This is a genomic window from Microbulbifer rhizosphaerae (assembly GCF_014191725.1).
Classification (GTDB): domain Bacteria; phylum Pseudomonadota; class Gammaproteobacteria; order Pseudomonadales; family Cellvibrionaceae; genus Microbulbifer; species Microbulbifer rhizosphaerae.
In genome coordinates, this window is sequence record NZ_JACHWZ010000012.1 from 57,672 (window position 1) to 173,014 (window position 115,343).

The following is a 115,343-nucleotide window of genomic DNA, read 5'->3' on the forward strand; positions in this document are numbered from 1 at the left end:
ACGGTCGCAGCGGCCACCGCCTCTACGCCCTGCTGAAAACCCCATTGTTCAGCCTGAGCCTTTCGGAAACCCGCCTGCAGGAAAGCGACGACACAACCACCGGCTACAGCCCGCTGGGGACCGGCTACAGCCAGCGCAACGCCGGACTCACCGGCGTCCTGATGGGCGGGCGCCTGTCCCTGCGCTATTCGGAACGGGATCGCAACCTCTATCTCGAGTCCCCCGAATTCACACTGGACACCGAATACACCGGAGCCACGCAGCTGACAACATTGGAGTACCGCCGCGACTTCTTTCGCAACCACCACTGGCACGGAGACCTGACCCTGGCCCACAGCGACGCCGACGGCCGGGGGCTCACCACCGCCACCTTCGAGTTTCGCTTCCGCGGCGACCACTGGAACCACAGTGCCCGCCTGCGCGCGGACAGCGGTCGCGAAGATGGCCAAAACGGCCGAACGGGATTCAACAGCAGCTGGCGCGACGGCGACCGCTGGGCGTCGGAAGTGCACCAGCAGTTTTCCAGCGAAGTGTCGGCAGACGAATACGCCCTGGGCAGCCGCACCCGCGTCGCCGGCCGCCGCGGCCAGCTCAGCTCCACCCTCGACTACCGCCACAGCGACGCAAACGATGGCGGTACCCTCAATTACCTGGGCAGTTTCAGCACCAACCTGATGACCGATGGCGACGCCTTTGCCTGGGGCGGCGAGCGCGCCCTGAACAGCGCGGTGCTGGTGGATATCGCCGGCGGCGAAGACCAGCAGTTCGAGATACTGGTGGACGGTGTGCGCCGCGGCTACGCCAAAGGCGGTGGCCGCTCCGTGGTCAACCTGCCTTCCTTCAAAAGCTACGATATCCAGCTGCGCCCCATGGCGGAAGGTTTTTACGACTATCGGGAAATACAGGATACTGTTACCCTCTACCCGGGGAATGTGGCTGCCGCCGAGTATGAAATCCGGCCGATAATCCTGGTTCTCGGCCGCCTGATACGCAACGGGGAGCCGGTGGCGCACAGGAAAATTTCCATCGGCGAATACACCGCGGTTACCGACGAATTCGGCGTTTTCCAAATGGAAGTGTTCAGCGATCCGCAGTTTCTGCGCTCACCGGAAGTGCAATGGGGAGACTGCCTGGTGCCTTTGCCGGGGCAGACGGGAGGAAAGCACTGGCTGAATTTGGGAGATATTGATTGGGATAAGGCGAATTGCGATACGGAGCGTAACAGTGTTGCTGCGCGCTAATTCCACACTGCTGGCGCTCGGTTTACTTTGCATCTGGACCTCCGGCACAACAGCACAACCAGGTGATCCCTGTAACACAGACACCTATCTCGGCGTTTGTGGATTAACCAACCCCAACGTCTTTACCTACGATTCTCAGTCTCCCGACGTCGGGCAAATTCCATTCAGTGTCCGCAGTTACAACCAATTTTTCATTTGGTCTTTCCCCGTTAATTACACAGTAACCGTACAAGGTGCCGCCAACGGAACCAATTTTCTGCTTTCCGCTCCCGGTGGCCAAGCAGCCATAAGTATGGATTTTACCGATAGTAACGGCGCAACTTCGGATCTCTTGCCAGATACCCCGAGCGCTGCTTTTCAAGGATCGATCAATGCAGAGCCTGTATTCATAGACGTTATCCTGGAGACAAACGGAGCCACTCTATTACCGGACACCTATACCGGAATTTTTCAACTCTCTTTGAATCAACAGGGTTGTCTTGATTGCAGAAGTATTTCCGATATCGAGTTAATCATTGAGCTCGTGGTCGCCCCTGAAATCCGTATCAGCGGCTTAAGCGATATGGCCATCGATGCCAATCTTACCGGCCTGACCGAAGCCCAGCAGACTTTCTGCGTCTACAGCCAGGGCGGAGCTCCCTTCGGCATAGCCGCCGGGAGCGCCAATGGCAACGGGAGCTTCCTGCTGACGGGCAATGTGGATCAGATCGAATACGAAACCTGGATGGAAAGCCTTTCCTCCGGGGGACCGGAACAACTCACCGAAGGGCAGCCCTCAGCCCTCAGCTGGTCGGGCAGCCTATGGGATGAGTGCACAGGAAGTGGGGAAAACATGCAGATCAGCATCCGCATTCAGCAGAGTGCTATCACCGACGCTATGGAGAGCAGTTATACCGACACACTGACATTGACCGTAGAGCTGGACTAGCCATAGCAGTATGCAGTTTTTGAGACACTTAATTTTACCAGCTCTATTGTGGGCTGTGGCCGGCACCCCCCTGGCGCAATCCACCAATATGCGCGACTGTGACAACGGCGCAACATCGCCAGCTGATAACAACCCGGAGCGTTTCATCGGTGTGTGCAACCTGGAAGACAGCACCAGCGTGTTCACCTACGACAGCACTCCGGGTTACCAGGCTGAAGTGCAATTTACGGTGCGCAGCTGTTCCACTTGGTGGGGAGAAACATGTGAGCAGGCTATTCCCTATTCGGTGACCGTTTCGGGCGACGACAATGGTTCCAATTTTATCCTCAGGAGGGATAGAGGTAACGGTAACCAAGCTGTTGCTGTCAACCTGACGTACGCCAGCGGCGGCAGCAGCGAGCTCCTCTCCCCCGATACGGAAAGCTCCACACGATTTCCCGGCGGCGCCAACGGCCTGCAGAGACCGGCCAGCCTGACCTTGAGCTTGGTTAACCCCGGCGCCAACCTGCAACCCGGTGCCTATATCGGCAATTTCTACCTCACTATCGACCAATGCGGTTCCAGCTATACCTGGGGAACAGACCCGGAAATATGTAACGGCCAGAGCAATACCACCCGGCTGATAGACCTTCCCTTCCGTATCGAACTGCATACCCAGGCACAAATTCGCATCAGCGGCCTGCAAGACATGGCTCTCACCGCAAACGCAAGCAGCGGCGCCGAAGCCAGCCAGACTTTTTGTGTGAGAGCCAGCGGGGGAGCGCTGTTTCGTATCAGCGCAGACAGCGCCAGTGGCAACGGGCAATTTCTGCTACAGGGTATCGATCAAGTGGAATATTCGACAACCGTGGAGCACCTGTCCAGCGGACGGGGAGAAGAACTGACGGAGGGGCTCGTCTCGTCGAACAACTGGCCTTCCTACGCCGACGAAGACTGTCAGAACCTGGGCCAGGAAAATATGCAAATCACCATTCGCGTGGCACCGGAAGCTCTTGGGACGGCGCAGGATAGCAGTTATACCGATACCCTGACGCTGACAGTAGAGCTGGAATAGCCTTGTAGGATGGGCAAAGGAGCGCAGCGACGTGCCCATCATCCGGGCTTTGATGGGCACGCTTCGCTTTGCCCATCCTACAGAATTGGAATCACACGCTGTAGGAGCGGCCGCTGGCCGCGATCGATAGTGGTTTATTTCGCAGATTGATCGCGGCCAACGGCCGCTCCTAACAGGTAGAATACCGACCGTGCTGGTCAGCGTTCGGATAAGAGGGGCAGTTGCACCTTCTCTGTCTCCCGGCCCCGCGCCAGCAGTTCCAGATGGCCGCCCAGCAGTTCCTCCTCGATCGGCAGACTGGCACCCGCATAGAGCCGCCCGCTCAACTCCACGGGCCGGCAACCGGCTTCGCTCTGGCAGTGCTGCACATCGCTCACTTCCACATTGATGTTGCCGGTGTTCTTGAGCAGCCACCGGCCGTCTTCCTTTTCCAACTGCAGGCGGTAGGCGCCACCCTCGGGCTGCACAAAAACCAGGGCCTGGTAGGCCACCAGTATCTTCAGCGCGGTCTTGTCAGTTTTGATATCCCCCACCACCGGCTTGAAGGTCACCCGGTAGACCTTTTCCCGATCCAGGTCCCGCTCCAGTGACATCAGCCGAAAGCGCTTCTGCTCGCCGCTGGTGAGCACCGCCCTGGCGGGGCTCACCAGCAGCTTGAATTCTTTCGGGTTCACCACACGCACGCGCTTTTCGTCCGCCATTCCCGGGTTGTCCACCCGGTAGATTTCCGTCTGCAGGTACAGGTTTTCCTTGTCGGGGTTGGAGACCACGATATCGTCCCGGGCGTTCGGGGAGTCATCCAGGTAAACGATGATCTTGTCCAGCGACATACCGGCCAATACCGGTTGTGTCACCAATAGCAGGAAAGCGGCAACGGTTCTTTTCATAGCATATTCAAGCGGCTTCGTGATAAAGATCACATTTTATCCGAGCCGCTAGCCGCGGGGAAACCGCTATTCCGCCACTATCAGAACCATTTTGCCCTGCTGGGAGCTGGACACCGGAACACAGTAGTTGCCGACCTGGCCGGGCAGGCGTTTTTCAGCTGCAGTCTGCTCCCCGATATCCCGGATCGACAGATAGTAACTATGTGCGGGGATATGGCTGAGACACAACTGCCCGATGCCCGGGTCTTCGGTCTGGCGCAACTCCGCCCGAGGAGGGACATGCAGAGTGATTCGCGCGGAGGCAGAGGCGCCGGTGGTGGTTTCGACTCCTCTCGCGGCGGCCGAGAGGAGGACTCCCCCGCATACCAGTGTGCAGATTGCGGACTTTCCATACTCCATAAACGCAGATTCCCGACTTCCACTTCCATTTCCTGCGGCCTGCCATACTTTGCTGACTGACCTTACCAGTCTATCAGCCCGGTGGTTTTTGCAAGGCAATTCCCCGGCAGCCCCTCGATATCTGGCGCCGGGAACTCCAGCCCCCGGCTCTTGCTCTGGCGCCTCATTACCGCCCCGGTTAGGCTGCGCACTCCCCGAAACCGGGTGGCAGGGAAAACGTGTCAAGGATCATGCAGCTTTCGCCTTTCGGCTATCGGGCTTGCCGGCGCGACCAGGGATACGCTTTTCCATATAGCGACTGGGCCAGATGGTTTCAGGGTCTATACCGATAGCAGCAGCAATGATGCGTTCCCCCTTGGGCCAGGGGGCATCCAGTGCTTTGGTCAGAGTGCCAGGTGATTTGTAGCCATGGTGACGCGAGAGTCTACGCAATGACCAACCGGCTTTCTCAAGGGCCGCCTTTATGTCTGCGCGATGCCAGTCTTTACGGGCTGGTTTTTTCGGTAGCTTTTTTTCGTTCATGTATAAACAGTGTTTAGAGGCAAATACGAATGTTTGCTTTGTTTATCACGCAGCAAATTACGCACACAGCCACCCAAAGTCAACAATATATTACGCAAACATCGTCTTTATAGAGCAAGAAAAATGAACAGACACAACAGATTACGCGGGATCGGATATGACTGACGAGCAGCGGACAGAGGGATCTATCCCAGATTCAAGAATCGAGCAGTTGCCAAGCCGGATAAAGCTTGCCATGAATGGAGCATCCATCCGCGCTTTCGCTGAAAAAGCTGGCATAGCGGAAGGAACTCTGCGCAATTTAATATCAGGAGGCATCCCCAGGCTTGACAACGTATTACGCATTGCCGACGCCGCAGAGGTATCCGCCGCCTGGCTCGCCACCGGTGAAGGACAAATGCGCCCTTGGGAAGAGTCCGCCAGCGGCGGGTCGCTGTACGGGATTTCTACTTTCCAGGAGGTCATCGACCGCGTGGAGGAACGGCTCAAACAGGAGGAGACCATTCCCGTGCCACCGGCCCGGGTACTCCGGGAACCAGAGCTCTTGCAGGCGAAACAGCAGCTTGTGTCAGTTCCACAGAATGACGGCGTGCGGTCTCATGCGGACTGGCTTCTTATCCACGTCTTCGGGGAGATACCTCCTACCAGGCAGGGCGAACTCCGTAAGTTGTCGATGCCGGCCCGCCTTCGCCGCGCCGACGAAGCCTTGACGGAAATGGAGAAGGAGATGAACTACAAGCCTCCCGCAATATGGCGGGAGGTTCTCAAAAGCCTCATTTTCTCCCACGGCCTGGATGAGGCGGGTGCGGCGCTGCTGCTGGATCGCCTCCGGCTTGAATTTGAAGCGCGGAAATAATGCGCCCTGCTTCGGGCCTCGCAGGGGGGATGCTTCGCCTGTCCACCCTGCAAAGTTTTCCGCGCTTAAACCGGCGCCATTGAGCTTCACACGCTTCTCCAACAGCCTGTAAAGGAAGCGGTTCCCTATCAGTCGGCCTGCAATCAGGTCCCGCTTGATTCAAAGCAGAGGTCGCCAGGTGCCCTCCTCTCCCTTGCAACATCTTCCCCACCAGCTATTTTTCCAATAGGAGCGGGTGCAGCCGCTACCGATAAAATTCACAGAGACCCGGAGCCCCGCCATACTCACCGAGAGTGGCGCAATGCCCGGGACAATAACGTCTGTCTATCCGGACTCGACCCCCATGTTGATAGCGCACCGAGGCGATAAAATCCGCCAACCGGAAAACACCATCGCCGCATTTGAAGCCGCCCACGGACTGGGAGCCTGCGCCATACAGACTGAGATCCAATTCAGCGCGGAAGGCACCCCTTGGTGTTGCGGCGACGATGTTCTGCAGCTATCTTCTGGCGACGGGAAACGCCCGTTTCATCAGTTCAGCGATCGCGAGTTGAGCCGGCAGCCTCTCACGACATTTTCCCATCTGGTGGACTGGGCCCGGCGCCACCGGCACCTGGACTGGTTTGTGGAGGTGGATGCGAAGAGCCTGAGCAGAATGGGCGAGCGGGCGGTGGCATCGCTGGCGGAGCAATTTCCGGAAGAGTGCGAATCCTTTGCCCTGCTCTCGCGGGACTGCCACAGCCTGCGCCTGGCTCGTAGCCTGGGCTGCCACCAGGTTGCCCTGAAGGTGCTGAGCGTGGCGCAGAGCCTGTGCGCGGAAGTGGTTACCCTGGCGCCCGACTATGTGTTTATTCGCAATCACCGGGTCGACTGCGAAGAGCTGCCACCGGGCCCCTGGCAATGGGTCGTCTACGAGATAAACTCCGCGGAGGAGGCGGTGCGCTGGCGCGACCGCGGCGCCCACCACATCCTCACCGGCAACTTGCCACTATTGATGCGCTCCCGGGAAGCCAGCGATGTCTACGGATTTTGATGTCCTGGTAGTAGGCGCGGGAATCCAGGGCGCCGGCGCCGCTGAAGCACTGGCGGCTGCCGGCTACCGGGTAGTGATCCTGGAGCAGACAGGCATAGCTGCAGCCACCTCCTCTCGGTCCTCCAAATTGATCCACGGTGGTCTCCGCTATCTGGAGAGCGGCCAGTTCCCTCTGGTGCGCGAGTGCCTGCGGGAGCGCCGCTGGCTGCTGGTGAACAAGCCGCAGCTGGTGCGAATGGTGCCCTTCTATATTCCCGTCTATCGCCATAGCAGAAGATCTCCGTGGATGGTGCGCCTGGGGCTCAGCCTGTATGCACTGCTCTCCGGGTTATTCAGCGGCCAGTCACGCTTTCGCGCCCTGCCGAAATCCCAGTGGAACGACCTCTCCGGACTCAACCGGGAGGACCTGCTGGCGGTCTACCGCTACTTCGACGCCCAGACCGACGACGCCGCCCTGACCCGCGATGTAGTGGAATCCGCGATCGCAAACGGCGCGCAGCTGATCTGCCCCGGCAGTTTGGTAGGAGCGGAACTCACCCACAACGGCATGCGCATTGACTACGTGGCCGACGGCCAGTTGCACACTCTGCATACCCGCGCCCTGGTCAATTGCAGCGGCCCCTGGGTGAGAGACACAAACGCTCTGTGCAGCCCGGCAGCACCGCTGCCACCACTGGAACTGGTGGCCGGCAGCCATATAAAGTTGCCCCTGTCCCTCGGCGAGCGGATTTTCTATGTGGAAGCGGAGGACGGACGCGCGGTGTTTGTGATGCCGTGGCAGGGAAAAACGCTGGTGGGGACCACCGAGCGCAGCTACCGTGGCGATCCCCGCGATGTAGCCCCCACCATCGAGGAGGAGAGCTATCTGCTGCGTACGGTACAACGCTATTTCCCCCAGACCCGCTCGATGCAGCTGGACAATATTTGCGACAGCTTTGCCGGCCTGCGGGTACTGCCGCAGACACCGCAGATGCCCTTTTCACGCCCGCGCGAGACACTGATCAGTTGCGACAACAACAGGAAGCCCCGCGTACTGGTGGTGGCCGGCGGCAAGCTCACGTCCTACCGCGCCACCGCGCGCAGGATTGTGAAAAAGCTGCGCCCGACACTGGAGGCCGGGCCCGGGAACGGCGACAAGCTGCCGAGGAACAACAAGAGAACGGCCGTCTCGGAAAAGGAGCGCAACCTGTAGCGGGGCGTTTGCCAATGATTCACCCGCTTCCGGACAGCGGTTACTGTCGGGCGAAGTAATTACCCGACCTATCCTTGACCGAATCGGGCACCAGGCCACCCCACTCGGTGAGCAGTTCTTCCGAATTTTCGGAGGGAGATCGCAGGGTAAAGAGCGGTTCATTTACCTGATAGACCTGTACGCCGTATCTATTTTTCACGTCGCCGTTATCGTAGGAGCGGAAACGGACAGCCGCCTTGTTGTCGCTCGCTTGGAGGGTACAACGAATACGCGAATCGGACTGATAGCCGGTGATGTTCAGCAGACAGCGGTCACCCGCAACTTCGAGGCGGTACTCCACCAGCATGGCCGCTCCACCCGGGTCCTCCCCGAGCTTTTCGCTGAATGTATAGAGACCGTCCCACTCCGCACTGGACTGGCAGGCGGAGGCGAGGGAAAGCAGCAAGACGCAAAGCGCCGTCATAGAGAATCTTTTAAACACGAATCCAACCTCTCAGCCCAAATATCCCTGCTGAAGCCCTTTTTCATACTTCTGCCGGACCTTGACGGAAATTTCTGCCGGAGTTATGACACCGTCTTCGTCCTTGTCGAATCCGGAGTTTTGCTCATAGGTTTTCGCTCCGCGACGAAACAATGCTTCGCCCGGGTCCATACCTATCGCTACGGGGTACAGGATGGCCATATAAATGTCTTCCAGCGTCTTCAGCTTGCCCTTATACGGCAGGAAGTATTTTTCGACATAATCCAGCTGTTTTTCCGCAGTCATTTTTGCCAGCTCTTCTGTCGTGGTACCCAGCCCCCGAGCCGTCCTGGGCATAAACTGGATCAACCCCGTGGCACCACTGCCGGCTGCGTTTTTTATAGAGGGGCTGAACGTTTCGCCGGTTTCAAAGGCCATGCAGGACATCAGGAAATCCGGCGATATGCCGAGATTCACCGAGATCTGCCTGACCCTGGTCCTGAATGCGGCGGATACTTTGGCCCCCCAGGCGATAGCGCCGGAGGCCCCACGGCCGGCCGCTTCGCCAGCGGGCCTATTGCTCCGCGACGGGTGCACGGAAAAAGCGCCGCTAAAGTACGCGGGCCTCTCAGTCACATACCCCGCGCGAGGCTGCGCCATGTGGTACCGGCGACATCGACCCGCCCGTCGGGCCTGACGAAACCGACCACCCTCCTCTGAAAGTCCCTGATCCGGTCGAGCGTATGGGGACCGATCAGGCCCCAGCAGGGCCCAGGGAACACGGGTAGCCCGGTTTAGCAATTCCTGCACCAAATCTGACATCATCGGGGAAATTTCTGCCCTTGAGACCGACGGAACCGGTCAATTCGGCGAGAAACTTCGTATCCAACTCCTTAGAAATCCTGATGGGGTAAAGTGTAAAAAATAGGGGAGACTCAAAATGCGGAACTGTTCACAGGTAGGCCCTATCAGGGTCGGTTTCAATTGACTATACCTGCGCCCAAGTTGGTGGGTCCAGAGGCGTGATCGGGATAAACTATACGCTGTTCCCATTGCGGACTGCCGCGCCGGCAACACAGCTGCTTTTAACCTGAAGTCGAGATATGCCCAACCACCTTTCCCATCGCTTCTGCACCGCCCCACTGATGGACTGGAGTGACCGCCATTGCCGCTACATGTGGCGGCTGTTCAGCAGGCGCGCGCTGTTGTATACGGAGATGGTGACCACCGGCGCCATCCTGCACGGCGATCGCGAACGACACCTTCAATTCGACGCCGTTGAGCAGCCCCTGGCTCTACAGATCGGCGGCAGCGACCCGCGGGAGCTGGCGGAGTGTGCGCGCATCGCTGAGCAGTTGGGCTACAGCGAGGTCAACTTGAACTGCGGCTGCCCCAGCGACCGGGTGCAGTCCGGCCGCTTCGGCGCCTGCCTGATGGCCGAACCGGAACTGGTGGCCGACGGTCTGGCAGCGATGCGCGATGCGGTGTCCATTCCCGTCACGGTTAAGCACCGCATCGGTATCGACGACATGGAGGACTACACCGGCCTCACCCGCTTTGTAGAGGCACAGTCGGGCGTCGGCGCAATCACCTTTATCGTGCACGCGCGCAAGGCCTGGCTGAACGGCCTGAGCCCCAAGGAAAACCGGGAGATACCGCCCCTCGACCACCCGATGGTGTACCGGCTGAAGAGGGACTATCCGCAACTGGAAATCGTGCTCAATGGCGGCATCAACACCCTGGATGAGTGCCGGCAACATTTGCAGCACCTGGATGGTGTTATGCTCGGGCGTGCCGCCTACCAGCATCCAGCCCTGCTGGCCCGGGTTGACAGCGAACTCTTCGGCGAAGCGCCGGGGCCCACCGCCGCAGAGGTAGTGGAGCGCATGTTGCCCTATATTGAACGGGAACTGGGCCGAGGGGCGCGGCTGAACCACATCAGCCGGCATATGCTCGGGCTCTTCCAGGGGCTCCCGGGAGCGCGCCGTTTCCGCCGCCACCTGAGCGAACACGCCCACAAGAGCGGCGCCGGCCCGGAGGTGGTGGAACAGGCGCTGGCGCTGGTAAATCGGGCAGCATAATCCGTTTTGGAAGCTGTTTGGAGTCATGTAGGGAACTCTCCAGGGCCGAGTGGGGTCCCGGAAAGCAGTATCCATCCGGCCCCGCGCTGAAAACTCCAAACAGGCTCTCAAGGCGGGCACCAGGGTGGATTTGGTACAAGTATTAGAGGCCCGTTTCTGCGTATGCTTACCGATCCGCCGCCCGGTCAAAATCGGCCGGCGGGATCACCGATGAATATCGAGGAACGGGCAACATGAGAGGAAAGATGAACAAACTGGAACAACTCAGGCAGCGCAGCCAAGTGGTTGCGGATACCGGGGATATCGAGGCCATCCGCCGCTACCGCCCCCACGACGCCACCACCAACCCTTCGCTGCTGTTCAAGGCCGCACAACTGCCCCAGTACCGGGAGCATATCGCCGCGTCCCTGGCCTGGGCGCAAAACCATTCCGGCGACAGGGCGAAACTCGCGGCGATAAAGCTGGCGGTGGCCATCGGAGGCGAGATACTGCAGCTGGTGCCCGGAGTGGTGTCCACCGAGGTGGATGCGCGCCTGTCTTTCGACACCCGCGCCACCATCGATTACGCGCGCCGCCTGATCGCCCTCTACGAGCAGGCCGGTGTCGAGCGCGAGCGGGTGCTGATCAAGGTCGCGTCCACCTGGGAGGGCATCGCCGCTGCGGGAGTGCTGGAGCGCGAGGGCATTCACTGCAACCTGACCCTGCTGTTCAGTTTCTGCCAGGCGGTGGCCTGCGCAGAGGCCGGGGTGACACTGATCTCCCCATTTGTGGGCCGGATTCTCGACTGGCACAAGGCCAACAGCGGCCGGGATCACTACAGTCCGGAGGAGGACCCCGGGGTGGTATCGGTACGCGGCATCTACCAGTACTACAAGTCCCGCGACTACCCGACCATCGTGATGGGCGCCAGCTTCCGCAATACGGGGGAGATCGAAGCCCTGGCCGGCTGCGACCGCCTCACCATCAGCCCCCAGTTGCTGCAAGCTCTGGAGGAGGATCCCACGGCTCTGGCGGCGGGCTTGGAGACCGACGTGGAACGGGAGCCGCGCCCGGCACGGCCACTGAGTGAGGCGGAGTTCCGCTACCAATTGAACAACGACGCCATGGCCACCGAGAAGCTGGCAGAGGGCATCCGCAACTTCGTGCAGGACCAGGAGCGGCTGGAATCCCTGCTCCGGCAACAGATTGAGGGAGCGGCCAAAGACAATGCTGCAGCAAATTCGCAAGCTTTTTGAACAGATCGGCAGCAGCACCGACGTAGAGGTGCGCAACGAGCAGGATGTGCGCGTGATCAGCGCTGCTCTGCTCGCCGAAGTGGCGACAGTGGACCAGAACCTGGACCAGCGAGAGCAGGACACCCTGATCCGGTTGCTACAGGAGCATTATCACCTGGACGCCGACGATGCCGAACAGCTGGTGTACGACGCCCTGGCACGCCGCGACCAGGCCACCTCCCTGTTCGAGTTCACGCAGGCGGTCAACGAACGGCTCGACGAGCACAACAAGTATCTGCTGGTGCGCCAGATGTGGCAGGTGGCACTGGCAGACGAAGTGATCGAGACCTTCGAGGAACACCTGATCCGCCGCGTCGCGGAACTGGTCTATCTCCCCCACGGGCTGTTTACACGGGCGCGGGCAGAGGCGAGGGAGATGAAGAAGAATGATGAATGATGAATACGCGGTCTGATGCCGTGTCTGCCGGAGGAAATGGGGGCCGCGCCTTGACCACTGAAATAGCGGGATCGGGATTTACGGGCCGCGCAGTTTGCATATCCTATTCCGCATTCCGCATTCCGCATTCCGCATTCCGCATTCATCATTAAAAATCAGTGCATGCGCGCGGAGGGCTTGGCGGGTTCGGATTCGAGTTCCAGAGTGTGCACCAGATCGCGAAAGGTCTCGGCGTTGTGTTCGTTCATGCTCATCAACACCCGGTGCGCTTCCAGTACCTTCTCGCGCGCGGCACATTCGTCCGGGGTTTTACATTGCAGCGGCTTGGGCTGGGTGCGGTAGTTGCGGTGTTCGCCGCTGACCTCGATCAGCGCATCGAAGCCCATGGCGTCCAGCAGGTGGCGGATACCCTTGTCGGCGCTCAGGGCGAGGGGTTTGCGGCAGCCGCGCTCCAGCGCGCGAATGGCGATTTTCGCCATCAACCCCAGGGTGGTGCTGTCCACACCCTCGGCATCGTGCAGATCGAAGATCACATCCTTGAAATCGTTGTGCGCGAACATGTCGTTGATGAAATTATCAAAAGAAGTGCACAGGTTGAGGCGCACATCACCCGCCAGCTTGATGACGTAGATGCCTTTGTGGGCTCCAACCATTATTTGCCCAGACTGCATAACAACCTCTGGCACACCCTATGAGCGGCAATTGCACCGCTGGCATGGATGGCGAAAGTTCACTTTTGGAGAACCACCATTTCAAATGCGGGAAACATTTAAATTAGTGCATAAAGTAGGCAGAGCTTACTCCTGACCTGAGAGGCAGGCAAGAGGTAACTAACATCGCACAAAACGGACTGGATGGTCAGGAACTCCGGTCGGTTTCGGTAGCCTCACCCTGCCGCAGGGTAAGGAGAGTGATATCGTCCGGCAGAGCCTCGAAAGAGCCCACATGCAGGGCGGTACACAGGCTGTCCAGATCACCGCCGCTCCGGTCGATCGCCTGCAGAAGCTTGTCCTCGCGCTCGAGTAGGTCGGCACCTTCGATCAACTCCAGTACACCATCAGAACAGGCCACCAGACGCCAGTTCTCAGGCAGGCTGGCGCACAGCACCTGCCAGTCGCCCTGTTCGAACAGCCCGAGCGGGCGGCCCTTACCGGGCAACCACTCGGCGCCTGCGGCAGTCACTATCACCGGCATGGGCACTTGGCCTGCCACCGCATAGTGCAACTTCCGTGCGCGGCAGTCGACCGCTCCCACGAACATGCTGGCGTGCTTGTCCAGGCGGGTGGACAGCAGTTCTCTGTTGATCATGCTGAGGACGTCCAGCAGGTCCTGATCGAGGGTATCCAACTGAGAGAATAGTGGGCGCTCCCGCAGGAGGTGCATGATGCTGTGCTTGATCAGCGCGGTGACCAGCGCGGAAGAGACCCCGTGGCCGGACACATCCACCAGGTAAAAGGCCACGAAACGCTCGCCGAACAGCCCGTAATCGACGAAATCTCCGCTCAGGTAGAGGGAGGGAAACAGCCGGAAAGCGGCCTCAATATTCCCCGGGTAGCGATAGGGGGTACGCGGCAGCAGATGCTGCTGTAGCAGGCGCCCCGCCTGCTGGTCCCGCTGCAGCACTTCCACATGCTCGCGCAGTTCGCGATTGCGCCGCTCCAGCTCCTCCCGATATTCGACGTTCTGCTGCGCCAGGGTATCCGCGTGGGTGATGCGGCAGATCGCATGGTCGAGCGCTCCCACGTTCTCCAAGGGTTTGAGCAGGTAGTCGCTGGCCCCCAGACGCAGGGCCTGCACCACGTCTTTCACCTCGCTGTTGGACGCCAGCACTACCACCGGCGTTTCCGGGGATAGCTGCTTGATCTGGCGCAACACTTCCAGGCCGCTCATATCCGGCAGATGCAGATCGGTGATCACCAGTTCGAACAGGCGCGGGGCAAACTGACCGAGGGCTTCGCCACCATTCTGCGCAATGGTCACCGCAAATCCCAGACGCGCCAGAGCGCGCCGCACGAAGTCGCGCGACGGCTCGTCGGCGTCGATCAGTAGCAGTGTCCGGCGGCCAGCCACGGGGCGGCTCGGGAAGGCAGTGCCAGCGGGAAGGGGTCAGAATTCGTAGTCGTCATCGAGATCGCCGCCGAAGTCATCCTCCAGCTCACCGTCGTTGATCAGGTATTCGCGCCGCTGCAGGTAGGCATCGCGCAGCAATACGTAGCGGTCGCCCTGCAGCAGCATCTCGGCCTTGAGTAGACCGGCGCGCTTCTGAATCATGTCGGTAAAATAGAGGCTGTTGCGGGTGGCGGTGTGATCCACGTAGCTGATCGGATCTGTATAGTAATCCACCACTCTCGCCGGACCGTCCCGCAGGGTGGAGGGTCCGAACAGCGGCACCACCAGGTAAGGGCCAGACGGCATCCCCCAGGTGGCCAGGGTCTGGCCGAAGTCCTCGCCATCGCTGGGCTCCAGCCCGATGTGTTCAGCCACGTCGAACAACCCGGCGATACCGACGGTGGTATTGATCAGAAAACGTCCGGCGTCGTTACCCGCCTGTCCCCACTTCCACTGCAGGATGCTGTTGGTGGTATTGGTGACTTCGCGCAGGTTGCCGAAAAAGTTACTGACCCCGGCCTGCATGAAGATCGGCGTGATCTGGCGATAACTCACGGCCACCGGTTTGAGCACCCAGCGATCGGCGGTGTCGTTGAAGCGGAATACCGCGCGGTTGAAGCCCTCCCAGGGGTCCCGGTCCGCGGCCTCCTGCCCTTCCCCTTCGGCGAATTCTTCAGCGGGATCAAAGCCGTACTCGTCTTCCAGGCTGGAAGACCCGTCTTCACCATCTGAAGCCTCCGCGGCTCCCTCGGCAAAAGGATCCCCACCTTCGTCGGCGCCGGTGGACGCCGGTGCCGTGGTGGAAGCCTCCGGCTCCACCTCCGCAAAGGGGTCCTCCGCTGCCCGTGCCAACACCGGCATCGCAGCCAGGGTGGCGGCGAAAAACCAGGGTGAAATAACTGTGCGTCCTAGCAAAGCCCAGCTCCTCTCTTTCTCTGCCTTTATCTTGGCAGGGATTCTAACGCCCCCAGGAACCATAAACTACCCTCGCCAGCATAGCATTCGATGGCAAAATTCGATCGAATTGATCGAAACAGTGACGATATTGTCAGACTTTGAGCCCGGCGAGAATATCCAGACGCAACAGCCTTTCCAGCAGTTCCCGCCCGAACTCCAGCAACGCGGCGGTATCCGGGTGGCGCATTTCCGCCGCCAGGGTCTCCAGCAATTGCCGTCCGCAATGTTCTCCCTCTCCCGCCAATTGCAGCAGCCGCGCGGTGACCCCGTTGGCCTCCATAAAGCCCACCTCGTCGGCGCGATCGCGATAAACCAGCAGGAATGTGGGGGATTGCGGTGGCTCCGGGGGTTGATAGGCGGGACCGATGCGATGCACGGGAAAGCGGTAACTGAGGCTCCATACCAGGGGGGAGACCACCGGAATCGACGCCAGCACGTCCCCGCTGCAGGCGAGCCCGACCGGAAATTCCTCTCCACTCACATCCAGCGCCAGCTCCACCCACTCATAGTGGGCCAGCTCCAGCAGGAAGGCAGGGTCCTCTTCCCTGTGTCCCCGCTCATTCTGCAGGTAGTGCAGAAACTCTTCGCTGATCTGCAGGAAATAGGGGCTCCGGGAGGCGTGGCAGCGCACGAAATCCCGCACCATCCGGTGCCAGGGCTCATCCGCATAGAGACTGCGCAGCACCGGAAAGCCGCCGCTGATGAAGGATTCGATATTGTTGTAGATCAGCTCGCGGTAGATCCCCATGCGCCGGTCTTCCACAGACGGCGGCGCGGCGCACTGGTCCGGCGCGCGCAGATGGGCGGCGAAACAGCGTTGCAGCTCCCCGAAAGCCGGCTCTGCGCTTCGATCAGCGGAGGGCATGGAGGGGCTCCGCGACGGTATTCGCCTGCCGCTGCCTGATGAGTCTCACCTCTTCGAGCAGTTCCGGCAGCGGGGGGATATTGAAATCCCGCTCCAGCAGGGTGGGTATGGGGCCAAAGTTCTCGTAGGCCCGCTCCAGCAGCTGCCACACGGGATCGATCACCGGCGCGCCATGGGTGTCCACTTTCAAATCATCCGCCTCATCGAAGTGACCGGCGACATGGGCGTATCGGATGCGCTCCGCCGGCAGGCCGTACAGGAAGTCCAGCGGGTCGTAGCGATGGTTGATAGAGTTGACATAGATATTGTTCACATCCAGCAACAGGTCGCAGTCCGCCTCTTCCAGCACCGCATTGAGAAATTCCAGCTCGCTCATTTCCCTCTCCCCTTCCACCCTGGGCGCGGCGTAGTAGGAAACGTTTTCCATGGCGATGCGCTGCTCCAGCACGTCCTGCACCTGGCGGATGCGCCCGGCCACGTAGTGCACCGCCTCGCCGGTGAACGGAATGGGCAACAGGTCGTAGAGGTGTCCGTGGTCGGAGCAGTAGCTCAGGTGTTCGCTGTAGCAACGGATATTGTGTTGGCGGATAAACTGTCTGACCGATTTCACCAGCTCCAGATCCAGCGCCGCCGGCGAGCCGATAGACAGGGACAGCCCGTGAATCACGAAAGGAAAACGCTCGGTGTAATCGCGAAACCAGCGCCCGAACCGTCCGCCCACACCGATCCAGTTTTCCGGCGCCACTTCCAGAAAATCCACCGCCCCGGGCAACAGCTCCTCGCCCATCATGGAGCGGCGCAGCCCCAGGCCGGCGCCCTCTACCGGGTAGTTTCTATTCATAAGCGCGACTCCCGTTGCGGACGGAGCTCCGAAGAGCCCCGCCGCGGGATGCGGCCTCAGGCGCTGGGGTCTTCTTTCTTACCCTCACCGCACTTGCCTTCGCCGCATTTGCCTTCCTGCTTCTTGCCTTCGCCGCATTTGCCTTCGCCGCACTTACCTTCTTTTTTCTTGCCTTCTCCGCACTTGCCTTCGCCACACTTACCCTCTTGGCCCTTGTCGTCCATCATGGCGAGGTTGTAGCCGGAGGACAGCTCTTCCGCGGCAAAGGGGTTAGCGCTGCTGTCGGCGGACACACTTACGGAAGCGGATGCGAGGAAAGCCGCACCGACGGCCGCCGCCAAGGGGGAAAGATTCTTCTTGTTGCTCATAACGATTCTCCTGAGGTAGTAACCCTATCGAAAAACACGCCCGACGGCGCTAAAAATCGCCGTCCCGCGCAGTATACCGACTTTGCGAAGACGACAGTTGCGAATCCGACAGAGCCATGGCCAGAGGGTTTCGGCCGCCTGCCCGGTTATGTGAACTCTGTCTTGCTGTTAGTCGCCGGAATAAACGGATTCTTACAGAAAGACACAATATTTTCAGCCGAGGGGCGCGGCCTGCTCGATTTCCGACCACAGTTTGCCCAGGCGTTTGCCGGAGACCGGCATTAGGGTCTTCAGGGACTGGGCGAAGAGGGAGATGCGGAACTCCTCCAGCAACCACCGGTACTGCACCAGTTGCGGTTCCGCTGCCAGCGCCCGCGGGGAGTGGCGCTCAACCAGGGCCAGGTAGGGCTCTGCGGATTTGTAGTATTCCGCCTGCAGGCGGCGATCGCGGTTGGGGTCCAGCGCGGCCTTTTCCAGGCGCAGCTCGATGCCCTTGAGGTAGCGCCCGTATTGGCGCAGCCATTCCAGCGGAGTATCGAACAGGCAACCGCGATAGAAAAGACCATTCAACTGCTGCTGGATATCCCCCACCGCCATGGCGACGGCGAGGTTCTTCAACTGCTTGATCTGTTTGCGCAGGGGGACCAGCTGCCCCAAGGCCTTGGTCAGCAGCTCCGCAATCTCCTGGGCCACGGATATCAGATCGACACTTTTCTCCAGCGCGCGCAGGAATTCCCCTTCGCTGCGCGGCCAGTTTTCATCCGCCCAGAACAGCTCCCGCGCGGCAGCCAGCAGGATATCGTCCGCGACCTCTTCGCGGCGGCCCAGGTCCGCGGCGGAGAGCCCCAACTCTTTGCCGCGCAGCAGTTCCTTGCGCAGGTATTTCACCGGTTCCGGCAGGTGCAGCAAGGCCAAGCGGCAAATACCGGCTCGGGAAAGGCGCCGCGCCTCCCCCGGGGTGTCGAGCAGTTTCAGCGATACGCTGTCTTTCCCCTCCACCAGGGCCGGGTAGGCGCGCACCTTGAGGGTACCCTGCTGCAGGGTGTGAGTCTGCGGCAGGTCGCCGAAATCCCAGCGGGTAATGCCGTCGCGTTCGAAGTCGTCCCCGGCACTGGCCAGTTCCTTTTGTACCCGGTCTTTATAGCGGGCCTGCAGTTCACCCAGGTTGCGGCCCTGGTCGAGCAGCTCGCCCTCCTCGTCCAATACCTGGATATTGAAACGGTAGAAATCCTCAAGTGACTGCTCGGCGGATTCCCAGGCGGAGTCCGGCAGCTGCTGCGCGGTCTGCCGATGCAATTCCTTCGCCAGGCTCTGCCACAGTGGCGTATTGTCCGGCTGCAGCTTCGGCAGCGCCCGATCCACCGCCGCCGGTACCGGTACGAAAACCTTGCGCCACTGTTTGGGCAGCGTCTTGACCAGGGCGATGCACTTGTCGCGCAGCAGCCCCGGCACCAGCCAGGACAGGCGCGCCGCGGGCACCTGATGCAGCGCACCCACCGGTACATGAATACTCACGCCATCGGCGGCGCTACCCGGTTCGAAGTGATAGCTGAGCGGGTATTCGATACCGCCCGCCACCAGCGTATCGGGAAACTGCGCCTCGCCCACATGGGTGGCGGTGTGCTGCATCAGCAGTTCCCGGGGGACGAACAATAGCTGTGGATCTTTTTCCTCAGCCTGTTTACGCCAGCGCTCGAAGCCCGCCAGGTTGACGATATCCTGTGGAAGCCGCTCGTCGAAGAACTGGTAGATCACTTGGTCGTCCACCAGGATATCCCGGCGGCGCGACTTGGCCTCCAAGTCTTCCAGCTCCCGCAATAACTCGCCGTAGTGGTGAAAGAATTTTCCTTTGCCTCGGTACTTCTGCTCCACCAACGCCTCGCGGATAAAAACTTCGCGCGCGGTCTGCGGGTCCAGCTTGCCGTAGTGAATGCGGCGTTTCTCCACCAGTAACAGGCCGTAGAGGGATATCTTCTCGTAGGCCATCACCTGGCCCTTGCGCGCGTCGTAGTGGGGCTCAGAGTAATTGCGCTTCACCAGGTGTTCCGCGACGGCCAGCACCCACTCCGGTTCTATCTTCGCCACCGTGTGCGCGAACAGCCGGCTGGTCTCCAGCAACTGTGCCGTCACCACCCAGCGCGGCGGTTTCTTGAACTGGCCGGAGCCGGGAAAGATATGGAAGCGGCGGTTGCGGCAGCCGATGAATTCCTTGTTTTCGTCGCGCACGCCGATATTGCCCAGCAGGCCGGGCAGTATCGCACTGTGTATCGATTGATAGTCCGCAGGCTCATGGTTTTCGCGCAGTTTCAGCTCCCGGCAGGCCACGCGCAGTTGGTGGTGGATGTCCCGCCACTCGCGCATGCGCTGCCAGGACAGGAAATTTTTCTGGCACCACTTGCGCAGCTGGTTCTGGCTCAATTCCTGGCGCTGGGTTTCAAATGCATCCCACAATTGCACCAGGGAGAGAAAATCCGACTGCTCGTGCTGCCACTGTTTGTGCTTTTCGTCCGCTGCCTGGCGCTTTTCCGCCGGGCGCTCGCGGGGGTCCTGCACTGCCATTGCACTGACGATCACCAGCAGCTCGCGCAGGCTGCCGTTTTCACCGGCGGCCAGCAGCATACGGCCGAGGCGCGGGTCCAGCGGCAGTCGCGAGAGGGCGCGACCCGGGGGAGTCACCCGCCCGCGGTCGTCCACTGCATGCAGTTCCTGCAGTAATTTGTAGCCGTCGTTGATCAGCCGCTGGTCCGGCGGGTCCACGAAGGGGAAGTCGCGGATATCGCCGATTTTCAGTTGCAGCATCTGCAGAATCACCGCGGCCAAATTGGTGCGCAGGATTTCCGCATCAGTAAATTCCGGCCGCTTTAGGAAATCGTCCTCCTCGTAGAGGCGCACGCAGACACCGGCACTGACCCGACCGCAGCGACCGGCGCGCTGGTTGGCGCTGGCCTGGGAGATGGCCTCCACCGGCAGCCGCTGGATTTTGCTGCGGTAGCTGTAGCGGCTAATGCGCGCGGTGCCGGGGTCGATCACATAGCGGATGCCGGGCACGGTAATGGAGGTCTCCGCCACGTTGGTGGCGAGGACGATGCGCCGGCCGCGGTGGCCGTGAAACACCTTGTTCTGCTCCGCCAGGCTCAGGCGGGCGTAGAGTGGCAGTATTTCCAGTTGCGGAAGCTGTGCGTCCCTCAGCACCTTGTGGCACTCGCGAATTTCCCGCTCGCCGCTCATAAACACCAGGATATCGCCACCGGCGTGCCGGCCACCGGGGTGCCGGCCACCACTCCTGCCGCTGGACTTCTCCTCGTGCAGCAGTTCCTCCACAGCGGCGAGCACCTGTTCGTTGAGATCCTGGTCGCGGTCCGCCGGCGGACGGTAATGGATATCCACCGGATAGGTGCGCCCGGAGACCTCGATCACCGGTGCGTCGCCGAAATGTTGGGAAAATTTTTCCAGGTCGATGGTGGCGGAAGTGATGATCAGCTTGAGGTCCGGGCGCTTGGGCAGAAGGGTTTTCAGGTAGCCCAGCAGGAAGTCGATATTGAGGCTGCGTTCGTGGGCCTCGTCGATGATCAGCGTGTCGTATTTGTTCAACAGCGGGTCGCGCTGGATTTCCGCCAGCAGTATGCCGTCGGTCATCAGCTTGATATGGGTGTGCTCGGTGCTCTGATCGGTAAAACGCACCTGGTAGCCCACCGACTGCCCCAGTGGCTGCCCCAGCTCCTCGGCGATGCGATTGGCGACGGTGCGCGCGGCGATGCGGCGCGGCTGGGTGTGGCCTATCTGGCCGAAAATACCACGGCCCAGCTCCAGGCAGATCTTGGGCAACTGAGTGGTCTTGCCGGAGCCTGTCTCACCAGCCACCACCACCACTTGGTGATAGGCGATCAGTTCAGCGATCTCGGCCCGCCGCGCCACCACCGGCAGGTCTTCCGGCCAGCGCGCTACCGGCAGTTTCCGCCGCCGCTCCTCCGCCAGCGCCCGCGAGGCCTGCAGCTGCTCCTCCAGTTGGGCGAGCATCCGGTCCGCCGGCTTGCCCTCTTTCAGACGCCGGCGTACGGCGTCGAGGGTTTTGCGCAGGCGCTGGCGGTCCCTCCCCATACATTGGGGGATCTGCTCTGCCAGGGAATCAACTTCACTCATCGGGCACCGAAAATCATCGAAAACGGCGGATTATAACAGCCGCTTGGCGCTGAACTATACTGAACTCGATAACGCCTTCCTCTAGTTTGTAGGTTGTAGGAGCGGCCGTTGGCCGCGATAAATTTGCCGAAAACAAATTTGCACAGCCCTGCGAGCCATAGGGTGTAGCAAGCCAGCGGCGGGCCTGCGGCCCGCAAGCCGAGCTGGAGCTCGGCGTCCCCGGGGGCCGCTCCTACAGAAAGATCGCGCTGTGGACGGTGGTCTTCTGGGCCGGTTTCGAGCAGGCCGCCGGCTCCATGAACCTGTTCGCGAAGTACAATACCGACCTGATGATCGGCGGCTGGGAGATGCCCGCCAGCTGGCTGCAGATGGTCAACCCGCTGTTTATCATTATTCTCGCCCCGGTGATCGCCAGCATCTGGGTGGGCCTGATGATGGGGTTGTGGTTCGCGTTTATCGGCATAGCCAACAAGGGCGCGGCGGAAATCGGCAAGCTGGTGGGGGAAACCGGGCCCCTGGCCACTTTCGGCGGTGTGGCCGTGGCGGCAATAGGGGCTGGCATCTTGTTGTATTTCCTACGCGAGAAGCTGGTGGACTGGATGCACGGTGTGGAAGCAGTACACCTGAAGGTAGGGGATTCCACCAGGGAGGAAGTGGGCATCACCGCGGATCACGAGGGAATGCCGCCCCGCCACTTCAACCCTTAGACGCCAGGAAGTCAGGGACCAAAGCAGACAGCTGATTTCCGGCCCATACAATGGTGATGACATACCCGGCTTGAAAATATACTTCAGCAGCCAGCTCCATACCCCGGGGAAAACAGTGATGGAGTCCCTCCTCCAACTGCAACATCAAAATACCTCGGCCTAAATCCACTGAAGTGACTTTTGCAATTTCGAATCCGAAATATCTGCCCACCAAAGGATAAAGCGCCTTAAAGAGGCTTTCCTTCGCAGAAAATACCGCTGTGAACACCTTTTCATACGCCGCACCACTTTCCTCCATCACCGTCCTCTCATGTCGATCTATGATTTTTCTCTCTATATTGCGGATCACCTCGTTGCCAATCCAATCCTCCATATCCACACCGACATAGCGCAACCCGCGTTTTGAACCGACAGCACAAAAGGCCCTATCGGACGTATGGCTGATAGACCCCACAAAACCCGGTTTCCATTGAGGACATCTATTCTTAACGGAGGAAGAAAGGACAGAACTGAAATCAGGTCGCTCCCCCACCAAGCGAGAAAAACCCGTTTTTGCCGCAATTCTTCCCGCCAGAAATTCTGACTTTCTACCCGCCGCGGAATCTTTCAGCCATTCCGGGCAGTCGACTCCGAACAATTCAAACATGGCATCGCGGAAATTCTCGCGGGAAAAACGGACCTCAACCAATATGCCGGGAAAATCAACATCCTCAACTACGGAGCGCTCCCCGACAAAGGCCGAGGGCGGCCCGCCCTCCGATAGCGGAAACAACTCTCTCAGGAAGGGATAAATGCTTTTATATTGCACCTGGCATTCTCAAAACGATTATTTCCTTTGACGGTAGTACCTGCTCAGGTCGACATTTCCGGCGCTGCCACAACCGACAAGCCCCTGAGACACATTATTCTTTGCTTTACGCGCCACTTGTGCAGCAGTGCCCTTCGAAGCCAATAGCAAAGTGAAAAAAGCACTGTGCTTGAAAAATTCACGCCTATCCATTCTTTGTCCTCATCTTCTTCAGCCGTTTTTCAGAATGCGTGCGGCCAGTGCTGGCCACAGCCGATATATTCCCATCAGCAGGCGGGCCTTGCCGACCCGGATCTCTGTATCCCCTCGCACCAGTTTTGAGAGCATCTCCTCGGCAAATTCATCGCTGCTGATGGTATCGGCGTCGCGCCCCGCCGTCATACGCGTGGCCACCAGTGGCGGTATCACTTCCACCACCCGGACGGTGCTGTCCTCCAGTTGATATCGCAGTGCCCGGGTAAAGCTGCGCATGGCCGCTTTTGTGGCGCAGTAGACAGGGGCGCTGCGCTTGGGTGTTACCGCCAGGCAGGAGGTAATGTTGACAATCACGGCTTCCGGGCGGATCAGCAGTTCTGGCAAAAAGCGGTGTGCCAGCTTCATCTGCGCGCAGAGATTGATACCCACCTCTCTATCGATCTTGTCCGGGACCTCCGCGTCACTAACAAACTCATAGGCCAGCTGGATGCCCGCATTGTTGATGATCATGTCCAACCCCGCACCCGCGCTCGATACCGCCTGCGCCAGGGCGTCGATTCCCTCGGCACTGTTGATGTCCGCCCGGACGAAAATCGCCTGCGGGTTGGATCCGCGCAACTCCTTGATCCGCGCCCCGTCGCGGCCGCAGGTGATCACCCTGCATCCCCGCTCGATCAGGCGCGGCAACAACGCCAGTCCGATACCCGAAGTCCCTCCTGTCAAGAGTACGGTTTTCCCCGTCATATTCATGTAATTGCTCCTTCCATTGGCATAGATGGATTTTCGCCGAGCAGCCGCTTTGCAACCAGCTGTCCGGATAATACCGCTGCACCCGCGTGATCTCCTGGAGGATAGACACTGTGCCCAGCATAGTAGATGCCGGTTTTCCTGTCGTAGTTGTCCGGTTTGGGTTCCCGGCAAATATAGGGCATCACCCGGCTGGACATGCCGTGCAGCTCTTCAAACTCCGCCGGGGCAATTAAACGCCGGTATTGCAACGCCTTGCCGAAGCCGGGCAAGAGGCTCTCTATATGCCGCAAAATATAGGACTCCACTTTTTCCGCTTGACCCGGACCCGGTGATCTGACCCCCCTGGGCAAGTAAAAATATACGTTCAAGGTGTAATGGTTTTTCTGTGCCGGCAGGTCGCTGCGAAAAACGTGAAAGGCGAAACTCTTTGGCAAATCGCCCCGCTCCAGGTCGCCAAACCAGTCACTGATGTCCGGCGGATAGTGCACCAGCGTATGCACCCGCGGCGGGAAATGAAGGTCCCGATCGACTGCACAACAAAGCATGCTCAGCGGGATGCCTGTTCGCGTATCTTCGGCATAGGCGTCACGCCTTTCCCGGGTGTCCACCAGTGCCCGGCACCGCAGTTGTTTTCCGCCGTCGAGAGTGACTTGGTAGCTTCCGTTCAGAGCAGCGACGGTGTTCACGCCAGTGCCGGTATACAGCTTTCCGCCGCGCTCCCGAAATGCTTGGGCCATGCTGTCCGCCATGGCCTGGGGACCGCCCACGGGCGTGGCCGGACTTGAGTAACCGTAGTTGTAACGCGCCTCATAGCCCAGGTATCTGGTGGAGAAATCCCGCGGATGCACTCCCATCAGGTAGGTGGGCAATTGGGCGATATCGGATATCAGCCCCGGCGCCAGGTAGCGATCGGCAAACTCACCCAGGCTGAGCGCGTCCCTTGTCATCCACCGGTAGTGCAAAACCCCGAGCACCAGGCGCGCCAGCTGCAGAGGCTCGCGCGCCAGCTGGCGCACGAAATCCAGCGTCAGAGGCGCCACTATTACCCGGTCGCGATAATGCACATGGGTCTGTTTGCACTCGAATGCGACAGGGATCTCCAACTGGCGCAAAATTTCAACCAATCCCTGGCCGAAGTCATTGCAGGCGATAACGTACTCGTAGCCGTCCAGCTCAAAGGTACCGCAGAGCCCGCCGGGGCGCGTCCGGCGCTCGAGCAGGAGCACCCGGCGACCGCCCCGCTGGAGCGCGAGGGCCGCCACCAGCCCCGAAAGGCCCGCGCCGATCACTATTACGTCCTGCATCCCGGCGTTCATGCGACTGCCTCGGTGAAGGGTTCGCTGCATAGACTCGCCCGCACCAAGTGGTCGGCGGAACGCAACGCCAGCGCATGGAGCGTCAACGTGGGATTGACCGAGCTGCCCGATGCGAATAGCGAGGCTCCCCCGATATAGAGATTGGGGATGCCATGTACCCTACCCCAGGGATCAGTGGCCGATACGTGGGGGTCGCGCCCCATACGCATGCTCCCCATGGGGTGGGATTCAAATTCCGGGGACACAAAGGTTTCACTGGAACCGGCGGCCTGCAGTACCTGCCGCATTCGAGCCTGCGCATGGCCGAGCGCCCGGATGTCGTTGTCGTGATAGTCATAGTGGACGTGCGCCTTGGGTACGCCGAACTCATCGCACTGGGCGAGGAGAAGCGTTATGCGATTGTCGGCTACAGGCAGCCCCTCGACGAATGAGACCATCAGTATCGAGTTGTTGTAGGCGGCCATCTTTTCCTTGAGCCGCTCCCCGTTGACGGCTACCAGCGGGTCCAGTGCGACCACCCCGGCACCAGCACCCTGTAGGGACATCAGCGTGAAGCCGCCGGCATAGTCACCGTTGTCAGTGTTTTCACAGGTGTCGAGGGACATGATATTGCCCATGTTGTGACCGATGCTGTTGCGCAGATCCTGCTCCGTAATGCCGTAGCCTATGGTCCCCAGGTGGCAAAAGAAGTTGCGCCCGACCTGATCGTATCGATTCCCCAGTCCGCCGGGGTGAGCGTCATTTGCCGAGGCCAGCAACAGGCGTGGTGTTTCGATGGGGTTGTTGCATACCACCACGAAACGCGCATCCACATCCCGATATTCCCCGCTAACGGTATCGGCAAAGGTCACTCCACACACGCGCCTCCCACACTCCGAAGTGCGCAGGCGCGTGACCACCGACTCGTAGGCCAGGGTCAGGTAGCCGGTGGCCAAGGCCGGTTCGATCAGTACCTTGTCGGCCTGGTATTTAGCATTGATACGACAGCCGGCGCGACAATGGCCACAATTAAGGCAGGCGCCGTTGCCATTGTAGGGCTGGGAATTGACGGCGATGCGTCCGGGCGCCCAGTTCATATTCAACCGCTCGAAGGCGTCCCGGCAGAGGCGCGAGCCCCGGTACAAGGGAAGCGGGGGATTTGGCGGCGGCGGTGTTCCCGGGGCATCCCATACCGTGGGGGCCCCGGATACGCCCATGTGAATCTCCGCCTCTGAATAGTAGCGCCGGAGGTGGTGAAGGCGGATGGGCCAATCGGCGACATTGCTGCCGGGTATCCGTCCCCAGCGGCTGGCAAAGGTGAAATCGCGCTCGAAAAAGCGCAACGCTACGGCCGTCCAAGCCAGTGTGCCGCCGCCTACCGCACGTCCCAGGTTCGGCGTGCCCCGAAAGGCTTTGCCGCTGACGCCGTAGTTGTTGTTGTCCCACAGCAGGTTAAAAACGGCCAGCTCGCTTTCATAGAAATCGTTGTAGTGGTCCCGGTAAAAGGGGCCGCGCTCAATCGCCAGAACATTCAGTCCCGCCGCTGTGAGACGGGAGATATACGCCGCTCCGGCAGCGCCGGCACCCACGACAATGACATCGTATTCTGATTTCAAAGGACTGGTTGCAGGCATGGGAATGTATCCTTGTTTGTTCAGAGCCTGTTTTAAGTCTCAAAAAATTCGACCGTTGTAGGGGCCGGGCAGGGCACAGCTTTCCAGGACACGGACTGAGCGCCCCGCTTAAATACATCCTTGTATGCTCGTAATCGGCATCCATGCCGCATACGGTCCCGGAAAGCTGCGCCCACCCGGCCTTGGAGAGCTCTCTGCGAGAGTCTAAACAGGCTCTCAGGCCGCTGCGGCCGGTTCACCATCGGCGGTAAAACCGCCACTGTCGATACTCGGTCCCGGCAGGCCCAGCGGCTCGTATCCCTCCGGCAGGCCGTAGTAGTTGAGTACCACCAGGGTGCGGAACGGCACCCAGAAGGGGCGCAGGTCCGCGGAATCCGCCAGCAGTTCCACAAAAGTGGCCAGGGTGTAGGCGTCCAGTTGTGCAACCCCCTCCCCGAAAAGGTTCTGCGACAGGGTATCCACGAATTCCAGGCTCCCGGCCAGCTGTTGCTGCATCTCCCGGGGCCAGGAAGCGGCTACGGAAAAGATCATCTCCGCCACCGGCAGTTCGGCGGCACCGGGGGTGTCGGTGGCGGGTACTATGCCCACCCCGAGGGCACGGGCTATTTCCAAATGCGCTTGCGTGAGTGACACCGGCGTCTCCTTTTTATTGATTATCGAGTTGACCTGTTTCGCGCTTCGCCGGCTCAGGCCGTGGCATCGCAGACAATGGCGGCCCTGGCAAAGTGGCCCTGCCGGTAGAGGTTGGCAGCGCGCTTGCGCTGAACCTTGCCGCTGGTCGTCACCGGAATGGAGCGCGCCGGCACCGCATAGATCTCATCCACCGGCAAGCCGGTCTGGCTGATGATCAGCTCCCGCAGCCGGCTCTGCATCCCCAGATGAAACTCCCGGCCGGTATTCTTGCTCTCGTACAGCACCACCACCCGCGGCCCGCTGCCGTCCTCCCGGCAGACCCCGAAGCAGGCCACGCGGCGCGCCCCCAGCGGCGACACCCGCCGCACCACATTTTCGATGTCGTAGGGGAAGTAGTTCTCGCCGCGAATGGTAAACATCTCATCGGCGCGCCCGCACACCAGCAACTCGCCATCCCGCAGGCACGCAATGTCCTTGGTATCGACGTATCCCCCGTCATCGCAAATGCGCTGTTTGACGCCGTCGATATAAGCGTGGCGCGCCATACTGTCACCGCGCAGGAAGAGGCGGCCGGCGCCGCTGCTGTCCAGGTCGCGCAACTGCATCTCAAATCCGTCCATCAGGGGGCCGTTGCCAACCAACCGGCGGTCGCCGATGTGGTGTATCCGATGGAGCTCACCCGGGAGGGAGATAGACACGCCTACCGTGGCCTCCGCCAGACCATAGGATGGCGAGAGAACGCCCGCCCCGAGTCCGAAGGGGGCCAGTTGCTCCGATACGCGCTCGAGCGTATCCGCGCTGACCGGCTCGGCCCCCACCGACCACCAGCGCAGGCTGCTCAGGTCGAGTGAGCCGGGCGCGGCGCCCTTGATTTCCAGCGCTTTTAAAATCATTTCCAGGCCAAAATTGGGCATGCACATAAAGTTCGCGCGATACTCCACCACCAGCGCCATGAACCGCAGCGGCCTTTTGACGAAATAAATCGGCGGCACCATAACCAGGTTCACGCGGTTGAACAGAGCGCTGAGGAAATTTCCCACTAGGCCGTAATCGTGATAAACGGGCAGCCAGGTCAGGTAGCAGTCGCGACCGGCCACCGCGCCGTTCCCGCGGTGGATAGCGGTGGTATTGGCTAGGATGTTCCTGTAGCTGACGACAATTCCCTTTGGTGTACTTGTGCTTCCGGAGGTGTATTGAATAAATGCCTCGTCGTCCGCGCCAAGTGTATGCAAGAGTTCCAGGCGGGAATCCAGCGCCCCTTGCAGGACCGGCTGGCCCCGCTCCAAGCCTTCTATGAGAGGGCCCATGGCAGCACAAATATCGATAAACTCAACAGCGTCCGCTCCGGCACAACCGCTGCACCGGTCGCGGTCCTCCCGTCGGCAGACAAAGTGTTGATGATGCGGCAGCAGCGGCGCCACGCGGTTAGCGAAACTATCGTCGCCGGCCATGGTGACGCTCGGCGGCAGGGGCACCGGTACGGCACCGAGAAGCGACAGCCCCACCCAGGCGAGAACGAACTCCGGGGAGTTCTGTCCACACAGCAGCACTCGTTGGCGCGGGCGCACACCCCGCGCCTGCAGCAGTTCGGCCGCCAGGCACCCCGCCGTTACCAGCTTGCCGTAGCGCAGTTTTACCACGCGGTTACGCATCTCGCAGTGAACCCGAATGGACCCGCGGTCGTCGGCTGCGATATCCAGCCAGAGCGCGGCCAGATCCACATTATGATCGTCGTATTTCATAAGGCTACTTTCCCGAAAAAGGTCAACTGGCTTTGCGCGGTTCCTCGGGTTCAAACAACTTCATCAAATCCGCCACCCGTTTAATGGCTTCCGTCTTATGCGACGGAATCGTTATGTCGAACTCGTCCTCCAGCATGGAGATGAGCAGCATGAACTGCAGTGAATTCATTCCCAGGTCTTCCACTAACCTGGCTTCGCCGGAAAGCCGCTGCGGGTAGCGGGCGGTTTCTTCTACCAGTTTTAAAATCTTTGCTTTCATCATGCATTTCCCTAGTCTGTTAGTTTTGGTGGCTATCAGTTGAAAAATCAGGAGCAGCTTTTCAAGCGTATTCCGCTAGCCTTGCATCGTTTTCGTCCGGGCGCTCTTCGTCTATGGCAAAGTCCCCGCGCAGGCGCTCGAAAACCGCGAGCGCGCGCTCGATATCCCGCCAGTCGTGATTGGCCATGTAGCTTGTGCGGAAGCCCGCCTGGTTTTCCGGGACTGCCGGCGGCAACACCGGGTTGACGTAGACCCCCTCCGCCATGAACTTGCAATAGGCGGCCAGGGCCAGCGCGGAGTGGCCGAACACCACAGGGACTATGGGCACACCGCAGAAATCGGCTTGGTATCCCATCTCGACCAGGCGGTGGGCGACGTAGTGCGCCTTGGCGAGCAGTTCCTGACGTCTCTCCGGCTCGTCGCGCACGATGCGCAAACATTCCCGCACCGTTGCCACCACCGCGGGCGGCAGGCTGGCGGAAAAGATGTGCCCGCCACCGGTATGTTTGATAAATTCAATCACCCGCCGCTCGCCGGCGACGAAACCGCCGAGGGCCGCAAAGGATTTGCTGAAGGTGCCCATCACCAAGTCGACCCGCTCCAGCACCCCGGCCTGCTCACACAGGCCGCGGCCGCCCTCACCGACGGCCCCGAAGGCATGGGATTCATCCACGTACAGGCGCGCACCGTATCGTTCCTTGATGTCGCACAGACGCGGCAGGTCGGCGACGGTCCCTTCCATGCTGAATACGGAATCGGTGACCACAAGGCAGCTGCGATCGGAATTCCTGCCGAGAATGCGCGCCAGGTGTTCCGGATCGTTGTGCCGGTAGATGGCGTACTCGGCACCGGACAGCCGCACACCGTCGAACAGGCTGCGGTGATTGCGCTCGTCCATAAGCACCAGGGTGTTTTCGTCGCAGAGGGCCGAGAGCGCGGTCAGGTTGGTCTGATATCCGGTGCTGCACAACACCGCCGCCTCCCGGCCGGTGAACTCCGCCAGTTCGCGCTCCAGGGCATTGTGAATATCCAGGGTGCCGTTCAGCAGCGGCGATCCGGAGCAGCCGGTGCCGTAGCGCTTGGTGGCCTCGATGGCCGCCTCCACCACTCGCGGGTGGGTATTCAAACCGAGATAGGAGTTCGTACCGAGCAACACCACGTCGCGCCCGCCGTCGAAATCGATAGCCGAGCCCTGTGCCGTGGTGAACTCCGGATAGAAGCCGTAGACCCCCGCCATTTTCATGGCATCGAACTGAAAGTGCCGGTCGGCTTTCAGGAAGGGGTCCCGCGCCGGGAAAACGTCCTGCTCGTAGGCCAGGTATTCCCGCCATTCGACGGCGCTGACAGTGCTGTTGCCTGCGATGACCATTCCCTGGGGAACTGCCAGTTCGTCCGGGTGCTGCAGGCTCTCCAGCAGAATCCGCGCCAGGGTCCGTGACATATCGGCATCGTCCCTGTGGCGCACAAAAAATATCAGCGGGCGCATCTCGGCACCGAGCAGTTTCTTGGGCGTGTAATTGGTTATGCCCAGTTCCAGGCGCTTCTTGCCCAGTTCGATGGTGCGCTTGAGGGACAGCACCGATGCGGTGCGGTACAAACTGGTTTTTTCGTAGAGCTCAAAATCGTAATCCACCCCCCAATCGAGCATGATGTAGTCGTGTTCACCAATCAGGTTGAACATGAACCCCACCATTTTTCCCTCATGGCGCAGCACAATGATCTCGCTCCTGTCGTGCAGGGTTTCCGCCGAGACACGGAAGAAATGCCGGTCCAGCTGCTCGCGACTGTAGTCCTTCGCCCTGGCGTTCACCTTCATCCAGAGGTGCTCCATCTCCTCGGCAAGGTGGGCATAATCGGAGGTAATCTCGATTTCAATGCCGAACTTTTCCTCTATTTTCAGTGAGGTTTTCAACTTGTGCCGGGTCTTGCTGTTCAGGGAGGCCAGGTAGTCGTCGAAGCTCGGCCAAGTATTTTCGATCACCGCGTTGGTGAAACCGCTGGTGGGAAAGAATCCCAGGGGCGACAGCACTTTCTTGTACAAAGGATATTTTTCGAGCGGCACGTCGCGGATCAACAGGAAATCGCTCTCTCCGCTCGCGGATCGCTCGATCATGTCCTCGGCGGCTGCGCGCAGTACGCCCTCGCAGTGCTCCTCTGCGGCGACCTCTAGGCAGTCACCGATCATGGTGAACATGCCCATTTCATACACCTTGAACGTGAGGTAATCCGGGTACCAGGCTTTGATCGTATTTCTCACCGCCGGCGTCAGTGTCTGGTCCATGGTGGAGAAGTCCATGGAAACGGAATAGAAATTCGCTTTGCCGACCGGCTCGCCGGAATCGGTGCAGAAACGCAGGTAGCGGTGCTCCAGGTTGTTGATACCGGAGTCTTCAACGATACTCAAAAAATCGTAGGTCAGGCCGGAATTTCCGCGGTATACAGCATCCCAGTGCTGCTTATCAATTTCCCTGAGGCTCGTATAGGCCTCCGCGGTATAGGTCAGATTTGCCGGAGTTCCACTCGACATTTTTTTCACTCCATGGAAGATAAATGGCTGCTGGCACTGGCTGGGCTCAGGTCTGTTTGACGCCGGTGAGGCGGTAGACAAACCAGCGCGGCAAGCGGTACTGGCGCCGCACCAGCAGGTTAAGGCAGTCGAACAGTTTCACCGGGCGACTGCCAATCTGTTCCAGGCTGGCGGCCAGCTTATCGAGGCACAGTTCTATCTCCCCCTCGGTGACTGTCAACGGCGGATAGAAACGCAGCACCGGGTGGTCGGCGGACTCGTTCATCGAATGGCCCAGATGGATGCCGTGGCGCCCCATTACCATAGTGATGGCCGATTCCACCGCCGGATTCCTGACCTTGAGCCCGGTCATAAGCCCGATACCGGGCGCTTCTTCAATCAACGCCGGATATTGCCGGGCCAGGCGCCGCAGCCCCGAAATCAGGCGCACGCCCAGGCGCTGCGCGCGCTCGGGCAAATTCTCCCGCTCGATAAAATCGAGTGAGGCCAGCGCCGTGGCGCAAGCGAAGGGCGAGGCGCCGGCACCGCTCGCCAGGTAGTCCGCGTCGAAGTCCGACAGGCCGGTCAGGGTTTCGTACAGGCGGTCGCTCATCACCGTCGCGGCAATTGCCGCATGGCCGCCGGTCATGCCCTTGGAAAGCAGGATGATGTCCGGTTGCGCCGCATCGTATTCGATGGCGAACATGCGACCGGCACGCCCGAACGCCGTCTGGATTTCGTCGGCCACGAAAAGCGCACCGTGCTCCCTGCACAGCAGCTCCACCTGTTTGACGTAGCCCGAGACGGGCACCTGTAGATAGGGGCCGCCGAGCACCGGCTCCAGGAATACCGCGGCGACGTCGCTATCCATGGCATCGCTCAGGGCGGCGAGATCGCCGTAGGGGACGAAGTCGACCTGGCGCATCAGCGGGTCGAAGGGATTTCGGTGATTGTGTTGCCCCAGGATATTGAGCGCGCCCAGGGTTTTGCCGTGGTAGGAGTCTCGCGCCACGATAATACGCCGGCGCGGCGCGCGGGCCGCGAGAACGGCGCGCAGGGCTATCTCGCACGCCTCCGCCCCCGAATTCGTCAACCACACGCGGTTGAGATCGCCCGGCAACATCCTCGCAAGCCGTTGCATCAATCCGACCTGACTCGGCTCCATCATCCCGTAAGGCAGCGTTGCGATGCGAGCCAACTGGTCGCAGGCCGCCGCCTGCACATGGGGATTGGCGTGCCCGACGATGAATACGCCGTAACTGCAGGCGAAGTCGAGAAAGCGGTTGCCCTCCTCATCCTCGATCCAACTGCCCTCGGCGCGGTGCTCGATGGTCCTGTGGGACATGTGGTAGAGGGTCGCCGCCGTCGGGTTCCAGTGCTTGTCGCAGCAGTCGATCACCTGCAGCCGGTTCATCACACCACCTCCCGGAGCGCCGCCGGTTCACAGCCGGCTCGCTCGCATCCCCGCTGCAACCGTTGCAGCACCTGCTCCCATTCCCGCTCGCTCACTGTCAACGGCGGCGCCAGGTACAACCAGCGATCCCGCGGCCGCTGCAACAGCAGCCCCGCCCCCAGGCACTCCCGCCAAAGGCGATCGGCCGGAGCGGGACCCGGCAATTCCACGGACACGAGCCCCCCGCAAACCTGATAGTTGCGGATGAGGGATTCCGGGTTTGCGGCGCGGGAAGCGAACCGCTCGGTGAAGGCACGGCCCAGGCCCTCCTGCCGTTGCGCAATCCGCTCCCGCGCCAAGTGACGCAGCGCGACCGTAGCGGCGACACAACTCGCCGGATTGCCGCCGGTGGTGCTGCCGTGCAGTGACGGATTGCGCCCGCCGTATACCGCGTCGTTGATCGCCTTGCTGGTGACATAGACACCGACACCAATCTGGCCACCGCCCAGCGCGTCACCCAGCACCAGCGCATCCGGCACCACGCCGGTGAGCGAAATACCGAGGGGTGTGCCGGCGAAACCGAGCCCCGTGTGCAGCTCCGAGGCAATCATCAGGCAGCCGTGGGTATCGCAACCGCGGCGCATCTCGGTGAGAAAGGCCGCTTCCAGCCGGCAGAGCCCGCGCTCCCGAATCACCGGTTCGTAGACGACCGCCAGTGTGCTCCGATCCAGGCTGCCGGCCAGGGACGCACTGTCGTTGGGCCGGATCGGCACCACCTCCATTCCGAGGGCATCCAGGTAGCCCGCCCCGATACCGGCCAGCAAGGTGCCGTAACTAAGGCTGCCGGGTCGGCTGCCGGCCACCACCAGCAACCGGTTTCGCCGCGGATTGAGCCCTTTGGCCAGCTTGAGGGCACCCTCGAAGGCCTCGTCGCCGGAATTGCACACATAGGAGACCGACAGGGGTGTGGGACACAATTTGTCGAGTTCCACCACCAGTTCCGCCAGGGTGCGGCTGATCAGCACGCGGTTCGACAGCGGCAGTCTGCGCAGTTGCGCCTGTACCGCTTCGACCACCGGCGACACGCCGTAGCCGAAACCGCCGGACGCCGCGTCCAGCAATGTGCGCCCGTCGGCTAGATGCAGGCTGGCGCCCTCGGCAGAAACCACCACGTCGCCAGTGGCCCGCTCCGCCAGATAGGGCGGTGCGTGGCGTTGGAACATCGCCGGCAATTCGGAATAACTCGCTGTATTCATACTTTTCCCTTTTTTCCGAGTAGCTTTCCCGCAACCAATCTTCAAAAAATTAAATTGCACCCTTGGAACACTCAGGCGGCCCGTCCCAGACGGTGTGCCTTGTCCAGCCAACGCTTGCGCTTTTCCGCGCAGGAATTGTGTAGTGGACCGAAGTAACAGGTCTGTCTGGCGCGGATGCCGCAAAACTTGAGCACATTGTCGCGCATCAACTTGGTACCGCGGCTGCGGTGCACGAAGCGGTGCAGCCAGATGGGGACATCCATGGTGATCAACAGTGACGCGCTCTTGTTGTTCAGCAGGCTTTCCACCGCACCGTTGTCAAACCGGAAGGCGAACCCCGGCGTCATTGCACGGTCCAGGGCTCCCTTGAGCAGAGCCGGCATCACGCCCCACCAGTTCGGGTAGACGAAAGCCAGGTGGTCCGCCCATTGAATGGACGACTGCAACCGCTCCATGTCCGGTTCCAGAGGCTGCCCGCCGTAACCCTCCCGCAGCACCGGATCGAAGTTCAGCTCTCCCAAGTCAATTCGCTCGACACGGTATCCCCTGACGGCACAGCCGCTCGCGTAGGCGCTGGCCAGGGAGTGACAAAAACTGTCGCGCTTCGGATTGGCATTGATAATCAGCACATTCATTACGCCGCCTCCATTGCCGCGCGCACCCGTGCCCTGCCCGGCAGGCCCGTGGCGCACAGCAGCGCCACCACCGTCAGGGCAAAGAGCACGCTGAAACTGTTTTGGAAGGCCCCGGCCGCATCCCCGCCGTGGCCGGCCTGCACAAGGTGAATGGCCGCCAGGGTGTTAATGCCGATGGCAGCGCCCAGGTTGCGGAACAACTGGACGGCGGAGGTATAACGACCGAGGTGTTCGGCAGCGGCAGAGTTCTGCACCAGCACCAGGGTGGTGGTGGCGGCGCAACCGATGCCCAGCCCGATTGCCACCTGTGCCAGAACCAACTGCCACAGCGACACTGTGGGCGGCGCGAAGGCCAATACCGCCGCACCCGCGGCCAGCAGCACCGCACCGCAAAGTGCGGCGGTCCGGTAGCCGGTCCGGACCAGCAAAGCACCGCACAGTGCGGAGCCCAGCACCCAACCGAGAGCCGCCGCCAGCACGAGGCTGCCGGAAGTCAGGGTGGCACCGCGGGAAACAGCGGCGAGGTACAGCGGCAGGAGCGTCACCGAGCCGTAAAGGGCCACGGCGGCGAGCGCCGTCAGCAGCGCGGCCGCGCGCAGGTGGGGCTCGGTGAAAAATGCCCGCGGCAACACATCTGCGGCGGGCTTCGCCGCCACGTTGTGCCAGTAAACTGCTCCCAGCAGGGGCAACGCCGCCAGCAGCCACGGCAGGCCGCCCTTCACGCCCATGGCCGGCAGCATGATGGCGGTCAGCAATACGGCCACCAACAGGCAGAAACTCGCCAATGCCGGCAGGTGCAAAGGAGAGGAGACCGAGGTGCCCCGCTTGTCGCCGGCGGGGCAGGTGGCCGCGATCAGCACCGCCGCCACCAGAATCAGCGGCACATTGAGGAAAAATACCCAGCGCCAGCCCAGCAGTTCGTGGACGAGTCCGCCGAGCAATGGCCCGGCAATGGCCGCGAGCCCCCATATTCCGCTGAGTAGCCCCTGCATCCGCCCCCGCGCTCCGGGTCCGAACAGGCGGCCTACCAGGGTGTAGCTGAGGACCATGATCAACCCCGCTCCCGCGCCCTGCGCGGCGCGCGCGGCAATCAGCTGCGGCATGTCGGCAGCCAGGGCGGCCGCCACCATGCCGGCGAGGAAGAGCAACAGGGCGGCGAGCAGCAGGCGCTTTTCTCCCAAGCGATCGGCCAGGGTGCCGCCCATGGCGGCGGCAACGACCGAACAGTAGATAAAAGCCGACATCACCCAGGGATAGAGAGCCGGGCGGGTGAATTCCCCACTGATCACCGGCAATAGGGTACCTACGATGGTACTGTCCATGGCGGCGAGAAACAGCGACAGCAAGACTGCCGCAGTCGCCCATCGCCGCCGGCTACCCGCGCCCGGCGTGGGCGCATCGATATTCTGGCGCATAGTGTCCTCTCCTAGGCAACCGCGCCGTGTACGCGGGTTTCGCTACAAAACGCCGCCAACAGTTGGCGGTGTTCATCGTTCATTGCGTCGTCGACCTTGCGAATTATCTCGCCGCCGAACACCAACTCGCGAAATGCGGCGGTGAGCTGCATCTGGATCTCGTTGGCCCTGTTGCCCCCGGTGTAATCGCAGCTGAAAAAGTCTTTGGCGTAAGCCGCAAAACGGATCGCCAATTCGGTATTCAGGTCTTCGGTGGCGTGTAGTATCTGGCGCATGCGACGCTGTTCGGCGGAGTTCAGCGCGGGAATGACGTGGTCGAATACAAAGTGATCCACCTTGATGTGCCGCGCCTCGTCCAGCCCGTGCGCAACCAGCAGCTGGGTAAAGAAAAATCGCTGCTCCGGGTCCAGGGCCCTGCAGCGGCGTTCAAACACGGTGATTACCGATTCTCCGATGTAGGCCGAACAACAGAGCGCTGCCAGTTTCACCCAGGGGGATTCGTCGCTCTGGTACAGACCGACCCGCTGGGCGTACAGGTTTTCCGGATATTTGAAATCCCGTCCGCTCAGCAACCGCACGTAGAGGTAGAACATATTGGCGTGGTGCAACTCCTCCGCGGCGAAGCAGGACAGTGCATGATGCAATGTATGTCCCGCATTCAATCCCGTCGCCGGCTCGCGCTGTAGTTCGGACAGAACGATCGACAGAACGCCGGTAACGTGCTTCTCAATCTCCGCTAGTTGCGCCAGCTCCTTGGTGATGTACACCACCGCTTTTTCTTCGTGTCCCGGCTCCCCGAAAGCCAGGCGGGACAGGAAATCCCGCTCCGCATCATCGAAAGCCTCGGGCCACGGCAAAGCATTGGGATGAATAGTGTCGATGTGTGCCCGTGTGGCGATGTCCTGCAGTTCGCTGATCATGTCTGATCCTCCATTCCGCTGGTTTCCCGGTCGAAGTCCTGATAGCCGTCTTCGATGCCGATCAAAATGTCCTTGAATTCGGCATAACCCTGAGCCAGCAACGGACTGTCGCGCAGCTCCTCGATCAGGAAGTAGTAATGTTTCAGGTCTTCGGTTTCGAAAATCGCAAAGTCCGTGTAGTGGGTTGCGAAAGCCTCCGCGTCGAAAAATCGCACCCGCACGCTATCGGCATATTTTTCGAACAAGGGAAGGACGTGTGTACCCTGAAAATCCCTGCGCGCCTCACGGCTCAGTTGCAGCCAGAGGTTGGAAAAACGGTAGGTCACGATAATGGTGTACTGCATGGTTGTCTCCGTTCGGGGCTTTTCTCAGACATAGCTGAGCGCGTTGTAAATCGTTCGCCGGGTATCGACTATCGCCCTGCGACCGTGCATGACGCGCGTGTTGTCGATTAGCAGCAGGTCGCCGTTCTTCCAGGTCACCTCGCTGGTCAGCACCCCGGTGACCTGAGTGATCTCCGCCATGATTTCGGCGGGGATGGGCTCTCCGCTATCCAGGGTGATAACCGGAACCTCGTAGTTGTACGATGGCCCGAGAATACTGTTGGCAAAAGCAACGCGACCGGAAAACCGGCCTGTGCGGGCCGCGGGAGTCCGGAACCTGTAGCAAATGGCACCGCCATCCAGCGGATCAATCGTCGCCGTGCTGGTGTCGTTCATCAGGGCGCGCAAGTGGTCAAGTGTGATATCAGCGCGGGGCAGTTTTCCCTCACGGCTGTGGTAAACGTAATCCTTCCACTGCTGTTCGCTCACTCGCCGGCTGTAAACGATGTCGTGCCGTGTGAACATCTCCCGCGCGGTATCACCCAGTGCAGCCCATACCTGCTCCCCGTCGCAAACCGTGGTCTGCGATCCGCTGGTCGCGGCCCGCTCGCAATAGAACCACGCCAGGTCCGGCCAGAAGGGGCTGTTGCCGTTTTCGCAATGCAGTCCTACCGGATCGGTTCCCGCATCCACTTTTTGCGCGACGTTGCTGTGGAAGTTCCTGGCGGGGTCCAAACTGATGCGCGAGCTGACACGCTCGACCATGGCGGTAAAACGCGGCATGTCGACATCGGAGCTGCGAAACAGGATGTAGCCGGAGGTTTGCAGAATATCCAGGATCTCTTCGCGCTCGAGCTCGTCCAGTTGCACGTCACCCCCTTCAAACAGGGCGCCCACTTCACCGCCGACGGTTTCGTGCACATTTTTGATCGCTAACACTTTGCCTCCCTTCGATTTTCCATTTGCGATTTCAGGTAGGACCACAACTTGGTCCGTTGCGGCCGTCCGGTGACCGTGAAGAACCGCTGCACAGCGGGATCCGATCGGGCTATGAAATGAAATGTTTCAACGCGTTCCACCTCCGACAAGCGGCACTTGCCGTATTGGCGCAACTCGTGTTCGGCAATGGCGGGGGGTAATTCATCGTCGATGACGAAAAATCCGTGTACCCGCTCCAGCCCGTTACCGAACAAAACCGCGTGTTCGACAAATTCCAGTGACCGGTAACTGGATTCGACCCATTCCGGGCAGAGATTCCTGCCATTCGCAGTAATGATGATGTTCTTACTGCGGCCGATAATGCGTACAAAGCCATCCGCATCGATTTCGGCCAGGTCTCCGGTATGCAGCCAACCGTCTTCATCGAGAACACAGCTGGACGGATCTTCCGTGGTATAGCCGGCAAAAAGGGAACTGCTGCGCACCAGCAGCTCGCCCGCTTCGGACAGCCTGATGGATACGTGGGACAATGGCTTGCCGACAGTGCCCGCCCGATAGGCGCCATTGTGGTTCCAGCAGACAACGGAACTGTTTTCGCTGAGACCGTACCCCTCGTAGACTGGAATCCCGCGCTCGGCCAGCGCCGCCAACAACCCGGGATCGGTGGGCGCGCCGCCACAGGCGATCGATGGCGATTTCGGCTGGTCAAACACGCGCCGCATAAGTGCTTCGCCGCTCTCGCTGGAATTTGCGACTTCACTCGCCAGGCTCTCGACGAGAGCGGGTGTTAAGGTCAGTGCCGAAGGCCGGTTTCTGCGTATGTAGCCGAGGTAATCCCGCGCGTTCACGCCGCGAGAGCCGAGCAGCGGAATCGACGGCGGCAGAAACACGGTGTGCCCACCACTGCAGGCCGGCAGGTAAAGGGCCGTTACCTGTTCGATAAGCAGGCTCAATGGCACCAGGGACAGGTAGCGCTGGTAGTCGTGGGGGCCGACACAACACATCAGCGAGTCAATCAGTGCAGACAGCCCCAAATAGCGGATTTTCACCCCTTTGGGATTGCTGGTGGTGCCCGACGTATGGATGATTTTGCAGATCCAGTCGCACTCGGGGTCAAATACCGGCAGCTGTGTCAAACCGCTGCCGTTTCGAATCAGCTCGTCCAACTTCAGCTCCAGCACCGGTGCATCGGTATCGAGCGTTATTCCCCAATGCTTGAGCGCTTTGACACCGCGCCCATCAACCAGATAAGCATCACAGGCATCCAGCAGGTTGCCGGCCTGCTCGCGAGAGAACGCCAGCGGAATCGGCACTTCCGTAATACCCGCCAGCAGCAGTGCCAAATCGGCAATTGCCCAGCCCGGGGAGTTACCGGCAATCAATCCCACTCGCAGCGGCTGAGACGCGTGCATCCGCCATTGCAACAGATGCTTTGCCAACCCGGCCGCGGACGCCAGAAATTCACCGTAAGTGAGGCTCTGTGTATCGCCGCTTTCGGGGCCGTGGACGCAGAGCGCCTTTGAGCGTGGGTTCCCGGCGCCAACCTCCAGGATTCGATCCAGTAATTTCACGCGCTTTTCCTTACTTCCGGGTACACATCAATTTCCAGGTTGCGAAAGCCATAGCGCCCGGCGTTGGCGAGGAAGATCCCGCTCATCTCGCACACGTTGATATAGCCGGTCGCCGGCTTATTCTGGTAGTAATTTCCCCAGCGGAGCGGGTCTTCGCCGCGCAGGCGCTCTCCATACGCCTGTTGCAGTGGCACAAAGGGAATGCCCAGACGTGCCAGCAGGCGTGAGAGTTGTGAAGTGGCGGTACACAGAATGTATTTCTTGCCCTTGCACCACACCAGCAGTGGAATCAACATCATCAATTCACTGCCGGCCTGGCGGGAAAGAGAAGCCAGGGAACCCACTTCCACTATGTCGTCGCGGTAAATGGGTTTCTGCTCTATTTCACTGAGCATTATCTCGATCGGCAGGTTGAGATACTGTTCTGAAAAGAACTCCACCGGCTTGGCCACGGTAATACCGCCACAGGCTTTCACCTGGTTGAAGCTGTCGTAGTAGACGGCAAAATAATCTGGTGCGGGTTCTATGTCGGCATCGAAATGGGCCCGGTACTTATTTTTCACCAGCGCCACCGCCGCTGACCAGTCGCGCATGCTGGAATCAATCAGCTTGATTTGCATTGAGATCCCTCTCATTTGTAGATATATCAACTCGGTCAGTTTTCAGCCGGGCCAATTTACAGCGAGAGGAAGCACCCGGCACAGCAGGGCGCGGGCCCGATCGGGTCCGCTGGACAGATTTCGCGATCGGCAGCGTCTCGCCGATTGCCAGCAGGTGGAATTCGTCCGGCGCTACACCGCCGCGCTCACGAGCCCGGGCAAGTAGGCGGGGCGGCTCATCCGGAGGCTCGTGAGTGAGAACGAAGGTCCCCCAGTGAATGGCCACCGATTTCGCAGCATCCAGATCCCTGTGCATTTCCACCGCATCGAAGGGGTCCGCATGCTTTTCCTTCATATACCACCGCGGGCCGTAGGCGCCGATGGGCAACAGGGCCAGATCAAAGGCGCCGAACCGATGGCGGATGTCGCACATCATTTCCCTGCTGTAGCCGGTATCGCCGGCAAACCATAGGGTCTTGCCGCCGCTTTCAATGACCCAGGAGGCCCAAAGTGTGCGATTGGTATCCCAGAGTCCCCGCCTCGACCAGTGTTTCGCCGGTGCGGCGGTAAAGCGAATACCCTTGCGGCTCTCACTCTGCCACCAGTCCAGCTCCGTCACGCGCGAAACTCCCTTGACGGCAAACCAGCGCTTCAGGCCGAGCGGGACCAGCCAGTGCACGCGGTTGCCGAGACGCGCCACCACTTCTGCGTCCAGATGGTCGTAATGGTTGTGGGAAATGACCACGTAATCGATCGGTGGCAGTTCATCGAGGCCGACAGGTGCCGACCTCCGGCGGCGCGGCCCCATCCAGCGGAGGAAAGACGCCCGCTCGGCAAACACCGGGTCGGTGAGGACGTTGATGCCGCCCAGTTGCAAAAGCGTGCTCGCGTGGCCGAGCCAGGTAACCTGGAAATCGCTGGATGGCCTGGCCAGGCCATCCCGGTCCGACGCAATGTCCGGCGCCGCGCCATCACTGCAGGCCTCCGGCAGGGCGCCCTCGGACAATCGCATACGCAGATAGGCCCAAAGGCCCTGGTGGCTGTTGGCGGCACCATAGCTGTTGCGAAATCCGGTGCCGGTATGATGATCGGGCCTCCGCGGGCGCGCGACCTCACCGCGCAGCCCCCGGAGCCTCCCCCTCCGTAAAAAATCCATTTTCACTCTCCAAGAGTCGCCCAGGTCACCGACCCCGCAAAAGAAGTCGCATGACCGCTTGACGTTTTCCGCTCACATCGGCACTTGCGGTGTCTCTGGCACCGCAGTGGTGCTTTTGGTCCATTTATTTATTGAGAGTTTTTTCTTTCAAAATATGACGATAATTCTTTTTTTGACGATTAGTCATAAAAAATATACAACCCCTCAATGAGGCTGTACAGAGAATTGCGCGTCAAACTGTCGGATTTATACAAGTGATCGGTGCAGAGGACGGATCAGGCGCCGAAGAAGCTCTGGATGCGGGACCAGGACTGGCGGTAGTCCCAGGAATCACTGAGGGGGTGCCAACCGATACCATCCATTACCAGGCCGGCATTGGTAAGAAGGCTGCTGGTCTGATCGAGTCGGGCGATAGAGTATGCCTGCTCGGCCGCGAGCAACAATGCGGTAGTGCCGAACGCTATGGCCCAGTTGGCGAAGGTCAGCTCGCCGACGATCCTTTCACGATCGGCGGGAATGTCGCCGTTGACCAGCGCCTCGGCCACGACCCGGTCACAGATGGCGGCCACCTCCCGTTCCTTTTGTCTCCTCATGGCAATGCGCTCGGGGGAGGTCTTTTCGATCACATTCGGCGACTGGCCGCTCAACACGCACATGAACAGGGTGGGATGCTGCCGGGCGTAAAGGTAATAGCCGTAGTAGAGCGCCAGCATTTTCTCCCGGCTGGTGCCCTCGAAATCCCGAGTACTGCGATAGAGCTGCAACTGGATATCAAAGCCGCGCAGACACAGCGCCGTCAGCAGGTCTTCCTTGCTGGCAAAGTGGTTATAGATAGTCCCCTTGGAATATTCGGACCTCCGCGCCAGCTTATCCATGGTCATGGTCGCGAAACCGTCCTTCTCCAGCATTTCCAGAGCTGTATCCAGCAGCATCTCTTCCCGCTGCCTGAGTTCCCGTGCCTTTCGCTCTGAAGTCGCCATCAATCAGTTTCCACCTGCCAGTCCAGCCCCAGTATATCTGTCGATCTGCGCGTCAATCCCGGGGTCACCGCCATAATAACAGGCCGGGTGTGGGACTGTGATTTGGGCCAGCCCTTCGAGCGCCGACAACAAGGGACGAGCAGCAGGCTCTCAATAAACCTCCGTCGGGCGGCAAAAGGCGCCAAAAACGCGAATTGATATACAACAGTGGCCGAAAAACTTGACGATTAGTCATTTAAATTAAAAAATCATCCTAGTGCGGTATCAAAATACCATATTCGGATGGATTCAAGACCGAATTTTTCATTTTATTGACAATGTGTCACAAAATGGGGGCTCTATGCGATACGGACTTCTGGCTTACCCCGGATTGGTGGTCTCAGCGATAGCCCTGCTGCTGGCCGCAACGGCCCCCGGCCTGGGCAAATTGGACTTCCGCAGTGACTACCGGGTCTTCTTTGGCGAAGATAACCCCCAATTGCGGGAGTTCGAGTCCATGCAGCGCATTTTTGCCAAAAGCGACAATGTGGCCATCATAGTTGCTCCTGGCAATGGGAATGTCTTCACTCCCGGCAACTTGGCCCTACTCAAGGCAGTGAGCGACGCCGCCTGGCAGACGCCCTATTCCACCCGTGTGGATTCCATTACCAATTTCCAGCATACCGAAGCTGACGGCGACGACCTGCAGGTACGGGACCTGCTAGCCGACTCCGGACTACCTCCCACAACCCAGGCCGACCGAATCCGCCGCATTGCGCTGAACGAGCCGCTGTTGAAGGGCCGCCTCGTATCTCCCCGCGGACACGTGGCGGTAATCAATATCACTATTCAGCTGCCGGAGATCAACAAGTCCCGTGAAGTGGAAGAAGTCGTAAGCTCGGTAAGAAAGCTAGTCGCCCGATTCGAGAATGAATACGCCGATGTGGATTTTTTCCTGAGCGGCATCGTCATGTTGAACAACAGCCTGAGCGAAGAGTCGCGCGCGGACATACAGACGCTGATACCGTTGATGCTGGCAGTCATCCTGCTCGTGCTGACGCTGGCGTTGCGCTCGACGGTCGCCATGTTGGCCACCTTCTCGGTGGTGATAGCATCCTGGCTGATTACCCTCGGACTAGCCGGCTACCTGGGGTATTTTCTCTCCGCCGCCACCGTCAACGTGCCAATGATCGTAATGACCCTCGCAGTGGCCGACTGCGTGCATATCATTACGGGCGTGCAGCAAGCCTTGGCCAGGGGACAGAGCAGACGCGACGCAATAGGCGATAGCTTGACCCACAACCTTTCACCGGTGCTTCTGACCACTGCCACCACAGTGTTCGGCTTTTTAACCTTCAATTTTTCCGACGTACCCCCGTTCAGGGACCTGGGCAACCTGGTTGCACTGGGAGTGATCATCGCCTACATCCTCTCCCTGACCCTGCTGCCGGCATTGCTATGCCTGCTGCCTTTGCGCGCACGCCCGAGCCGCGGTGACAACCGAATGGAGCATCTGGCGGAGTGGGTGTTGGTGCATCGCAATCGCCTGCTGCCGGGCATCCTGCTGTTCAGCTTGGCCTGCGTCGCCCTGTTGCCCCAGAACCGTCTCAACGATGTAGCGGTGCGCTACTTCGACGAACGAGTGCCCTTTCGGCAGGCGGCGGACTTTATGGAAGAAAACCTGAGCGGTTATGTGTTTATCGACTTCCAGTTCGACAGCGGCGTTCCAAGCGGCCTTACCCGAAGTGATGCCTTGCAGCAGCTCGATGCTTTTTCCGATTGGTTGCGAGAACAACCTGAAGTCGCCCACGTTTCCACCCTCAGCGACACCTTGAAACGCCTCAATATGAATATGCACGGCGATCGCCCCGTGGAGTACCGGTTGCCACGGAATTCGGAACTCGCAGCGCAATACCTGCTGCTCTATGAATTATCCTTGCCCTACGGCCTCGACCTGACCAATTCGGTCAACATCGACAAATCCGCCACCCGTATCACCGTCACCTTCTCCAATATCGGCAGCAATCAACTGGTCGATTTCGAGACGCGCGCCCGGCGCTGGATACAGGACAATGCCCCGGACATCACCCTGACGGCGGCCAGCCCCAACCTGATGTTCGCCCACATCAGCGAACGCAATATGTTCAGCATGGTCATGGGGACCCTGTGCGCCCTGTTGCTGATCGCGTTGCTATTGATGGTGCCGTTGCGCTCCTGGCGCCTGGGCCTGGCGGCGCTGACGGCCATGCTCGTCCCGGCAGCCATCGGGTTCGGGCTCTGGGCCATTTACGAAGGCGAAATCAACCTGGGCCTGAGCGTTGTAGCGAGTATGACGATCGGTATCGTAGTCGACGACGCCGTACACTTCCTTGTCAAATACCGCCGCGCACGCCGGAGCGGCAGCAGTAGCGAGGATGCAATCCGCTACAGCTTCTCCTCTGTAGGTCCCGCCCTTATCACTACCACGGCAGTGCTGGCGTCGGGCTTTTTGGTACTAACCGCTTCTTCGTTCCGCATCAATGCCAATATGGGCTTGCTGACGGCGATGATCGTCCTCGCTGCACTGCTTATCGACCTACTAATGCTTCCCCCTCTTCTCACCCATTTGGACAAGGCCAGAGGAGTCATCGACCATGCTGCCGAAAAAAAAATACAAACTGCTTAACCTGTTCCTGCTGGCACTGGCACTGTCGACGCAGGCGCAGAGCGATCCCGTCCAACGGGGCCTTGAGATAGCCCGGGAACGTAAAGCCCGCGACAGTGGCTGGGTCACCAGCGAAGTACACTATCGGATGACTTTGCGCAATGTTGCGGGCGATACCAGCGCGCGAGAAATAGTTACCAGAACCCTGGAAGTGACCGGCGACGGCGACAAATCGCTAACTCTCTTTAAACAACCCGCAGACGTGCGAGGCACTGCTTTTCTCAATTATGCGCACATCGACACTCCCGATGACCAATGGCTGTTCCTACCCGCGCTGCAAAGAGTCAAGCGCATCGCCTCCCGTAATAAATCGGGACCCTTTATGGGCAGCGAATTCGCCTACGAGGACCTCAGTTCCTTTGAAGTGGAAAAGTACGTTTTCCGCCTCGTGGGCGAGGAGACCTTTGCCGGCCAGCGCTGTTTCGTCGTTGAAAGCATACCCAACTACGAATTCTCCGGCTACAAACGCCGCGTAAGCTGGATAGACCAGAGCCATTACCGGCTGCTGAAAACCGAGTACTACGACCGCAAAGACAGCCTGCTGAAAACCCTGTCTCTGAGCGACTACCAGTGGCATGGGGAGCACTTCTGGCGCGCCCACACCTTGGAAATGGTAAATCACCAGACCGGCAAAAGTACTCAGATGCTCGTGCAGCAGCTGAAATTGGATGCGGGGCTGAGCGAGCGCGACTTTAAAAAGAGTGCGCTCAAGAGAGCCCACTGACAGTGCGTACTTTCCTCCGGTGGTTTCTACTGTGGTTGTCGGCGCTCGGTACCAGCGCCGGGTTTGCGCTGGAACAGGATGTCAAGCTCGGACTCGAATACCGGTGGTTTCCCCACGCCCCAAGGTGGCCCCAACAGAGAAATAATAGCTTGGCAATGAGTGCCGAAGCATCACTTTACCACCAGAACGGCGACGAGCGATTCAAGACAACTCTGTTCGTGCGTGGCGACAGTGCTGACGGCGAACGCAGCCACGGCGACCTTCGCGAACTTTACTGGCAGCACCTGGCCGATAACTGGGAGATGCGCCTGGGCATCGCCCGGGTCTTCTGGGGAGCGACGGAGTCGGTACATCGCGTGGATATCGTCAATCAAACAGATGCGGTGGAGGCGCCCGATGGAGAGGACAAACTGGGCCAACCCATGCTGCATTTCACCTATTATTTGGCGGACAGCAGCCTGGAATTCTTTTTGCTGCCCGGTTTCCGCGAACGAACCTTTCCCGGAGTAGAGGGTCGCCTGCGGGCAGAGCGCTCCGTGCTCGACGGCGCCGATTATCGAGCGGGAGCCAATCGCTCCCAATGGGATTACGCTCTGCGCTGGAGCGGTACTTGGCGGGATGTCGATGTGGGTCTGAGCTGGTTTGACGGCGTCAACCGGACACCGCGTTTCGAAGCGCGCAATGACGGCCTGGTCGCCATTTACGAACCACTGCAGCAGTTGGGCCTGGACCTGCAGGCGCCGCGGGGCAATTGGCTCTGGAAACTGGATGCGGTCTACCGGCACACCCCCGGCGAACACTACCTGAGTTACACCGGTGGTTTTGAGTACACCCGGGCAGGTATCGTGGGCACCAGCAGCGATCTCGGCTGGTTACTGGAATACAGCCACGACAGTCGCGGCGATAACAGCACGGAGCCTTACCAGCGCGATCTGTTCGCGGGCGTTCGCTGGTCATTCAACGATATTGCTGGCAGCAGTCTGCTATTGGGCATCAGCCAGGACTTTCAGGCCGGCGACAGTCGATATCTCACACTGGAGGGTGAGCGCCGCTGGAGCGACAACTGGAGTCTGGGCCTGGACCTATGGCTATTCGAAAGCGCCGGCGAAGCCGATCCATTTCACCCCTATACCCGGGACGATTTCCTTCAATTCACTGCGGAATATCACTTCTAATCGGGAGATTCTCATGGATTACAGTCTGATCAAAACCTTGCATATCAGCTTTGCAACCCTGAGCTTGGTGGGCTTTCTGCTACGTGGAGCCTGGATGTTTGCCAATTCTCGACTTCTATATCACCGGGCAACCCGCGTGCTGCCGCACTGCATTGACGCGGTCCTTATTGCCAGCGCCCTCACCCTGGCCACCCTGAGCGGCCAGTGGCCATTGCAGCAGCCTTGGCTAAGCGCCAAGGTGACTGCACTGCTGTGCTATGTAGCTCTGGGATGGTTGGCACTGCGAAGCGGCTACTACAAGCCGCTGCGCGCCGGAGCCTGGTTGGCCGGACTGGCGGTATTCACCTATATTGTTTCGGTGGCCAGCAGCCGTAATCCGCTGCCGTTCTGAGTGGCCCCTTTTCCGGGAACCGAACACTCCGAGCGTCATCTGCCCTTCACCAGATAGGCGATGGCCCGATCCAGCCCCTCCAGGGTCATCGGATACATCTGCCCGCCCACCAGCTGCCGGGTGAGTCCGATGGTGGGCGTGTACTGCCAGTATTCCTCACCCACCGGGTTGAGCCATACCAGCTTGCCGTAGGTGTCCGCCACCCTTTCCATCCAGGCCGCACCGGGCTCTTCGTTCATATGCTCCACGCTGCCGTAGGGGCTGGTGATCTCGTAGGGCGCCATGGAGGCGTCGCCGACAAAAATCACTCTGTAATCCTTACCGTAGGTGCGCAGTACTTCCAGCAGCGGGGTGGTCTCGCTATAGCGGCGCCGGTTGTCCTTCCACACATGTTCGTAGATGAAATTGTGGAAGTAAAAATACTCCAGGTGTTTGAACTCGGAGCGGCAGGCGGAGAAGAGTTCCTCGCACACCCGCACATAGGGGTCCATGGAGCCGCCCACGTCGAAGAAAATCAGCACCTTCACCGCGTTGTGCCGCTCCGGAACCATCCTGATATCCAGCAGGCCGGCGTTGCGTGCGGTCGAAGAAATGGTGTCGTCCAGGTCCAGCTCCTCCGCCGCACCAGTGCGCGCGAACTTGCGCAGTTTGCGCAGCGCCACCTGAATATTGCGCGTGCCCAGGGAAATACTGTCGTCCAGGTTGCGGAACTGGCGTTTCTGCCACACCTTCGCCGCCGAACGGTTGCGGCTGTTGCCGCCCACGCGAATGCCCTCGGGATGATAGCCGCTGTTGCCGAAAGGGCTGGTGCCGCCGGTGCCGATCCAGCGGTTGCCGCCGCTGTGGCGTTTTTTCTGTTCTTCCAGGCGCTTGCGGAATTCCTCCAGCAGCTTTTCCAGACCGCCCAGGCTTTCAATTTTGGCCTTTTCCTCCTCGTTCAACTGTTTGAGAAACTCCGCGCGAACCCACTCCTCGGGGATCATCTGCTCGAGAAGATCGTCGAGGGTTTCCAGGTCCTTGAAGTAGGCGTCGAAGGCGCGGTCGAACTTGTCGAAGTGCTTTTCGTCCTTGACCAAGCAGGTGCGGGAGAGAAAGTAGAATTCCTCGAGGTCCGCGAACGCCAGCCGCTGCTGCAGCGCTTCCAGCAGCGCCAGCAGTTCGGTGGTGGAAACTGGGAGCTTGTAGCGGCGCAGGTTCAGGAAAAAGCCAATCAGCATAATAATTTTCTATACAGCCGGTTAAATGCTGGTGCCCTGTGAGAGCCTACTTGCAGGCGAAAAGTTCGGAGCCCTGTAGCCTTTCGCCTGCAAGCAGGCTCCTACAGGGAGCTTCGGAAGTAAGTTAACGGTTCTCGCGGCGCGCCATAAAGGCCAGCCGTTCCAGCATATGCACATCCTGCTCGTTCTTGAGCAGGGCGCCATAGAGCGGCGGAATCGCGCTGCTACCGTCGCGGTTTTTCAGTACTTCCTCGGGAATATCATCGGCGAGCAGCAGTTTCAGCCAGTCGATCAACTCGGAGGTGGAAGGTTTTTTCTTCAGACCCGGTACTTCGCGCAGCTGGAAAAAGATATCCATCGCCTCCGCCACCAGCTGTCGCTTGATACCCGGGTAGTGCACGTCGACGATCTTGTGCATGGTGTCGCGGTCCGGGAAGCTGATGTAGTGGAAGAAGCAGCGGCGCAGGAAAGCGTCCGGCAGTTCCTTCTCGTTGTTGGAGGTGATGATCACCACAGGGCGGTGCCTGGCCTTTACCGTTTCGCCGGTCTCATAGACGAAGAACTCCATGCGGTCCAGTTCCACCAGCAGGTCGTTGGGAAACTCGATATCCGCCTTGTCGATCTCGTCGATCAGCAGCACTGCGCGCTCCTCCGCGGCGAAGGCATCCCACAACTTGCCGCGCTTGATGTAATTGCGGATATCGTGGACCTTGTCCACCCCCAGTTGGGAATCCCGCAGGCGCGATACCGCATCATACTCGTAGAGCCCCTGCTGGGCCTTGGTAGTGGATTTGATATGCCACTGGATCAGTTGGAGCCCCAGGCTCTGCGCCACCTCCTGCGCCAGCAACGTCTTGCCGGTGCCCGGCTCGCCCTTGATCAGCAACGGCCGCTGCAGCGCCACCGCCGCGCTCACCGCCATCTGCAGGTCTTCGGTGGCCACATAGCTGTCGGTGCCGGTAAATTTCATCGTCGATCCCCAGTATTTGCCCTGGGGCAAATACTAAGGGATAGAGGGAGGGGAGCCAAAGGCGGAATCGGTCAGGCTGAGTGACACTGGTGAAATGCTGGGCGGGCCTGCGGCAGGCAGTGGAACTCCGAGTTCCAGGAGGGAAGGCCGGGGCGTCAGGCCGCCGCCGTGCTGCGCCGGTGCACCACCTGGCGGCCCTTGTCGGTGATATACCAGCGAATGCCCAGGTGGCTGTGGATCTTGCCCACCATTTCCAGCACCACCAGGCTGTTGAGCGCCCGCGCCACTGAGTTGGTCTGCATACCGCTGTCCTGCACCATGCCCGCCAGGGAGCGGAATACGCAGCCACCGCCGTTGAGCAGGGCCAGCACCTGCAGGGCGTTGTCGTCCAGTTTGCGGATCTGGTTAAAGTCCAGAGTGGGCCCCTGCTCCGGATCGCCCTCTATCTCGTGCTCCAGCAGCGGCATCATCTCCAGCTGCATGGTGCGCAATTCCTGCTCCAGGTTCTCCACCCGCGCGCGGGCGATACTGGCATCGCGCAGCTGACGGCGCGCGGCGTTGAACACGAACATGCGGGAGGCGATGGCCGCCAGCAGGCAATAGCCGGTAAAGATCAGCAGTCGCGAGGGATCGCCCTGGATCTCGATCAGCAGGTCGCTCTGGGTGAACTTGAGAAAGATAGGCACCATCAATGCGCCGCACAGCCCCATGATCAGGCAGCGCGCAAGCCCGGCCGGGTCCTCCTCGGTAAACAGCATCTGGTAATAGTTCACCAGGCCGCCGAGAATCCCGGAAACCAGCATGACCGCGGTCAAAATAAGCAGATGGTCGAGCATCCGTGTTCCTCTGCCATGCACTGCCAACGCATCTGCTGGCACTTCTTCTAATGCGATTGGCCCCGGACTGGTGCCGGGGCCAGCTCTATAGATATAGCAGTTGGCGGGGAATCAAGTGCGGGCGGAAGGGGGAAAGGGCGCCTTTGGCCCAGCGATCAGTGCCCAGCTATCAATGAATGGTCATGGACCAATAGTCACTCACAGTGGGCAGCATCTCACTGTTCATTGAAAAAAGGGTCGTCTTCAAACTGTCGCCGCTGCTCGCGGCGGTGGCCCAAATATAAGGCTGCCAGCCCCCAGATCGCCAGCAGGGCGAGGGCGCCGCCGCCGGCGAAGACCAGGGTTGCCGTCACCTCCGGCGCCGCACCCTCCTCTTCGAACAGGGTCTGGTAGACAAACAACGGCAACACCGGCATCGGTGGGGTCTCCGGCGCGCCGGTTCGCGCTGGCGCCAGCAGCACCGTCGCACCCAGCAGCAGCAGCGAGTAGCGCAGCCAGGCCCAACTCCAGTTGCGCATAAACCACCAGCCAGCCGCCAGCAGCACCAGGGTCCCCCCGCCGTAGATCATCCAGGCAATTCGATACTCTTCCGCCATTCTCTTGTTTTCTTATCCAGTGGTTAATCGGTGTCGCCTATCCAGGTGACGATATGCTCCTCGAAATCGTCCGGGTGCACCAGCTCTTCGCTGATGACGCGGCCGCGCACGGAAATGCCCGCCTCGTGCACCGACTCCGAGCGCCCGGAGACCAGTGGGTGCCAGTCCGCCAGCGGCCGCCCCTCGGCCAGGGAGCGGTAGGCGCAGGTGGCGGGCAGCCAGTGGAAGTCGGTCACATCCCGCGCGCGCAGCTGAATGCAGTCCGGCACCCGGCGCTTTCGTCGCGGGTAATCGCTACAGCGGCAGGAATCCGTGTCCAGCAGCCGGCAGGCAATGCTGGTGGTGTGGATTTCGCCGGTATCCTCGTCTTCCAGACGGTGCAGGCAGCAGCGGCCACAGCGGTCGCAGAGGGATTCCCACTCCGCTTCGCTCATCTGCGCAAGGGCTTTGCGCTGCCAGAAAGGTGACTCGTTCACGGCGTTTTCAACGCTGCAACTTGCTGTTCTGTGCGGCGATAGCGCTCATTTCACTCTCGGCGGCGGGTGGCATCTGCAAATAATAGCCCCGCTCGCGGATTTCACTGAGCACCCTGGCAGCCTCGGCGCGGGCCAGCTTTCTCTCCGGGGTGAGCACCAGGGTCACCAGGTGCTTGGGCTCGCCAAAAAGCCCCAGCAGTTTTTCCGGCACCCGCCGGGTACCCTCGCGCTTGTCCACGTAGAGATACATTTCCTCTTCGCGCGGGCTGCGGTAGATATCACACAGGGTTTTCATTTCACAGCATCCTCTCGCGCAGCGCAAAGCGTGTCGAGCAGGGCCCGGCCGATCACCTGCTCGCGCCAGCCGCGCAGGCGACCCTGCAATTCCGGTTGCGGCGACTGTACCAGGTGTTCCAGCTCTTTCTTACGCACCAGTATTTCCACCGGCAGCGATTTCTCTTCGGCGATTTCACTCACCCGCTGGCGCAGCAGTTTCAGGTGCTCGCCCTCGCTGCGACTGAGAGGCTGCGGCAGCGACGGCGGCGGATCTTCGCGCCCGGCAGCGCGGTCGATTATCTGTAACAGCGTGTCACCCAACTGGCGCAGGGCGCGCCCTTCCAGCCCGGCCTGGGTCAGGCCGATGGTGTTGCCCGGCAGTTTCTGCGCCAGGTTCAGGCAGACGTGCTCCTTCAACAGGTGGTTGCGCGGCAGGTCCTGCAGGCGCGCCTCACGCTCGCGCCAGGCACAGATATCCTGCAGCGCGGCCAGTTGCATGCCGCGCAGGCGCCAGGCGCCCTTGACCTTTTGATAATAGAGTTCCGGCGGCGGCGGGTTGCGTGCAGCGGTCACCAGGGCAGCACAGTCCTCCTGCAGCCAATCCGTACGCCCCAACTCACGGAGACGTTTGACCAACACGCCGTACACCAGCGGCAGCCAGGCCACGTCCAGGGCGGCGTAGATTTTCTGGGCCTCGCTGAGCGGGCGCTGCAGCCAGTCGGAGCGGGTCTCGCTTTTGGGCAGTTCGATGTTGAGCAGCTGGCTCACCGTTGCCGCGTAACCGAGCCCGGCCTTCATGCCGGTGAGGGCGGCGGCGATCTGGGTATCGAAGATCGGGGCCGGCACCGCGCCCAGTAGCCGTTCAAGGGTTTCCAGGTCCTCGCTGCAGGAGTGCATGATCTTGGTCACCGAGGTGTCCAGCAACAGTTCGCGCAGCGGCTGAAGATCGTCGATGGCGAGGTTGTCGATCAGGTAACAGTGCTCGCCATCACCCACCTGCACCAGCGCCGGCTGCGGATAGAAGGTGCGGCTGCGCATAAATTCGGTGTCCAGGGCCACGGCATTCTGGCCGCGCCAGCGGGCACAGAGCTCCGCCAGCCGCTCGCTGCTGTCGATCCAGACGGGGGTCGTGTCGATTTCCATCAATGTCCTCAGCCGCCCGTATAAAAAGCTGTGCGGCTATTGAAAGCGTGGGCCAGGGTGCCGCCGTCGATATATTCCAGTTCACCGCCGATGGGCACACCGTGCGCGATACGGCTCACTGCCACACCGCAGGCGCGAGCGCGCTCGGCGATAAACTGGGCGGTGGCCTCTCCCTCAACCGTGGGATTGGTGGCGATAATCAGTTCTCCGACAGGTTCGTCCGCGAGGCGCCGTTCCAGAAGGTCGATACCGAGATCGGCGGGACCCACACCATCGATAGGCGACAGGTGGCCGTGCAGCACAAAATAGCGTCCGTGGTAGTTGCCCGCCTGTTCGATGGCGAGCACATCCGCCGGTGTTTCCACCACGCACAGGGATTTCTCGTCGCGCCGGCTATTGTTGCAGAGGCTGCAGACATCCTCTTCGGTCAGGGTTCGGCACAGGCCGCAGCGGCCGATTTTCTGCACCGCCAGCTCCAGGGTAGCGGCCAGCAGTCCGGCGGCGTCGCGGTCTTTCTCCAGCAGGTACATCGCCATGCGCTGCGCCGACTTGGGGCCCACGCCGGGGAGGCAGCGCAGCGCGCGTATCAGGTCTTCGATCAGGGGGCTAAACATATCGGAACAACAATCAAAAAGGGAACTTGAAGCCTTCCGGCAGATTGATACCGGAGGCCAGGCCCCCCAACTGCTCTTTTTGCAGCTGCCGGGTTTCCTCCTCGACACGGCGCACCGCGTCGTTGACCGCGGCAGCGAGGAGATCCTCCAGCATTTCCTTGTCTTCGCCGAGCAGGCCGGGATCTATCTCCACCCGGGTGACATCGTGGCGGCCGTTCATGGTGACCTTGACCATGCCGGCACCCGCCTCGCCACAGACCCGCAGCTCTTCGAGTTGCTGCTGCACCTTCTGCATCTTTTCCTGCATTTCGGCCTGCATCTTCTGGGCCTGCTGCATCAAATCGCCCAAACCTTTCATTGGCTTTGCTCACTTTCGAGTTCGTCGAGATATTCCACCGAATCCGGCACCAGTTCGGCACCCAGTTCAGCCTGCAGTTCCCCCACCAGCGGATCGCGGGCCAGCGCGTCGCGCGCCGCGGCGTCTCGGGCCTCGCGGGTGGCCGCCGCCAGGCGTGCGGGCGTGCCACCCTGCACTTCGCCCACCTGGATCTGCACCGATACCGGTTGCCCGAAAAAATCCCCCAGCAGGTCCGCCAGACGGCGCTGGTGATTTTCGTCATACAGGCTGCTGTAGGCCTGGTCCAGGGTGAAAGACAGGTTATTGTTCTGCCGGCCCACCAGTTCCAGGTGAAAGGCGATGGAGTGGAGAATGCCGCTGACGCCCAACTGGCTGTAAAGCGCCGGCCAGCTGCCGGGGGTAAGGGCGTCGAGGCGGGCCGCCGGTTTGTCAGAGTTCGGCGCTCGGTTTTCGGGACCCGGGACCCGGGACCCGGGCCCCTGGGGAGGCGGTGCGGGAGCGGTCTCCACCTCCTCCACCTGCCGGCGCAGTTGTTCTCGCAGGGTGGCTTTGGGGTCGGGATCGGGGCTCGGGACTCGATGTTCGGGACCTGGGAACGACGGCGTGGGGATTACCTCCGCCGCTTCCACTTGCCGACCCGGTTGTTCGGGTAAAGTAGCCCGATCCTCCCCGCCCTGTTGCACTGGCTCGGGACCAGGTTCAGGCGCGACGGCCGTCTCCGGCTGCTGTACGGCGACGACGATCTCCCGCTTCCCGGTTTCAGGCGGCACCGGCTCCTCCCGGGTCCCGATTTTCTCCTCAGGTGCAGGCGCTTCCACGACAGCCGCTTCCGGCTGCTGTACTTCGGCAGTAACCTCTCGCTCCCCAATCTCAGTCGGCGCGGCCTCCTCCCGGGTCCCGATCCTGGCCCTGGGCACATCCGCCACCCCCTGCGGCCGAAATGCCAGCATCCGCAACAGCGCCATCTCAAAGCCGCTCCTGGGGTCCGGTGCCAGGGGCAGATCGCGGCGGGCGAGCAGTGCCATCTGGTAGTAGAGCTGCACATTCTCCGGCGCCATGCCGGCGGCGTGCCGGCGCAACCGCTCGCCGTCGCCCAGCGCATTGTCCACGCATTCCGGCAGCACCTGGGCCACGGCGATGCGGTGCAGGCTGTTGGCCAGTTCCGCCAGTGCGGCACTGTAGTCCGGCGCCTGCTGGGCCAGCTCCTCCACCGCAGCGAACAGCGCCGGGGCGCTCTCTTCCGTCAGCGCCTCCAGCAGTTTCCACACCAGTCCGGTGTCGATGCTGCCGAGCATGGCGCGCACCTCCGCCTCGGCGATCACGCCGCCGCCGAAGGCGATGGCCTGATCGGCGAGACTCATGGCGTCGCGCATACTGCCGTCGGCGGCGCGCCCCAGGTGCCACAGAGCACCCTCCTCGAAGGGCACCATCTCCTGTTCCAGCACGAAGCGCAGGTGTCCCACCACCCGCTCCGGGCTCATGTTCTTGAGGTTGAATTGCAGGCAGCGGGACAGCACGGTCACAGGCAGCTTCTGCGGGTCGGTGGTGGCGAGCAGGAACTTGACGTGGGGCGGTGGCTCCTCCAGGGTCTTCAGCAGCGCGTTGAAGGAGCTGTTGGAGAGCATGTGTACTTCGTCGATCAGGTAGACCTTGTAGCGGCCCCTTGTAGGCGCGTACTGGACGTTCTCCAGCAGTTCGCGGGTATCCTCCACCTTGGTGCGCGAGGCCGCGTCCACCTCGATCAGGTCGACGAAGCGACCCTCGGCGATTTCCCTGCACGCGCCGCACTGGCCGCAGGGCTCTGAACTGACACCGCTCTCGCAGTTGAGGCACTTGGCCAGGATACGAGCGATGGTGGTCTTGCCCACACCCCGGGTACCGGCGAACAGGTAGGCGTGGTGCAGGCGGCCGTTGTCCAGGGCATTGATCAGCGCCCGGAGCACATGCTCCTGCCCCACCATCTCCCGGAATAATCGCGGCCGCCACTTGCGCGCCAGTACTTGATAACTCATCCAATCTCCAGCGCCCCGCCGGCGCCAAGTCCCATCGTTGAAAGGCGAGCCACATTATAACGGCATCGCCGTCGAGGCATAGCGCGAGTCTATCTATATAAGAATGAGCCTGTTTGGAGTCTCGCCCTGAGCTCTCCAAGCCGGAAGGGGGATAGCTCGCGCTCGTCGACAAACCGGGGCCTGTGTTATAACTGTGCGCCAGCCCGCAACATAACAAACACAGCGAGCGTAGTACGGGGTTCCATTGATCGATGAATAAAGCGCGAAAAACGCTTCTGGAAAGGCTGTTCGCCGAACACGGCCAGGCGCTGGTGCGCTTTGTGGCGCGCATCGTCCGCAGCACCGAAGATGCCGAGGACATCGCCCAGCACGCCTATCTCCGCCTGCAGAAGCTCAGCGACGAAAAAGAGCTGGACAACCCCCGCGCCTACCTCTACCAGATCGCCAACAATCTCGCCGTCGACCAGCTGCGCCGCGGCAAGCTGCATATGGAGTACGTCAGCCAACAGCTGCCCGCGGAGGGCGAGACCGTCGGCGACGACCACGCCGACCACCAATCCCCGGAGCGGGTGCTGGCCGCCAGGCAACAGTTGCAGTCAATCTACGACGCCATGGACAGCCTGCCCCTCAAGTGCCGCCAGGCTTTCCTTCTACACCGTACCCGCGGCCTCTCCTACAGCGAGATTGCCCACGAAATGAACACTTCGGTGAGCAGCGTGGAAAAGTATATCCTGCAGGCACTCAAGGTCTGTCGCCGACGCGTGGAGAGGGGGCACTGACTCGATGAATCTGTTCAATCCTTGTACACAAAAAGTGGCTGCCCATTGCCACCGACGCAGCTTTTCTCCCTCTCACCGCAAAAGATTTGCAGGAACGGGAAGAAGCGCACAGGCTTTGTGCACGCCGGTGCTGATTTTTCGCGAATTTACTTGAGGGGAAGGGCTGGTTGGCCGTCTCATCTCAGAGACCGGGCATCCAAGTACAAAAACAGAACTGAAAAAAAGATAAAAAATCAAATTTTGGCGTATAGTCAACAATTATTGCGCACGAGTGGCACCGCACGAAAAGAATCGCGCCAAATAAACCACTTTGCCAGAATGCCCCAGATTGGGGCGCAGCCTTAGGGCTTTGAACAACCAACAATTAGTTTGAATATAAGGTAAGAGCGGTGGACTCAACGGGCGTACAAAAGGTGCCAAATGAAGGGGTGCCAAATGAAGACAGGCTGGATCAGGCATGTGCCTGGATCGCCCGCCTGCGCTCGGATACCCTGAACTCCACCGACAGGCGCGAGTTTACCGCCTGGATGGCGCAGTCCCCCGACAACCGCCGCGCCTTTGACGAGATGTCCGAGCTGTGGGGAGATCTGGGCGCCCTCGCCCACCTGCCTGTCGATGAACTCTTTCCCGAAAGCGCTCCCCGCCCTCGTGCAGGCCACAGTGACAACAACGCTGCCGCCGACGGCACGGCGGTCTGGAATCTTCCCCAGTGGCTGATGGGCGGCGGCTTAGCCGCCGCTTGCCTGGCAGTCGCCCTGTGGGTGGGCAACCAGTGGCTGGCTGGCAACAGTGATTTCCGCCAGCAGACCTACGTCACAGCGGTGGGCGAGACCCGCACCGTGGCCCTCGCCGATGGCTCCCAGGTCCAGCTCAATACCAACACCGAACTGCGCGTCTCCTTCAGCCGAGAAGAGCGTCGCGCCCAGCTGTTGCGGGGCGAGGCCTACTTCGAGGTGGCGCGGCAGACCGCGCGCCCCTTCAGCGTCGCCGCGGGCAGAGCCAATATTCGTGTGCTCGGCACCAAGTTCAACGTGGAGCGCAATCCCGGCAATACCCGGGTTTCCGTCACCGGCGGCACCGTAGCGGTCAGCGAGGCGCAGGCCGCCAGCGGCCTGCGGCCGGAGTCGGTCAAGCTGAAAAGGAACCAGAAAGTCAGCGTTTCCGCCGTCGGCATCGGCCAGGTCGGCAATACCTCCGCCGACGAGGCGCTGGACTGGACCCGCGGGGTCCTGGTGTTCGATCGCACCCCGCTGGCAGAGGCACTTGAAGAACTCAACCGCTACCTGACGGTTCCCGCCGTCGCTGATGCCAGCGTGCGGGATCGCCCCCTGTCCGGCACTTTCGAACTGTCCGACCCGGACAACACCCTTACGGCCATCGCCGCCGCACTGGATCTGCAACAGGATCACAGTGACCCTAACCTGACTCTCTTGTCACCCAAGCGCAACTGAGTTATAAACCCGCTTGGGCGGTCATTTCTTATACACCCCCCGCGTCACAACAACACAGCAGAAGAATGAACGCCCCTCCCCCAGGGGTTGGGCAACCGCACAGACAATATAGGCATCCACTTGAAGATCCGGCACTGGGCCACACTGTCGCTGGCGACCGTCATGGGGCTTTCCCATGGGGCACTTGCCGGCTGCCCTAAGTCCGGCGTCCACCTGCCAGGAGGCAGTCTTGAGCAGGTACTGATTGCACTGGGCCGCGAATGCCGGATCTCGGTACTGGTACAGGCTTCCTCGGCAACCAGTTTCAAGCTCCCGGAACAGACCCTGGAAACCGCTGCCGGCGATTTCGAGCCGGCACTGCAGGCACTGCTGCGGGATTCTCCGTTTACCTATCACCGCCATGGGCCCGCGGCCGTTGCCGTGGTGCCACGGGATACTCCCCCGGAAGAGACCGGGGGCGACGATCTGCCCGCCCAGACCGAGGAGATCACCGTCACCGGCAGCAGCCTTACCGGCAGCCACCTGCGTCATCTGCAACTGGACAGCTATGCCCCTATCGACGTACTGGCCCAGCCGGAACTGGAAATCACCGGGGCACAGACGGTAGCCCAACTGCTCAAATTCCTGCCGGCGGTCTCCGGCAACTCCACCAGCACGTCGGTGAGCAACGGCGGCAACGGCACCGCCACCGTCACCTTGCGCGGCCTGCCCGCCAGCAACACCCTGGTGCTGATCAACGGTCGGCGCATCGTCAGCAACGGTTTCGGCGGCGAAGCGGCTGACCTGAATACCATTCCACTCTCCGCGGTTGAGCGCGTAGAGATCCTCAAGGACGGCGCTTCGGCGGTCTACGGTTCCGATGCCATTGCCGGTGTGGTCAACATCATTCTGCGGCGCAACTTCGACGGCCTCTCGGTAAACAGTTACTTCGGCGAGGCCAAGCGCGGCGATCAGCAGACTGGCTCCCACTCTATGACCTGGGGCAAGACCGGCGACCGCGGCCACCTGATGCTTAGCCTCTCGCGTTACCGCCAGGGAGTGCTGATGAGCCGCGACCGCGAACTCTCGGAATCGGCGGACAACCGCTCCCGCGGCGGCACCGATCTGCGCTCGGCGGCATCGCCGGCGGGCTATATCGCCCTCGGCAGCGGCGAAGTGGTCACCAACACCGCGGCCGGCGGCTACCGCACCTGGAGCCAGGAGGACCGCTACGACTACCGCGGGTACACCTCGGCGGTGGTCCCCTCCAGGCGCGACTCCGCCTACCTGGCAGGCGACCTGGACCTGGACGACCAAGTGGAACTCTTCGTGGAGGCCATGGGTATCCGCACCCGCGCACAAACCACCATGGCTCCCACGCCGGTATTCACCCGCTTCGACAACGGCGACCTGGCCATCGCCGCGGACAGTCCCCACAACCCCTTCGGGGAGGAAATCACCGACGTGCGCAAGCGGATACTGGAGCTGGGCCCGCGCACCCAGGAAAACCGCACCGAGACCTGGCGCTTCAACTCCGGCCTCAAGGGCAACTGGGACAGCTGGCAGTGGGAACTGACCGCGGCCACGCACTACACGCGCGCCTCCGAGATCCTGAACGGCCTTATCGACCCCACCAGGCTCTCCATGGGGCTGAAGGGCCCCGGCCAATGCAACGCGGACAGCGGTTGCGTGCCGGTGAACCTGCTGGGCCCAAGCGGCAGCATAGACGATGCGCAACTGGACTTTATCCGCGCCGAGAGCGAGGTGGATGGCGCCAGCCGCATGGTTTCGCTGACCTATGTGGCGGACGGGATCGTAGGCAGTTCCGGCACCGGGGAGATCCTCGCCGCAGCCGGCGTGGAGCTTCGCCGCGAGGCGATCGACTTCAAGTCCACCGACGCCATGGGCCTGTCCTTTATCGGCAGCAACGTCTCCGGAGCCGCGGAGGGGGAGCGCATAATCGGCGAGGTGTTCGCGGAAATCTCCCTGCCGTTGGCGGCGGACAAACTGTGGCTCGACGGCGCAATACGCTATTCCGACTACAGCGATTTCGGCAACACCGCCAACCCCAAACTCGCCCTGCGCTGGCGTCCCTGGCCCTCGCTGATGGTCCGTGCCAGTTACGCCACCGGCTTCAAGGCGCCCACCCTGATCGACATGAACCAGACCGGCTACCAGAGCCAGGAATTCCTCTTCGACCCCTGCACCCGCAACGACGCCAACACCCTGCCCGGCTGCCGCGGCCAGGCGGACGGCGCGCGCATCCAGTACCTCACCGAGTTCGGCGGCAATGCGGAACTGGAGCCGGAGACCTCCGACAACCGCTCCCTGGGACTGGTGTGGACCCCGGCACAGCTCAAAGGCTTCAGCGCAACCCTGGACATGTTCGATATCCGCCAGAACGACGTGATCGATACCAGCCCCCAGTACCTGATCGACCAGAATGCCAGGGAGGCGCTGTTCGCCGACCGGGTACTGCGGGACGAGCGCGGTGATATCATCAAAATAGTGGCCAGGCGGCTGAATATCGGCGCCCGCGAAGTACGCGGCCTGGACCTGGCGATGCGCTATGAATACCTCTCCGAGGATATCGGCCAGCTCCGCTGGTCGCTCAACGCCAGTCATATACAGCGCTACCTGGATCAGCCGGCGCCCGGCAGCCCCACCGAGGATCTGGCAGGCACCTTCGTCGACCCCGCCAGCGGCGGCGCCGGCTCCCTGCCGAAGTGGAAGGCCAACACCGGCGTTTACTGGAGCAAGGGGCGCTGGGAGGGCGGCTACACCATTCACCATGTGGGCGCCCTGGAGGAGTCCTTCACTATCGATGAGCAGCGGGTCACCCGCCGTATCGACAGTTGGTCCAGCCACGACCTGCAGTTGGCCTACTCCCTGCCCGTCGGGCTTCGTCTCGCAGCGGGTATCGACAACCTGCTCGACCAGGCACCCCCTTTTGCCGCCACCGCCTTCAACGACAACTACGACGGCCGCACCTACGATCTCAGCGGTCGTTACTGGTACACCACCCTCGCCTATAGCTTTTAGCGTCGGTGCCCACGGCGCACGAGAACGGCCACATCGAGAGAGCCTGGAATGAGCACTTCAGTTAAAGCCAAATCCCTCACTTTCGACGAACACACCATGTGGGTCGAACTCGATGACGGCCGCTCCCTCGGCGTTCCCCTCGCCTGGTTTCCCCGCCTCCTGCACGCCACCCCCGAGCAACTCGCGGATTATCGTATCAGCTACTCCGGCAACGGCCTTCACTGGGACCAACTGGATGAAGACATTTCCGTCGAAGGCCTGCTGGCCGGGCGCCGCGATATGACCCAACACCAAGGCAAAGTCGCCTGATCCAAAACACCGGCGAGACACACTGGTCACCAGCAATCTTCCGCCTGAAGACAGAACTCTTTGAAATTCCCCAACCGAAGTCGCGGGCCGTTTGACTTCCGATACAAACTCCTTACACTTGGTAAGGATTTCTATCTATCCGCGGAACCGTCCAATGAGCACAGCAACAGTGACCAGCAAAGGCCAGATCACCATTCCGGCCGCGATCCGCTCCGACCTCCACATAGGGCCGGGAGATCGAGTCGAATTTGTACGTGTGGGCGATGGACGTTACGAGGTCGTGGCCGCAACCCGGGATGTCACCGAGCTGCGGGGCATAGTCCACGCCGGAAAGCCGGTCTCCGTGGAAGAAATGAATCGGGCAATCAGGAAACGGGCGAGCGGCCAATGATCGGCCTGGATACCAACATCATCGTGAGATACCTCACCCAGGATGATCCAGAACAGTCGAAAACAGCGACTCGCCTGATCGAGACACAACTCAGCGCCACCAAACCGGGATTCATCACCATGGTTACATTGGTCGAGGTCTCCTGGGTGCTGGAGAGCTGCTACAACCTGGCCAAGGCGGAAGTCGTCCACATTCTGCAGGGCATACTGGCCACCAAGCAATTCCTGGTGGAGCGAGCAGATCTGGCGTACCTTGCACTCAAGCATTGCGCGTCCGCGCGAACCGATTTCAGCGACACTCTGATTGCAACCGTGTGCAGCGAACACAATTGTACAAAGGTCCTCACCTTCGACAAAAAGGCGCGCGGGAGCGGAATGGAGCTGTTATAGCTGTACATTACTCCCATCTTGCCCCCCCGCTGAGACTTCAGGCGATACCGGAAGGGCCCGCCATGCTGATCACCGTCGACCACCGCGAGCAGTCACCGGCCCTCTTGGACGAACTGCGCAGGCAAAACATCTGTATAGAGCGCGCGCCGCTGCCTCTCGGGGATTACCGCGTGGGCGATCAGCTGCTGTTCGAACGCAAAACCGCCACCGACCTGCGTCTTTCCCTCGCGGACGGCCGCCTGTTCGACCAGGCGCGCCGCCTCTACCATTGGCGCGCACAGCAGCCTGACCGTCGCGTCGCGCTCATTGTCGAAGGGCGCGTGCAGCCGCCGGGCGCTGGCCAGCGGGAAAGGCGTATCCTTCAGGGTGCACTGGTGAAGATCGCCCTCCTCTGGGACATTCCGCTGTTGCGTACACTGCTGCCTGAGGAGAGCGCCAGGGTGATGCTCTACGCGGCCCGCCAGCACGAGCGAGGCAAATTGCAGGCACCGCTGCCCGCGCTCTCCTGCCCCAATGAAACGCTGGGCACCCGGGCCGGGGATAAGCACCTGGTGCAGCGCCGGCTACTGCAATCGCTCCCAGGCATAGGACCGCGCCGGGCCAGGGCGCTGCTCGCCCGCTTCGGCAGCATAGCCGCGATAATGAACGCGGAGGAAAGCGAGCTGGCCACAGTGGAAAACCTCGGCCGGGAACTGGCGCGACGAATCCGCTGGCTGGTAAGCGAAGCGCCGGGGATCTATCGGGTGACAAAGAGGAAAGGTGAGAATCAGCGGGCCTCCAGTCGCCCCAACAGATCTTGCGGGGCTGCCCATAGAGCCAGCTAGCGTTGTAGGAGCCTGCTTGCAGGCGAACGGTGCGGGCAACAAGTTCAATACTTGTCATCCATGGCGCTGCATTATCGAGTTCGATCTGGCTCCCCGACCTCAGCGGTCGGATCATTCGCATACTCAGTCAGCAACACGACCGTTTCCGGGAAAGCACTGGCCAGTCTCTTGTCCATGGTCACCATGGGAGCCCTCAGGCTCGCTGCCAACGCCACAAACTCGCAATCGTAGGCCGAGCAACTGCTTTTGTTTACAAGAGACAGTACATCCAGAGATGTGACCTCATATTCATTCCCGCTCAGAAGATCCTCCATCTCCGCCTGCACAGCGAGGGCCTCCTCGAAACTGACCAGAGACTTGCGTATATAGAGCGCCAGGACATTGCGAAACTCGCTGCGCCAAAGCGCAGGTGCAACCCATTCCGACTCCCTCAGCAACAACTGTTCAGCCTGGGGCGTATAAGGTGAAGGCAACGCCAAATAGGTGATGACATTGGTGTCGGCAACAATCACGGCCTCCCCCTTTCAATGGCCTTCCGGATTTCCTCGACTGAAACGGCATCGGAGTCGAATCGCGGGCGTTTACTCCGCAATCTGACCAAACGTTCCTCTGGAGTTACCTTCCTGGGGACAAGCACCAGTTCCAAACAACTGATCAACTCGCTGTTGATGGAGCGGTGATGCGCTTGCGCAGATTCCTTCAAGCGCCCATATAGATCGTCTGGAATATTCTTAAGCGTTACAGTAGCCATAGCCACACCTCCATACACAATGGAACCATTATGGTTCCACCCTGGATGAAACACAAACAAGGCTTGTGGCCACCAGTTTGACGCTTAACGTTATTCGATATACTCCGGATGGCCCAGCAGATGTGGCCATCGAGGATTACCACCGAGGAGGTAAATATGTTCAACAGCGGCATGCGCCCCATCCACCCGGGCGAAATCCTGCGCGAGGACCACCTGGTCCCGCTGGGCATAAGCGCCAATGCACTGGCAAAGGCGCTGCATGTGCCGGCGCCGCGCATCAACGACATAGTTAGGGAGAGGCGCGGCATAACCGCGGATACGGCCATGCGTCTGGCCCGCTACTTCGATACCACCCCACAGCTCTGGATGACTCTGCAAGCCGAATACGACCTGCGGGTCGCACAGATCGAGCAAGCGGATCAAATCGCCAGGGAAGTGGCCCCTCGCCAAGTGGCGTGACCCCGGCCTCAAGGCCGCTGGGGCGGACCCAGGAGAAGATGGAAGACCTCCCGAGGCATCCGACGCCCGGAACCGGCAACTCCCTAAGCCAATACTATCGAGTCAAAACTTCCCTCCCCTGTGGGAGCCAGCCTTGCTGGCGAATAGGGGGCAGCAAAACGGGCTCTGAACTACGACGCCATAGGCCGTTTCTTCTACGGCATCGTGACTCCCCGGTTCTAGCCCCCTCAGGTCCTTCCCACCCCGAACGGGGCGTCCTTTCCTCGCACTCCCAAGTTGATCAAAAAACACACAAAACCAACCTCCCAAACCTGACATTGCGAAGTTAAGGAAAAAAAATGCGATTTTTTTGAGGGAACCATCGTGCCACCCGTCAATAGCTGTGTTGGGAGGGAAGTGGCTACTTGGGGGTAGCCGCTTCTAAACATCGCCATTCAAGGCAAACACTATAAATCCAACGATCAAGAGAGGATTTACAATGAAAAAGAACATCCTGTCTGTTGCTGTGAAAGGGGCCCTGGGCCTGACCGCAGCCGCAGTAATGGTTCCGGCCATGCCCGCTTTTGCGCAGGAAGATGCGACTCTGGTGGAAGAGGTTGTGGTTACCGGTTCGCGTATCAAACGCACTAACTTCGACGAAGCTGCTCAAGTTGTGAGCATGGACCGCGCTGACATCGAAGCTCTGGGCAATCTGATGATCGCAGACACCCTGCGCTCGACTCCCCTAAACTCTCTGGGCTCTTTCAACGAGCGCTCAGGTAGCTCAGCTCAATCCAACGCCACCGTTGACCTGCGCGGTCTCGGTTCTCAGCGCAGCCTGGTAATGATCAACGGCCGTCGTATGCCCGGTTCTCCGAACCTGGGCGCTGCGTCGATCAACCTGAACATGATTCCGATGGCCGCCGTTGAACGTATCGATATTCTGGCTGATGGCGCCTCTGCTGTTTACGGTTCTGACGCGGTTGCCGGTGTTGTGAACATGGTAATGCGTGAAAACTTCGATGGCGTAGAATTCTCCGCTCGTCGCGGTGACCGCTCCGAAGACGACGGTATTGAAGAGTCTTTCAGCTTCGTAACCGGTATCACCGGTGAGCGCGGCAATATTACCTTCGCTGCCGAATACAACCGTCGCGACCCGATCTTCGACGGCGATCGCGAATACACAGCTGCCTGGATTCGCGACGACGGTGACGGCCGTCTGGACGCCTATAACGACACCGATGGCTGGTCCTACTATGGCAAGACCATCGAAATCTATGACCCGACTACCGACTACTATGACATTCAGGCAGCCACCAGCTGCGCCAGTGACCCAGTATTTATGGAGACCGGTGCAGCGGCATTCGGTGAAGCGGATGGCACCCTGTGTGCCTACCCCTACGCCAACGTCTCTGCGAACAAAGCTGAGCTGAAGCGCGCCAACACCTTTCTGAGCGCCAACTACGAAATCTCCGACAACGTCGAACTCTTCACCAACGCTCTGTTCTCCAAGGTGGACTCTTTCGGTCGCTACGCGCCGCCCGCTGCTTCCTGGGACAACATGCCGGCTGACTACTCTGACGTACCGTTCGATGTAGATGCTCTGCTGGCAGACGGCTCCATTACCGAAGACTATGAAATCACCGGTTACTATCGCTGGACCAATATCGGCCCCCGCGACAACGTCGTAACCGACACCCAGTACGACCTGACTCTGGGCTTCCGCGGTGACATCACCGACAGCGTCAGCTACGAAACCTACGTACAGCGCGGTCGTTACGAATCCAAAGAACTCGGCTACTACTACCTGTCATACCCGGGTCTCGATTACGTAATGGAGCAAGGTATCGATCCGTTCTCTCCGGAAGGTGCAGGAGCCATGCGCGCCACTACTACCCAGGACAATTACACCGCCATGTCCAAAGTTTACGGCCACATGCAGTTTAATGCTGGTGACTACTTTGGCGCCGGCGAAACCATCGTCCTGGCGGGTGCCGAGGCTTACGAAATCGAGTACGCCAACAGGTATGACTCCGCCTCTGAAGCCGGCTTGGTCGGCGGCAGCTCGGGCAACTCCTCCGGCGGTGACCGCGACGTAGCTGCAGTATTCGCCGAAGCCGTGATTCCGGTCACAGATAAGATCGAAATGAATGCTGCGGTTCGCTACGACAACTACAGCGATTTCGGCTCCAACGTTGCACCGTCTCTGTCTGCCACTTACAACGTGACCGACAGCCTGACTCTGCGCGCGCGCGCCGGTAAAGGCTTCCGCGCTCCGGCTCTGGACGAACTCTACGGTCCGTCCGCCTTCTCCGCTGAAGATGCAACTGATCCAACTACCGGCTTGTCCCGTCAGTGGGATACCTACTACTCCACCAACGAAGATCTGGATGCGGAAACCTCCACTTCCCTGTCCATCGGTGGTAACTGGGAGTTTGTTGACGGCTGGACTCTGGACCTGGGCTTTTGGAATGTTGAAGTTGAAGACGTAATCCTGCAGCCAACCGCTCAGAGCATCTTCTATGCCCTGGCTGCCGGCATAGAACTGGATCCGGCTTCAGGTATCTACACTACCGGTACCGGCGCTCAGACTGAGTTCTTCTCTCAAACCACCAACGCCGGCGTACTGGACGTGACTGGAGTCGACATCAAAGTTGACGGCAGCTTTGACACTGCAATTGGCATGCTGAGCCTAGGCACCCTGGTAAGCCATCAGCTTTCCTATGAAACTGATGCCTACTACCAGGGGCCGGTTCAGGACGTAGCTACTTTCAACTTGTACCCGGATCTGCGTGGTCAGTTCGTGTTCGGCTGGAGCATGGGTATGCACGCAGTTGACCTGACCGTTGATTACATCTCCACTCACGATGAGTTCACCGATGTAACCGACAGCGGCGAGCTGTTCAAGAGCGGTAAAGACCTGGATTCCTGGACTACCCTGAATCTGGCATACCGTCTCAGCACCGACTCTTTCGGTTCCATCAAGGTTGGCGCTCGCAACCTGACCAACGAAGAGCCGGTAATGGATAAAGACGGCAAGTTCGCACGTGACCACTACGACCTGTACGATGCTACCGGTCGCATGGTTTATGCCGAGTACACAATGAGCTTCTGATGAAGCGAAAATATTCTTAAGCTTTCTTAAGAAAGGGAAAGGGCCAACTTTGTTGGCCCTTTTTTGTTAAATAGGTATTGACCATGAATCAAAAACACTGGAATGATTTTTGGAACCAGGGTTTTATTACAACTTTTGGAGAAACCCTACCCACAAATTACACTGGCAATCTTCGGAATTTTTGGGAAGAGGTATTCCTGTCATTAGAGAACCACTGCAAGATTCTCGATGTGGCCACCGGAAACGGGGCCATAGCCAGTATTGCTGCAGATAAAATCTCCCGTTCTAATAAAGACGTGTCGATTTATGCCGCTGATGCAGCAGTTATTTCCGAAAGTGTTAAGCAACTACCCTTAAAAACTAAAGAACTGCGCAAATCTATCAATTTCTTCAGCAACACCCCTTGTGAGTCCCTTCCTTTTTCGCAAGAGCACTTTGACCTTGTTACATCTCAGTTCGGCATCGAATACAGCGACTGGAACCTGTCACTGAAAGAAATTTTCCGCGTCCTAAAGACTGGAGCATCGGCGCACTTTGTCTGCCACCACGAGAAATCCTCAATAGTCGCACCCTCTATGTCTGAAGCCTCAATCTACGAATCCGCCATGAAGAAGTACAGAATATTCGATGCGGCAATTGGATTCATTCAAATTATCGCCACTACCGGATGCCCGACGAACCAACAGGCTTCGACGCAACTCAATAAAACGATTAATGATTTTCGCCTGGAGTTCAGCGGAAACCAACTCTGCAGCTCGCTGATCGCGGAAATCGCTGAACCAATGAAACGACTGCGCGCGATTGGTACGGAAAGAGTACTGACCCAGCTCAAAAGTAGAAAAGCCGAATTTGAATCAGCTCACGCCCGCCTATTAGATATGAAAAATGCCGCACTTAATGATACGGACATTAAGAATGTTCTTGCAAAAAGTCGTGAGATAGGTTTTTCCTCAGCCGATTCGCTCAACTTCAACAACCAATTAGGATTGATAGGCATTCATTTACATTTGGTGAAGTAATAGGCTGATGTATTGATTGCCAAAAAATCCTTCACAACAGACTAGCAATCCGTCGGACTTAGGTCATAGCGAGCGTCTCGAACCACGCAAGGAGTCCGTCGCGTTTTTTCTATAACTCCATTCTCATGGTGATTAATGAAAAAAAACGATCACACTAGCTGTAGTGGTCGCAAGCAGATGCTCGATCCATTGTTGGATTTTTTCATTTCGCCACAAATGCCTATCTTCCCACCTCCGAATAAGGCGGGAAGAACACCTTATTAAGAACAACATCTGCCGGCCGAAATTCAGGCGCAACTGCAGACTGCCTGGCAGGAAGCCCATGACGCCTGGGTCGCCAACGGCAGCAATCCGGAAGACGAAGAATCCCCCTTCCCCAGCGAAAGTTGGCAGGCGGGCTTTGAAGACATGCGCATTCGCCCGGTTGCCGGCGGCACCCGCGACTACGAGCAGGAAACGGATACTTATCGCTTCCTCGCCGGCCTTCGCGGCGACCTAGCCAACAGCTGGAGCTGGGACGCATTCGCCAGCTACGGCAAAAACGAAGGCGAAAACGTGATCGCCAACGCCTATAGCAAGAGCAAGCTGCAGGAGATCCTCAATGGCACCGCGGGCATCGAGCCGGTATTTGCCGGCGGCATGAGCCCCGAGGTGATCGACTATATGCGTTACGCCGACAGGGAAGACAACGAGTACGAACTGGAAAACTATGGCGTCTCTCTTACTGGAGACATAGATGCTGTCCAGTTCCAGGGCGGCGCCCTGGGTTTTGCAGCGGGCGTGGAGTACCGCAAAGAGTCCGGTGAGTTCAATCCCAGCGTGGAAACCCAAAGTGGCGACACCTTTGGCAACCAGCAGGAAGCCACCGAAGGGGACTACTCTGTAACCGAGGTGTTTGCCGAATTCAACCTGCCTATTCTGGCCGGTGCCAAGTATGCGGAAGAATTGTCCGCTGACCTTGCGGTTCGCTATTCCGACTTCGACACCTTCGGCGGCGAAACCACCGGTAAAGTAGGCTTAGTCTACGCTCCGATCGAAGACCTGCGCTTCCGCGCCAGTGCTTCCACCTCCTTCCGCGCTCCAGGTATTTACGAACTCTTCAGTGGCACCGCACAGAGCTACGAGTACCTGATCGACCCCTGTGACACCAGCGAGAGCAACGAGGAAGGCCAGGGCGCAAACTGCGGCATGGTAGGCCCGGGCTTCACCCAGAGCGGCAGCCAGGTTCCCACCAATATCGGCGGCAATCCGAACCTGGACGCGGAAGAGGCCGAGTCCTACACCTTCGGCATCGTCTGGACTCCGGCTTTTGTCGAAGACCTGTCCATCACTCTGGACTACTTCGATATTCAGGTTGAAAACGCCATCACCTCTCCGGACCTGCAGCGTATGCTGGACGACTGCTACCGCGATGGCATCGAGACTGCTTGTGCCGCGATCACCCGCGGTGCCGGAGGCCAGGTCACCAACTTGGAAGGCGCAAAGATGAATATCGGTGAAATCAGCACCCGCGGTGTGGACCTCGATATCATCAACAACCTGCATTTCAATGCCGGACAGTTGGCCTTGCGTCTGCAGGCGTCCCGCCTGCTGGAGTATGACGAATACAACGAGCAGACTGACCAGACCTGGGACAAGCTGGGCTATGTGGGGACTTCCAGCGAGATGTACGTGAAATGGCGCGGCCTCGCCGGTGTCACCTGGTTCGCGGACAGCTGGAGCCTGGGCCTGGATGTCCGCCATCTGAGTGACGGCGAGACCTCCTACCGGGAAGTGCCCTCGCACACCTACCTGGACCTTCACGCGGGCTGGGACGTAAGCGACGCACTGCGGCTGACCGCCGGTGTTGACAACCTGGCCGACCGCGAGCCCACCGATGGCTCAGGTTCCGGCGACTGGAACAGCACCCTGGACTACAAAGGCCGCTACGCCTGGGCCGGAGTCAGCTACCAGTTCTAAAAAGGACCTGGCAAGCAAAAATGAGGGGCGCCGATCGGCGCCCCTTTTTTTCGCCTGCAGGGCAGGCTCCCACAGAGTTGGTTCCCTCCCGAATTGGCTTCAGATTCATGTGGGAGCCTGCCCTGCAGGCGAATCACTACTGCCGGTCCTGCTGCAGATATTCCAACTTGCGCATATAGGCGTTCTTGGTACCCGGATTTTCCGCCAGGGAAAACGCCTCGGTAAAATGCTCGTGCGACTCCTTCATATCCCCCAGGCGGTAATTGGTCAGCCCCATCAGAAAGTGAAAGCGGTGATCGTCGCTGTACTTCCACAGCGCGCGGCGAAGCCGCTTGTGCGCCAGCTCGAATTCGCCGTGTTCGTAGGCATTGCGGGCCTGGAAATAGAGGTAGTAGGGATTGCGCTCGCGGTAGTAGCGGGCCTGGCGTTCGTAGTGTTCCGCCTGCGCCTGGCGGCCGCTGTTGCGATAGAGGCGTTCCAGGTTGCTGATGGCGGTCAGGTTGGCCGGTTTCAAGCGGATGGCTTGCAGGTAGCTCTGCTCCGACTCGGCGGTAAATCCGGCACGCCCGTAGATCACCCCGAGGTTTGCCCAGAGCTCGCTGCCCTGCGGCTGCAGTTCCAGCGCCTTGCGCATGTGCAGGAAGGCGGCGCGGGTGTCCCCGTCCTTCAGCAGCTCCACCGCGCGGTTGCTGTAAAACTGAGCGAAAGCGGCGGAGTCGGACAGGCGGAACTGATCGTACACCGGGTCGTAGGCTGCGAGATCGAAATCCACCACGCGGCGGCCGCGCGGGGATTTGGAGACCATGTTGATATGGCGGTAAACGACGAAGGTGTCCGCGTCCGCATAATCCCAGGTCTGCGGCACTTCCACCTGGTTGAAATAGGCCTCGGCCCCCAGGGCCCGCGTCATGGCCACCATCATTACCGTAAATGCCATGCAGTTGCCGCGCTGCTCGTGGAAGGTCTCCGCGGCGGTGAGGGTGCTGTCCGCGTCGTATTTCACATGAAACTGCCCACCGAAGGCCTTCAGCAGGGCCGCCAGCCTCTGCGAAGAGCCGGCATCCGGGGCGATGCTGTCGAGGAGTTCACGCATCTCGCCGCTTAGGCCGAGGATATCGACCTCCGGCAGTTGCTGTGGCGTCACCCGGTAGCCCAGCAGCGGCTCGCCACTGAGCAGGTGGTCGGTGTCCACCTCCGTGGCTGTCGGCGGCATAGTGGTACAAGCACCCAAAAATACGACCACAAAGAAAATTCCGGTCACTGAAAGGGAGATTTTCATCGTTATAGTTCCCTGGCGGCAGGCTTCTTGCGAGCTTTACCACCAACCGGGTCGTCTGTAAACCCCTCACGCTCGTTTCACTTGCAACCATTAGCCTAAATAACAGCCTACTGTTACACTCCGCAGGTTTTTACCGGAAGCTCTGGGTGCCAGAGGTTCCCGATAACTATTACAGACAGAGGAACTTCTATGTCTTCTAATGTCGCGGATGCCACCACGGCACCCACTGTTGCCGGCTCCGGCGAGTTGCTGGGCCACCCAAAAGGGCTCTATATCTGCTTTGCCACCGAGCTCTGGGAGCGCTTCTCCTTCTACGGAATGAAATATCTGCTCCTTCTCTACCTCACCAAATACCATTTGTTCACTGACAGCGCCGGCTACGATGTGCTGGGCGCCTACGCCGGCCTGGTCTACGCTCTGCCGCTGATCGGTGGCCTGCTCGCCGACCGGTACCTGGGTATGCGCAAGGCTGTGGTGTTTGGCGGAATTCTACTATGCCTGGGTCACCTGTTGATGGCAGTGGAAGGCAGCCAGGCAATTTCCTACGCCGCGGGCACAGTACTGAGCGAGGCGATTACCCTGAACGACGGTTCGGTCATTGCCGCCGGCACCACCCTCGCCAACGACGTGGTAATTCAGGACGTGATGGCGCTCAAGGTGTTCTTTATGGCCCTGGCGCTCATTACTGTTGGCGTGGGCTTCCTGAAGCCGAATATCTCCACCATCGTGGGGCAGCTCTACAGCAAGAATGATCCGCGCCGTGATGCCGGTTTCACCATCTTCTATATGGGCATCAATATCGGTTCCTTTATTGCCACCCTGTTGTGCGGCTACCTGGGGGAAACCTACGGTTGGGGCTATGGCTTCGGTCTCGCTGGTATCGGCATGGTGCTGGGCCTGATCACTTTCCTCTGGGGCCAGAAGTTCCTCAATGGCCTCGCCGAACCCCACGACCCGAAGCTGCTCAAGCAGAAGGCCGTCGGCCCCATCAACAAGGAGTGGGCGGTGTACCTGGGCGGTATCGCCTCCCTAGCTGGCGTCTGGTTCCTGGTACAGAGCGAGCCGGTGGTGCACTTGGCACAGAACAGCCTGTTGATCGTTGCCATCGTCGGCCTGATCCTGTTTGCCATGCTGCACCAGGACGACAAGCGCAAGGACATGATCGCCATCGGCTTGGCGGCGGCCACCGCGGCTCTGGGCCTGACCTGGGCCTTTACCAACGTGGATATGTGGCTCGGCGGTATGCTGCTGGGCCTGGTGGCCTTTATCGCCTACGGATTTATCCGCCACTACAGCGAGGAGTTCTCCCGCACCGTGGTGCTGATGGTGCTGATCACCTCCACCATCGTATTCTGGGCGCTGTTCGAACAGTCCGCCGGCTCCATGACCCTGTATGCCGACCGCGTGCTGGACCGCAACATGGGCGACGGCGAGATCCGCGCCTCCATGTTCGGCTCCCTGAACGCCGGCTTTATCATGCTGCTGGCGATTCCCTTCGCCGCCTTGTGGGTATGGCTGGGCAAGCGCAACTGGGAGCCCAGCACGCCGGTGAAGTTCGGCCTGGGTATTATCCAGGCAGGCCTTGGCTTCGGTGCCCTGGTGCTGGGTGCGCAATTCCCCACCGAGGCCGGCAAGGTCGCGATGATCTGGCTGGTCCTGGCCTACCTCCTGCACACCATGGGCGAACTGTGCCTGTCGCCGGTGGGCCTGTCCGCAGTGACCAAGCTGTCCATCGGACGGGTGGTCAGTGTGAGCATGGGTACCTGGTTCCTGGCCACCGCGCTGTCGGAAACCGTCGCCACCCGTATTGGCAAGATGGCCGCGGTGAACCAGGAGGCCACCGGCGACCTGGCCTCCACCCTGTCCACCTACACCAATCTGTACGAGTATCTGATGTGGTGGGGTCTGGGTGCCGGTGCACTGATGATTGTGCTCTCCCCGCTGCTCAAGAAAGGGATGTGCGGGATCAGATAATAGGGATATGACGAGACGAAAAGGCCGCTGGAAACAGCGGCCTTTTTAATGGGCGAACACAAAGCTCGCGTTACTACGCGCTTCCGTCGTTCCGGCGCAAGCCGGAACCCAGGGCTGGATACCGGTACCTGATCAAGTCCGGCATGACGTTCTTGCGCCGGTATGACGAGCTTGGCTTGGAGTGTGGTGGTCATGGGACGAACCCTGTGTTCGTCCACCCCTATGCAAATAACAACCCGGCATTCAGCCAGATAAACCGCAACCCGATCACACACAGCAGGCCCGCAAAGCAGTTCTTGAGCATCTGCGGCGAGAGCCGGTGGGCCAGGTTGGCGCCGAGCCGCGCGAAGGGCGTGCTGGCAAGCACTATGCCGAGAAACGCCGGCCAATAGATATAGCCGCTGCTCCACGCGGGCAGTTGCCCCTCACCCCATCCCTGTACCGCAAAGCTGATCGCCCCGGCCACCGCAATGGGCAGGCCGCAGGCGGCGGAGGTGGCCACGGCGCGCTGCATCTGCACCCGGCAGTGGGACAGGAAGGGCACGGTGAGCGAGCCCCCGCCAATTCCGAAAATCGCCGAGGCCCAGCCGATAATGCCGCCGCCGGCAGACAGTGCCACGGCTCCGGGCAGGCGGCTGCCGTCAGTAGGCAGTTGCGCGCGGCGCAGGCCATCGAGCCACATCTTGACAGCGATCACCAGGGCAAAAACGCCGATCAACAGCTGCAACCAGGCTCCCGGGAGCAAGTGGGCGGTCACTCCGCCGAGCCAGGAACCGAGCAGGATACCCGGCGTCATGGCGAGAAAAACCGACCAATCCACGGCGCCTTTCAGATGGTGCGCGCGGATGGAACTGAGAGAAGTGATAACGATAGTGGCCAGGGAGGTAGCCACCGCCATATGGGTGAGGATTTCCGGTGCCAGGCCCCGGGCGGTGAACACCAGCACCAGTGCCGGGACAATAATCAGGCCACCGCCAACGCCGAAAAGCCCGGCGATGGTGCCGGCGGCGGCGCCGAGCACCAGATAGATCAGCAGTGTTTCCATCCCCCCCTCCCTACAACACACTTTTCGTGGGAGCCAGCCCCGCTGGCGAAACAGGGGGCGATAGCATCGTTGCAGTCGACTGCAGGGCAGGCTCCCACAAAGTTATTTCAGGCCTTGTCGATATGGAGCCAGTCAAAACCCTGCTGCTGGCAGGCAAAAATACAGTTGGCCGCCTGCCCGGCAGCGTCGGCGAGGGCTTCGCGGGCCCGTTCGACGGTATTGTTCTTCTCGCTGATATGCGCCACCACCAGGTGCTGCAACTGCCCGGCACCGACCCGCTGCAGAAAACCGGCCGCCTGCTGGTTGCTCAGATGGCCGTAGGCACCCCCCACGCGCCGCTTCAGCGACGGCGGATACGGGCCTTGGGCGAGCATTTGTGGATCGTGGTTGGCCTCGAGTACCAGGGCATCGCAATCGCCAAAATGTGCCTCCACATGGGGGGTCACAGTACCCAGGTCGGTGAGCAGGCCGAGGCTGCTGCCGCGGCTGCGGAATACGAACTGCGCCGCCTCCCGCGCATCGTGGGGAACAGCCACCGGAGTCACATCGATATCCGCCACCGCAAACGGCTGGTGGCCCTCGATCAAGTGGACCCGCGGCAGCTTGCCGATATCGCGCGCACGAAGGGTTCCGGGAGTCAGGTAGACGGGCAGTCCGTACTTGCGCGCCAACGGCGCTACACCGGAGAGATGGTCACTGTGCTCGTGGGTCACCAGTATCGCGGACAGGTCCGCCGGCGACACACCGAGCCGCGCCATGCGCCGCTCGGTCTCCCTGATGGTAAAGCCACAGTCCACCAACAGGCAGTGGCCGCCGCTGGCCACCAGGGTGCCGTTGCCCTTGCTGCCGCTTCCCAGCGAGGCAAAGCGCAACATTAAATGAGATTCTGACGAACAGCCATCAACAGTTGCGTCGCCCGGTTGCGGGGCAGGGGCTTCCCGCGGGTGTCGCGAACGCGGACCTGGACCGCCTCCCCGGTGCCGCGTACCAGCACCAGGTAGCCGGGAATCTTCTGGTCCGCAGCGCCGCCCAGGCCCTCGATACCGCTGAACAGCGCCGGGTCGGCAGAGGGATCGATATTGGCCAACAGCTGTTGCAAGGTCACTTTATCCGCGGCCTTTGCCAGCTTGTCCTCGTCCTTGCCCAATCTCCAGGAAAACCAACGGTCGTCATCCTCTTCGGAGAGCTCGCGGTCTTCGTCGTAAGTGACATAGAAGAGGCCGATGTCCGCATCTTCCTGGTGCAGCCGATAGGCACCGACATTGATCGCGTGGGCCACGGTGGCCCGGGCGCGGTCCATGGCCAGGTCCATGGCAATATAGGGTTCTTTGCCCGCCGGCTCCACCAGTTGCACCTTGACCGAGCCGCCGCCGATCGCCTGCGCCACCAGCGACGCAGTCGCGCCGGTGGACTCAGCGGCCAGTGAGGTGGACATCTCGTCAATCATCCATCCTTCGCGCTCCGGGCTGGTGGACCGCTCCGGCCAGTTGACCTGGCCGCCCACCGGCGTGTCGACAGGTACCGACAGGTGGCGCACATGAACCTCCGTGGTATCCGGCTGCACGCCGGACTCCACCCGTAACTGGTACTTGTCTTTGGTGTCGGGACTTTCGCCAAAAGTCAGCCAGACGGTTTCCATAAGCCCGGAACTGGCGTCGGACATGGCCAACTGCAGCCCGGAGCTGCGCAGGAAGTAATGAAGCTGTGGCCATACTTCATCCGGCGGCTGGGAGACCAGCACCCAGCGGCGATTGCCCAGCTTCTGGATCTTCACCCGGTCCATGCCCACATTGGTGGAAAGAGGCTGTGGGCGCGGCACTTCGAACTCGCCGCGCTCCAGTTCACCGCCGCCGACCTGGGGAATCTCGTACAGCTCTTCCTGGTACTTGGCGGTGACCCCGGGCGGCAGCTGCAGCGGCGGCAGGCTGTTGGCCATCTGGTAGTCATCGCCGCGGTCGCGGAAATAGCCGTCGTCGCCGCCAAACATTCCGCAACCCACCAGCGCGAGGCTGGCGATCCCGAGTGCGGTTCCAGCAGTGAATCTTGTCATTATCGATACCTTTACTTTCGAATCTTGGGCGGCGCGTTTTTTACAATATTCCGGCGCTACGCAACGCCTCACGCACTGTGGCGTGATGCTCGGGGGAAAGAGAGGTCAGTGGCAGGCGGATACCGCCATCCACGCGCCCCATCTCCCGCAGCGCCCACTTCACCGGTATCGGGTTGGACTCCACAAACAGCACTTTGTGCAGTATGCGGATGCGTTCGTCGATAGCACGCGCTGTGCCGGAGTCGCCACCGAGTGCCGCCTCGCACATCTGCGCCACCGCCGCCGGTGCCACATTGGCGGTCACGCTGATATCGCCGTGGCCACCGGCGAGCATCAACTCCAACGCCGTGGCGTCGTCACCGGAATAGACGGCGAAATCCCGCGGCAGGATTTCCAGCAGCTCGCGCGCGCGATCCAGGTCGCCGGTGGCCTCCTTGATGCCGACGATATTGCCGATCGCCGCCAGGCGCCGCACCGTCTCCGGCAGCATATCCACCGCGGTGCGCCCGGGCACATTGTAGAGTATCTGCGGAATGGCCACGGCCTTGGCGATGGCCTTGTAGTGTTGGTACAGGCCCTCCTGGGTAGGCTTGTTGTAGTAGGGAGTGACCAGCAGACAGGCGTCGGCGCCGCATTTGGAGGCGGTCTCGGTGAGTTCGATGGCCTCCTGGGTGGAGTTGGCGCCGGTGCCGGCAATCACCGGTACGCGCCCGGCCACCTGATCCACCACGCGGCGGATCACCTCCAGGTGTTCGTTGACGTCGAGAGTGGCGGATTCACCGGTGGTGCCCACCGCGACCAGGGCGCGGGTGCCCTGCTCTATATGCCACTCCACCAGATTGTGCAGACTGTCCCAGTCCAGGCTGCCGTCTGCGTACATAGGGGTAGCCAGGGCCACCATACTGCCGGAAAACATCCTAACTCCTTACCTTTCACCGGTTGAGCCGCCGAAAAACGAAACCGGTATGTTACTGAGCGCGCAGGGCGGATGCCAGACCAGTTGCTGGCTATCTGCGCTTCTTGCGCCGCCGCTTGCGCTTGCGGGCCTCGCCGTAGACGTCCGGAGCACCTTCCGGGCGTGTCTTGAAACGGCGGTGCACCCACATGTACTGGGATGGATTCTCCCGCAGGCGCGCCTCGATAAACTGATTGACCAGCACGGCATCCCGCAGTTCGTCGCCGGAGGGAATTTCCTTTATCGGGGGATAGACCACCACACGGTAGCCTGCGCCGCCCTCCAGCCGGGTCACCATGTAGGGTACCACCTGCGCTCGCCCCAGGCGGGCAAAACGCGAAGTGGCGGTAACCGTGGCCGCGGGCTGGCCGAACAGGGGGGCGAAGACCCCGTGGCTGATGCCGTAGTCCTGGTCCGGCGCATACCATACCGAGCGCCCCCTCTTCAGCGCGCGCAGCATGCCGCGCACATCCTTGCGCTGGTAGACCTCGGAATCCTCCCCGTGGCGCTCGCGTCCCTTGCGCTGCATATAGTCGTACACGGGGTTCTTGTGCGGGCGGTACATGCCGTCGACTTTGTGGCACATGGCCATAAAGGCGGCGCCTATCTCCAGGGTGGTGAAGTGCATCGCCATCAGCACCACCCCCTGCCCCCGTTCCTGGGGTTGCCGCAGGTGTTCCAGGCCCTCGATGGTGAAACGCTTGCGCAGCCACTGGCTGGAGCGGAACCAGGCCATGCCGGTTTCCATCAGCGCGATACCGTTGGAGTCGAAGTTGCGCAGCAACAGCTCGGCGCGCTCTTCCTCAGAAAGCTCCGGGAAGCACAGCGCCAGGTTGCGCTCGGCAATAGTGCGGCGGCGGCTGGCAAGGCGCAGCATCAGCCGGCCCAGGCCGCGGCCCAGGGCCAGTTGCCAGCGGTAGGGTAGCTGCGCGACCAGGTACCAGAAGGCGAAGAGCAGCCAGGTCGGCCAGTAGCGCGGATGCAGCAGCGCTGCGCGAAAGTGGGGTTTTTCCATCGGGTGTCGTTGTCTGCCGCGTGGCGGTCGAAAGCGGCGCATTATAGCGATGGCGGGAGGGAGGTGGCGAGGGGTAGAGTGCGCCGTGCGCACTGTCGGGGCCTATTGGTGCGCACGGCGCACCTACTGTTGGTTCAATGGCGCAGCAGGGTGTCCAGTTCGTCCACCGCCTCGCACCAGTCGGAATCGTCCAGGATCGCCTGCTCCAGGAACTCGCGCTGCCCGTCAGACCAGAATGGCGCCTCGGACAGATGCTCTTCACCGCTCAGGTGGTGGCGCTCAAGAAAACCTTCGACAGCGTCATCATCGGACGGGAGGCCCAGTTGGGCGAAGAGGTCGTTGACGGTGTGGTGGCCGGTGGTTTCCATGATCGCTCCCCGCGGTCGCAATACCTTGCAACAGTATAGGAAAGCGCCGGGGGCGGCTATCCCCCGGCGGAAGGGAAAAGGTTTACGGCGCTGGATTGGGACTATCGCTGTGCACCGCTTCTATCCCCGCCAGGAGTTCTTCGTCAATTGTCACCCCCACACTATCGATATTCGCCCGCAGCTGCTCCATCGTCGTCGCGCCGATAATGTTCGAAGTGACGAACGGCTGCCGGTTGACGAAGGCCAGGGCCATCTGCGCCGGGTCCAGGCCGAACTCCCGCGCCAGGCCGACGTAGGCTTCAGTGGCCGACACCGCCCGCGGGCCCGTGTAGCGCTGGAAGCGCTCGAACAGGGTCAGGCGCGCGCCGGCGGGTTTGCGCCCGCCCAGGTATTTGCCGGACAGGGCACCGAAGGCCAGCGGCGAGTAGGCCAGCAGACCGCACTGCTCGCGAATCGCCATTTCCGCGCAGCCCACTTCGAAGCTGCGGTTGAGCAGGTTGTAGGGGTTCTGGATGGAGGCGATGCGCGGCCTGTTGCCGTGCGCGGCCAGACGCAGATATCGGTGCATCCCCCAAGGAGTCTCGTTGGATACGCCGATATGACGCACCTTGCCGACGCGCACCAGTTCCTCCAGCGCACCCAGGGTCTCGGCAATGGATACCCCGTCATCGAGGTCGTGCTTGTAGTCCAGGCGACCGAAGAAATTCGCGTGCCGCTCGGGCCAGTGCACTTGGTAGAGGTCGATATAGTCGGTGCGCAGGCGCCGCAGGGAATCGTCGCAGCCCTTGAGGATCTGCGCCCGCTCCAGTCGCGGACCGCCGCGGATATGCGCCACACCGGAGTTGGCGTCGCCGCGACCGGTGACTTTGGTGGCCAGAACCACCTGGTCCCGATCGCCCCGCGCCGCCAGCCAGTTGCCGGTAATCTCCTCGGTGCGTCCGTAGGTCTCCGGGCGCGGCGGTACCGGGTACATCTCCGCGCAGTCGATAAAATTCACGCCCCGATCGAGGGCGTAGTCCAACTGCTCGAAGGCCTCGGCTTCGCTGTTCTGCTCGCCCCAGGTCATGGTGCCCAGGCAGATCTGGCTGACTTTGAGGTCGGTGGTGCCCAGTTGGCGGTATTCCATGGAGAAACTCCTACTGGATGATTATGCAGAGATTAGGGAAGGGAGTTGTAGGAGCGGTCCGGCCGCTCCTGCACAGCAGAGTATGCGGCCCGCTTGCGGAGCTGGAGCTCCGCGGTCCCAGGGTTACTCGAAATCCGCCTCTACCATCGGGCTGACATCAGCATCGTAATCAACACCGTCGATGCCGAAACCGAACAGCTTGAGGAAATCCGCCTGGTAGCCTTTATAGTCGCTGAGTTCGAACAGATTGTCCTCGGTCACCTCCGGCCACAGTTTCTCAATCTTGGCCTGGGTTTCCGGGCGCAGCTCCTTCTCGTCCATGCGCAAGCGGTTGGCGTCATCCAGGCGTGGGCTATCGGTATAGAGGCCCTCGGTATAGAGGCGGTAGAGCTGTTCGATACAACCCTCGTGGGTGCCCTCCTCCTTCATCACCTTGTAGACCAGGGAGATATACAGCGGCATCACCGGGATGGCGGAACTGGACTGGGTTACCAGCGCCTTGAGCACCGCCACATGGGCTTCCGCCTTGTCGCTCTCACTGATGGCTCTGGCAGCGCGATCCAGATCTTCCTTGGCCTTGCCGATGGTGGCGTGGCCGTAGATGGGCCAGGTGAGCTTTTCGCCGATATAGGTGTAGGCGACGGTCTTGCAGTCGTCCGCCAGCACGCCGGCCTCGTCGAGGGCGTCCATCCACAGTTCCCAGTCCTCGCCGCCCATCACTTTCACGGTGGCGGCTATCTCCTCCTCACTGGCGGGCTCCACGGTGATATCGGAGATCTCCAGCTTGTCGGTATTCAGATTCTTGGCGGTGTAGCCCTCGCCGATCGGCTTCAGCACCGAGCTGTACAGCTCGCCGGTCTTCGGGTCCTTGCGTCGCGGCGAGGCCAGGCTGTAGACCACCAGGTCGACTTTGCCCATGTCCGCCTTGATCATCTCGATGGCCTTGGCCTTGATCTCATCGGAAAAGGCATCGCCGTTGATACTTTTGGCATAGAGGCCCGCGTTGTGCGCCTCCTCCTCGAAGGCCGCGGCGTTGTAATAGCCGGCGGAGGCGGTGCGCTTGTCCGTGGGCGGCTTCTCGAAGAAGACCCCCAAGGTGTCGGCGCCACAGCCGAAGGCGGCGGTGATGCGCGAGGCCAGGCCGTAGCCGGTGGAGGCGCCCACCACCAATACCTTCTTGGGGCCGTTCTCGATGGCCGGCTGGGACTTGATGTGGTTGATTTGCTCGCGCACGTTGGCGGCGCAGCCCTGCGGGTGGGCGTTGGTGCAGATAAAACCGCGTACTTTCGGCTGGATAATCATGCCTGGAATTCTCCCCCTTGATTTTGGGAACCTACAGTCATTGGCTGGGCATTCTATAGGCATAAACCGGCCAGTCCCATAGCCGGCGTCACAAGGCGCGCAAATCGCTGTCCAGAATATCCCCCTCCCCGGCTAAAGCGCCCCGATAGTCCCAATGGTTTGCTATTGGCGCCATTTGTATGACGAGGCAGCTCTCTACTACTGTATTTGGCACACTTAGTGCACCTTCGATACTGGGGCCGCAGCGGAGCGCGGCCTATTCTTAACCCATAGCAAGACAGAGAGGTAGGCATGAAATACTACTCACGTCACTTTGTGAAACCCGGAGATCTCAACCCGGCGCAACGGCTGTTCGGCGGTCAGCTTCTGGCGTGGATAGACGAGGAGGCGGCCATTTTCGCCGGCTGCCAGATGGGCACCCCCATGGTGGTAACCAAGTTGATGTCGGAGATCGACTTCGTCAGTTCGGCGTTTTGCGGCGACGTGGTGGAATTCGGTTTCGAGGTGGTGGATATAGGCCGCACCTCACTGACCGTGCACTGCGAGGTGCGCAACAAGCAGACCCGAGAGCTGATCATACAGGTGGAGCGCATCGTGTTTGTCGCTCTGGACGCGGAGGGCAAACCCACTCCGCACAAGAAGGCGGGTATGACCCTGGATGAAGCCAGGGAGGACTCCCAGCGGGAGCAGGAAGAGAAAGAGCGGAGGGAGCAGCGACTGGCCAGTTAGAGCCCTCTCCCCGGCCCCTGTCCCGCAAGCGGGAGAGGGGAGCATTCAACTCCCTCTCCCCCTTCGGGGGAGAGGGTTGGGGAGAGGGGCCAAACCGGCGGTATAATCGCGCATTTGCGATTGATACCGCCGCCATGTTCGACCTGAGATTCACCACCCCAAAATCCTGGACGGAGCCGGTACTGGCCGACTTCGACCACTTCCTCCAGGACCACGCCGCCGCAGAGAAAAAGGCCTCCGGCATGGCGGTGTCCATGTTCTCCCACTACCCGGACAAACCGGTACTGGTGGAGGCCATGGTGAACCTGGCGCTGGAGGAGATGAACCACTTCCGCCAGGTGATCAAACTGATGCACGAGCGCGGCGTCTATCAGGCTCCGGACGAGAAAGATCCCTACATCAACGCCATCCGCAAACTGATCCGCCGCGGCAGCGAAGCGTACCTGCTCGACCGCCTGCTCACCGCCGGCATTATCGAGGCCCGCGGCTGTGAGCGCTTCGGATTGGTGGCCGAAGCGCTGCCGCAGGGCACGCTCAAAACCTTCTACCAGGTGATCACCGAAAGCGAGGCCCGCCACCACGAGTTGTTTGTGGAGCTGGCCCTGGAATATTTCCCGCGAGAAACGGTGGAAGCCCGTCTCGGCCAGTTGCTGGATGCGGAAGCGGCCATCGCCGCCGCCCTGCCCCATCGCGCCGCGCTGCATTGATGTCCGCGGGAAAGTATCTGCAAAAATACGCGGAGCCGGAAATCCGCCTGCTGGACACCTGGCCCGACAGCCGCTACCGGCACGCACTGGTTATTCCCTGTTACCGGGAGTCGCCGGATTTTCTGCAGCGGTTGCTCGAACAATTCCCGGCAAAAAAACTGCTGCTGATACTGGTGATCAACCAACCGGACAGCGACGGCAACGCAAACAGCAACCGGGAACTGCTACAGGCGATAGATAAGCTCTCCCCGCCCGGCTGGCAGAACAGACACCTGAGCCTCCGCCCCTGGGGAGAAAACGGCGGCCTTCTACTGGTGGAGCGCTGGCGGGAGACGCTGCACATTCCGCGCAAACAGGGCGTGGGCCTGGCGCGCAGGATCGGCTGCGATATCGCAGCGCAATTGCATCAACTGGGTTTTCTCTCCAGCCCCTGGATACACTCCACGGATGCGGACACGCGGCTGCCCGACGACTACTTCGAGGGACTTCCGGATGCGCAAACCACCAGCGCCGCCCTCTACCCCTTCGCCCACGATAGCGGCCACAGCCCGACGCACCAGGCGCTGCAACTCTACGAACAGGCGCTGCACTACTATGTGGAAAACCTGCGCCGGGCCGGCTCCCCCTGGGCCTTTCACACCATCGGCAGCATCCTGGCGATCAGTGTCCATCACTACTGCGCCGCGCGGGGATTCCCGAAAAAGGCCGCCGGGGAGGATTTCTACCTGCTGAATAAACTGGGCAAGCTGGCACCGGTGGCGGAACTTACCGGCCGCGCACCCGTTCGCATTGCCGCGCGGCTGTCCGACCGGGTGCCCTTCGGCACCGGCCCGGCCACGGCCAAAATTGCCGGGCAACTGGAGTCGGGTGAAGAGCCCACTTGGTATGCGCCCCAGGTATTCGGGGAATTGCGCGATTTCCTAAACGAAGCCCTGGAGGATGGCGGGCAGGTCTGTCAAAACCCCCGCTGGCGGGAGGCGCTGGAAGAGCTGGGCTGGCAACAATTTACCAATCACTGCCGGCAGCAAAAATTACAGGGCATCGCCAGAGAGACCGCATTTCACCACTGGTTCGACGCCTTCCGCACACTGCGTTTTATTCACCTGATGCAGCGCCGGTGGCACCCGCCGCGGCCATTGCGCGAATTGCTCGCGCAAACCACTTTGTAGGAGCCTGCTTGCAGGCGAACAGGAACGGAACTCCGTAGCCGTTCGCCTGCAAGCAGGCTCCTACAAGGTTCCCGTAATTCAATGCGGGCTCCTTACGGGTGAGCAGTTACGATTTGCGAAGGATTTGCGTAGTTTCGTAGGATGGGCAAAGCGCAGCGTGCCCATCCTACAGAATTGTGCAACTGCTACTATTTAACGCAACAGCAACAGCGGCTGGCGGGTATTCAAAAGCATTTGTGCGGTAATACTGCCCAGCAACAGATCGCGCAGGCGGTTGTGACTGAAGGCGCCCATCACCGTGAGATCGGTTTCGTGCTCCTTTTGGTAGGCTGTGAGCGCTTCCACGGTCCTGCCCTCCAGGCGGTTCGCGGTCACCGCCAAGCCGGCACCGTCCAGTTGGGCACTGGCTTCCGCCAGCAGGTTCTCCGCGGTTTCCTCCTGCCCCACATACACCAGGTGGCAGGGGATATCGCGAAACAGCGGGCTCTCCGCCACCATGGCCAGCGCCTTGCGCGCCGCCGCGCTGCCGTCGTAGGCCAGCAAAATCCGGCGCGGTGCGCGGAACTCCTGGTTGACCACCAGGATGGGCTTGTGCAGTGCGCGCACCACGGTCTCCAGGTGCGCGCCCAGGCCCTGTTGGGATTCGCCGTGTTCCTGGCCGCGAATGCCGACCACCAGTACGCGGATGCAATCCTCCAGCTCCACCAGGGTCTCGCCCAGGCTGTCGTGGCGCTGGCAGGTGATCACCTCCCGCACACCCGCCTGCTCCGCGCGCTCCCGCGCGGCCTGCAGCACCAGCTTGCCCTGCTGCACCATCAGGCGCGAGCGCTGCTGCTCCAGGGTGGTCAGTTCCTCCAGAAGCTCTTCCTGGCTGCCGAGACCGATACTGCCGGTGAGATCCGCCACCGCCGGCACATTGCCGCGCTCGATATTGTGCAGCAATTTCAGCGGTGCGCCGGTGTTCACCGAGATCCAGGCGGCGTAGTCGCATACGGCTCTGGTGTAGTGGGAGCCATCGATACACGACAGCACCAGCGGTTGCTTGTGGTGGTTATTATTGTTGTTGTTCAACTCGGTCATCAGTGTCCTCCCAGAACACGTTCGATTTCTTCGGGCTTGTCGTGTACGCCGAAGCGGTCGACGATGGTCTCGCTGGCCTCGTTCAATCCCACCAATTCCACCTGCGCGCCCTCGCGGCGGAACTTCACCACCGCCTTGTCCAGGGCGTAGACCGCGGAGATATCCCAGAAATGCGCACGGCTCAGGTCGATCACCACCCTGTCCACCACCTCTTTGAAATCAAACGCGGCGACAAACTTGTCGGCGGAGTTGAAGAATACCTGGCCCACTACCCGATAGGTACGGCGGCTCCCAGCCTCGTCCAGCTCGGTGGCCACATACATAAAGTGGCTCACTTTGTTGGCAAAGAACAGCGACGCCAGCAGCACACCCACAAATACACCGTAGGCCAGGTTGTGGGTCCACACCACCACAATCACCGTGGCCAGCATCACCAGGTTGGTGGACAGCGGGTGGCGCTTGAGGTTGCGGATGGAATCCCAGTTGAAGGTACCGATGGACACCATAATCATCACCGCCACTAACGCCGCCATGGGAATCAGAGCCACCCAATCGCTCATAAACACCACCATGGCCAGCAGCGCGGCACCCGCCACCAGGGTGGAGAGTCGCCCGCGGCCGCCGGACTTCACGTTGATCACCGACTGGCCGATCATCGCGCAGCCCGCCATACCGCCCAACATTCCCGAGGCGATATTGGCCACCCCCTGTCCTTTGCATTCCCGGTTCTTGTCGCTGCCGGTATCGGTGAGGTCATCCACGATGGTCGCAGTCATCAGGGATTCCAGCAGGCCCACCACCGCCAGCCCGGCGGAATAGGGGAAGATAATTTTCAACGTCTCCAGGTTCAGCGGCACTTCCGGCCACAGGAACACCGGTAGCGTATCCGGCAGATCGCCCATATCCCCGACGGTGCGAATGTCCATTCCCAGGTAAACCGCTACCCCAGTCAGTAATAGGATGCATATCAGCGGCGAGGGCACGATTTTGCCGACGACCGGAACATACGGAAACAGGTAGATGATACCCAGGCCCGCCATGGTCACGGCGTATACATGCCAGGTGACATTGGTCAACTCTGGCAGCTGAGCCAAAAAGATCAGTACCGCCAGCGCGTTGACAAAGCCGGTCACCACTGCCCTCGAGACAAAGCTCATCAGGCTGCCCAGCTTTAAATAGCCGGCGACTATCTGCAGCACCCCGGTAAGCAGTGTCGCCGCCAGCAGATACTGCAACCCGTGTTCCTTGACCAGGGTTACCATCAGCAGGGCCATGGCACCAGTGGCGGCGGAGATCATCCCCGGACGTCCACCCACAAATGCGATCACCACCGCGATACAAAAAGAAGCATAGAGGCCCACCCGCGGGTCCACGCCGGCGATGATGGAGAAAGCGATGGCCTCGGGGATCAAAGCCAGGGCCACGACGATACCGGCAAGCACGTCGCGGCGGATATTGCCGAACCAGTCGGCCTTTGTGGAAGAGAACAGCATAAGAAGGGGACTACCAGGCAGGATTACATCGATCAAAAAAGGCCGCGGATTCTACCACAAACTGCCGCTGTCCGCGTACTCCGAAGGCGGACGGCGGACATTCTGAGCGACCGCTACGCGCTCCGACTGAACAGCGAACAACAGGCGGAACGGGCGGTGTTTTAAAGCCGCTGGATCAAAGCCGCTTGATCGCCTCAACCGCCAACTCGGTCAATCCCGCCCCGCCATCTTGCAAATACGCTCTGATATCCGCTCTCATCGGCTTGGCCCAGAACCTGCGCACATGCGCCGCCACAGCTTCCGCCGCCGCGTCCGGACCGCCGCCCTGCACCGGGGTGTTGGCGGCTATCTGGTTGATCATTTTCACCAGTTGTTCGGAGTGCTTGCTGCTCATGGGATGGAGTCCGGGTATCGTTGGAATGGCTCGTGATCGGTAGAGTGGTAGACGACCTGGCGGCCGTCCCGGGCGAAGCCGATCAGGTTCAGGCCGCTGTGATTGGCACGGTCGACGGCTACGGCCGTGGCGCCGCTGACGGCGACGAGGCTGCCCAGGTCGCAGCGGACCATTTTTGCTACGAGTTCGTAACTGGCCCGGCTGGAAACAAGGACGAAGCCGTTGTCCCTGTCCACTTGCCGACGGTGCAGGGCCCCGATCAATTTATCCAATGCGTTGTGCCGCCCCACATCTTCGCGCAGTAATTGCAGTTGGCCTTCGGGGTTGCACCAGGCGGCCGCATGGATGGCGCCGGTGCGCCGTTGCAGGTGTTGGTGGTCGCCAAGCCGCTGCAGCGCCTGCTGGACGGCTTCCGCTGTCGGCGGCGATTTGCGCGCAATCTCCGGCAGGGGCCGCAACGCCTGTGTCAGCGAAGTCCGGCCGCACAGTCCGCAACCGCTGGGACCGGCCAGGGTGCGGTGCTGGCGTTTCAGCGCATCCATACAACCGCCGTGGATGTGCAGCTTCAGTTCAATGCCGCGGTCGCCGTGATCGGCGATCTCCAGATCGTAAAGTTCCCCGGCGCGGGTGAGGATGCCCTCGCTCAGGCTGAAACCGAGGGCGAAGTCTTCCAGGTCGGTCGGGCTGGCCATCATCACGGCGTGAGAGGTGCCGTTGTAGACCAGTGCGATGGCAGTCTCGTCGGCCAGGCAGTCATCCTGAATGCATTCCCACCAGGTGTCCGGTCCCCGGCGCTGACGCACCCGCACCTTGGCGGTCCGGCAGCCGGCCTGTGTCGTCACAGCGTTGACGGCGACCATGATGACCTCACTCCACCAGCTCTGCCGGCGCGTTTTTGGGCAGCAGGCTCCATTGTTTCCGGTGCTGTTTCCGATGGCGTTCCTGCCAGGCCGAAGGCTGGGCGACCTTCTCGCATTGCACTGCCGTGACCTTGTATTCCGGGCAGTTGGTGGCCCAGTCGGAGTTGTCGGTGGTGATGACGTTGGCGCCGCTGACCGGGTGGTGGAAGGTGGTGTACACCACGCCCGGTTGCATGCGGGTGCTGATTTTGGCTTGCAGTACGGTGTTGCCGGCGCGGCTGGTTAGGCCGACCCAGTCGCCATCGTTGATACCGCGTTCTTCGGCGTCGTGTGGGTGCAGTTCCAGCCAGTCCTGGCCGTGCCAGTGTTGGTTGTCGGTGCGTCTTGTCTGGGCGCCGACGTTGTATTGGCTGAGGATGCGGCCGGTGGTCAGCAGCAGCGGGAAGCGGCGGTTGGTGCGTTCCGTTGTGGGCACGTAATCGGTGAGCACGAATTTGCCTTTGCCGATCGGGAAGTCCACTTCGTGCATGATGGGGCTGCCGTTAGGGTGCTCCTCGTTACACGGCCATTGGATGCTGCCGAGTTCGTCCAGCTTCTGGTAAGTCACGCTGTGGAAACTGGGCGTGAGGCTGGCGATCTCGTTCATGATCTCTTCCGGGTGGTTGTAGTCCATCCGGTAGCCCAGGGCGTTGGCGAGGTCCTGGGTGATCTGCCAGTCTTCCTTGCCGGCGAGCGGCGGCATTACTTTGCGCACACGGTTGATGCGGCGTTCGGCGTTGGTGAAGGTGCCGTCTTTCTCCAGGAAGGAGGAGCCGGGCAACAGTACGTGGGCGTATTTGGCGGTCTCGTTCAGGAAGAGGTCCTGCACGATCAGGCATTCCAGCGAGCCGAGCGCCTGTTCCACATGCTGGGTATTGGGGTCGGACTGGGCGATGTCTTCGCCCTGTACGTACAGGCCCTTGAAGCTGCCGTCGATGGCGGCGTCGAACATGTTGGGGATGCGCAGGCCGGGTTCGTTGTCGATGGTTACGCCCCAGGCGTCTTCGAAGGCTTTGCGCGGGCCGTCCTGGGAGACGTGCTGGTAACCCGGCAATTCGTGCGGGAAGCTGCCCATGTCGCACGAACCCTGGACGTTATTCTGGCCGCGCAGCGGGTTCACGCCCACACCTTCTCGGCCGATGTTGCCGGTGGCGAGCGCGAGGTTGGCGATGCCCATCACCATGGTGGAACCCTGGCTGTGTTCAGTCACGCCCAGGCCGTAGTAGATGGCACCGTTGCCGGCCTCGGCATACATCCGGGCCGCCTCGCGCACTTTGTCGGCCGGTACGCCGGTGATGGCTTCCGTCGCTTCCGGAGAATGGCGTTCTTCGCGGATGAAAGCGTTCCAGGCGGCGTATTCGCCGCTATCGCATCGCATGGCGATAAACATGCGGTCTTCCAGCCCTTCGGTGATGATGACGTGTGCCAGGGCGTTGATCAGGGCGACGTTGGTGCCCGGGCGCAGCGATAGGTGCAGGGCCTCGCCGCCGTGCGGGGTTTTCATCAGGTCTATATAGCGCGGGTCGGCGACGATCAGTTTGGCGCCCTGGCGCAGGCGGCGGCGCAGTTGCGAGCCGAACACCGGGTGGGCGTCGGTGGGGTTGGCGCCGATCACGACGATGCAGTCCGCCTTCATCACGGAATCAAAAGTCTGGGTGCCGGCGCTCTCGCCCAGGGTCTGTTTCAGGCCGTAGCCGGTCGGGGAGTGGCAGACGCGGGCACAGGTGTCGGTGTTGTTGTTGCCGAAGGCGGTGCGCACCAGTTTTTGCACCAAGTAGGCTTCTTCGTTGGTACAGCGCGAGGAGGTGATACCGCCGACGCTGTCCTTGCCGTATTTGGCTTGAATCGCTTTGATGCGCTCGGCCGCGAACTGAATCGCTTCCTCCCAGCTCACTTCGCGCCAGGGCTCGTCGATATGGTTGCGGATCATCGGCGCGGTCAGGCGGTCCGGGTGGGTGGCGTAGCCGAAGGCGAAGCGGCCCTTCACGCAGGAGTGGCCGTGGTTGGCGTGGCCGTCCTTGAACGGGACCATGCGCACCACGGTGTTGCCTTTCATCTCGGCCTTGAACGAACAGCCGACGCCGCAGTAGGCGCAAGTGGTCACCACCGAGTGTTCCGGCTGGCCCTGTTCGATCACGGAGTTTTCCATCAGCGTCGCGGTCGGGCAGGCCTGGACGCAGGCGCCGCAGGAGACGCATTCGGAATCCATGAAGTCTTCATCCTGGCCGGCGGCGACGGTGGAGTCGAAGCCGCGGCCGTCGATGGTCAGCGCGAAGGTGCCCTGCACTTCTTCGCAGGCGCGCACGCAGCGCGAGCAGACGATGCATTTGCTGGCGTCGAAGGTGAAATAGGGGTTGCTGGTGTCTTTTTCGGCGTCGAGGTGGTTCTCGCCCTCGTAGCCGTAGCGCACCTCGCGCAGGCCGACGGCGCCGGCCATGTCCTGCAGTTCGCAATCGCCGTTGGCGGAACAGGTCAGGCAGTCCAGCGGGTGGTCGGAGATGTACAGCTCCATCACATTGCGACGCAGCTTGGCGACGCGTTCGTTCTGGGTAATGACGCTCATGCCCTCGGCCACCGGCGTGGTGCAGGAGGCGGGCAGACCGCGGCGGCCTTCGATCTCGACCGCGCAAAGGCGGCAGGAGCCGAAGGCGTCCAGGTTATCTGTCGCGCACAGCTTGGGGATCTGGATGCCGGCGATGGCGGCGGCACGCAGAACGGATGTTCCCTCGGGCACTTCGACGGATTGGCCGTCGATGGTCAGGGTCACGGTGTGGCCGCTCTCAATCGGAGGCGGCGTGCCCAGGTCCCGGTCGGTCTGTGTTTTGGGGTCAAAAATGTGCAGCATGATCAGGCCTCCTCCCTCGTCGTATTGGACGCGGTGGTGGGGTCGCGATAAAAGTCGTCCGGGAAGTATTGCAAGGCGCTGCGCACCGGGTTCGGCGTCATGCCGCCCATGGCGCAGAGAGAGCCGTCTTCCAGGGTGTCGCACAGGTCGCGCAGCAGAATCAGGTTATCGTCGCGCTGCTCATTCGCGCGAATGCGGTCGATCACTTCCACACCGCGCGTGGAGCCGATGCGACAGGGGGTGCATTTGCCGCAGGATTCGATCGCGCAGAATTCCATGGCAAAGCGGGCCTGGTCGAGCATGTCGACGGTGTCGTCGAAGACGACAATACCGCCGTGGCCCACCACGGCGCCCACCTCGCTGAAGGCTTCGTAATCGAGCGGGGTATCCCACTGGCTTTCCGGCATATAGGCGCCGAGCGGGCCGCCGACCTGGACGGCGCGCATGGGCCGGCCGGAGGCGGTGCCGCCGCCGAAGTCCTCCAGCAGTTCGCGCAGGGTAATGCCGAACGCCAGTTCCACCACGCCACCGCGTTCAATGTTGCCGGTCAACTGGAACGGCAGGGTGCCGCGTGAACGCCCCATACCGTAATCGGCGTAGGCTTGGCCGCCTTCGGCGAGGATAAAGGGCACGGCGGCGAGCGTAAGCACGTTGTTGACCACCGTCGGCTGACCGAAGGCGCCTTTCAACGCGGGCAGCGGCGGTTTGACGCGCACCTGGCCGCGCTTGCCCTCCAGGCTGTCGAGCAGGGAGGTTTCCTCGCCGCAGATGTAGGCGCCGGCGCCGAGGCGAACTTCCAGATGGAAAGCCTTGCCGCTGTTTAATACGTTGTCGCCCAGGTAGCCGACTTCCTCGGCCCTGGCGATGGCCTCGTTCAAAATTTGATGGGCGACCGGGTATTCGGAGCGCAGATAGATGAAGCCGGTGTCCGCGCCGACGGCGAGGCCGGCGATGGTCATGCCTTCGATCAGCATAAAAGGATCGGCTTCCATCACCAGGCGGTCGGCAAAGGTGCCGGAGTCGCCTTCGTCGGCGTTGCAAACAATGAATTTGCGTTTGGAATAGGGGCTGTTCGGCGTGCGCGCGTCGGCATCGAGCACCGTCTGCCATTTGATACCGGCCGGGAAGGCCGCCCCGCCCCGGCCGCGCAGGCCGGAGGTTTTCACTTCGTCGACGATTTCCTGGGCGATTTTGGCGAGCGCCTTGCGCAGACCGACGTAGCCGCCGTGGCGGATATAGTCGTCGAGCGAGACCGGGTCGGTGATGCCGGCGCGCGCGAAGGTGAGGCGCTGCTGTTTCTTGAGGTAGGGAATCTCTTCGGTCGGGCCCCGATACAGCGGGTGGCCGGGTCGGCCATTGAGCAGGCCTTCGTCGAGCAGGGCCGGGATATCTTCGGGCGCGACCGGGCCGTAGGCAATGCGGCCCTGGTCGGTCTCGACTTCGAGCAGCGGTTCGAGCCAGAAGAGGCCGCGGGAACCATTGCGGACGAGCTCGACGCCAAGGTTGCGCTCGGCGCAGCCCTGTTCAAGCTTGGCGGCCACTTCGTCTGCGCCGAGCGATAACGCGGTGGTGTCGCGGGGAACGTAAATTCGGGTCACGATTCGGGCTCCTCCGCCAGCGGTTGAAGGGTCAGCGGAACGGTGGCGGCCTGGCCGAGCAGTGCGTCCAGCCGTTTGGCCGTCACCCGGCCATGGATGTCGTTATCCAGCCGCACCGAGGGGCCGGTGGCGCAATTGCCCAGGCAATAAACCGGCTCCAGCGTGAACTCGCCATCCGCCGTGGTCTGATGGTAGTCGATACCCAGTTTTGCCTTGGCGTGCGTCTCCAGAGAGCGGCAGCCGCGCGCCTGGCAGGCCTCGGCCCGGCAGATCTGCAGCCGGTGCCGACCGATGGGCGCGGTGTTGAAGTCGTGATAGAAGCTGATGACACCATGGACTTCGGCGCGGGTGATTTGCAGCCCTTCGGCGATGATCGGCACCGCTTCCTCGGGGATGTACCCCAGACGGTCACGGATGCTGTGCAGGATGGGCAGCAGCGGGCCCGGCTTGACCTTGAGCGCCGCGACCTCGGCTTGAATCCAGTCCAGGGGAAGGTCCGTCCCGACGGATGAATCTTGCGCTGATATATGCATAATTGTTCTTATCTGACACGAAGGTTTTTACGCTTGAATCCGAAAGTATCACGCCACAGCGCGACTACAAATATGAAACGCCATGCATAAGAAGAAGCTCAGCATCACCCCCAGTTGGGGGTTCCGGACGGAAACGGATGCGCTGTTCGAACCCGTCCTATTCAACCTGCTCAAGGGCATCCGCGACACCGGCCGGCTCACCCTGGCCGCGCGCGAGGCCGGTATTTCCTATCGCCACGCCTGGAACCTGATCAACCGCGGCAGCGACTTTTTCGGCCTGCCGCTGGTGCGCAAGCACAAGGGCCAGGGCACGGAGCTGACGCCCCTGGGCGAGGTGTTATTGTGGTCCGAACAACGCATCAAGGCCCGGCTCGGGCCGCAAATAGACAGTATGGCGTCGGAACTGAATATCCAATTGCAGCAACTGTTGGAAGGCGCCCATCCGGTGCTGCGGCTGCACGCCAGCCATGGCTACGCCGTCGCCTTGCTGCCCCGCTATCCGGAGCGGCTGGAACTGAAACTCCAGTACTGCAACACCCGCGAGGCACTGGCCGCCCTGAACCGCGGCGACTGCGATCTGGCCAGCTTCCACCTGCCCACCTCACCCGCCCTCGCCGAGCAGACGCTGCGCTACTACCAGGACGACCTGCAGGCAGGCGATCTGAAGGTGATCCGCTTCGTCACGCGCAAACAGGGGTTGATCATCCCGCGCGGCAACCCCAAAGGCATCGAGGGCCTGAAGGACCTCGCCCGGCCCCACGCTAAGCAAGAGTTGCTGTTCATCAACCGGAACCGGGATTCCGGCACCCACTTGCTGCTCACTATGCTGCTGCGCGAGGCCGGGCTGGACCCGGCAGACATTCGCACCGCGGAGCAGGAGGAGTACACCCATACGGCAGTCGCCGCCTACGTCGCGGCCGGCATGGCCGACCTCGGCTTCGGCGTCGAAGCGGCCGCGCGCCAGTTCGATCTGGATTTTATTGAGCAGGCCAGCGAGCACTACCTGCTGATCTGCCACGAGGACCGGCTGCACCAGAACACCATCAACCAGTTGCTGGGACTGATGCGCGCGCCCGATTTCATCAAGGCCATCCACGACCAGCCAGGCTATGCGCCGGACCAGTGTGGGGAGATCGTTACGCTGCAGGAACTGCTGGCGAGCCAGCCCTGAGTTGAATGGCGCTAAGTTAAGGTTTTGGGGCGGGCCTGCTACCGGGGGTTCTTTGCGGGACACGCCGTGAATACGTCCCTGTAGGCTTGTCCGCGAGGTCCCTCTCGCAGACAAAACGGCAGGACTGCCGTTTTGGACGCCGAAGGCGCCCGAAGGGCGAGGGCCATGGATGGCCCGAGTCACAGTCCCGCAAAGAACCCCCGGCATCAGGCCCTTCGCATCAAGCTTATGGCTTAACTTAGTGGCATTCAGCCCTGAGTTCAGGTATCAGGCCGCGACCGATCCATGCGGGTCGATCACAAACTTCTTCGCGGCCCCGCCGTCGAAATCCAAATAGCCTTCCGGCGCCTGATCCAGGCTGATCATCTGCACATTCACCGCCTGGGCAATTTGCACCTTTTCGAACAGGATCGCCTGCATCAGCTGCCGGTGATATTTCATCACCGGACACTGGCCGGTAAAGAAGGCGTGGGACTTCGCCCACCCCAGGCCAAATCGCATATTCAGCGAACCGACTTTGGCCGCATCTTCCTGCGCGCCGGGATCTTCGGTGACATACAGGCCGGGAATACCGATCCGTCCGCCGGCGCGGGTCAGTTGCATGGCCGAATTCAACACCACTGCCGGCTGTTCCTCGTGGTGGTTGCAACCGTGGCAACGCGCCTCAAAGCCCACGCAGTCGACAAAGGCGTCCACCTCGGGCTCGCCGAGAATCTGCTCGATCCGCTCGGCCAGATCGCCGTCCTCGCGCAGGTCCAGTGTTTCGCAACCGAAACTGCGCGCCTGTTGCAGGCGCTCCGGAATCATATCACCGACGATGACGCAGGCCGCGCCCAGCAATTGCGCAGACGCGGCCGCCGCCAGGCCGACGGGGCCGGCGCCGGCGATGTAGACGGTCGAACCCGGCCCCACCCCCGCAGTCACGCAACCGTGAAAACCTGTTGGGAAAATATCGGAGAGCAACGTCAGGTCGCGAATTTTTTCCTTCGCCTGGTCGGCGTCCGGGAATTTCAGCAGGTTGAAGTCGGCGTAGGGCACCATCACGTATTCCGCCTGGCCGCCGACCCATCCGCCCATGTCCACGTAACCGTAGGCGGCGCCGGGCCGGGCGGGATTGACGTTGAGGCAGATACCGGTGTTGCCCTCCTTGCAGCTGCGACAGCGGCCGCAGGCGATGTTGAAGGGCACGGAAACAATATCCCCGGCCTTGAGAAACTCCACATCGCGGCCACATTCGATGATCTGGCCGGTGATCTCATGACCCAACACCAGCCCCTGGGGCGCGGTGGTACGGCCTCGGACCATGTGTTGGTCAGAGCCGCAAATGTTGGTGGTGAGCACTTTCAGAATCACGCCGTGGTCGCAGCGGCGTTTGCCCAGGGCGAGTTCGGGGAAGGCGATGGATTCCACCGAGACCTCGCCGGGTCCCTGGTAGACGACACCGCGATTGGATTGCTGAATGTTCATAGTCGGGATCTCCTGTTTAGTGGGCAGTGCGGTGGGAATGGGGCGCACGGGAATCGAGACTCAGGCCTTTGTAGAGGCTGAGGCACATCGAAATGAGAACAATGGTGAACGGCAGTCCGGCAGTGACGGCGCCGGCCTGCAGGGCGCTCAAGGCCTGTTTGCCGCCGCCGTACAGCAGTGCGGCGGCGATCAGCCCCACCAATGTGGCCCAGAAAACCCGCTGGGCAACGGGGGTATCTTCCTTACCCCCGGCGGTGATGCCGGCGATCACCAGCGAGCCGGAATCCGAGGACGTCACGAAAAACAGCAACACCAGGCAGATGGCGCCGGCGGAGAGCAGTGGCGCCATCGGCAGGTTGGCGAGCATCTGGAACATACTGAGCGAGACGTCGCTGACGCCGTTGGCGAGTTCGCCGACATTGGCCTGTACCTGGTCCAACGCAGTGCCGCCGAAGGCGGCTACCCAGATGCCGCAGACCAGGGTGGGGATGACCAGCACGGCGGTCAGGAATTCGCGCACCGTGCGGCCGCGCGACACGCGGGCAATGAACATGCCGACAAAAGGCGACCAGGAAATCCACCAGGCCCAATAAAAAATGGTCCACCCGTGAAACCAGGTTTCGTCCTCGCGGTGGGTCCAGCTGCTGAGCTGTAGGATGTTCCGTGCGTAGGAGCCGAACAGGTCGAAGAGGTTGGCGAAGAATCCGGAGGTCGAGCCCGCCAGAGTAACGAACACCAGCAGTGCCAGGGCGAGCACCATGTTGAGGTTGCTCAGCACCTTCACACCGCCGTCGAGCCCGCGCACCACGGATAAGATTGCCACGCCGGTAATCAGGGCGATAAGGACCATTTGAGTGGTGGTGTTATTTTCGATTCCGCTCAGGTAACCCAAACCACTGGCCGCCTGCTGCGCGCCCAGGCCGAGCGAGGTAGCCAGGCCGAAGATGGTCGCGAGGGCGGCGAGGGTGTCGATCACGTGGCCGATGGGTCCCCAGATGCGATTGCCGAGCAAGGGATAAAAGACGGCGCGAATGGTGAGAGGCAGGCCTTTGTTGTAGGCAAAAAAGGCCAGTGCCAAACCGACCACACCATACATGGCCCAGGGGTGCAGCCCCCAGTGCAACATGGTGGCGCCCAGTGCCAGGGATTTCCCTTCTGGCGTGTGGATGGCGACGTTCAGCGGGGTGCCGGACCAGCCCGTGAAATAGGCCACCGGCTCCGCAACGCTCCAGAACATCAGGCCGATGCCCATACCGGCTGCGAACAGCATGGCAAACCAGGACGGACGTGAGAAGTCGGGCTTGGCATCCGGGCCGCCGATGCGGATGCGGCCGACGGGCAGCAGGATAAGGGCGAAGCAGAACAGGACAAATAGGTTGGCGCCGACCATAAACAGCCAGTCGAAGTGGTCGATGGCCCAGTCCCGGATTCCGACGAGCCGGGCGTTGGCCGCCTCGGGAAACATGAGGGTGACGGCGACGAATACCAGAATCAACAGGGCACTGATGCCGAAGACGGGGGTGTGCATGTCGAATCCGGCGACCTGGATATTTTGCTCCCCGATTTCATGCTCCACGTCGTCGTAAGCTTGGTCGGCACAGGCTGTCAGTGGAGGAGTGTCATTCATTATTTTTGTCTCCAGCTCACTCGGCTTATCGAATACTTGGATTGATGCCGGTGCTAATTTCGGGGTTCCCCGCTCAGTCCTCGAGGTTCTTGTTTTTCGACTGCCGGGACCGAACTCCGATACTTGCGTTTCATACTAGCGCTTTGTGCGTCGGCAATGATTCCGCAAACGACATCGGGGTTGCGTTTTGTACCTGTTAACGTCATTGACGAATCACACCTTCGGCGACCAGCAAGTCGAAAATTGCCTGCGCCTTCTCCCGGCTGGATTCCTGCTTCATGACCTGCCCGCCCTGCCCCTGGGGTTTGGCGGTGGCGGCTTTGAACCGCTCCGCGGCTGATTTGGCCTTGACCACATTCAGTCGTTTGGGCCTGGGACGGGCTTGCGCTTCCACCCACTCGGCCCGTGCCACATCGGCTTGTGCAAGACCGCGTTGAATGTCGAAGAGGCCACGCTGGCCGGGACCGAAGGCGGTTTGTCGGGCGCCGGGCGCGGCGCTGTCGACAGTGGCGATGAAGGGCAGCGGCACGGTGAGGGCCCGACGCTGGCCGCGAGGCAGGGCCTGCAGCACCTCGGCGCGGCCGTTTTCAATGGCGCGGATCTGGGCGATGCGCGGCACCAGCGGCCAACCCAGTCGCTCCGCCAACAGGTAGGGCAGCAGGCCGGAGGCCTCGCCGCGTTCGGCCTGCACCCCGGCCAGGACGATATCCGCTGGATGGGTGGCGAAGTATTGCAACAGGGACGATGCGGCGTCCGCTTCCGGGGCTTCCTGCAGCACGGTCATTGTGCGCAGGCCCATGCCCAGGTATTGGCGCAGCGCCGGCTCGCCGGCGTCGCCGACGTGAACCAGGGACAACGACCGACCTGCGAGTGTCAGGCCAAGTTCCACGGCGCGGGCGTCCTGATCGGCGCGACGCGCGCGGCCGGAGACCGGGTGCTGGCCGACCGAAACCAGGACGGCGATGTTCAGCGATGTTTCAACGGGCATGGTGTGCTTCCTCGATGAATGTCTTTTGAGGGCTACGCCCAACACTGTTTTGTTAGACCTCATTCTGTGGGGCCTGCCCTGCAGGCGATTCACTCGGTGCTATCCGCCACGTCCCATTCGCCAGCAGGGCTGGCTCCCACAGGGCTAAAGCCTTTGGGGCTAGGCCACTTCCAGTGTCTCTGGCACGGTTGCGTCCGTGTCTTTCCCACCCCGGTGTTCCCGCGCCAGCGCCAACAGCTCCGCCAGGATTTCCGAACTGTCGCCGATGGCGCCCAGGTCGGCGCGCCTGACCATGTCGCAGCCGTCGTCGAGGTTGATGGCAACCACTTTTTCGCAGCGGCCGATGCCCTGCAAATGCTGCACCGCGCCGGAGATGCCCACGGCGACATAGACCCGCGCCGTCACCCAGGTGCCGGTCGCACCGATTTGCCGGAACCGGGGCATGAAACCGTCGTCCACGGCGACACGGCTGGCGCCTTCGGTCGCGCCCAGTGCGGTGGCCACTTCGTGGAACTGGTCCCAGTCGCGTACGCCGTTTCCGGCAGAGAGAATAAATTCCGCCTCCGCCAGCGGGATCTGGCTCGGGTCCACCGGCACCAGGCCCTGATCGTGAATGCATACCCGGACGTCCGGGTACTCGTCGAGCTGGATCGGCAACGCCTGGTGACGGCTGTCGTCGACCGGCAGGGCGCATTCCTCGGCCAGCAGCAGCACCCGGGGAGTGTGGCGACGAATATCAATGCGGCCGCTGCCGCCGCGACACAGTGTCTCGGTTTCGGTGACCTGCCAGGCGTGCACCGCCGGTCGTTCGCCCAGGCGCACGGCCAGCCTCGCCCCCAGATCGGCGCCGCCGTGCACGCTGTCCGGGAACAGCCAGAAGCGGGGCCCCAGTTGATCTTCCACGGCCTGCAGTACGGCCAGTTTCCGTTCGGGGCAATAATCGTCCAGTGCCTGACCGTCGCAGTGGGTCACCTGGATCAGGCGGTCGGCGCCGGCGGTGTCGAAGCCGGCCTCGCGCGCCTCGCCCAGTACAATGGCGACCACCGCGCCCTGGCCACCTCCGCTGCGCGCCAGTTGCTGTGCCTGGCCGAGAATATCCCGGTCATGGGATGTCAGGCGGCCCCCGGCCATATCCAACACGGCGGCCACATAAAAGTCCGGCTGCTCGACCCGGTGCAGGGGCAGTGCCGGCTCCTCGCTATGTGTCGTGGCGCTCCGGCGCAGATCCCGCCCCGACGGTGCCGGGCCGGTGGAACTGCGATCGATGCGTTTTAGTCCGTTGGGCCCGATAAACCCCACGGCGTGCGGGTTCCTGCGTAACAAGCCTGTCGGTCCCCGCACCGGGCCACCGGCCAGGGATTCGTGCAGGGGATGCAGCCGGTTGCGCAGTATTCTCTCGGTTCTCGGGTCGCGGCGGATCACATCGCTCATCAGTGCTGCTCCTCTTGGCTCATGGCTGCTCTTGGCTCACGGCTGCTCTTGGCTCATGGCTGCTTTCCGCGGCTCATGAACCTCTTCAACCAAAGCATCGGCGACCAGTTCGGCGAGGTCTTTGATCTGTGGGCGGGGCTCGACCACGCCTTCCAGCATGGCAGTACACTGCTGGCAGGCGACGGCGATAAGATCCGCCTGAACAGCGCGGGCATCTTCGACCCGCATGTCGGCGATGCGGCGTTCACCCGGTACGTCCGTGATCGGGGCGCCACCGCCACCGCCGCAGCAGCGGGAGCGATAGCCGGATCGTTCCATCTCGCTCAGTTCGATGTTCAGGGCGTTCAGCAGGGCGCGCGGCGCTTCATATTCGCCGTTGTAGCGCCCCAGATAGCAGGGGTCGTGATAGGTGACGGTGCCGCCTTTGTGCGCTTTCAGTTGCAGCCTGCCGTCTCGCACCAACCCGTTGATGAAGGTGCTGTGGTGCAGCACCTCGTAGTCTCCGCCCTTCCCTTCTGGATAAAAATCGCCGTATTCGTTCTTGAGAACGTGAAAAGCGTGCGGGTCGGTGGTGACGATGCGCTCGAAGCGGTATCGGTTCAGGACGGCGATGTTGTTGCGGGCCAGGCTTTGAAAGGTGGCGTCGTCACCGAGGCGGCGGGCGAGATCGCCGCTGTCGCACTCTTCGTTGCCGAGTACCGCGAAATCGACCTGCGCGGCCTTCAGGATCTTGACGAAGGCACGCAGGATTCGCTGGCTGCGCATATCGAAGCAGCCGTCGCTGACCCAGAACAGCACCTCGGCACGGCCGACTTCGGCCATCAGCGGCAGGTTCAGGTCCGCCGCCCAGTTCATCCGGCTGTCGGGCGCGAAGCCGCCGGGGTTGTCGGTGGCGATAAGGTTGTCCAGCACCTCCGCGCCCTTGTTGGGCGTTTCACCTTTCTCCAGGGTCAGGAAGCGGCGCATATCGACGATGGCATCGACGTGTTCGATCATCATCGGGCACTCTTCCACGCAGGCGCGGCAGGTGGTGCAGGACCAGAGCGTCTCGGCGCTGAGCAGGCCGTCGACGATGGGCTGGTGGGGCGCGCCGCTGGCGTTACCGGGTTCGACACCGGGGTAGGGACTGCCGGCATAGCGGGCGTCGCTGCCGCCGCTCAAGCCGACCACCATATCCTGGATCAGCTTCTTGGGGTTCAATGGCTGGCCGGCGGCGTAGGCCGGGCAGACGGCTTCGCATCGGCCGCACTGCACGCAGGCGTCGAAGCCGAGCAATTGATTCCAGGTAAAGTCTTCCGGCTTGGCCACCCCCAGGGTGGGCGCCTCCAGGTCCACCGGTTTGAGGCCGGTGGAGCGGCCGCCGCCGAAGCGCTCCGGGCGGCGGTGAAAGGCCAGGTGCAGGGCGCCGGCAAAGGCGTGTTTCATGGGCCCGCCCCAGCCCATGCCGAACAGCATTTCCGCCAGGCCGAGGGCAACGCCGGCCGCCAACAAAATGCTAAGGACCCAGCCGCCAAAACCTTCGGGCAACAGACCGGAGGTCAGCAGGGTGAGTACAAAGAAGGAGGCGGAAAACACCAGCAGATTCTTTGGCAGCCGCATCCAGGGACCCCTGGAAAGGCGCGCCGGCGGATGGCGCCGGCGCAGGAACACGAACACCGCGCCGCAGAACATGAGCAGGGTGGCCAACAACAGGGCCAGGTTGAGCCATCGGCTTTCCAGCCCGAACAGGTGCACTGGCACGATCAGCAGCATGGAAAGGACAAAACCGCCCGCCGTGGCCACGTGGGTGTTGGACATATAGCGATCGCGCTCTACCACGTGGTGCAAGTCCACCAGGTAGCGCCGCGGCATGGCCGCCAGGCCGGCCAGAAACGCCACGGGCTCGGGACGGCCCCGGCGCCAGAGGCGGATGCGGCGCAGGGCGCCGGCGAACAGCAGGCCCAGGGCCGCGGCCAGCAGGGCGGGAAGTAACCAGTCCAGCATCATCACCTCTCCGAAAACAACTCTTAAACCAATGCTGTTAAGTTAAGGATTGGCACTTTGTAGGAGCCTGCTTGCAGGCGAACAAGAACAGGGCTTCGTAGCCGTTCGCCTGCAAGCAGGCTCCTACAAAAGTTGCCTAACTCAACAGCATTGCTCTTAAACCGGATTACAAATCCTTGCACAGGCGCAGGGCATCGTAGATGGCGGCGTGGGTGTTGCGCTGGGAGACGCAGTCGCCCAGGCGCCACAGAATCATGCCGTCACCCTCTTCCGCCAATACCGGCTGCGCCTTGCAGTCGAACAGCGCCTGCACGTCGATCTGGCCGCGGTTGCGGGACTCGGGTTTGAGTTCGTAATAGAGCGCCTCGTCGGGGCGTATGCCGTTTTCGATCACCACCTGGTCCACCACCCGCTCTTCGCGCTGGCCGGTGTATTCGTTTTCCAGCACGGCCACTTTCTTGTCGCCTTCCGGGTAGACCTTTTCCAGCATCAGGTCCGATGTCATTACCACTTCCTTTTCGTAAAGGCTGCGGTAGTAGGTGGGAAAGGTGGTGCCGCCGATGCCCACACCGGGTTTGATATCGTCGGTAACCAATTCCACGAGTGCACCCTTGGAGGCTAGGTAGTCGGCCACGGACATGCCGGAAAACTCGCAGATGGTGTCGTACACCAGCACGTTCTTGCCCGGCTCCACGGCGCCGCTGAGAATGTCCCAGGAGGACACCACCAGGCCCTCTTCTGCGCCCCATTCCGGGGCCTGGGTGATAAAGGGCGTACCGCCGGTAGCCAGTATGCAGACGTCCGGGCGCAGCTCGCGCACCAGTTCGGCGTTCGCCTCGGTACCCAAACGCAGGTCGATACCCAGGCGCTCCAGCTCCAGGGCGTACCAGCGGGTGATGCCGGCGATCTGGTCGCGCTGCGGGGCGCGGGCTGCCAGGGTGATCTGTCCGCCCAGCTCCTCGCCCTTCTCCAGCAGGATCACTTCGTGGCCGCGCTCGGCGGCAATACGCGCTGCTTCCATTCCGCCCGGGCCGCCGCCCACCACCACTACCCGGCGTCTGGGCCCGTCGGTTTTTTCGATGATGTGGGGCAGGCCCATATATTCACGCGAGGTGGCGGCGTTCTGGATGCAGAGCACGTCCAGGCCCTGGTACTGGCGGTCGATGCAATAGTTGGCCCCCACGCACTGGCGGATCTGATCCACCTGGTTCATCTTGATCTTGGCGATCAGGTGCGGGTCGGCAATGTGCGCCCGTGTCATGCCCACGAAGTCCACGTAGCCGGCTTCCAGGATGCGCTGGGCCTGGTTGGGATCCTTGATGTTCTGGGCGTGGATTACCGGCACGTCCACCACTTCCTTGATGCCGGCGGCCAGGTGCAGGAAGGGCTCCGGCGGGTAACTCATGTTGGGGATGACGTTGGCCAGGGTGTTGTGGGTGTCGCAGCCCGAACCCACCACGCCGAAGAAATCCAGCAGACCGGTGTCGTTGTAGTAGCGGGCAATCTCTTTCATGTCGTCCTGGTTCAGACCGTCGGGATGGAACTCGTCGCCGCAGATGCGCATGCCCACGGCGAAGTCCCGGCCCACTTCCTCGCGCACTGCTTTCAGCACTTCCAGGCCGAAGCGCATGCGGTTTTCGAAGCTGCCGCCCCACTCGTCGGTGCGCTTGTTGACCCGCGGCGACCAGAACTGGTCGATCATGTGCTGGTGCACGGCGGAGAGTTCCACGCCGTCCAGGCCGCCCTCCTTGGCGCGGCGGGCGGCCTGGGCGAAGTCGCCGATCACACGCCGGATTTCCTCTTCCTCGATAGTCTTGCAGGTGGCGCGGTGCACCGGCTCGCGGATGCCGGAAGGCGACATCAGGTTGGGCCAGTTCTCACCGTCCCAGCGCGAGCGGCGGCCCATGTGGGTGATCTGGATCATGATCCTGCCGCCATGCTTGTGTACGGCGTCAGCCAGATTCTGGAAGTGAGGGATGATGCGGTCGGTGGAGAGGTTGACCGAACTCCACCAGCTTTGCGGACTGTCGATGGAGACGACACTGGAGCCACCGCAGATACACAGGCCACAGCCGCCCTTGGCCTTTTCCTCGTAGTACTTGACGTAGCGCTCGGTGGTCATGCCGCCGTCGGTGGCGTAGACCTCGGCGTGGGCGGTGCTGACGATTCGGTTGCGGATAGTGAGCTGATTGATCTGCAACGGGCGGAAAAGTGCTTCGAATTGGGACATTTTTTGTACCCTTTTTAATGCTACATCAAGTTTCGTGTATTCGCTCCAGCGCCGTAATCGCTGGGAGGGAGGCTAGCCCGTGTAAGAAATCGGGAAGACCTCGAACAACCCGTGATCAAGCCCCTCTTCCGCGGCACTTTGTCTCTGTACCGCCCTGGTTTTTATGCCCAGGCCCAGGTTGTTGGCAATTTGATCCATGGCTCCGGCAAACCAACCGGTAAACATGTATTCGACCATGCGATTTACCTTGCCGTATTCGTATACAAAGGCAGAGTGGTCGAGCCGCACCCGTGCCTTACCCAAATCGACGTCCAATTGTTCGACGGTGAACAGGCCCCAGCCACGCTGGGACAGCCGCTTCATGTAATGCTCGAACACCGCGCGACCTATCAGGCCGTGCAGCTCCCCTTCTTTCTCACACCAGTGGTAGGCGGATTTATAGCCGGCCTGGTAGAGGATTTCTGCATAGCGCTCGGGGCCGATTTCGGCCTCGATGGCTTTGTGATTGTTGATAAAAAAGTGCCGGGGCACGTAGAGCATCGGCAGGGCGTCGGTGGTCCAGACGCCGGTCTCGTCATCGACACTGATAGGAAGATCCGGTGCGTGACTGGTCATGGTGGTTTCTCCTATATACCCGCTCAGGGCTGTTTACCTAGCCCGCTCGGGGCTGTTCACCTAACCCGCTCAGGGCTATTCACCTAACCCGCTCAGGGCTGCTCACCTAACCCGCTCAGGGCTGTTCACTCGCCCCAGACGTCGGCCAACACCCGCAGCCAGTTTTCACCCATAACCTTGCGCACCAGTTGCTCGGAGAAGCCGTGACGCAATAGCGCTTCGGTCAGGTTTGGGAACTCGCCGACAGTGCGAATCCCCTCGGGATTAACGATCTTCCCGAAGTTGGTCAGGCGCCGGGCGTAGCCTTTATCGTGCGTCAGCCATTCGAAGAAGGGCTGGCCGTGCCCCTGGGTGAAGTCCGTTCCGATTCCCACCTGGTCTTCACCGGCAATGTCGATGACATAACTGATGGCCTCGACATAGTCGTCGATGGTGGAGTCGATGCCGTTTTTCAAAAACGGCGCGAACATGGTGACACCGACGAAGCCGCCGTGGCCCGCGATAAAGCGGAGCTCCTCGTCCGATTTGTTGCGCGGGTGCTCCTTGAGTCCGGAGGGAAGGCAATGGGAATAGCAAACAGGTTTTTTTGACTCCAGGATCACCTCCTGCGAGGTTTTCGACCCGACGTGAGACAGATCGCACATGATTCCGACCCGGTTCATTTCCGCCACCACTTCCCGGCCGAAATCGGACAAACCGCCATCGCGCTCATAACAACCAGTGCCAATCAGGTTCTGGGTGTTGTAGCACATCTGCACCACCCCAACGCCGAGGTCCTTGAATATCTGCACGTAACCCAACTGATCTTCGAATGCGTGGGCATTTTGGAAGCCGAGCATGATGCCGGTTTTTCCGGCTTCCTTTGCGCGACGAATATCCGACGTGTGGCGCACTTTGATCAACAGGTCGCTGTTGTCTTCAATGAGTTGGTTCATCTCGACGATATTGTCGACAGTGCTCTGAAAATTTTCCCAAACCGACACGGTACAGTTGGCGGCGGTAAGACCGCCTTTACGCATATCTTCGAAGAGCTCACGGTTCCATTTGGCGATAATGAGGCCGTCGATGACGATGGCGTCCCGATGTAGTTCGGTGGCGTTCATGTGTAGATACCCTGTGATTTTCTCGGTGGTCGGGTAGGAAGTGTATTCACGGGGGTAGGGAGCGAGTTCACTGGATGCGACAGGGGGGGCACTAAAATCGGCATGGCGGACGATGCCCGCCATTGGAAAAGAGGATGCAACAAGAGTTGCCCGACAGTTTGTCGTTGAAAAATGGGAGGGGCGATGGAATTCCGTTCTCCACCGCTAGGCTAACCGGCGCGAAGGTGCCTCTTGTCGAACGCCATAGGCTCGGCCACAAATTTGACTGAACCAAAGGTTGGTTCGGCCTGGGCGACCCGCAGTGCCGCGCAAGAGGAGAGCGGGGGCTCAGCCTCATTGGATACCGGGCCCAACTGCGCCATCGACCAGACCGCAGCCCTCTCTTCCTTGGGGGAGATACCGATGTACTTGCGGTAACAGCGGCTGAAATGGGGGGCGGATACAAAGCCGCACATGGCGGCCACTTCTATGATTGAATTGGTCGTTTGCTTCAATAACTGCCGTGCCCGATTCAATCGCAGTTTCAGGTAGTAACGCGACGGTGTGCAATTCAGGTGCTTCAGGAACAGCCGCTCCAACTGTCGGCGTGAGATACCCACAAAGGAGGCCAGCTCCTCCAACTCAATGGGCTCTTCAATGTTCGCCTCCATCAGCTCGGTCACTTCCGCCAGCTTGGGCTGGTCCGACGACAGCAAGCGGCGCAAGGGCGTCCGCTGCAGTTCATTGTCCGGCCGCACCCGGTCACAGACAAACATATCGCAAATCGCGCCTACCAGTGCCTGGCCATGCTGCCGCGTCATCAGGCTGAGCATCATATCCATCGGAACTCCGCCGCCCGTACAGGTCATGCGATCGCGATCCAATGTATAAAGCCGGTTGGTCCAATTTACCTTGGGAAAGCGCTCCTGCAACGCCGGCAGGCATTCCCAGTGTGCACTGCAATTATAGCCGTCCAGCAGGCCCGCGCTCGCCAGGACATAAGCTCCCGTGCACACTGCACCCAGCATCACATGCTTTTGTGCCATCGACTGCAGCCAGAGTGTTTCCTTCCTGGTGAAACTGCGGGTGATATCCACCCCGCCGACCACAATAACGATATCGAAAGGCTTTTTGTCGGCAATGGACGCATCGGGCGCGATTGAAATACCGTCGCTCGCCACTACCGTCTCGCCATCAACTGAGAGCAACTGCCAAGTATAGAGCTCTGTCCCGCTCAACTGGTTTGCCATGCGCAGTGGCTCAATCGAGGTGGCCAGAGCGACCAGGGTAAAGTTCTGGATCAGCAAAAAGCCGACCCGGTAGGGTTGAGTGTTGGCACCAGCGGTTTGAGATACGGCATTATTATTCATGGACTTGCCCTCCACCCGACAAGTAAGCCCAGTCGCCCTAAGAGGCGACTGTGTTGTTTACGAAGGCACGTCAGCCAACACAGGCCGAGGCGCTCCCCCGCTTCTTACTCTTTTCGTCTCACTGCTCTCGCCTCATGGCGGCAAGAATCGGCATGTCACTGGACATGGATTACACGGATAGACCTGGCCTTTCCAAGTTCACAACCTTTGCCGGAAGCAGTTGGTTATTCTTTGACCGATCAGCCCACTTTACACACTTCGGCAGGCCGTTCCAACCCCCCAGTTGATACATTTTTAATGTTTGCAATGGCGTCTTTGGACGCCGGGAGGCGGGAGTGGAAGGTCCATGCTACGACTGACCTTCCGAAAGGAGTTGCCCAAAAACGTCGGAGACAGGCTACTGGTGGGTCCAATAGCGACAAGAGGGTTGCATTTGCGGATTAAAATGAGAATCAATTCCATTTGAGTCTCATGGCGACACATCGGCCTGAACGGTCATCCTTCGATCGTCACATTGGATAGGGGTTTGCTACAGCAGGACAGAATATACCCATCGTTTAAATCCTCTTCAGTAATTCCGCCATTGTGCTGAATATCCACTTCCCCGGCGGTCTTCCGAACCTTGCATGTCCCGCATATCCCAACCCCACACGCTTTGGGAATATTCAGCCCAAGCCGGTTGGCCGCCGCGTGCACCGTCTCCCCGGGCGCCACCTGCACACTCATTCCCGACTGGGTAAACTCTACTGTAAACAGCTCCGAGTCCAGGACCTCTTCCGCCTCGCGAACCGCAATCTCCGCCTGCTCCAACGCATCCCGGGTCACCGCAGTCGGTGTGGCACCGAACGACTCCTCATGGTACAAATTCATATCGAAGCCACTGTCCACCAACATGGATCGCACCGCATTCATGTATGGCGTAGGGCCGCAGCAGAAAATTCGCCGCGACAGGTAATCCGGCACCACCAACTCCAGCTTCACTTTATCCAGGTATCCCCGGTAACCGTTCCAGGCCTGGCCGATCTCGATGCGCTCACAGATCACCGAAAGATTGAAGTTGGGCACCCGGGAGCACATATGCTCCAACTCGCGCTGGAAGATGATGTCGTTCGGTGTACGCGCACTGTGGATGAACGCTATGTCCACGTCGGTATTGGTGTCGAAATACCAGCGCGCCATCGACATCACCGGTGTAACACCCACCCCGCCTGACAGCAGCAGAACCTTCTCTGCCGGATGATCGATGCAGTTGAAATTGCCAACCGGGCCGTGAACCGCCAACTCATCGTTTTCTTTCAGGTTGTCATGCAGCCAGTTGGAGACGCGCCCGCCAGGCACCCGCTTCACCGTAATGGAAAAACTGTACGGGACCGAAGGGGAGCTCGAAATGGTATAGGACCGCATTACCTGCTCGCCGTCGATCTCGAGTTCCAGGGTCACAAACTGGCCGGGCTTGAAAAAGAACATAACCGGCTGCTCCGCATTGAAACAGAAGGTCTTGACATCCCAGGTCTCGCGGATAATCCGTACGCAGCGCACCAAGTGACGGCCATTGGCCCAGACACTGGTGTTCAGGGGATTGAAGTAGGCGGACGATTGAGAAGCTTCGGTCACGCTGGTCATTGCAGAGTCTCCATCGGGGCGGCACTGGCCGCAATTTGGCCGTTCCCGCCATTCTGTTGGAAAAGCACCGAGGGTAGTTAGCCATTTGCGACACGATCTTGTTTATCTTCTCCAGCCTCCCGCGCAGCTCCGATCCGGGCGGAGAGCGAGTCGAAAAGGAATCGTGCCGTGTCGCTATCGGATAAACGACCGGCCCCATATCTACCGAGAATGACTCTTTGCCACCTGGCAGGAGTTCACCCTGAGGATGATGCAGATGAACGAGTATGACCTGTTGAACCTGACATACGGCGGCCTGGAAGAAGCCAGGCGTGACATGGCCCGCTTGTTGGCGGAGCGGTCCCCGACCCACTCACTTCCCCGGCCGTTGTACAACGACCCTTTCCTGTTCCGCCTCGACATGGAAGAGGTGTTTCAGAAGGAGTGGTTGTTCGTTGGCATGACCTGTGAAGTTCCCGGAAAGGGCGACTACATGACCGTGGAGATCGGCCAGGACCCGGTGCTGATCGTGCGCGACCGGGACGGCGAGATCCAGGCATTTCACAACGTGTGCCGCCATCGTGGCTCGCGGCTGTGCACCCAGGCCAAAGGCAAGGTCGCCAACCTTACCTGCCCCTACCACCAGTGGACCTATGACCTGAAGGGCAACCTTATCTTCGCCAGTAACGAGATGGGTGAGAATTTTGATCGGGCGGAGTACGGCCTGAAAAAAATCCATTGCAAAACCGCCGGTGGCTTCATCTTCGTCTGTCTGGCCGAAGGCGAGGCGCCGGAGATCGACCCGTTTCTCACCTCCCTGGCTCAATACATGGAGCCCTATGACATGGACAACACCAAGGTCGCCGCGGAGTCCACCCTGGAGGAAAACGCCAACTGGAAACTGGTCATCGAAAACAATCGGGAGTGCTACCACTGCTCCGGCAGCCATCCGGAGCTGCTGCGCACGCTGCTGGAATGGGACGACACCAATGATCCACGCGCAACACCCGAGTTCCTCGAACACTATCAACTCCAGGCGGAAGCCTGGGACCGGGAAGGCATTCCACACCGACACGTAGAGCACGGCTTGCGCAACCGAATTGTCCGAATGCCGCTGAAAGAAGGTACCCAGGCGATGACGATGGACGGCAAACCCGCCTGCCGCAAGACCCTCGGTCGCATCCAGAATCGGGAGCTGGGATCGATGCGCATTCTGCATCTGCCGAACTCCTGGAACCACATGCAGAGCGATCATTTGATCGTCTTCCGGGTACTGCCGGTTTCGGCCCAGAAAACGCTGGTGACCACCAAATGGCTGGTGCACAAGGACGCCGTGGAAGGCGAGGATTACGAGGTGGAGAACCTGCGCCAGGTGTGGGACGCCACCAACCGCCAGGACCGCGATCTGGCGGAGGAAAATCAGCGGGGGATCAACTCGCTCGGTTATGAGCCGGGGCCCTACTCACAAACCTACGAGTTCGGCGTGATCAACTTTTTGGATTGGTACGCCGAAACCGTGCTGAACAACTGCAAATTTGACAAACTTTAGAGATCACCACCATGTTCAGTAAAGACGATACGATCGCCAATTACGATGACGAACTCTGGGCAGCCATGCAGGACGAGGCCGCCCGCCAGGAAGACCATCTGGAACTGATTGCCTCGGAGAACTACACCAGCCCCCGGGTGATGCTGGCACAGGGCTCCTGCCTGACCAACAAATACGCCGAGGGCTACCCGCTCAAACGCTACTACGGTGGTTGCGAGCATGTGGATCGGGTGGAGCAATTGGCCATCGACCGGGCCAAAGCGCTGTTCGGGGCGGACTACGCCAATGTGCAACCGCACTCCGGTTCCCAGGCCAATGCCGCCGTTTATATGGCGCTGCTGAAGCCGGGCGACACCGTATTGGGCATGAGCCTGGCGCACGGCGGTCACCTGACCCACGGTGCCCACGTCAGTTTTTCCGGCAAGCTGTACAACGCCATCCAGTACGGCCTGGATGAAACCACGGGCGAGATCGATTACGGCCAGGTGGAGGCGCTGGCCCGGGAACACCGGCCTGCGATGATTGTCGCCGGCTTTTCCGCCTATTCCCGTGTGGTCGACTGGGCCCGGTTCCGGGACATAGCGGACGCCGTGGACGCCTATCTGTTTGTGGACATGGCGCACGTGGCCGGGCTGGTTGCGGCCGGCCAGTACCCCAACCCCCTGCCACATGCCCACGTGGTAACCACCACAACCCACAAGACCCTGCGCGGCCCGCGCGGTGGGCTGATTCTGTCGCGGGGGCAACCGGAGCTGGAAAAGAAACTGAACTCCTCCGTCTTCCCCGGCGGCCAGGGCGGCCCGCTGATGCACGTGATCGCCGCCAAGGCGGTCAGTTTCAAGGAGGCAGCCGAGCCGGCTTTTCGCGACTACCAGGCACAAGTGGTACGCAATGCCCGCGCTATGGCGAAGGTCCTGAAGGAGCGCAATTACGATGTCGTTTCGGGGGGCACCGACAACCATCTCTTCCTGCTCAGCCTTGTGAAGCAGGGCCTCACCGGCAAAGAGGCGGACGCTGCCCTCGGCAAGGCCCACATTACCGTCAACAAAAACGCCGTGCCCAACGACCCTCAATCCCCGTTCGTCACTTCGGGCCTGCGCATCGGTTCGCCGGTGATCACGACCCGGGGAATGAAGGACGAGCACTGCACCGTATTGGCGGGCTGGATCGCCGATGTGCTCGATGCGCTCCAAAATGGCGATGCGGAAGTTGTCATCGCCGAAGTGCGCGACAAGGTACAGCAGTATTGCCGGGATTTCCCGGCTTACCGTTAACCGCAACAGAAGAAGAGAGCACCAAATTGGCGATCAGTCTGTTTGACATGTTGAAAATTGGCATTGGCCCTTCCAGTTCGCACACTGTAGGGCCAATGCTGGCCGCGTACCGCTTCGCGACCGGCCTCAAGGCGGCGGAACTGTTGTCGCAGGTGGCGCGTGTCGAGGTCCAACTGTTTGGCTCGTTGGGAGCGACGGGAAAGGGACATGGCACCGGCCCCGCCGTCATACTGGGGCTGGAAGGTCACAAACCCGAGCGCATCGACCCGGCCATAGTCGCGCCTCGCAGGAAAGAAATCCTCGACACACAACGGCTGGCCTTGCTGGGCGAACATGAAGTGCCTTTCCACGAGAGGCAGGACCTGATCTACCACAAGCGAAAAAGCCTGCCTTACCACCCCAATGGTATGAGCTTCACCGTCTTTGACGAAAACGGCCATGTGATAAGGGAACAAACCTACTATTCCGTTGGCGGCGGCTTTGTGGTCAATGAAGACGCCGCCGGCGCGGACCGCATCGTCGAGGACTCTACGTCGCTGCCCTATAAATTCAAAACCGCAGCCGATCTGCTTCGACTGTGCCGTGAACACGGCATGTCCATCGCTGAGATTATGTTCGCCAACGAACAGGTATGGCGCCCTCAGGAGGAAATTCGAAAAGGCATTCTGGACATCTGGCAGGTTATGCGGGAATGCGTGCAGAACGGAATTCGCAACGAAGGTATTCTGCCTGGAGGCCTGAAAGTCAGGCGCCGCGCTGCGGCTCTGTACCAGTCGCTCAAAGCACACGATCGACAGGACCTGATCTCCCCCTCGTTGAGCGCGTTGGACTGGGTGAACCTTTATGCTCTGGCGGTCAACGAAGAAAATGCCGCAGGCGGCCGGATGGTGACCGCACCGACCAATGGCGCGGCCGGCATTATTCCCGCGGTACTGCACTACTATGTCGAATTCTGCCCCGGCGCTGACGACGATGGTGTCATCCGTTTTCTGCTGACGGCGGCGGCCATCGGAATCCTGTTCAAGGAAAATGCATCCATTTCCGGCGCCGAAGTCGGCTGCCAGGGCGAAGTCGGTTCCGCCTGCGCCATGGCGGCGGCTGGATTGACTGCCGCCACCGGTGGCACACCCGAGCAAATCGAGAATGCCGCCGAGATCGGCATGGAACATCACCTGGGTTTGACCTGCGACCCCATCGGTGGCCTGGTCCAGGTTCCGTGCATCGAACGCAACGCCATCGCCGCCGTCAAGGCCATCAACGCTGCGATCATGGCGTCGCGAGGCAACGGCGAGCATTTCGTTTCACTCGACAAAGTCATACGCACCATGCGCCAAACCGGCGCGGACATGCTGGACAAGTACAAAGAAACTTCGCGCGGCGGCCTGGCGGTCAATATCATTGAGTGCTGATTCCAATGGCACTAAGTTAAGCAATAACCGTGATGCGAAGCCCCGCCAGCCCCTTAACTTAGTGCCATTCAGTGCTGATTTCCCCCTTTGTCGCAAATCATCCCCCCAATGTCGCGACCGAGCACATGGGCCCAGGGTGCTCCCCCTACCATCGGTTTCAATCCCCAAGTTAATGGGGCGCGAACCCCGCAGCTCGAGTCATAACGACACCCTTTGCTTGCGGTCGAGCTTATCGAACACCGAAGCCAGTCAGCCTGGATACAAAACCGGTTGCCACTTCAGAGGATTTAACGATGCAGAAATATTCCGGGTTCGGTCTGCTGAAACACGCGTTGACCTACCACGAAAACTGGCAGCGGGTCTGGCGCAGTCCCAAGCCGAAAAAGAAGTACGACGTGATCATCATCGGCGGCGGCGGTCACGGCCTGGCCACGGCTTACTACCTGGCCAAAGAGCACGGGATTACCAATGTGGCGGTGATCGAGAAAGGATATCTGGGCGGTGGCAACACGGCGCGCAACACTACAATCGTGCGCTCCAACTACCTCTGGGATGAGGCCGCGCTGCTGTATGAGCATGCCATGAAACTCTGGGAAGGCTTGTCCCAGGAATTGAACTACAACCTGATGTTCTCCCAACGCGGGGTGCTCAACCTGGGGCACACCCTGCAGGACATGCGTGACATCCACCGGCGCGTCAACGCCAATCGCTTGAATGGCATCGACAGCTTCGCGCTGGACACCCAGGGCGTGCAGGAGCTGGTGCCTATCATGGACTGCTCGGCCAACCGCCGCTACCCGGTGCTCGGTGCTTCCTGGCAACCGCGTGCCGGGGTGGCGCGGCACGACGCCGTGGCCTGGGGTTTCGCCCGGGCGGCGGACGCGATGGGTGTGGACCTGATCCAGCAATGTGAGGTGATCGACGTTCTCGCCGAAGACGGCGCGGCCCGGGGCGTGGAAACCCGTCAGCACGGGGTCATCCTCGGTGATCGCATTGGCTGTGTGGTTGCCGGCAATTCCGGGGTGCTGGCGAAGATGGCCGGTTTCGAGCTGCCTGTCGAATCCCATCCGCTGCAGGCCCTGGTGTCCGAACCAATCCGTCCGATCCTGGACACCGTGGTCATGTCCAACCACGTGCACGGATACATCTCCCAGTCGGACAAAGGCGACCTGGTGATCGGCGCCGGTATCGATGGCTACAACGGCTACGGCCAGCGCGGCTCCTACCCCACCATCGAGCATACGTTGCAGGCAATCGTCGAGTTATTCCCCATGTTCAGCCGGGTGCGCATGAACCGCCAGTGGGGCGGCATCGTCGACACCTGTCCAGACGCCTGCCCGATCATATCGGAAACACCCGTGGAGAATCTCTTTTTCAATTGCGGCTGGGGCACGGGCGGATTCAAGGCGACACCCGGTTCCGGCCATGTGTTCGCGGCAACACTCGCGCGAGGAGAAGCTCACGAGTTGGCCAAACCGTTTTCCATGTACCGTTTTTATGACGGTTCCCTGGTCGATGAACACGGCGCTGCCGGCGTGGCGCACTGAGCTGGGAGATCACTGATGTTTTATATCCACTGCCCCTATTGTTGCGAGTACCGCGAGGAAGAAGAGTTTCATGCCAAAGGCCAGGCTCACATCGCCCGCCCGGCGGACCCGGACCAATGCAGCGACGAGGAGTGGGGCACCTACCTCTATTTCCGCAAGAACCCGCGCGGATTGCATCATGAGATCTGGGTGCACGCGAT

104 protein-coding genes (2 of these 104 cut by a window edge) are annotated in these 115,343 nt (G+C 60.8%); 35 read left to right on the plus strand and 69 right to left on the minus strand.

Annotated elements, in window-relative coordinates:
- The 3 genes in view from FHS09_RS13395 to FHS09_RS13405 are tightly spaced (at most 55 nt apart) and all read left to right on the plus strand, a layout consistent with a single transcriptional unit that may run on beyond the window.
- On the plus strand, positions 1 to 1,241 hold the 3' portion of the coding sequence (locus FHS09_RS13395; RefSeq protein WP_246395011.1) for a TcfC E-set like domain-containing protein. 1,258 nt of this gene lie to the left of the window's left edge; the window shows 1,241 of its 2,499 coding nt (coding positions 1,259-2,499); the start codon falls outside the window, past its left edge; its stop codon occupies positions 1,239 to 1,241.
- Positions 1,225 to 2,169 (plus strand): hypothetical protein, encoded by a 945-nt coding sequence (locus tag FHS09_RS13400; protein ID WP_183460722.1) that lies wholly within the window; start codon positions 1,225 to 1,227, stop codon positions 2,167 to 2,169. Before FHS09_RS13395 ends, FHS09_RS13400 begins: the two co-directional genes overlap by 17 nt.
- A 55-nt stretch (positions 2,170 to 2,224) precedes the next feature.
- Positions 2,225 to 3,223 (plus strand): hypothetical protein, encoded by a 999-nt coding sequence (locus tag FHS09_RS13405; protein WP_183460723.1) that lies wholly within the window; start codon positions 2,225 to 2,227, stop codon positions 3,221 to 3,223.
- Positions 3,224 to 3,420: 197 nt separating this feature from the next.
- Here FHS09_RS13405 and FHS09_RS13410 read toward each other — a convergent pair whose 3' ends face one another.
- The 3 genes from FHS09_RS13410 to FHS09_RS13420 form a co-directional block, all read right to left on the minus strand.
- Positions 3,421 to 4,110: a fimbrial biogenesis chaperone gene (locus FHS09_RS13410; protein WP_183460724.1), complete on the minus strand. Its 690-nt coding sequence runs from the start codon at positions 4,108 to 4,110 to the stop codon at positions 3,421 to 3,423.
- Positions 4,111 to 4,176: 66 nt separating this feature from the next.
- Positions 4,177 to 4,509 (minus strand): hypothetical protein, encoded by a 333-nt coding sequence (locus FHS09_RS13415; protein ID WP_183460725.1) that lies wholly within the window; start codon positions 4,507 to 4,509, stop codon positions 4,177 to 4,179.
- 228 nt (positions 4,510 to 4,737) lie between these two features.
- Entirely contained in the window at positions 4,738 to 5,031 is a 294-nt protein-coding gene (locus tag FHS09_RS13420) for a helix-turn-helix domain-containing protein (protein ID WP_183460726.1), read from the minus strand.
- 157 nt (positions 5,032 to 5,188) lie between these two features.
- On the opposite strand from FHS09_RS13420, the gene FHS09_RS13425 reads away from it, so the two are divergent.
- The 3 genes from FHS09_RS13425 to FHS09_RS13435 all read left to right on the plus strand — a co-directional run bounded on the left by FHS09_RS13425 (position 5,189) and on the right by FHS09_RS13435 (position 8,112).
- Entirely contained in the window at positions 5,189 to 5,887 is a 699-nt protein-coding gene (locus FHS09_RS13425) for a helix-turn-helix domain-containing protein (protein ID WP_183460727.1), read from the plus strand.
- 301 nt (positions 5,888 to 6,188) lie between these two features.
- The gene (locus FHS09_RS13430; protein WP_246395013.1) at positions 6,189 to 6,920 is read left to right on the plus strand and encodes a glycerophosphodiester phosphodiesterase family protein; all 732 of its coding nucleotides are present in this window, start codon (positions 6,189 to 6,191) and stop codon (positions 6,918 to 6,920) included.
- A complete protein-coding gene (locus FHS09_RS13435) occupies positions 6,904 to 8,112 on the plus strand; it encodes a glycerol-3-phosphate dehydrogenase/oxidase (RefSeq protein ID WP_183460729.1) in 1,209 nt (402 codons plus the stop codon). Before FHS09_RS13430 ends, FHS09_RS13435 begins: the two co-directional genes overlap by 17 nt.
- A gap of 40 nt (positions 8,113 to 8,152) precedes the next feature.
- Here FHS09_RS13435 and FHS09_RS13440 read toward each other — a convergent pair whose 3' ends face one another.
- Together FHS09_RS13440 and FHS09_RS22885 are read right to left on the minus strand one after the other, a co-directional pair.
- Positions 8,153 to 8,575 carry a DUF5991 domain-containing protein gene (locus tag FHS09_RS13440; RefSeq protein WP_183460731.1) on the minus strand — a complete coding sequence of 141 codons (423 nt, stop codon included), beginning with the start codon at positions 8,573 to 8,575 and terminating at the stop codon, positions 8,153 to 8,155.
- A 30-nt stretch (positions 8,576 to 8,605) separates the two neighbouring features.
- Positions 8,606 to 9,049 (minus strand): lytic transglycosylase domain-containing protein, encoded by a 444-nt coding sequence (locus FHS09_RS22885; protein ID WP_246395014.1) that lies wholly within the window; start codon positions 9,047 to 9,049, stop codon positions 8,606 to 8,608.
- Positions 9,050 to 9,675: 626 nt separating this feature from the next.
- Between FHS09_RS22885 and dusA the strand changes: the two genes are divergently transcribed.
- The 3 genes from dusA (at position 9,676) to FHS09_RS13460 (ending at position 12,324) form a co-directional block, all read left to right on the plus strand.
- Entirely contained in the window at positions 9,676 to 10,653 is a 978-nt protein-coding gene (gene dusA, locus FHS09_RS13450; protein ID WP_183460733.1) for a tRNA dihydrouridine(20/20a) synthase DusA, read from the plus strand.
- A gap of 245 nt (positions 10,654 to 10,898) precedes the next feature.
- A complete protein-coding gene (gene tal / locus FHS09_RS13455) occupies positions 10,899 to 11,888 on the plus strand; it encodes a transaldolase (protein WP_183460735.1) in 990 nt (329 codons plus the stop codon).
- The gene (locus tag FHS09_RS13460) at positions 11,860 to 12,324 is read left to right on the plus strand and encodes a tellurite resistance TerB family protein (RefSeq protein ID WP_183460737.1); all 465 of its coding nucleotides are present in this window, start codon (positions 11,860 to 11,862) and stop codon (positions 12,322 to 12,324) included. The genes tal and FHS09_RS13460 overlap by 29 nt, the downstream gene beginning before the upstream one ends.
- Positions 12,325 to 12,479: 155 nt before the next feature.
- On the opposite strand, the gene FHS09_RS13465 is transcribed toward FHS09_RS13460, so the two are convergent.
- The 7 genes from FHS09_RS13465 to hrpA form a co-directional block, all read right to left on the minus strand.
- Positions 12,480 to 12,995, minus strand: a complete 516-nt coding sequence (locus FHS09_RS13465; RefSeq protein WP_183460739.1) for an STAS domain-containing protein — start codon at positions 12,993 to 12,995, stop codon at positions 12,480 to 12,482.
- Between the two features lie 187 nt (positions 12,996 to 13,182).
- Positions 13,183 to 14,394 (minus strand): SpoIIE family protein phosphatase, encoded by a 1,212-nt coding sequence (locus tag FHS09_RS13470; protein ID WP_183460741.1) that lies wholly within the window; start codon positions 14,392 to 14,394, stop codon positions 13,183 to 13,185.
- Positions 14,395 to 14,430: 36 nt separating this feature from the next.
- A complete protein-coding gene (locus FHS09_RS13475) occupies positions 14,431 to 15,348 on the minus strand; it encodes an MlaA family lipoprotein (RefSeq protein ID WP_246395016.1) in 918 nt (305 codons plus the stop codon).
- A 133-nt stretch (positions 15,349 to 15,481) separates the two neighbouring features.
- Entirely contained in the window at positions 15,482 to 16,255 is a 774-nt protein-coding gene (locus tag FHS09_RS13480) for an HvfC family RiPP maturation protein (RefSeq protein ID WP_183460743.1), read from the minus strand.
- Positions 16,242 to 17,096: an HvfB family MNIO-type RiPP peptide maturase gene (locus FHS09_RS13485; RefSeq protein WP_183460745.1), complete on the minus strand. Its 855-nt coding sequence runs from the start codon at positions 17,094 to 17,096 to the stop codon at positions 16,242 to 16,244. The genes FHS09_RS13480 and FHS09_RS13485 overlap by 14 nt, the downstream gene beginning before the upstream one ends.
- Positions 17,097 to 17,152: 56 nt before the next feature.
- A complete protein-coding gene (locus FHS09_RS13490) occupies positions 17,153 to 17,464 on the minus strand; it encodes an HvfA family oxazolone/thioamide-modified RiPP metallophore (protein ID WP_183460747.1) in 312 nt (103 codons plus the stop codon).
- 213 nt (positions 17,465 to 17,677) lie between these two features.
- Entirely contained in the window at positions 17,678 to 21,604 is a 3,927-nt protein-coding gene (gene hrpA / locus FHS09_RS13495; RefSeq protein ID WP_183460749.1) for an ATP-dependent RNA helicase HrpA, read from the minus strand.
- Positions 21,605 to 21,852: 248 nt separating this feature from the next.
- Between hrpA and FHS09_RS13500 the strand changes: the two genes are divergently transcribed.
- Positions 21,853 to 22,311 (plus strand): POT-type proton-dependent oligopeptide transporter, encoded by a 459-nt coding sequence (locus FHS09_RS13500; protein WP_281383147.1) that lies wholly within the window; start codon positions 21,853 to 21,855, stop codon positions 22,309 to 22,311.
- Here FHS09_RS13500 and FHS09_RS13505 read toward each other — a convergent pair.
- The 19 genes from FHS09_RS13505 to FHS09_RS13595 form a co-directional block, all read right to left on the minus strand.
- Entirely contained in the window at positions 22,301 to 23,119 is an 819-nt protein-coding gene (locus tag FHS09_RS13505) for a 4'-phosphopantetheinyl transferase superfamily protein (protein ID WP_183460751.1), read from the minus strand. The two genes, FHS09_RS13500 and FHS09_RS13505, sit on opposite strands and share 11 nt — an antisense overlap.
- A 210-nt stretch (positions 23,120 to 23,329) precedes the next feature.
- Positions 23,330 to 24,064: an SDR family oxidoreductase gene (locus tag FHS09_RS13510; RefSeq protein ID WP_183460753.1), complete on the minus strand. Its 735-nt coding sequence runs from the start codon at positions 24,062 to 24,064 to the stop codon at positions 23,330 to 23,332.
- Entirely contained in the window at positions 24,061 to 25,368 is a 1,308-nt protein-coding gene (locus FHS09_RS13515; RefSeq protein WP_183460755.1) for a phytoene desaturase family protein, read from the minus strand. The genes FHS09_RS13510 and FHS09_RS13515 overlap by 4 nt, the downstream gene beginning before the upstream one ends.
- Positions 25,369 to 25,376: 8 nt before the next feature.
- Entirely contained in the window at positions 25,377 to 26,993 is a 1,617-nt protein-coding gene (locus tag FHS09_RS13520; protein WP_183460757.1) for a GMC oxidoreductase, read from the minus strand.
- 216 nt (positions 26,994 to 27,209) lie between these two features.
- Positions 27,210 to 27,626 carry a gluconate 2-dehydrogenase subunit 3 family protein gene (locus FHS09_RS13525; protein ID WP_183460759.1) on the minus strand — a complete coding sequence of 139 codons (417 nt, stop codon included), beginning with the start codon at positions 27,624 to 27,626 and terminating at the stop codon, positions 27,210 to 27,212.
- Positions 27,627 to 27,679: 53 nt separating this feature from the next.
- A complete protein-coding gene (locus FHS09_RS13530; RefSeq protein ID WP_183460761.1) occupies positions 27,680 to 29,368 on the minus strand; it encodes an AMP-binding protein in 1,689 nt (562 codons plus the stop codon).
- 22 nt (positions 29,369 to 29,390) lie between these two features.
- A complete protein-coding gene (locus FHS09_RS13535; RefSeq protein ID WP_183460763.1) occupies positions 29,391 to 29,627 on the minus strand; it encodes an acyl carrier protein in 237 nt (78 codons plus the stop codon).
- A gap of 61 nt (positions 29,628 to 29,688) precedes the next feature.
- Positions 29,689 to 32,154, minus strand: coding sequence for an aminotransferase class I/II-fold pyridoxal phosphate-dependent enzyme (locus FHS09_RS13540; protein WP_183460765.1), 2,466 nt, complete (start codon positions 32,152 to 32,154; stop codon positions 29,689 to 29,691).
- Between the two features lie 46 nt (positions 32,155 to 32,200).
- Complete coding sequence (locus FHS09_RS13545) at positions 32,201 to 33,547, minus strand: aspartate aminotransferase family protein (RefSeq protein ID WP_183460767.1); 1,347 nt, start codon at positions 33,545 to 33,547, stop codon at positions 32,201 to 32,203.
- Positions 33,547 to 34,782 carry an aminotransferase class III-fold pyridoxal phosphate-dependent enzyme gene (locus FHS09_RS13550; RefSeq protein ID WP_183460769.1) on the minus strand — a complete coding sequence of 412 codons (1,236 nt, stop codon included), beginning with the start codon at positions 34,780 to 34,782 and terminating at the stop codon, positions 33,547 to 33,549. The genes FHS09_RS13545 and FHS09_RS13550 overlap by 1 nt, the downstream gene beginning before the upstream one ends.
- A gap of 71 nt (positions 34,783 to 34,853) precedes the next feature.
- Positions 34,854 to 35,417, minus strand: a complete 564-nt coding sequence (locus FHS09_RS13555; protein WP_183460771.1) for an NAD(P)H-dependent oxidoreductase — start codon at positions 35,415 to 35,417, stop codon at positions 34,854 to 34,856.
- A complete protein-coding gene (locus FHS09_RS13560; RefSeq protein ID WP_183460773.1) occupies positions 35,417 to 36,832 on the minus strand; it encodes an MFS transporter in 1,416 nt (471 codons plus the stop codon). Before FHS09_RS13560 ends, FHS09_RS13555 begins: the two co-directional genes overlap by 1 nt.
- A gap of 11 nt (positions 36,833 to 36,843) precedes the next feature.
- Positions 36,844 to 37,752: a diiron oxygenase gene (locus FHS09_RS13565; protein ID WP_183460775.1), complete on the minus strand. Its 909-nt coding sequence runs from the start codon at positions 37,750 to 37,752 to the stop codon at positions 36,844 to 36,846.
- Positions 37,749 to 38,096, minus strand: coding sequence for a darcynin family protein (locus tag FHS09_RS13570; protein ID WP_183460776.1), 348 nt, complete (start codon positions 38,094 to 38,096; stop codon positions 37,749 to 37,751). The genes FHS09_RS13565 and FHS09_RS13570 overlap by 4 nt, the downstream gene beginning before the upstream one ends.
- Positions 38,097 to 38,120: 24 nt before the next feature.
- The gene (locus FHS09_RS13575; protein WP_183460777.1) at positions 38,121 to 39,014 is read right to left on the minus strand and encodes a TauD/TfdA family dioxygenase; all 894 of its coding nucleotides are present in this window, start codon (positions 39,012 to 39,014) and stop codon (positions 38,121 to 38,123) included.
- On the minus strand, positions 39,008 to 40,585 hold the full coding sequence (locus tag FHS09_RS13580) for an AMP-binding protein (protein ID WP_183460778.1): 1,578 nt from the start codon (positions 40,583 to 40,585) through the stop codon (positions 39,008 to 39,010). Before FHS09_RS13580 ends, FHS09_RS13575 begins: the two co-directional genes overlap by 7 nt.
- Complete coding sequence (locus tag FHS09_RS13585) at positions 40,582 to 41,205, minus strand: thermostable hemolysin (protein WP_183460779.1); 624 nt, start codon at positions 41,203 to 41,205, stop codon at positions 40,582 to 40,584. The genes FHS09_RS13580 and FHS09_RS13585 overlap by 4 nt, the downstream gene beginning before the upstream one ends.
- Positions 41,186 to 42,340, minus strand: a complete 1,155-nt coding sequence (locus tag FHS09_RS13590) for an MBL fold metallo-hydrolase (RefSeq protein WP_183460780.1) — start codon at positions 42,338 to 42,340, stop codon at positions 41,186 to 41,188. Before FHS09_RS13590 ends, FHS09_RS13585 begins: the two co-directional genes overlap by 20 nt.
- Before the next feature lie 275 nt (positions 42,341 to 42,615).
- Positions 42,616 to 43,320: a TetR/AcrR family transcriptional regulator gene (locus tag FHS09_RS13595; protein ID WP_183460781.1), complete on the minus strand. Its 705-nt coding sequence runs from the start codon at positions 43,318 to 43,320 to the stop codon at positions 42,616 to 42,618.
- A gap of 340 nt (positions 43,321 to 43,660) precedes the next feature.
- On the opposite strand from FHS09_RS13595, the gene FHS09_RS13600 reads away from it, so the two are divergent.
- The 4 genes from FHS09_RS13600 (at position 43,661) to FHS09_RS13615 (ending at position 48,293) form a co-directional block, all read left to right on the plus strand.
- On the plus strand, positions 43,661 to 45,964 hold the full coding sequence (locus tag FHS09_RS13600; RefSeq protein ID WP_183460783.1) for an efflux RND transporter permease subunit: 2,304 nt from the start codon (positions 43,661 to 43,663) through the stop codon (positions 45,962 to 45,964).
- Positions 45,933 to 46,727 (plus strand): outer membrane lipoprotein-sorting protein, encoded by a 795-nt coding sequence (locus FHS09_RS13605; protein WP_183460785.1) that lies wholly within the window; start codon positions 45,933 to 45,935, stop codon positions 46,725 to 46,727. Before FHS09_RS13600 ends, FHS09_RS13605 begins: the two co-directional genes overlap by 32 nt.
- A gap of 155 nt (positions 46,728 to 46,882) precedes the next feature.
- Positions 46,883 to 47,902, plus strand: coding sequence for a hypothetical protein (locus FHS09_RS13610; RefSeq protein WP_183460787.1), 1,020 nt, complete (start codon positions 46,883 to 46,885; stop codon positions 47,900 to 47,902).
- A gap of 13 nt (positions 47,903 to 47,915) precedes the next feature.
- Positions 47,916 to 48,293 (plus strand): SirB2 family protein, encoded by a 378-nt coding sequence (locus tag FHS09_RS13615; protein ID WP_183460789.1) that lies wholly within the window; start codon positions 47,916 to 47,918, stop codon positions 48,291 to 48,293.
- Between the two features lie 35 nt (positions 48,294 to 48,328).
- On the opposite strand, the gene FHS09_RS13620 is transcribed toward FHS09_RS13615, so the two are convergent.
- The 10 genes from FHS09_RS13620 to dnaX form a co-directional block, all read right to left on the minus strand.
- A complete protein-coding gene (locus tag FHS09_RS13620; protein WP_183460791.1) occupies positions 48,329 to 49,510 on the minus strand; it encodes a vWA domain-containing protein in 1,182 nt (393 codons plus the stop codon).
- Positions 49,511 to 49,634: 124 nt separating this feature from the next.
- On the minus strand, positions 49,635 to 50,480 hold the full coding sequence (locus FHS09_RS13625) for an AAA family ATPase (RefSeq protein ID WP_183460793.1): 846 nt from the start codon (positions 50,478 to 50,480) through the stop codon (positions 49,635 to 49,637).
- A 155-nt stretch (positions 50,481 to 50,635) separates the two neighbouring features.
- Complete coding sequence (locus FHS09_RS13630; protein ID WP_183460795.1) at positions 50,636 to 51,316, minus strand: YEATS-associated helix-containing protein; 681 nt, start codon at positions 51,314 to 51,316, stop codon at positions 50,636 to 50,638.
- Positions 51,317 to 51,531: 215 nt separating this feature from the next.
- Positions 51,532 to 51,912 (minus strand): hypothetical protein, encoded by a 381-nt coding sequence (locus tag FHS09_RS13635; protein WP_183460797.1) that lies wholly within the window; start codon positions 51,910 to 51,912, stop codon positions 51,532 to 51,534.
- Positions 51,913 to 51,935: 23 nt separating this feature from the next.
- Entirely contained in the window at positions 51,936 to 52,388 is a 453-nt protein-coding gene (locus FHS09_RS13640; protein WP_343057485.1) for a YcgN family cysteine cluster protein, read from the minus strand.
- 7 nt (positions 52,389 to 52,395) lie between these two features.
- Positions 52,396 to 52,683 (minus strand): YcgL domain-containing protein, encoded by a 288-nt coding sequence (locus FHS09_RS13645; RefSeq protein ID WP_183460800.1) that lies wholly within the window; start codon positions 52,681 to 52,683, stop codon positions 52,396 to 52,398.
- On the minus strand, positions 52,680 to 53,807 hold the full coding sequence (rnd, locus tag FHS09_RS13650; RefSeq protein WP_183460802.1) for a ribonuclease D: 1,128 nt from the start codon (positions 53,805 to 53,807) through the stop codon (positions 52,680 to 52,682). Before rnd ends, FHS09_RS13645 begins: the two co-directional genes overlap by 4 nt.
- A gap of 8 nt (positions 53,808 to 53,815) precedes the next feature.
- Complete coding sequence (recR, locus tag FHS09_RS13655; protein ID WP_183460804.1) at positions 53,816 to 54,421, minus strand: recombination mediator RecR; 606 nt, start codon at positions 54,419 to 54,421, stop codon at positions 53,816 to 53,818.
- 13 nt (positions 54,422 to 54,434) lie between these two features.
- The gene (locus FHS09_RS13660; protein WP_183460806.1) at positions 54,435 to 54,779 is read right to left on the minus strand and encodes a YbaB/EbfC family nucleoid-associated protein; all 345 of its coding nucleotides are present in this window, start codon (positions 54,777 to 54,779) and stop codon (positions 54,435 to 54,437) included.
- The gene (dnaX, locus tag FHS09_RS13665; protein WP_183460808.1) at positions 54,776 to 56,791 is read right to left on the minus strand and encodes a DNA polymerase III subunit gamma/tau; all 2,016 of its coding nucleotides are present in this window, start codon (positions 56,789 to 56,791) and stop codon (positions 54,776 to 54,778) included. Before dnaX ends, FHS09_RS13660 begins: the two co-directional genes overlap by 4 nt.
- A 251-nt stretch (positions 56,792 to 57,042) precedes the next feature.
- Between dnaX and FHS09_RS13670 the strand changes: the two genes are divergently transcribed.
- From FHS09_RS13670 to FHS09_RS13700, 7 genes are all read left to right on the plus strand, one after another.
- A complete protein-coding gene (locus FHS09_RS13670) occupies positions 57,043 to 57,570 on the plus strand; it encodes an RNA polymerase sigma factor (RefSeq protein ID WP_183460810.1) in 528 nt (175 codons plus the stop codon).
- A gap of 428 nt (positions 57,571 to 57,998) precedes the next feature.
- Positions 57,999 to 59,021 (plus strand): FecR family protein, encoded by a 1,023-nt coding sequence (locus FHS09_RS13675; protein ID WP_343057486.1) that lies wholly within the window; start codon positions 57,999 to 58,001, stop codon positions 59,019 to 59,021.
- Positions 59,022 to 59,141: 120 nt separating this feature from the next.
- Complete coding sequence (locus tag FHS09_RS13680) at positions 59,142 to 62,042, plus strand: TonB-dependent receptor (RefSeq protein WP_246395018.1); 2,901 nt, start codon at positions 59,142 to 59,144, stop codon at positions 62,040 to 62,042.
- A 48-nt stretch (positions 62,043 to 62,090) separates the two neighbouring features.
- Positions 62,091 to 62,351 (plus strand): DUF2442 domain-containing protein, encoded by a 261-nt coding sequence (locus FHS09_RS13685; protein ID WP_183460814.1) that lies wholly within the window; start codon positions 62,091 to 62,093, stop codon positions 62,349 to 62,351.
- A 154-nt stretch (positions 62,352 to 62,505) separates the two neighbouring features.
- The gene (locus FHS09_RS13690; RefSeq protein WP_183460816.1) at positions 62,506 to 62,742 is read left to right on the plus strand and encodes an AbrB/MazE/SpoVT family DNA-binding domain-containing protein; all 237 of its coding nucleotides are present in this window, start codon (positions 62,506 to 62,508) and stop codon (positions 62,740 to 62,742) included.
- Positions 62,739 to 63,131, plus strand: coding sequence for a type II toxin-antitoxin system VapC family toxin (locus FHS09_RS13695; RefSeq protein ID WP_183460818.1), 393 nt, complete (start codon positions 62,739 to 62,741; stop codon positions 63,129 to 63,131). The genes FHS09_RS13690 and FHS09_RS13695 overlap by 4 nt, the downstream gene beginning before the upstream one ends.
- 62 nt (positions 63,132 to 63,193) lie before the next feature.
- Positions 63,194 to 63,955: an ERCC4 domain-containing protein gene (locus FHS09_RS13700; protein ID WP_183460820.1), complete on the plus strand. Its 762-nt coding sequence runs from the start codon at positions 63,194 to 63,196 to the stop codon at positions 63,953 to 63,955.
- A gap of 71 nt (positions 63,956 to 64,026) precedes the next feature.
- On the opposite strand, the gene FHS09_RS13705 is transcribed toward FHS09_RS13700, so the two are convergent.
- Together FHS09_RS13705 and FHS09_RS23410 are read right to left on the minus strand one after the other, a co-directional pair.
- Complete coding sequence (locus FHS09_RS13705; RefSeq protein ID WP_183460822.1) at positions 64,027 to 64,467, minus strand: PIN domain-containing protein; 441 nt, start codon at positions 64,465 to 64,467, stop codon at positions 64,027 to 64,029.
- A complete protein-coding gene (locus FHS09_RS23410; protein ID WP_183460825.1) occupies positions 64,464 to 64,706 on the minus strand; it encodes a FitA-like ribbon-helix-helix domain-containing protein in 243 nt (80 codons plus the stop codon). The genes FHS09_RS13705 and FHS09_RS23410 overlap by 4 nt, the downstream gene beginning before the upstream one ends.
- Positions 64,707 to 64,862: 156 nt before the next feature.
- Between FHS09_RS23410 and FHS09_RS13715 the strand changes: the two genes are divergently transcribed.
- The 4 genes from FHS09_RS13715 (at position 64,863) to FHS09_RS13730 (ending at position 71,237) form a co-directional block, all read left to right on the plus strand.
- On the plus strand, positions 64,863 to 65,165 hold the full coding sequence (locus tag FHS09_RS13715) for a HigA family addiction module antitoxin (protein WP_183460827.1): 303 nt from the start codon (positions 64,863 to 64,865) through the stop codon (positions 65,163 to 65,165).
- 478 nt (positions 65,166 to 65,643) lie between these two features.
- The gene (locus tag FHS09_RS13720; protein ID WP_183460828.1) at positions 65,644 to 68,259 is read left to right on the plus strand and encodes a TonB-dependent receptor plug domain-containing protein; all 2,616 of its coding nucleotides are present in this window, start codon (positions 65,644 to 65,646) and stop codon (positions 68,257 to 68,259) included.
- A gap of 83 nt (positions 68,260 to 68,342) precedes the next feature.
- The gene (locus FHS09_RS13725; RefSeq protein ID WP_183460830.1) at positions 68,343 to 69,278 is read left to right on the plus strand and encodes a class I SAM-dependent methyltransferase; all 936 of its coding nucleotides are present in this window, start codon (positions 68,343 to 68,345) and stop codon (positions 69,276 to 69,278) included.
- Positions 69,279 to 69,686: 408 nt separating this feature from the next.
- Positions 69,687 to 71,237 carry a TonB-dependent receptor gene (locus FHS09_RS13730; protein WP_246395020.1) on the plus strand — a complete coding sequence of 517 codons (1,551 nt, stop codon included), beginning with the start codon at positions 69,687 to 69,689 and terminating at the stop codon, positions 71,235 to 71,237.
- Between the two features lie 136 nt (positions 71,238 to 71,373).
- On the opposite strand, the gene FHS09_RS13735 is transcribed toward FHS09_RS13730, so the two are convergent.
- Positions 71,374 to 72,516: a tetratricopeptide repeat protein gene (locus FHS09_RS13735; RefSeq protein WP_183460833.1), complete on the minus strand. Its 1,143-nt coding sequence runs from the start codon at positions 72,514 to 72,516 to the stop codon at positions 71,374 to 71,376.
- A gap of 189 nt (positions 72,517 to 72,705) precedes the next feature.
- On the opposite strand from FHS09_RS13735, the gene FHS09_RS13740 reads away from it, so the two are divergent.
- On the plus strand, positions 72,706 to 74,490 hold the full coding sequence (locus tag FHS09_RS13740; RefSeq protein ID WP_183460835.1) for a peptide MFS transporter: 1,785 nt from the start codon (positions 72,706 to 72,708) through the stop codon (positions 74,488 to 74,490).
- Between the two features lie 220 nt (positions 74,491 to 74,710).
- Here the strand turns inward: FHS09_RS13740 and FHS09_RS13745 are convergent, their stop codons facing one another.
- The 8 genes from FHS09_RS13745 to fabV form a co-directional block, all read right to left on the minus strand.
- Positions 74,711 to 75,535, minus strand: coding sequence for a sulfite exporter TauE/SafE family protein (locus FHS09_RS13745; protein WP_183460837.1), 825 nt, complete (start codon positions 75,533 to 75,535; stop codon positions 74,711 to 74,713).
- Positions 75,536 to 75,642: 107 nt separating this feature from the next.
- Entirely contained in the window at positions 75,643 to 76,410 is a 768-nt protein-coding gene (locus FHS09_RS13750) for an MBL fold metallo-hydrolase (protein ID WP_183460839.1), read from the minus strand.
- Positions 76,410 to 77,585, minus strand: a complete 1,176-nt coding sequence (gene bamC / locus FHS09_RS13755; RefSeq protein WP_183460841.1) for an outer membrane protein assembly factor BamC — start codon at positions 77,583 to 77,585, stop codon at positions 76,410 to 76,412. The genes FHS09_RS13750 and bamC overlap by 1 nt, the downstream gene beginning before the upstream one ends.
- A 40-nt stretch (positions 77,586 to 77,625) precedes the next feature.
- Positions 77,626 to 78,501 (minus strand): 4-hydroxy-tetrahydrodipicolinate synthase, encoded by an 876-nt coding sequence (gene dapA / locus FHS09_RS13760; protein WP_183460843.1) that lies wholly within the window; start codon positions 78,499 to 78,501, stop codon positions 77,626 to 77,628.
- Between the two features lie 91 nt (positions 78,502 to 78,592).
- Entirely contained in the window at positions 78,593 to 79,555 is a 963-nt protein-coding gene (lpxL, locus tag FHS09_RS13765; protein ID WP_183460846.1) for an LpxL/LpxP family Kdo(2)-lipid IV(A) lauroyl/palmitoleoyl acyltransferase, read from the minus strand.
- Positions 79,556 to 79,689: 134 nt separating this feature from the next.
- A complete protein-coding gene (locus FHS09_RS13770; protein WP_183460848.1) occupies positions 79,690 to 79,923 on the minus strand; it encodes a DUF2789 domain-containing protein in 234 nt (77 codons plus the stop codon).
- Between the two features lie 82 nt (positions 79,924 to 80,005).
- Positions 80,006 to 81,049, minus strand: a complete 1,044-nt coding sequence (locus FHS09_RS13775) for an NADP(H)-dependent aldo-keto reductase (RefSeq protein ID WP_183460850.1) — start codon at positions 81,047 to 81,049, stop codon at positions 80,006 to 80,008.
- 123 nt (positions 81,050 to 81,172) lie between these two features.
- The gene (gene fabV, locus FHS09_RS13780; RefSeq protein ID WP_183460852.1) at positions 81,173 to 82,351 is read right to left on the minus strand and encodes an enoyl-ACP reductase FabV; all 1,179 of its coding nucleotides are present in this window, start codon (positions 82,349 to 82,351) and stop codon (positions 81,173 to 81,175) included.
- A gap of 291 nt (positions 82,352 to 82,642) precedes the next feature.
- Between fabV and FHS09_RS13785 the strand changes: the two genes are divergently transcribed.
- The 3 genes from FHS09_RS13785 (at position 82,643) to FHS09_RS13795 (ending at position 84,956) form a co-directional block, all read left to right on the plus strand.
- Positions 82,643 to 83,080: an acyl-CoA thioesterase gene (locus tag FHS09_RS13785; protein WP_183460854.1), complete on the plus strand. Its 438-nt coding sequence runs from the start codon at positions 82,643 to 82,645 to the stop codon at positions 83,078 to 83,080.
- Between the two features lie 134 nt (positions 83,081 to 83,214).
- Positions 83,215 to 83,787, plus strand: coding sequence for a tRNA-(ms[2]io[6]A)-hydroxylase (locus FHS09_RS13790; RefSeq protein WP_183460856.1), 573 nt, complete (start codon positions 83,215 to 83,217; stop codon positions 83,785 to 83,787).
- On the plus strand, positions 83,787 to 84,956 hold the full coding sequence (locus FHS09_RS13795) for a hypothetical protein (RefSeq protein WP_183460858.1): 1,170 nt from the start codon (positions 83,787 to 83,789) through the stop codon (positions 84,954 to 84,956). The genes FHS09_RS13790 and FHS09_RS13795 overlap by 1 nt, the downstream gene beginning before the upstream one ends.
- Positions 84,957 to 85,148: 192 nt before the next feature.
- On the opposite strand, the gene FHS09_RS13800 is transcribed toward FHS09_RS13795, so the two are convergent.
- The 7 genes from FHS09_RS13800 to FHS09_RS13830 form a co-directional block, all read right to left on the minus strand.
- Positions 85,149 to 86,036, minus strand: a complete 888-nt coding sequence (locus FHS09_RS13800; RefSeq protein WP_183460860.1) for a universal stress protein — start codon at positions 86,034 to 86,036, stop codon at positions 85,149 to 85,151.
- Entirely contained in the window at positions 86,036 to 87,529 is a 1,494-nt protein-coding gene (locus tag FHS09_RS13805; RefSeq protein WP_183460862.1) for a SulP family inorganic anion transporter, read from the minus strand. Before FHS09_RS13805 ends, FHS09_RS13800 begins: the two co-directional genes overlap by 1 nt.
- Before the next feature lie 175 nt (positions 87,530 to 87,704).
- On the minus strand, positions 87,705 to 87,923 hold the full coding sequence (locus FHS09_RS13810; RefSeq protein WP_183460864.1) for a formate dehydrogenase subunit delta: 219 nt from the start codon (positions 87,921 to 87,923) through the stop codon (positions 87,705 to 87,707).
- Positions 87,920 to 88,783, minus strand: coding sequence for a formate dehydrogenase accessory sulfurtransferase FdhD (fdhD, locus tag FHS09_RS13815; protein ID WP_183460866.1), 864 nt, complete (start codon positions 88,781 to 88,783; stop codon positions 87,920 to 87,922). Before fdhD ends, FHS09_RS13810 begins: the two co-directional genes overlap by 4 nt.
- 7 nt (positions 88,784 to 88,790) lie before the next feature.
- Positions 88,791 to 91,667 (minus strand): formate dehydrogenase subunit alpha, encoded by a 2,877-nt coding sequence (gene fdhF / locus FHS09_RS13820; protein WP_183460868.1) that lies wholly within the window; start codon positions 91,665 to 91,667, stop codon positions 88,791 to 88,793.
- Positions 91,668 to 91,669: 2 nt separating this feature from the next.
- Complete coding sequence (locus FHS09_RS13825; protein ID WP_183460932.1) at positions 91,670 to 93,268, minus strand: NADH-ubiquinone oxidoreductase-F iron-sulfur binding region domain-containing protein; 1,599 nt, start codon at positions 93,266 to 93,268, stop codon at positions 91,670 to 91,672.
- Positions 93,262 to 93,798 carry a formate dehydrogenase subunit gamma gene (locus FHS09_RS13830; RefSeq protein ID WP_183460870.1) on the minus strand — a complete coding sequence of 179 codons (537 nt, stop codon included), beginning with the start codon at positions 93,796 to 93,798 and terminating at the stop codon, positions 93,262 to 93,264. Before FHS09_RS13830 ends, FHS09_RS13825 begins: the two co-directional genes overlap by 7 nt.
- Positions 93,799 to 93,880: 82 nt before the next feature.
- Here FHS09_RS13830 and FHS09_RS13835 point away from each other — a divergent pair, with 82 nt between their 5' ends.
- Positions 93,881 to 94,969, plus strand: a complete 1,089-nt coding sequence (locus tag FHS09_RS13835) for a substrate-binding domain-containing protein (RefSeq protein ID WP_183460872.1) — start codon at positions 93,881 to 93,883, stop codon at positions 94,967 to 94,969.
- A 267-nt stretch (positions 94,970 to 95,236) separates the two neighbouring features.
- On the opposite strand, the gene fdhA is transcribed toward FHS09_RS13835, so the two are convergent.
- The 10 genes from fdhA to FHS09_RS13885 form a co-directional block, all read right to left on the minus strand.
- The gene (gene fdhA, locus FHS09_RS13840; RefSeq protein ID WP_183460874.1) at positions 95,237 to 96,436 is read right to left on the minus strand and encodes a formaldehyde dehydrogenase, glutathione-independent; all 1,200 of its coding nucleotides are present in this window, start codon (positions 96,434 to 96,436) and stop codon (positions 95,237 to 95,239) included.
- Between the two features lie 16 nt (positions 96,437 to 96,452).
- Positions 96,453 to 98,063 (minus strand): BCCT family transporter, encoded by a 1,611-nt coding sequence (locus FHS09_RS13845; protein ID WP_183460876.1) that lies wholly within the window; start codon positions 98,061 to 98,063, stop codon positions 96,453 to 96,455.
- 202 nt (positions 98,064 to 98,265) lie between these two features.
- Positions 98,266 to 99,051 carry an electron transfer flavoprotein subunit beta gene (gene etfB, locus FHS09_RS13850; RefSeq protein WP_183460878.1) on the minus strand — a complete coding sequence of 262 codons (786 nt, stop codon included), beginning with the start codon at positions 99,049 to 99,051 and terminating at the stop codon, positions 98,266 to 98,268.
- A gap of 159 nt (positions 99,052 to 99,210) precedes the next feature.
- Positions 99,211 to 100,482: an electron transfer flavoprotein subunit alpha gene (gene etfA / locus FHS09_RS13855; RefSeq protein ID WP_183460880.1), complete on the minus strand. Its 1,272-nt coding sequence runs from the start codon at positions 100,480 to 100,482 to the stop codon at positions 99,211 to 99,213.
- A gap of 36 nt (positions 100,483 to 100,518) precedes the next feature.
- A complete protein-coding gene (locus FHS09_RS13860; protein WP_183460882.1) occupies positions 100,519 to 102,465 on the minus strand; it encodes a (Fe-S)-binding protein in 1,947 nt (648 codons plus the stop codon).
- Positions 102,466 to 102,631: 166 nt separating this feature from the next.
- Positions 102,632 to 104,695: a dimethylglycine demethylation protein DgcA gene (gene dgcA, locus FHS09_RS13865; protein WP_183460884.1), complete on the minus strand. Its 2,064-nt coding sequence runs from the start codon at positions 104,693 to 104,695 to the stop codon at positions 102,632 to 102,634.
- Between the two features lie 72 nt (positions 104,696 to 104,767).
- Entirely contained in the window at positions 104,768 to 105,310 is a 543-nt protein-coding gene (locus FHS09_RS13870) for a DUF5943 domain-containing protein (protein ID WP_183460886.1), read from the minus strand.
- 125 nt (positions 105,311 to 105,435) lie between these two features.
- The gene (locus FHS09_RS13875; protein ID WP_183460888.1) at positions 105,436 to 106,413 is read right to left on the minus strand and encodes a dipeptidase; all 978 of its coding nucleotides are present in this window, start codon (positions 106,411 to 106,413) and stop codon (positions 105,436 to 105,438) included.
- Positions 106,414 to 106,622: 209 nt separating this feature from the next.
- Positions 106,623 to 107,762: a choline metabolism transcriptional regulator GbdR gene (gene gbdR, locus FHS09_RS13880; RefSeq protein WP_183460890.1), complete on the minus strand. Its 1,140-nt coding sequence runs from the start codon at positions 107,760 to 107,762 to the stop codon at positions 106,623 to 106,625.
- A gap of 495 nt (positions 107,763 to 108,257) precedes the next feature.
- Positions 108,258 to 109,385: an FAD-binding oxidoreductase gene (locus FHS09_RS13885; protein WP_183460892.1), complete on the minus strand. Its 1,128-nt coding sequence runs from the start codon at positions 109,383 to 109,385 to the stop codon at positions 108,258 to 108,260.
- A gap of 256 nt (positions 109,386 to 109,641) precedes the next feature.
- Between FHS09_RS13885 and FHS09_RS13890 the strand changes: the two genes are divergently transcribed.
- The 5 genes from FHS09_RS13890 to FHS09_RS13910 all read left to right on the plus strand — a co-directional run.
- Positions 109,642 to 110,913: an aromatic ring-hydroxylating oxygenase subunit alpha gene (locus tag FHS09_RS13890; RefSeq protein WP_183460894.1), complete on the plus strand. Its 1,272-nt coding sequence runs from the start codon at positions 109,642 to 109,644 to the stop codon at positions 110,911 to 110,913.
- Positions 110,914 to 110,924: 11 nt separating this feature from the next.
- Positions 110,925 to 112,187 carry a serine hydroxymethyltransferase gene (gene glyA, locus FHS09_RS13895; RefSeq protein WP_183460896.1) on the plus strand — a complete coding sequence of 421 codons (1,263 nt, stop codon included), beginning with the start codon at positions 110,925 to 110,927 and terminating at the stop codon, positions 112,185 to 112,187.
- 26 nt (positions 112,188 to 112,213) lie between these two features.
- On the plus strand, positions 112,214 to 113,596 hold the full coding sequence (locus FHS09_RS13900; protein WP_183460898.1) for an L-serine ammonia-lyase: 1,383 nt from the start codon (positions 112,214 to 112,216) through the stop codon (positions 113,594 to 113,596).
- Between the two features lie 293 nt (positions 113,597 to 113,889).
- Entirely contained in the window at positions 113,890 to 115,143 is a 1,254-nt protein-coding gene (locus FHS09_RS13905; protein ID WP_183460900.1) for a sarcosine oxidase subunit beta family protein, read from the plus strand.
- A 15-nt stretch (positions 115,144 to 115,158) separates the two neighbouring features.
- Positions 115,159 to 115,343, plus strand: the 5' portion of a protein-coding gene (locus tag FHS09_RS13910; RefSeq protein WP_183460902.1) for a sarcosine oxidase subunit delta. The gene runs 133 nt beyond the window's last position; 185 of the gene's 318 nt are visible here — the first part of the coding sequence; its start codon is at positions 115,159 to 115,161; the stop codon falls past the right edge of the window.

Bases quoted from the DNA above. Each gene is read 5' to 3' on its own strand.
- FHS09_RS13410 (WP_183460724.1), bottom strand. From the start codon at position 4,110: ATGAAAAGAACCGTTGCCGCTTTCCTGCTATTGGTGACACAACCGGTA.
- FHS09_RS13415 (WP_183460725.1), bottom strand. From the start codon at position 4,509: ATGGAGTATGGAAAGTCCGCAATCTGCACACTGGTATGCGGGGGAGTC.
- FHS09_RS13420 (WP_183460726.1), bottom strand. From the start codon at position 5,031: ATGAACGAAAAAAAGCTACCGAAAAAACCAGCCCGTAAAGACTGGCAT.
- FHS09_RS13425 (WP_183460727.1), top strand. From the start codon at position 5,189: ATGACTGACGAGCAGCGGACAGAGGGATCTATCCCAGATTCAAGAATC.
- FHS09_RS13430 (WP_246395013.1), top strand. From the start codon at position 6,189: ATGCCCGGGACAATAACGTCTGTCTATCCGGACTCGACCCCCATGTTG.
- FHS09_RS13435 (WP_183460729.1), top strand. From the start codon at position 6,904: ATGTCTACGGATTTTGATGTCCTGGTAGTAGGCGCGGGAATCCAGGGC.
- FHS09_RS13440 (WP_183460731.1), bottom strand. From the start codon at position 8,575: ATGACGGCGCTTTGCGTCTTGCTGCTTTCCCTCGCCTCCGCCTGCCAG.
- dusA (WP_183460733.1), top strand. From the start codon at position 9,676: ATGCCCAACCACCTTTCCCATCGCTTCTGCACCGCCCCACTGATGGAC.
- tal (WP_183460735.1), top strand. From the start codon at position 10,899: ATGAACAAACTGGAACAACTCAGGCAGCGCAGCCAAGTGGTTGCGGAT.
- FHS09_RS13460 (WP_183460737.1), top strand. From the start codon at position 11,860: ATGCTGCAGCAAATTCGCAAGCTTTTTGAACAGATCGGCAGCAGCACC.
- FHS09_RS13465 (WP_183460739.1), bottom strand. From the start codon at position 12,995: ATGCAGTCTGGGCAAATAATGGTTGGAGCCCACAAAGGCATCTACGTC.
- FHS09_RS13480 (WP_183460743.1), bottom strand. From the start codon at position 16,255: ATGCCCTCCGCTGATCGAAGCGCAGAGCCGGCTTTCGGGGAGCTGCAA.
- FHS09_RS13485 (WP_183460745.1), bottom strand. From the start codon at position 17,096: ATGAATAGAAACTACCCGGTAGAGGGCGCCGGCCTGGGGCTGCGCCGC.
- FHS09_RS13490 (WP_183460747.1), bottom strand. From the start codon at position 17,464: ATGAGCAACAAGAAGAATCTTTCCCCCTTGGCGGCGGCCGTCGGTGCG.
- hrpA (WP_183460749.1), bottom strand. From the start codon at position 21,604: ATGAGTGAAGTTGATTCCCTGGCAGAGCAGATCCCCCAATGTATGGGG.
- FHS09_RS13510 (WP_183460753.1), bottom strand. From the start codon at position 24,064: ATGAATATGACGGGGAAAACCGTACTCTTGACAGGAGGGACTTCGGGT.
- FHS09_RS13515 (WP_183460755.1), bottom strand. From the start codon at position 25,368: ATGCAGGACGTAATAGTGATCGGCGCGGGCCTTTCGGGGCTGGTGGCG.
- FHS09_RS13520 (WP_183460757.1), bottom strand. From the start codon at position 26,993: ATGCCTGCAACCAGTCCTTTGAAATCAGAATACGATGTCATTGTCGTG.
- FHS09_RS13530 (WP_183460761.1), bottom strand. From the start codon at position 29,368: ATGAAATACGACGATCATAATGTGGATCTGGCCGCGCTCTGGCTGGAT.
- FHS09_RS13535 (WP_183460763.1), bottom strand. From the start codon at position 29,627: ATGAAAGCAAAGATTTTAAAACTGGTAGAAGAAACCGCCCGCTACCCG.
- FHS09_RS13540 (WP_183460765.1), bottom strand. From the start codon at position 32,154: ATGTCGAGTGGAACTCCGGCAAATCTGACCTATACCGCGGAGGCCTAT.
- FHS09_RS13545 (WP_183460767.1), bottom strand. From the start codon at position 33,547: ATGAACCGGCTGCAGGTGATCGACTGCTGCGACAAGCACTGGAACCCG.
- FHS09_RS13550 (WP_183460769.1), bottom strand. From the start codon at position 34,782: ATGAATACAGCGAGTTATTCCGAATTGCCGGCGATGTTCCAACGCCAC.
- FHS09_RS13555 (WP_183460771.1), bottom strand. From the start codon at position 35,417: ATGAATGTGCTGATTATCAATGCCAATCCGAAGCGCGACAGTTTTTGT.
- FHS09_RS13560 (WP_183460773.1), bottom strand. From the start codon at position 36,832: ATGCGCCAGAATATCGATGCGCCCACGCCGGGCGCGGGTAGCCGGCGG.
- FHS09_RS13565 (WP_183460775.1), bottom strand. From the start codon at position 37,752: ATGATCAGCGAACTGCAGGACATCGCCACACGGGCACACATCGACACT.
- FHS09_RS13570 (WP_183460776.1), bottom strand. From the start codon at position 38,096: ATGCAGTACACCATTATCGTGACCTACCGTTTTTCCAACCTCTGGCTG.
- FHS09_RS13585 (WP_183460779.1), bottom strand. From the start codon at position 41,205: ATGCAAATCAAGCTGATTGATTCCAGCATGCGCGACTGGTCAGCGGCG.
- FHS09_RS13590 (WP_183460780.1), bottom strand. From the start codon at position 42,340: ATGGATTTTTTACGGAGGGGGAGGCTCCGGGGGCTGCGCGGTGAGGTC.
- FHS09_RS13595 (WP_183460781.1), bottom strand. From the start codon at position 43,320: ATGGCGACTTCAGAGCGAAAGGCACGGGAACTCAGGCAGCGGGAAGAG.
- FHS09_RS13600 (WP_183460783.1), top strand. From the start codon at position 43,661: ATGCGATACGGACTTCTGGCTTACCCCGGATTGGTGGTCTCAGCGATA.
- FHS09_RS13605 (WP_183460785.1), top strand. From the start codon at position 45,933: ATGCTGCCGAAAAAAAAATACAAACTGCTTAACCTGTTCCTGCTGGCA.
- FHS09_RS13610 (WP_183460787.1), top strand. From the start codon at position 46,883: ATGAGTGCCGAAGCATCACTTTACCACCAGAACGGCGACGAGCGATTC.
- FHS09_RS13615 (WP_183460789.1), top strand. From the start codon at position 47,916: ATGGATTACAGTCTGATCAAAACCTTGCATATCAGCTTTGCAACCCTG.
- FHS09_RS13620 (WP_183460791.1), bottom strand. From the start codon at position 49,510: ATGCTGATTGGCTTTTTCCTGAACCTGCGCCGCTACAAGCTCCCAGTT.
- FHS09_RS13625 (WP_183460793.1), bottom strand. From the start codon at position 50,480: ATGAAATTTACCGGCACCGACAGCTATGTGGCCACCGAAGACCTGCAG.
- FHS09_RS13630 (WP_183460795.1), bottom strand. From the start codon at position 51,316: ATGCTCGACCATCTGCTTATTTTGACCGCGGTCATGCTGGTTTCCGGG.
- FHS09_RS13635 (WP_183460797.1), bottom strand. From the start codon at position 51,912: ATGGCGGAAGAGTATCGAATTGCCTGGATGATCTACGGCGGGGGGACC.
- FHS09_RS13645 (WP_183460800.1), bottom strand. From the start codon at position 52,683: ATGAAAACCCTGTGTGATATCTACCGCAGCCCGCGCGAAGAGGAAATG.
- rnd (WP_183460802.1), bottom strand. From the start codon at position 53,807: ATGGAAATCGACACGACCCCCGTCTGGATCGACAGCAGCGAGCGGCTG.
- recR (WP_183460804.1), bottom strand. From the start codon at position 54,421: ATGTTTAGCCCCCTGATCGAAGACCTGATACGCGCGCTGCGCTGCCTC.
- FHS09_RS13660 (WP_183460806.1), bottom strand. From the start codon at position 54,779: ATGAAAGGTTTGGGCGATTTGATGCAGCAGGCCCAGAAGATGCAGGCC.
- dnaX (WP_183460808.1), bottom strand. From the start codon at position 56,791: ATGAGTTATCAAGTACTGGCGCGCAAGTGGCGGCCGCGATTATTCCGG.
- FHS09_RS13670 (WP_183460810.1), top strand. From the start codon at position 57,043: ATGAATAAAGCGCGAAAAACGCTTCTGGAAAGGCTGTTCGCCGAACAC.
- FHS09_RS13685 (WP_183460814.1), top strand. From the start codon at position 62,091: ATGAGCACTTCAGTTAAAGCCAAATCCCTCACTTTCGACGAACACACC.
- FHS09_RS13690 (WP_183460816.1), top strand. From the start codon at position 62,506: ATGAGCACAGCAACAGTGACCAGCAAAGGCCAGATCACCATTCCGGCC.
- FHS09_RS13695 (WP_183460818.1), top strand. From the start codon at position 62,739: ATGATCGGCCTGGATACCAACATCATCGTGAGATACCTCACCCAGGAT.
- FHS09_RS13700 (WP_183460820.1), top strand. From the start codon at position 63,194: ATGCTGATCACCGTCGACCACCGCGAGCAGTCACCGGCCCTCTTGGAC.
- FHS09_RS23410 (WP_183460825.1), bottom strand. From the start codon at position 64,706: ATGGCTACTGTAACGCTTAAGAATATTCCAGACGATCTATATGGGCGC.
- FHS09_RS13715 (WP_183460827.1), top strand. From the start codon at position 64,863: ATGTTCAACAGCGGCATGCGCCCCATCCACCCGGGCGAAATCCTGCGC.
- FHS09_RS13720 (WP_183460828.1), top strand. From the start codon at position 65,644: ATGAAAAAGAACATCCTGTCTGTTGCTGTGAAAGGGGCCCTGGGCCTG.
- FHS09_RS13725 (WP_183460830.1), top strand. From the start codon at position 68,343: ATGAATCAAAAACACTGGAATGATTTTTGGAACCAGGGTTTTATTACA.
- FHS09_RS13730 (WP_246395020.1), top strand. From the start codon at position 69,687: ATGCGCATTCGCCCGGTTGCCGGCGGCACCCGCGACTACGAGCAGGAA.
- FHS09_RS13735 (WP_183460833.1), bottom strand. From the start codon at position 72,516: ATGAAAATCTCCCTTTCAGTGACCGGAATTTTCTTTGTGGTCGTATTT.
- FHS09_RS13740 (WP_183460835.1), top strand. From the start codon at position 72,706: ATGTCTTCTAATGTCGCGGATGCCACCACGGCACCCACTGTTGCCGGC.
- FHS09_RS13745 (WP_183460837.1), bottom strand. From the start codon at position 75,535: ATGGAAACACTGCTGATCTATCTGGTGCTCGGCGCCGCCGCCGGCACC.
- FHS09_RS13750 (WP_183460839.1), bottom strand. From the start codon at position 76,410: ATGTTGCGCTTTGCCTCGCTGGGAAGCGGCAGCAAGGGCAACGGCACC.
- bamC (WP_183460841.1), bottom strand. From the start codon at position 77,585: ATGACAAGATTCACTGCTGGAACCGCACTCGGGATCGCCAGCCTCGCG.
- dapA (WP_183460843.1), bottom strand. From the start codon at position 78,501: ATGTTTTCCGGCAGTATGGTGGCCCTGGCTACCCCTATGTACGCAGAC.
- lpxL (WP_183460846.1), bottom strand. From the start codon at position 79,555: ATGGAAAAACCCCACTTTCGCGCAGCGCTGCTGCATCCGCGCTACTGG.
- FHS09_RS13770 (WP_183460848.1), bottom strand. From the start codon at position 79,923: ATGGAAACCACCGGCCACCACACCGTCAACGACCTCTTCGCCCAACTG.
- FHS09_RS13775 (WP_183460850.1), bottom strand. From the start codon at position 81,049: ATGGAATACCGCCAACTGGGCACCACCGACCTCAAAGTCAGCCAGATC.
- fabV (WP_183460852.1), bottom strand. From the start codon at position 82,351: ATGATTATCCAGCCGAAAGTACGCGGTTTTATCTGCACCAACGCCCAC.
- FHS09_RS13785 (WP_183460854.1), top strand. From the start codon at position 82,643: ATGAAATACTACTCACGTCACTTTGTGAAACCCGGAGATCTCAACCCG.
- FHS09_RS13790 (WP_183460856.1), top strand. From the start codon at position 83,215: ATGTTCGACCTGAGATTCACCACCCCAAAATCCTGGACGGAGCCGGTA.
- FHS09_RS13795 (WP_183460858.1), top strand. From the start codon at position 83,787: ATGTCCGCGGGAAAGTATCTGCAAAAATACGCGGAGCCGGAAATCCGC.
- FHS09_RS13800 (WP_183460860.1), bottom strand. From the start codon at position 86,036: ATGACCGAGTTGAACAACAACAATAATAACCACCACAAGCAACCGCTG.
- FHS09_RS13805 (WP_183460862.1), bottom strand. From the start codon at position 87,529: ATGCTGTTCTCTTCCACAAAGGCCGACTGGTTCGGCAATATCCGCCGC.
- FHS09_RS13810 (WP_183460864.1), bottom strand. From the start codon at position 87,923: ATGAGCAGCAAGCACTCCGAACAACTGGTGAAAATGATCAACCAGATA.
- fdhD (WP_183460866.1), bottom strand. From the start codon at position 88,783: ATGGTCGCCGTCAACGCTGTGACGACACAGGCCGGCTGCCGGACCGCC.
- fdhF (WP_183460868.1), bottom strand. From the start codon at position 91,667: ATGCTGCACATTTTTGACCCCAAAACACAGACCGACCGGGACCTGGGC.
- FHS09_RS13830 (WP_183460870.1), bottom strand. From the start codon at position 93,798: ATGCATATATCAGCGCAAGATTCATCCGTCGGGACGGACCTTCCCCTG.
- FHS09_RS13835 (WP_183460872.1), top strand. From the start codon at position 93,881: ATGCATAAGAAGAAGCTCAGCATCACCCCCAGTTGGGGGTTCCGGACG.
- fdhA (WP_183460874.1), bottom strand. From the start codon at position 96,436: ATGAACATTCAGCAATCCAATCGCGGTGTCGTCTACCAGGGACCCGGC.
- FHS09_RS13845 (WP_183460876.1), bottom strand. From the start codon at position 98,063: ATGAATGACACTCCTCCACTGACAGCCTGTGCCGACCAAGCTTACGAC.
- etfB (WP_183460878.1), bottom strand. From the start codon at position 99,051: ATGCCCGTTGAAACATCGCTGAACATCGCCGTCCTGGTTTCGGTCGGC.
- etfA (WP_183460880.1), bottom strand. From the start codon at position 100,482: ATGAGCGATGTGATCCGCCGCGACCCGAGAACCGAGAGAATACTGCGC.
- FHS09_RS13860 (WP_183460882.1), bottom strand. From the start codon at position 102,465: ATGCTGGACTGGTTACTTCCCGCCCTGCTGGCCGCGGCCCTGGGCCTG.
- dgcA (WP_183460884.1), bottom strand. From the start codon at position 104,695: ATGTCCCAATTCGAAGCACTTTTCCGCCCGTTGCAGATCAATCAGCTC.
- FHS09_RS13870 (WP_183460886.1), bottom strand. From the start codon at position 105,310: ATGACCAGTCACGCACCGGATCTTCCTATCAGTGTCGATGACGAGACC.
- FHS09_RS13875 (WP_183460888.1), bottom strand. From the start codon at position 106,413: ATGAACGCCACCGAACTACATCGGGACGCCATCGTCATCGACGGCCTC.
- gbdR (WP_183460890.1), bottom strand. From the start codon at position 107,762: ATGAATAATAATGCCGTATCTCAAACCGCTGGTGCCAACACTCAACCC.
- FHS09_RS13885 (WP_183460892.1), bottom strand. From the start codon at position 109,385: ATGACCAGCGTGACCGAAGCTTCTCAATCGTCCGCCTACTTCAATCCC.
- FHS09_RS13890 (WP_183460894.1), top strand. From the start codon at position 109,642: ATGAACGAGTATGACCTGTTGAACCTGACATACGGCGGCCTGGAAGAA.
- glyA (WP_183460896.1), top strand. From the start codon at position 110,925: ATGTTCAGTAAAGACGATACGATCGCCAATTACGATGACGAACTCTGG.
- FHS09_RS13905 (WP_183460900.1), top strand. From the start codon at position 113,890: ATGCAGAAATATTCCGGGTTCGGTCTGCTGAAACACGCGTTGACCTAC.